125 protein-coding genes and 1 tRNA gene (1 of these 126 running past the window's edge) are annotated in these 109,445 nt (G+C 60.5%); 39 read left to right on the top strand and 87 right to left on the bottom strand.

Annotated elements, in window-relative coordinates:
• From J2Z75_RS00630 to dusB, 6 genes are all read right to left on the bottom strand, one after another.
• Positions 1–725, bottom strand: the 5' portion of a protein-coding gene (locus J2Z75_RS00630) for a D-amino-acid transaminase (RefSeq protein WP_209846233.1). It extends 139 nt beyond the left edge of the window; 725 of the gene's 864 nt are visible here — the first part of the coding sequence; its start codon is at positions 723–725; its stop codon lies off the left edge, out of view.
• 32 nt (positions 726–757) lie between these two features.
• A complete protein-coding gene (ntrX, locus tag J2Z75_RS00625; RefSeq protein WP_209846228.1) occupies positions 758–2,122 on the bottom strand; it encodes a nitrogen assimilation response regulator NtrX in 1,365 nt (454 codons plus the stop codon).
• Positions 2,112–4,385, bottom strand: coding sequence for a sensor histidine kinase NtrY-like (locus tag J2Z75_RS00620; protein WP_209846226.1), 2,274 nt, complete (start codon positions 4,383–4,385; stop codon positions 2,112–2,114). The genes ntrX and J2Z75_RS00620 overlap by 11 nt, the downstream gene beginning before the upstream one ends.
• Before the next feature lie 221 nt (positions 4,386–4,606).
• Entirely contained in the window at positions 4,607–6,061 is a 1,455-nt protein-coding gene (gene ntrC / locus J2Z75_RS00615; RefSeq protein WP_068955463.1) for a nitrogen regulation protein NR(I), read from the bottom strand.
• The gene (locus J2Z75_RS00610; protein ID WP_209846223.1) at positions 6,058–7,215 is read right to left on the bottom strand and encodes a two-component system sensor histidine kinase NtrB; all 1,158 of its coding nucleotides are present in this window, start codon (positions 7,213–7,215) and stop codon (positions 6,058–6,060) included. The genes ntrC and J2Z75_RS00610 overlap by 4 nt, the downstream gene beginning before the upstream one ends.
• Positions 7,212–8,237, bottom strand: a complete 1,026-nt coding sequence (gene dusB / locus J2Z75_RS00605) for a tRNA dihydrouridine synthase DusB (protein WP_209846221.1) — start codon at positions 8,235–8,237, stop codon at positions 7,212–7,214. Before dusB ends, J2Z75_RS00610 begins: the two co-directional genes overlap by 4 nt.
• A gap of 248 nt (positions 8,238–8,485) precedes the next feature.
• On the opposite strand from dusB, the gene J2Z75_RS00600 reads away from it, so the two are divergent.
• Together J2Z75_RS00600 and J2Z75_RS00595 are read left to right on the top strand one after the other, a co-directional pair.
• Positions 8,486–9,700 carry a bifunctional 2-C-methyl-D-erythritol 4-phosphate cytidylyltransferase/2-C-methyl-D-erythritol 2,4-cyclodiphosphate synthase gene (locus J2Z75_RS00600; RefSeq protein WP_209846217.1) on the top strand — a complete coding sequence of 405 codons (1,215 nt, stop codon included), beginning with the start codon at positions 8,486–8,488 and terminating at the stop codon, positions 9,698–9,700.
• Complete coding sequence (locus tag J2Z75_RS00595; RefSeq protein WP_209846214.1) at positions 9,697–10,197, top strand: CinA family protein; 501 nt, start codon at positions 9,697–9,699, stop codon at positions 10,195–10,197. The genes J2Z75_RS00600 and J2Z75_RS00595 overlap by 4 nt, the downstream gene beginning before the upstream one ends.
• 9 nt (positions 10,198–10,206) lie before the next feature.
• Here J2Z75_RS00595 and J2Z75_RS00590 read toward each other — a convergent pair whose 3' ends face one another.
• The 16 genes from J2Z75_RS00590 to J2Z75_RS00515 form a co-directional block, all read right to left on the bottom strand.
• Positions 10,207–10,659, bottom strand: coding sequence for a type II toxin-antitoxin system RatA family toxin (locus tag J2Z75_RS00590; RefSeq protein ID WP_209846212.1), 453 nt, complete (start codon positions 10,657–10,659; stop codon positions 10,207–10,209).
• Between the two features lie 56 nt (positions 10,660–10,715).
• A complete protein-coding gene (locus J2Z75_RS00585) occupies positions 10,716–11,300 on the bottom strand; it encodes a P-loop NTPase family protein (RefSeq protein WP_209846209.1) in 585 nt (194 codons plus the stop codon).
• Between the two features lie 66 nt (positions 11,301–11,366).
• Positions 11,367–12,344, bottom strand: a complete 978-nt coding sequence (gene lipA, locus J2Z75_RS00580) for a lipoyl synthase (protein WP_209846206.1) — start codon at positions 12,342–12,344, stop codon at positions 11,367–11,369.
• 68 nt (positions 12,345–12,412) lie between these two features.
• A complete protein-coding gene (gene lpdA, locus J2Z75_RS00575; protein WP_209846204.1) occupies positions 12,413–13,858 on the bottom strand; it encodes a dihydrolipoyl dehydrogenase in 1,446 nt (481 codons plus the stop codon).
• A gap of 20 nt (positions 13,859–13,878) precedes the next feature.
• Positions 13,879–14,460, bottom strand: coding sequence for a GNAT family N-acetyltransferase (locus J2Z75_RS00570; protein WP_209846201.1), 582 nt, complete (start codon positions 14,458–14,460; stop codon positions 13,879–13,881).
• A complete protein-coding gene (locus J2Z75_RS00565) occupies positions 14,461–15,102 on the bottom strand; it encodes an SGNH/GDSL hydrolase family protein (RefSeq protein ID WP_209846198.1) in 642 nt (213 codons plus the stop codon).
• Between the two features lie 4 nt (positions 15,103–15,106).
• On the bottom strand, positions 15,107–15,622 hold the full coding sequence (locus J2Z75_RS00560) for a hypothetical protein (RefSeq protein ID WP_209846195.1): 516 nt from the start codon (positions 15,620–15,622) through the stop codon (positions 15,107–15,109).
• A gap of 20 nt (positions 15,623–15,642) precedes the next feature.
• Positions 15,643–16,944, bottom strand: coding sequence for a pyruvate dehydrogenase complex dihydrolipoamide acetyltransferase (locus J2Z75_RS00555; protein ID WP_407692734.1), 1,302 nt, complete (start codon positions 16,942–16,944; stop codon positions 15,643–15,645).
• Positions 16,945–16,997: 53 nt separating this feature from the next.
• Positions 16,998–18,374 (bottom strand): pyruvate dehydrogenase complex E1 component subunit beta, encoded by a 1,377-nt coding sequence (locus tag J2Z75_RS00550; protein ID WP_209846190.1) that lies wholly within the window; start codon positions 18,372–18,374, stop codon positions 16,998–17,000.
• Between the two features lie 21 nt (positions 18,375–18,395).
• Positions 18,396–19,442, bottom strand: coding sequence for a pyruvate dehydrogenase (acetyl-transferring) E1 component subunit alpha (gene pdhA, locus J2Z75_RS00545; protein ID WP_209846187.1), 1,047 nt, complete (start codon positions 19,440–19,442; stop codon positions 18,396–18,398).
• A gap of 148 nt (positions 19,443–19,590) precedes the next feature.
• Positions 19,591–19,899: an FtsB family cell division protein gene (locus J2Z75_RS00540; protein WP_209846183.1), complete on the bottom strand. Its 309-nt coding sequence runs from the start codon at positions 19,897–19,899 to the stop codon at positions 19,591–19,593.
• Positions 19,900–20,148: 249 nt separating this feature from the next.
• Complete coding sequence (gene eno / locus J2Z75_RS00535; RefSeq protein WP_209846175.1) at positions 20,149–21,423, bottom strand: phosphopyruvate hydratase; 1,275 nt, start codon at positions 21,421–21,423, stop codon at positions 20,149–20,151.
• 135 nt (positions 21,424–21,558) lie between these two features.
• Complete coding sequence (gene kdsA, locus J2Z75_RS00530) at positions 21,559–22,401, bottom strand: 3-deoxy-8-phosphooctulonate synthase (protein WP_209848646.1); 843 nt, start codon at positions 22,399–22,401, stop codon at positions 21,559–21,561.
• Complete coding sequence (locus J2Z75_RS00525) at positions 22,401–23,294, bottom strand: VOC family protein (protein WP_209846172.1); 894 nt, start codon at positions 23,292–23,294, stop codon at positions 22,401–22,403. The genes kdsA and J2Z75_RS00525 overlap by 1 nt, the downstream gene beginning before the upstream one ends.
• A 157-nt stretch (positions 23,295–23,451) precedes the next feature.
• Positions 23,452–24,192, bottom strand: a complete 741-nt coding sequence (locus J2Z75_RS00520) for an SDR family oxidoreductase (protein ID WP_209846170.1) — start codon at positions 24,190–24,192, stop codon at positions 23,452–23,454.
• 53 nt (positions 24,193–24,245) lie between these two features.
• The gene (locus J2Z75_RS00515) at positions 24,246–25,010 is read right to left on the bottom strand and encodes an SDR family oxidoreductase (RefSeq protein WP_209846166.1); all 765 of its coding nucleotides are present in this window, start codon (positions 25,008–25,010) and stop codon (positions 24,246–24,248) included.
• A 141-nt stretch (positions 25,011–25,151) separates the two neighbouring features.
• Between J2Z75_RS00515 and J2Z75_RS00510 the strand changes: the two genes are divergently transcribed.
• A complete protein-coding gene (locus tag J2Z75_RS00510; protein WP_209846163.1) occupies positions 25,152–26,063 on the top strand; it encodes a LysR family transcriptional regulator in 912 nt (303 codons plus the stop codon).
• A gap of 7 nt (positions 26,064–26,070) precedes the next feature.
• Here the strand turns inward: J2Z75_RS00510 and J2Z75_RS00505 are convergent, their stop codons facing one another.
• On the bottom strand, positions 26,071–26,643 hold the full coding sequence (locus J2Z75_RS00505; RefSeq protein ID WP_209846160.1) for a transglycosylase SLT domain-containing protein: 573 nt from the start codon (positions 26,641–26,643) through the stop codon (positions 26,071–26,073).
• 115 nt (positions 26,644–26,758) lie between these two features.
• Positions 26,759–28,462, bottom strand: a complete 1,704-nt coding sequence (locus tag J2Z75_RS00500) for a GH32 C-terminal domain-containing protein (RefSeq protein ID WP_209846158.1) — start codon at positions 28,460–28,462, stop codon at positions 26,759–26,761.
• Between the two features lie 1,055 nt (positions 28,463–29,517).
• On the opposite strand from J2Z75_RS00500, the gene J2Z75_RS00495 reads away from it, so the two are divergent.
• Together J2Z75_RS00495 and J2Z75_RS00490 are read left to right on the top strand one after the other, a co-directional pair.
• On the top strand, positions 29,518–31,440 hold the full coding sequence (locus J2Z75_RS00495; RefSeq protein WP_209846155.1) for a methyl-accepting chemotaxis protein: 1,923 nt from the start codon (positions 29,518–29,520) through the stop codon (positions 31,438–31,440).
• Positions 31,440–31,937: a chemotaxis protein CheW gene (locus J2Z75_RS00490; RefSeq protein ID WP_209846152.1), complete on the top strand. Its 498-nt coding sequence runs from the start codon at positions 31,440–31,442 to the stop codon at positions 31,935–31,937. Before J2Z75_RS00495 ends, J2Z75_RS00490 begins: the two co-directional genes overlap by 1 nt.
• Before the next feature lie 173 nt (positions 31,938–32,110).
• Here the strand turns inward: J2Z75_RS00490 and J2Z75_RS00485 are convergent, their stop codons facing one another.
• A complete protein-coding gene (locus J2Z75_RS00485) occupies positions 32,111–33,739 on the bottom strand; it encodes a CTP synthase (protein ID WP_209846149.1) in 1,629 nt (542 codons plus the stop codon).
• Between J2Z75_RS00485 and J2Z75_RS00480 the strand changes: the two genes are divergently transcribed.
• On the top strand, positions 33,738–33,890 hold the full coding sequence (locus J2Z75_RS00480) for a hypothetical protein (RefSeq protein WP_209848864.1): 153 nt from the start codon (positions 33,738–33,740) through the stop codon (positions 33,888–33,890). The two genes, J2Z75_RS00485 and J2Z75_RS00480, sit on opposite strands and share 2 nt — an antisense overlap.
• Positions 33,891–33,892: 2 nt before the next feature.
• On the opposite strand, the gene secG is transcribed toward J2Z75_RS00480, so the two are convergent.
• Complete coding sequence (gene secG, locus J2Z75_RS00475) at positions 33,893–34,372, bottom strand: preprotein translocase subunit SecG (protein ID WP_209846145.1); 480 nt, start codon at positions 34,370–34,372, stop codon at positions 33,893–33,895.
• 207 nt (positions 34,373–34,579) lie between these two features.
• Positions 34,580–35,350, bottom strand: a complete 771-nt coding sequence (tpiA, locus tag J2Z75_RS00470; RefSeq protein WP_209846142.1) for a triose-phosphate isomerase — start codon at positions 35,348–35,350, stop codon at positions 34,580–34,582.
• Positions 35,351–35,519: 169 nt separating this feature from the next.
• Between tpiA and J2Z75_RS00465 the strand changes: the two genes are divergently transcribed.
• Both J2Z75_RS00465 and J2Z75_RS00460 read left to right on the top strand, forming a co-directional pair.
• Positions 35,520–36,086 carry a cytochrome b gene (locus J2Z75_RS00465; RefSeq protein WP_209846139.1) on the top strand — a complete coding sequence of 189 codons (567 nt, stop codon included), beginning with the start codon at positions 35,520–35,522 and terminating at the stop codon, positions 36,084–36,086.
• Positions 36,087–36,149: 63 nt separating this feature from the next.
• On the top strand, positions 36,150–36,743 hold the full coding sequence (locus J2Z75_RS00460) for a YceI family protein (RefSeq protein ID WP_209846136.1): 594 nt from the start codon (positions 36,150–36,152) through the stop codon (positions 36,741–36,743).
• 71 nt (positions 36,744–36,814) lie between these two features.
• Here J2Z75_RS00460 and J2Z75_RS00455 read toward each other — a convergent pair whose 3' ends face one another.
• The 6 genes from J2Z75_RS00455 to J2Z75_RS00430 all read right to left on the bottom strand — a co-directional run bounded on the left by J2Z75_RS00455 (position 36,815) and on the right by J2Z75_RS00430 (position 43,613).
• Positions 36,815–38,281, bottom strand: a complete 1,467-nt coding sequence (locus J2Z75_RS00455; RefSeq protein WP_209846134.1) for an aspartate aminotransferase family protein — start codon at positions 38,279–38,281, stop codon at positions 36,815–36,817.
• Between the two features lie 17 nt (positions 38,282–38,298).
• A complete protein-coding gene (locus tag J2Z75_RS00450; protein WP_209846131.1) occupies positions 38,299–39,309 on the bottom strand; it encodes an NAD-dependent epimerase/dehydratase family protein in 1,011 nt (336 codons plus the stop codon).
• The gene (locus J2Z75_RS00445) at positions 39,306–39,746 is read right to left on the bottom strand and encodes an EamA family transporter (protein ID WP_209846128.1); all 441 of its coding nucleotides are present in this window, start codon (positions 39,744–39,746) and stop codon (positions 39,306–39,308) included. The genes J2Z75_RS00450 and J2Z75_RS00445 overlap by 4 nt, the downstream gene beginning before the upstream one ends.
• Positions 39,747–39,840: 94 nt before the next feature.
• On the bottom strand, positions 39,841–41,163 hold the full coding sequence (locus J2Z75_RS00440) for an FAD-binding oxidoreductase (RefSeq protein ID WP_209846125.1): 1,323 nt from the start codon (positions 41,161–41,163) through the stop codon (positions 39,841–39,843).
• Positions 41,160–42,602, bottom strand: coding sequence for a UbiA family prenyltransferase (locus J2Z75_RS00435; RefSeq protein ID WP_209846122.1), 1,443 nt, complete (start codon positions 42,600–42,602; stop codon positions 41,160–41,162). Before J2Z75_RS00435 ends, J2Z75_RS00440 begins: the two co-directional genes overlap by 4 nt.
• A gap of 126 nt (positions 42,603–42,728) precedes the next feature.
• Positions 42,729–43,613 carry an alpha/beta fold hydrolase gene (locus J2Z75_RS00430; RefSeq protein ID WP_209846119.1) on the bottom strand — a complete coding sequence of 295 codons (885 nt, stop codon included), beginning with the start codon at positions 43,611–43,613 and terminating at the stop codon, positions 42,729–42,731.
• Between the two features lie 243 nt (positions 43,614–43,856).
• Here J2Z75_RS00430 and parE point away from each other — a divergent pair, with 243 nt between their 5' ends.
• A complete protein-coding gene (gene parE / locus J2Z75_RS00425; RefSeq protein ID WP_209846116.1) occupies positions 43,857–45,932 on the top strand; it encodes a DNA topoisomerase IV subunit B in 2,076 nt (691 codons plus the stop codon).
• Positions 45,933–46,034: 102 nt separating this feature from the next.
• On the opposite strand, the gene J2Z75_RS00420 is transcribed toward parE, so the two are convergent.
• Positions 46,035–46,541 (bottom strand): GNAT family N-acetyltransferase, encoded by a 507-nt coding sequence (locus tag J2Z75_RS00420; protein ID WP_209846113.1) that lies wholly within the window; start codon positions 46,539–46,541, stop codon positions 46,035–46,037.
• Between the two features lie 205 nt (positions 46,542–46,746).
• On the opposite strand from J2Z75_RS00420, the gene J2Z75_RS00415 reads away from it, so the two are divergent.
• Positions 46,747–47,193, top strand: a complete 447-nt coding sequence (locus J2Z75_RS00415) for a hypothetical protein (RefSeq protein ID WP_209846110.1) — start codon at positions 46,747–46,749, stop codon at positions 47,191–47,193.
• 4 nt (positions 47,194–47,197) lie between these two features.
• Here the strand turns inward: J2Z75_RS00415 and J2Z75_RS00410 are convergent, their stop codons facing one another.
• Positions 47,198–48,220: an SDR family oxidoreductase gene (locus J2Z75_RS00410; RefSeq protein ID WP_209846100.1), complete on the bottom strand. Its 1,023-nt coding sequence runs from the start codon at positions 48,218–48,220 to the stop codon at positions 47,198–47,200.
• A gap of 108 nt (positions 48,221–48,328) precedes the next feature.
• Here J2Z75_RS00410 and J2Z75_RS00405 point away from each other — a divergent pair, with 108 nt between their 5' ends.
• Entirely contained in the window at positions 48,329–48,880 is a 552-nt protein-coding gene (locus J2Z75_RS00405) for a TetR/AcrR family transcriptional regulator (protein WP_209846098.1), read from the top strand.
• 3 nt (positions 48,881–48,883) lie between these two features.
• Here the strand turns inward: J2Z75_RS00405 and J2Z75_RS00400 are convergent, their stop codons facing one another.
• Complete coding sequence (locus J2Z75_RS00400; protein WP_209846095.1) at positions 48,884–50,023, bottom strand: DUF2336 domain-containing protein; 1,140 nt, start codon at positions 50,021–50,023, stop codon at positions 48,884–48,886.
• A gap of 78 nt (positions 50,024–50,101) precedes the next feature.
• Between J2Z75_RS00400 and J2Z75_RS00395 the strand changes: the two genes are divergently transcribed.
• Positions 50,102–50,824, top strand: coding sequence for an aldolase (locus J2Z75_RS00395; RefSeq protein ID WP_209846092.1), 723 nt, complete (start codon positions 50,102–50,104; stop codon positions 50,822–50,824).
• A 10-nt stretch (positions 50,825–50,834) separates the two neighbouring features.
• On the opposite strand, the gene J2Z75_RS00390 is transcribed toward J2Z75_RS00395, so the two are convergent.
• Entirely contained in the window at positions 50,835–51,437 is a 603-nt protein-coding gene (locus J2Z75_RS00390; RefSeq protein ID WP_209846090.1) for a flavin reductase family protein, read from the bottom strand.
• The gene (locus J2Z75_RS00385; protein WP_209846087.1) at positions 51,437–52,021 is read right to left on the bottom strand and encodes a nitroreductase family protein; all 585 of its coding nucleotides are present in this window, start codon (positions 52,019–52,021) and stop codon (positions 51,437–51,439) included. Before J2Z75_RS00385 ends, J2Z75_RS00390 begins: the two co-directional genes overlap by 1 nt.
• Before the next feature lie 125 nt (positions 52,022–52,146).
• Between J2Z75_RS00385 and J2Z75_RS00380 the strand changes: the two genes are divergently transcribed.
• On the top strand, positions 52,147–53,154 hold the full coding sequence (locus J2Z75_RS00380; protein ID WP_209846084.1) for a hypothetical protein: 1,008 nt from the start codon (positions 52,147–52,149) through the stop codon (positions 53,152–53,154).
• 6 nt (positions 53,155–53,160) lie between these two features.
• Here J2Z75_RS00380 and J2Z75_RS00375 read toward each other — a convergent pair whose 3' ends face one another.
• From J2Z75_RS00375 to J2Z75_RS00355, 5 genes are all read right to left on the bottom strand, one after another.
• Positions 53,161–54,003 carry a lysophospholipid acyltransferase family protein gene (locus J2Z75_RS00375; RefSeq protein ID WP_209846081.1) on the bottom strand — a complete coding sequence of 281 codons (843 nt, stop codon included), beginning with the start codon at positions 54,001–54,003 and terminating at the stop codon, positions 53,161–53,163.
• Positions 54,004–54,216: 213 nt separating this feature from the next.
• Positions 54,217–56,205: a threonine--tRNA ligase gene (thrS, locus tag J2Z75_RS00370; protein WP_209846078.1), complete on the bottom strand. Its 1,989-nt coding sequence runs from the start codon at positions 56,203–56,205 to the stop codon at positions 54,217–54,219.
• Between the two features lie 118 nt (positions 56,206–56,323).
• Complete coding sequence (locus J2Z75_RS00365) at positions 56,324–56,857, bottom strand: DUF1697 domain-containing protein (RefSeq protein WP_209846074.1); 534 nt, start codon at positions 56,855–56,857, stop codon at positions 56,324–56,326.
• Entirely contained in the window at positions 56,854–57,237 is a 384-nt protein-coding gene (gene yidD / locus J2Z75_RS00360; protein ID WP_209846071.1) for a membrane protein insertion efficiency factor YidD, read from the bottom strand. Before yidD ends, J2Z75_RS00365 begins: the two co-directional genes overlap by 4 nt.
• A gap of 1 nt (position 57,238) precedes the next feature.
• The gene (locus J2Z75_RS00355) at positions 57,239–57,688 is read right to left on the bottom strand and encodes an iron-sulfur cluster assembly scaffold protein (RefSeq protein WP_209846068.1); all 450 of its coding nucleotides are present in this window, start codon (positions 57,686–57,688) and stop codon (positions 57,239–57,241) included.
• Between the two features lie 340 nt (positions 57,689–58,028).
• On the opposite strand from J2Z75_RS00355, the gene folE reads away from it, so the two are divergent.
• The 3 genes from folE to J2Z75_RS00340 all read left to right on the top strand — a co-directional run bounded on the left by folE (position 58,029) and on the right by J2Z75_RS00340 (position 60,306).
• On the top strand, positions 58,029–58,646 hold the full coding sequence (gene folE, locus J2Z75_RS00350; protein ID WP_209846065.1) for a GTP cyclohydrolase I FolE: 618 nt from the start codon (positions 58,029–58,031) through the stop codon (positions 58,644–58,646).
• Between the two features lie 24 nt (positions 58,647–58,670).
• A complete protein-coding gene (hisI, locus tag J2Z75_RS00345) occupies positions 58,671–59,123 on the top strand; it encodes a phosphoribosyl-AMP cyclohydrolase (RefSeq protein WP_209846062.1) in 453 nt (150 codons plus the stop codon).
• A gap of 211 nt (positions 59,124–59,334) precedes the next feature.
• Positions 59,335–60,306: a patatin-like phospholipase family protein gene (locus J2Z75_RS00340; protein WP_209846059.1), complete on the top strand. Its 972-nt coding sequence runs from the start codon at positions 59,335–59,337 to the stop codon at positions 60,304–60,306.
• Positions 60,307–60,380: 74 nt separating this feature from the next.
• Here the strand turns inward: J2Z75_RS00340 and J2Z75_RS00335 are convergent, their stop codons facing one another.
• Together J2Z75_RS00335 and J2Z75_RS00330 are read right to left on the bottom strand one after the other, a co-directional pair.
• Entirely contained in the window at positions 60,381–60,809 is a 429-nt protein-coding gene (locus tag J2Z75_RS00335; protein WP_209846057.1) for a CBS domain-containing protein, read from the bottom strand.
• 237 nt (positions 60,810–61,046) lie between these two features.
• Positions 61,047–61,781, bottom strand: a complete 735-nt coding sequence (locus J2Z75_RS00330; RefSeq protein WP_209846055.1) for a rhomboid family intramembrane serine protease — start codon at positions 61,779–61,781, stop codon at positions 61,047–61,049.
• A gap of 428 nt (positions 61,782–62,209) precedes the next feature.
• Between J2Z75_RS00330 and J2Z75_RS00325 the strand changes: the two genes are divergently transcribed.
• The 3 genes from J2Z75_RS00325 to J2Z75_RS00315 all read left to right on the top strand — a co-directional run bounded on the left by J2Z75_RS00325 (position 62,210) and on the right by J2Z75_RS00315 (position 64,907).
• Positions 62,210–62,839: a PAS domain-containing protein gene (locus J2Z75_RS00325; protein WP_209846053.1), complete on the top strand. Its 630-nt coding sequence runs from the start codon at positions 62,210–62,212 to the stop codon at positions 62,837–62,839.
• An 88-nt stretch (positions 62,840–62,927) separates the two neighbouring features.
• On the top strand, positions 62,928–63,536 hold the full coding sequence (locus J2Z75_RS00320) for a PilZ domain-containing protein (RefSeq protein ID WP_209846051.1): 609 nt from the start codon (positions 62,928–62,930) through the stop codon (positions 63,534–63,536).
• Positions 63,537–64,298: 762 nt separating this feature from the next.
• The gene (locus J2Z75_RS00315; RefSeq protein WP_209846048.1) at positions 64,299–64,907 is read left to right on the top strand and encodes a transglutaminase-like cysteine peptidase; all 609 of its coding nucleotides are present in this window, start codon (positions 64,299–64,301) and stop codon (positions 64,905–64,907) included.
• Positions 64,908–65,053: 146 nt separating this feature from the next.
• Here J2Z75_RS00315 and J2Z75_RS00310 read toward each other — a convergent pair whose 3' ends face one another.
• The gene (locus tag J2Z75_RS00310; RefSeq protein ID WP_209846045.1) at positions 65,054–65,377 is read right to left on the bottom strand and encodes a DUF6949 family protein; all 324 of its coding nucleotides are present in this window, start codon (positions 65,375–65,377) and stop codon (positions 65,054–65,056) included.
• Between the two features lie 139 nt (positions 65,378–65,516).
• Here J2Z75_RS00310 and J2Z75_RS00305 point away from each other — a divergent pair, with 139 nt between their 5' ends.
• The 3 genes from J2Z75_RS00305 to J2Z75_RS00295 all read left to right on the top strand — a co-directional run bounded on the left by J2Z75_RS00305 (position 65,517) and on the right by J2Z75_RS00295 (position 68,272).
• On the top strand, positions 65,517–66,251 hold the full coding sequence (locus tag J2Z75_RS00305; RefSeq protein WP_209846043.1) for a hypothetical protein: 735 nt from the start codon (positions 65,517–65,519) through the stop codon (positions 66,249–66,251).
• A gap of 189 nt (positions 66,252–66,440) precedes the next feature.
• Entirely contained in the window at positions 66,441–67,925 is a 1,485-nt protein-coding gene (locus J2Z75_RS00300; protein ID WP_209846040.1) for an SPOR domain-containing protein, read from the top strand.
• Between the two features lie 80 nt (positions 67,926–68,005).
• Positions 68,006–68,272, top strand: coding sequence for a hypothetical protein (locus tag J2Z75_RS00295; RefSeq protein ID WP_209846037.1), 267 nt, complete (start codon positions 68,006–68,008; stop codon positions 68,270–68,272).
• A 67-nt stretch (positions 68,273–68,339) separates the two neighbouring features.
• Here J2Z75_RS00295 and J2Z75_RS00290 read toward each other — a convergent pair whose 3' ends face one another.
• Together J2Z75_RS00290 and J2Z75_RS00285 are read right to left on the bottom strand one after the other, a co-directional pair.
• The gene (locus J2Z75_RS00290) at positions 68,340–68,777 is read right to left on the bottom strand and encodes a DUF1489 family protein (RefSeq protein ID WP_209846034.1); all 438 of its coding nucleotides are present in this window, start codon (positions 68,775–68,777) and stop codon (positions 68,340–68,342) included.
• A gap of 74 nt (positions 68,778–68,851) precedes the next feature.
• Positions 68,852–70,252, bottom strand: a complete 1,401-nt coding sequence (locus J2Z75_RS00285; RefSeq protein ID WP_209846031.1) for an L-serine ammonia-lyase — start codon at positions 70,250–70,252, stop codon at positions 68,852–68,854.
• Positions 70,253–70,516: 264 nt separating this feature from the next.
• Between J2Z75_RS00285 and J2Z75_RS00280 the strand changes: the two genes are divergently transcribed.
• From J2Z75_RS00280 to J2Z75_RS00270, 3 genes are all read left to right on the top strand, one after another.
• Entirely contained in the window at positions 70,517–71,209 is a 693-nt protein-coding gene (locus J2Z75_RS00280; RefSeq protein WP_209846028.1) for a DUF599 domain-containing protein, read from the top strand.
• Between the two features lie 82 nt (positions 71,210–71,291).
• Positions 71,292–72,299 (top strand): heparan-alpha-glucosaminide N-acetyltransferase, encoded by a 1,008-nt coding sequence (locus J2Z75_RS00275; protein ID WP_209846026.1) that lies wholly within the window; start codon positions 71,292–71,294, stop codon positions 72,297–72,299.
• Between the two features lie 3 nt (positions 72,300–72,302).
• Positions 72,303–72,776, top strand: coding sequence for a methyltransferase family protein (locus J2Z75_RS00270; protein WP_209846023.1), 474 nt, complete (start codon positions 72,303–72,305; stop codon positions 72,774–72,776).
• Positions 72,777–72,803: 27 nt separating this feature from the next.
• Here J2Z75_RS00270 and J2Z75_RS00265 read toward each other — a convergent pair whose 3' ends face one another.
• The 3 genes from J2Z75_RS00265 to mgtE form a co-directional block, all read right to left on the bottom strand.
• Positions 72,804–74,777 carry a PhoX family protein gene (locus tag J2Z75_RS00265; RefSeq protein ID WP_209846020.1) on the bottom strand — a complete coding sequence of 658 codons (1,974 nt, stop codon included), beginning with the start codon at positions 74,775–74,777 and terminating at the stop codon, positions 72,804–72,806.
• A 139-nt stretch (positions 74,778–74,916) separates the two neighbouring features.
• Complete coding sequence (locus tag J2Z75_RS00260) at positions 74,917–75,303, bottom strand: MerR family transcriptional regulator (protein WP_209846017.1); 387 nt, start codon at positions 75,301–75,303, stop codon at positions 74,917–74,919.
• Between the two features lie 166 nt (positions 75,304–75,469).
• Complete coding sequence (gene mgtE, locus J2Z75_RS00255; protein ID WP_209848643.1) at positions 75,470–76,897, bottom strand: magnesium transporter; 1,428 nt, start codon at positions 76,895–76,897, stop codon at positions 75,470–75,472.
• A 256-nt stretch (positions 76,898–77,153) separates the two neighbouring features.
• Between mgtE and J2Z75_RS00250 the strand changes: the two genes are divergently transcribed.
• Positions 77,154–77,654, top strand: coding sequence for a peptide deformylase (locus tag J2Z75_RS00250; protein WP_209846015.1), 501 nt, complete (start codon positions 77,154–77,156; stop codon positions 77,652–77,654).
• Between the two features lie 88 nt (positions 77,655–77,742).
• On the opposite strand, the gene J2Z75_RS00245 is transcribed toward J2Z75_RS00250, so the two are convergent.
• Positions 77,743–77,827, bottom strand: a tRNA-Leu gene (locus J2Z75_RS00245).
• Between the two features lie 195 nt (positions 77,828–78,022).
• On the opposite strand from J2Z75_RS00245, the gene lipB reads away from it, so the two are divergent.
• Positions 78,023–78,781 carry a lipoyl(octanoyl) transferase LipB gene (lipB, locus tag J2Z75_RS00240; protein ID WP_209846013.1) on the top strand — a complete coding sequence of 253 codons (759 nt, stop codon included), beginning with the start codon at positions 78,023–78,025 and terminating at the stop codon, positions 78,779–78,781.
• Here the strand turns inward: lipB and J2Z75_RS00235 are convergent.
• From J2Z75_RS00235 to J2Z75_RS00225, 3 genes are all read right to left on the bottom strand, one after another.
• The gene (locus tag J2Z75_RS00235) at positions 78,754–80,016 is read right to left on the bottom strand and encodes a zinc metalloprotease (RefSeq protein WP_209846011.1); all 1,263 of its coding nucleotides are present in this window, start codon (positions 80,014–80,016) and stop codon (positions 78,754–78,756) included. The genes lipB and J2Z75_RS00235 overlap by 28 nt on opposite strands.
• Before the next feature lie 98 nt (positions 80,017–80,114).
• A complete protein-coding gene (locus J2Z75_RS00230; protein WP_209846009.1) occupies positions 80,115–80,660 on the bottom strand; it encodes a hypothetical protein in 546 nt (181 codons plus the stop codon).
• A gap of 149 nt (positions 80,661–80,809) precedes the next feature.
• Complete coding sequence (locus tag J2Z75_RS00225) at positions 80,810–81,706, bottom strand: DMT family transporter (RefSeq protein ID WP_209848641.1); 897 nt, start codon at positions 81,704–81,706, stop codon at positions 80,810–80,812.
• 218 nt (positions 81,707–81,924) lie between these two features.
• Here J2Z75_RS00225 and J2Z75_RS00220 point away from each other — a divergent pair, with 218 nt between their 5' ends.
• The 7 genes from J2Z75_RS00220 (at position 81,925) to fghA (ending at position 86,587) form a co-directional block, all read left to right on the top strand.
• Positions 81,925–82,323, top strand: a complete 399-nt coding sequence (locus tag J2Z75_RS00220) for a helix-turn-helix domain-containing protein (RefSeq protein WP_209846007.1) — start codon at positions 81,925–81,927, stop codon at positions 82,321–82,323.
• An 88-nt stretch (positions 82,324–82,411) separates the two neighbouring features.
• Entirely contained in the window at positions 82,412–83,539 is a 1,128-nt protein-coding gene (locus J2Z75_RS00215) for an S-(hydroxymethyl)glutathione dehydrogenase/class III alcohol dehydrogenase (protein WP_209846005.1), read from the top strand.
• A 4-nt stretch (positions 83,540–83,543) separates the two neighbouring features.
• Positions 83,544–83,888 carry a hypothetical protein gene (locus J2Z75_RS00210; protein ID WP_209846003.1) on the top strand — a complete coding sequence of 115 codons (345 nt, stop codon included), beginning with the start codon at positions 83,544–83,546 and terminating at the stop codon, positions 83,886–83,888.
• A 144-nt stretch (positions 83,889–84,032) separates the two neighbouring features.
• Positions 84,033–84,437, top strand: a complete 405-nt coding sequence (locus J2Z75_RS00205) for a hypothetical protein (protein WP_209846001.1) — start codon at positions 84,033–84,035, stop codon at positions 84,435–84,437.
• Between the two features lie 134 nt (positions 84,438–84,571).
• A complete protein-coding gene (locus J2Z75_RS00200; protein WP_209845997.1) occupies positions 84,572–85,042 on the top strand; it encodes a YaiI/YqxD family protein in 471 nt (156 codons plus the stop codon).
• Positions 85,043–85,070: 28 nt separating this feature from the next.
• Positions 85,071–85,724, top strand: a complete 654-nt coding sequence (locus J2Z75_RS00195; RefSeq protein WP_209845994.1) for a DUF1345 domain-containing protein — start codon at positions 85,071–85,073, stop codon at positions 85,722–85,724.
• 29 nt (positions 85,725–85,753) lie between these two features.
• Positions 85,754–86,587 carry an S-formylglutathione hydrolase gene (gene fghA / locus J2Z75_RS00190; protein WP_209845991.1) on the top strand — a complete coding sequence of 278 codons (834 nt, stop codon included), beginning with the start codon at positions 85,754–85,756 and terminating at the stop codon, positions 86,585–86,587.
• Positions 86,588–86,647: 60 nt separating this feature from the next.
• Here the strand turns inward: fghA and J2Z75_RS00185 are convergent, their stop codons facing one another.
• A complete protein-coding gene (locus tag J2Z75_RS00185) occupies positions 86,648–86,959 on the bottom strand; it encodes a DUF1883 domain-containing protein (protein WP_209845988.1) in 312 nt (103 codons plus the stop codon).
• Between the two features lie 167 nt (positions 86,960–87,126).
• Between J2Z75_RS00185 and crcB the strand changes: the two genes are divergently transcribed.
• From crcB to J2Z75_RS00165, 4 genes are all read left to right on the top strand, one after another.
• On the top strand, positions 87,127–87,504 hold the full coding sequence (crcB, locus tag J2Z75_RS00180; RefSeq protein WP_209845985.1) for a fluoride efflux transporter CrcB: 378 nt from the start codon (positions 87,127–87,129) through the stop codon (positions 87,502–87,504).
• Positions 87,505–87,628: 124 nt separating this feature from the next.
• Positions 87,629–88,621 (top strand): RluA family pseudouridine synthase, encoded by a 993-nt coding sequence (locus J2Z75_RS00175; RefSeq protein ID WP_209845983.1) that lies wholly within the window; start codon positions 87,629–87,631, stop codon positions 88,619–88,621.
• Entirely contained in the window at positions 88,621–89,286 is a 666-nt protein-coding gene (locus J2Z75_RS00170) for an HAD-IA family hydrolase (protein ID WP_209845980.1), read from the top strand. The genes J2Z75_RS00175 and J2Z75_RS00170 overlap by 1 nt, the downstream gene beginning before the upstream one ends.
• Positions 89,279–90,064: an ATP12 family chaperone protein gene (locus tag J2Z75_RS00165; RefSeq protein ID WP_209845977.1), complete on the top strand. Its 786-nt coding sequence runs from the start codon at positions 89,279–89,281 to the stop codon at positions 90,062–90,064. The genes J2Z75_RS00170 and J2Z75_RS00165 overlap by 8 nt, the downstream gene beginning before the upstream one ends.
• Before the next feature lie 88 nt (positions 90,065–90,152).
• Here J2Z75_RS00165 and sugE read toward each other — a convergent pair whose 3' ends face one another.
• A complete protein-coding gene (gene sugE / locus J2Z75_RS00160; RefSeq protein WP_209845973.1) occupies positions 90,153–90,467 on the bottom strand; it encodes a quaternary ammonium compound efflux SMR transporter SugE in 315 nt (104 codons plus the stop codon).
• A 262-nt stretch (positions 90,468–90,729) separates the two neighbouring features.
• Between sugE and J2Z75_RS00155 the strand changes: the two genes are divergently transcribed.
• Entirely contained in the window at positions 90,730–91,107 is a 378-nt protein-coding gene (locus J2Z75_RS00155; protein WP_209848640.1) for a VOC family protein, read from the top strand.
• Positions 91,108–91,131: 24 nt separating this feature from the next.
• On the opposite strand, the gene J2Z75_RS00150 is transcribed toward J2Z75_RS00155, so the two are convergent.
• The 30 genes from J2Z75_RS00150 to J2Z75_RS00005 all read right to left on the bottom strand — a co-directional run.
• Complete coding sequence (locus tag J2Z75_RS00150) at positions 91,132–92,430, bottom strand: replication-associated recombination protein A (protein WP_327791199.1); 1,299 nt, start codon at positions 92,428–92,430, stop codon at positions 91,132–91,134.
• 91 nt (positions 92,431–92,521) lie between these two features.
• Entirely contained in the window at positions 92,522–93,814 is a 1,293-nt protein-coding gene (locus J2Z75_RS00145) for a DegQ family serine endoprotease (RefSeq protein ID WP_234937127.1), read from the bottom strand.
• A 339-nt stretch (positions 93,815–94,153) separates the two neighbouring features.
• Positions 94,154–94,579 (bottom strand): 50S ribosomal protein L17, encoded by a 426-nt coding sequence (gene rplQ, locus J2Z75_RS00140; RefSeq protein ID WP_209845965.1) that lies wholly within the window; start codon positions 94,577–94,579, stop codon positions 94,154–94,156.
• A gap of 130 nt (positions 94,580–94,709) precedes the next feature.
• Entirely contained in the window at positions 94,710–95,720 is a 1,011-nt protein-coding gene (locus J2Z75_RS00135) for a DNA-directed RNA polymerase subunit alpha (protein ID WP_060638418.1), read from the bottom strand.
• Between the two features lie 100 nt (positions 95,721–95,820).
• On the bottom strand, positions 95,821–96,210 hold the full coding sequence (gene rpsK, locus J2Z75_RS00130; protein WP_018328263.1) for a 30S ribosomal protein S11: 390 nt from the start codon (positions 96,208–96,210) through the stop codon (positions 95,821–95,823).
• A 237-nt stretch (positions 96,211–96,447) separates the two neighbouring features.
• Positions 96,448–96,816, bottom strand: coding sequence for a 30S ribosomal protein S13 (gene rpsM / locus J2Z75_RS00125; RefSeq protein WP_037100637.1), 369 nt, complete (start codon positions 96,814–96,816; stop codon positions 96,448–96,450).
• A 233-nt stretch (positions 96,817–97,049) separates the two neighbouring features.
• Positions 97,050–97,646 carry an adenylate kinase gene (locus tag J2Z75_RS00120; RefSeq protein ID WP_209845962.1) on the bottom strand — a complete coding sequence of 199 codons (597 nt, stop codon included), beginning with the start codon at positions 97,644–97,646 and terminating at the stop codon, positions 97,050–97,052.
• Positions 97,643–98,983, bottom strand: coding sequence for a preprotein translocase subunit SecY (secY, locus tag J2Z75_RS00115; RefSeq protein ID WP_209845960.1), 1,341 nt, complete (start codon positions 98,981–98,983; stop codon positions 97,643–97,645). The genes J2Z75_RS00120 and secY overlap by 4 nt, the downstream gene beginning before the upstream one ends.
• Positions 98,984–99,219: 236 nt before the next feature.
• The gene (gene rplO / locus J2Z75_RS00110; protein WP_209845957.1) at positions 99,220–99,690 is read right to left on the bottom strand and encodes a 50S ribosomal protein L15; all 471 of its coding nucleotides are present in this window, start codon (positions 99,688–99,690) and stop codon (positions 99,220–99,222) included.
• A gap of 13 nt (positions 99,691–99,703) precedes the next feature.
• Complete coding sequence (gene rpmD / locus J2Z75_RS00105) at positions 99,704–99,907, bottom strand: 50S ribosomal protein L30 (protein ID WP_209845954.1); 204 nt, start codon at positions 99,905–99,907, stop codon at positions 99,704–99,706.
• Between the two features lie 12 nt (positions 99,908–99,919).
• Positions 99,920–100,489, bottom strand: coding sequence for a 30S ribosomal protein S5 (gene rpsE, locus J2Z75_RS00100; protein ID WP_037169472.1), 570 nt, complete (start codon positions 100,487–100,489; stop codon positions 99,920–99,922).
• A 140-nt stretch (positions 100,490–100,629) separates the two neighbouring features.
• A complete protein-coding gene (gene rplR / locus J2Z75_RS00095; RefSeq protein ID WP_037169470.1) occupies positions 100,630–100,992 on the bottom strand; it encodes a 50S ribosomal protein L18 in 363 nt (120 codons plus the stop codon).
• Positions 100,993–101,004: 12 nt separating this feature from the next.
• Positions 101,005–101,541 (bottom strand): 50S ribosomal protein L6, encoded by a 537-nt coding sequence (rplF, locus tag J2Z75_RS00090; protein WP_037169468.1) that lies wholly within the window; start codon positions 101,539–101,541, stop codon positions 101,005–101,007.
• 42 nt (positions 101,542–101,583) lie between these two features.
• A complete protein-coding gene (gene rpsH / locus J2Z75_RS00085; RefSeq protein WP_056335736.1) occupies positions 101,584–101,982 on the bottom strand; it encodes a 30S ribosomal protein S8 in 399 nt (132 codons plus the stop codon).
• Positions 101,983–101,994: 12 nt separating this feature from the next.
• Positions 101,995–102,300, bottom strand: coding sequence for a 30S ribosomal protein S14 (gene rpsN / locus J2Z75_RS00080; RefSeq protein WP_209845951.1), 306 nt, complete (start codon positions 102,298–102,300; stop codon positions 101,995–101,997).
• 31 nt (positions 102,301–102,331) lie between these two features.
• Positions 102,332–102,892, bottom strand: a complete 561-nt coding sequence (gene rplE / locus J2Z75_RS00075) for a 50S ribosomal protein L5 (protein WP_209845949.1) — start codon at positions 102,890–102,892, stop codon at positions 102,332–102,334.
• A complete protein-coding gene (rplX, locus tag J2Z75_RS00070) occupies positions 102,885–103,196 on the bottom strand; it encodes a 50S ribosomal protein L24 (RefSeq protein WP_209845947.1) in 312 nt (103 codons plus the stop codon). The genes rplE and rplX overlap by 8 nt, the downstream gene beginning before the upstream one ends.
• Positions 103,197–103,208: 12 nt before the next feature.
• Positions 103,209–103,577: a 50S ribosomal protein L14 gene (rplN, locus tag J2Z75_RS00065; RefSeq protein WP_018328276.1), complete on the bottom strand. Its 369-nt coding sequence runs from the start codon at positions 103,575–103,577 to the stop codon at positions 103,209–103,211.
• A 240-nt stretch (positions 103,578–103,817) separates the two neighbouring features.
• On the bottom strand, positions 103,818–104,054 hold the full coding sequence (gene rpsQ / locus J2Z75_RS00060) for a 30S ribosomal protein S17 (RefSeq protein WP_113317589.1): 237 nt from the start codon (positions 104,052–104,054) through the stop codon (positions 103,818–103,820).
• Positions 104,055–104,066: 12 nt separating this feature from the next.
• Entirely contained in the window at positions 104,067–104,267 is a 201-nt protein-coding gene (gene rpmC, locus J2Z75_RS00055; protein ID WP_018328278.1) for a 50S ribosomal protein L29, read from the bottom strand.
• 12 nt (positions 104,268–104,279) lie between these two features.
• Positions 104,280–104,693 carry a 50S ribosomal protein L16 gene (gene rplP, locus J2Z75_RS00050; RefSeq protein ID WP_018239489.1) on the bottom strand — a complete coding sequence of 138 codons (414 nt, stop codon included), beginning with the start codon at positions 104,691–104,693 and terminating at the stop codon, positions 104,280–104,282.
• A gap of 38 nt (positions 104,694–104,731) precedes the next feature.
• Positions 104,732–105,445, bottom strand: coding sequence for a 30S ribosomal protein S3 (rpsC, locus tag J2Z75_RS00045; protein ID WP_068953550.1), 714 nt, complete (start codon positions 105,443–105,445; stop codon positions 104,732–104,734).
• A complete protein-coding gene (gene rplV / locus J2Z75_RS00040; RefSeq protein ID WP_018328280.1) occupies positions 105,445–105,834 on the bottom strand; it encodes a 50S ribosomal protein L22 in 390 nt (129 codons plus the stop codon). The genes rpsC and rplV overlap by 1 nt, the downstream gene beginning before the upstream one ends.
• A 2-nt stretch (positions 105,835–105,836) precedes the next feature.
• Positions 105,837–106,115 (bottom strand): 30S ribosomal protein S19, encoded by a 279-nt coding sequence (rpsS, locus tag J2Z75_RS00035; RefSeq protein ID WP_037100590.1) that lies wholly within the window; start codon positions 106,113–106,115, stop codon positions 105,837–105,839.
• Positions 106,116–106,130: 15 nt separating this feature from the next.
• Positions 106,131–106,967, bottom strand: a complete 837-nt coding sequence (gene rplB / locus J2Z75_RS00030; RefSeq protein WP_209845942.1) for a 50S ribosomal protein L2 — start codon at positions 106,965–106,967, stop codon at positions 106,131–106,133.
• A gap of 11 nt (positions 106,968–106,978) precedes the next feature.
• A complete protein-coding gene (locus tag J2Z75_RS00025) occupies positions 106,979–107,272 on the bottom strand; it encodes a 50S ribosomal protein L23 (RefSeq protein WP_037100585.1) in 294 nt (97 codons plus the stop codon).
• Positions 107,269–107,889 carry a 50S ribosomal protein L4 gene (gene rplD / locus J2Z75_RS00020; RefSeq protein WP_209845939.1) on the bottom strand — a complete coding sequence of 207 codons (621 nt, stop codon included), beginning with the start codon at positions 107,887–107,889 and terminating at the stop codon, positions 107,269–107,271. The genes J2Z75_RS00025 and rplD overlap by 4 nt, the downstream gene beginning before the upstream one ends.
• A gap of 12 nt (positions 107,890–107,901) precedes the next feature.
• A complete protein-coding gene (gene rplC / locus J2Z75_RS00015; protein WP_209845936.1) occupies positions 107,902–108,582 on the bottom strand; it encodes a 50S ribosomal protein L3 in 681 nt (226 codons plus the stop codon).
• Positions 108,583–108,735: 153 nt separating this feature from the next.
• On the bottom strand, positions 108,736–109,044 hold the full coding sequence (rpsJ, locus tag J2Z75_RS00010) for a 30S ribosomal protein S10 (RefSeq protein ID WP_003507767.1): 309 nt from the start codon (positions 109,042–109,044) through the stop codon (positions 108,736–108,738).
• A 290-nt stretch (positions 109,045–109,334) separates the two neighbouring features.
• Positions 109,335–109,445 (bottom strand): EF-Tu C-terminal domain-related protein (locus J2Z75_RS00005; protein WP_144083273.1); only part of this gene is annotated, 111 nt, incomplete at its 5' end.

The following is a 109,445-nucleotide window of genomic DNA, read 5'->3' as shown; positions in this document are numbered from 1 at the left end:
ACTTCCCGCGCCTCAAGCATCTCTTCGACGGAAAAGGCCTGCTCGACTATCTCCAGCCCGATCGCAGCCGTGACGTCCGAAAGCGTCGTGCGGGTGATGCCGCGCAGGATGCCGTGATCGGCATGACGCGTCCGCAGCCTGCCTTCCTTGTCGACGATCCAGACATTGGTCGCCGCCCCTTCCTTCACCGTGCCGTCGGCATCGACGAAAATCGCCTCCTGGGCGCCCTCCTCCTTGGCGGCTTGCCGGGCCAGTACATTCGGCAACAGCCCGACGGACTTGATGTCGACCCGGTCCCAGCGGTTCTCGGGAACGGTGATGGCGCGAATGCCATCGGCATTCTTCCTTGCAATCCCAGAAGCATCGGTTCGCTTGGCAGTGACGACAACCGTCGACGGCACCCCTGCTGTCGGAAAGACGTGATCCCGGCGTGCCGCGCCGCGTGTGACCTGCAGGTAGAACAAGCCATTGCGTACGCCGTTCCTCCGCAAGACTTCCCGAATGACGACGACAAGTGCCGCCCGCGCCATCGGCCATGCGATGCGAAGCTCGCGCAGTGACCGGTCGAGTCGGTCGAGATGGCGCGTCAGATCGACGATGAAACCGTGGCGGACCTCGCAGACTTCGTAGACGCCGTCAGCGAACTGGAAGCCCCGATCCTCGATATGAACACCGGCCTCGGTGTGGCGCCGGTAGGCGCCGTTGACATAGGCAATACGCGACATGGATGACCCGTCCCAGACAGTAGGATGCGATTTCAGACGCCGAGCGATTTCAGCTTCCGGTGCAGGGCCGAGCGCTCCATGCCGACAAACTCCGCCGTGCGCGAAATATTGCCGCCGAAACGGTTGATCTGGGCGATCAGGTAATCCCTTTCGAACATTTCACGCGCTTCACGCAACGGAAGCGTCATGATGTGATGATCCCCTTGCGTGGAAATCTTCGGCAGGCTGTCGCCCACCTCGCTCGGCAGCATATCGGCCGAAATCGCCGTGTCCGGACCGTCGCTGCGGGCAAGGATCATCAGGCGCTCGATATTGTTGCGCAACTGGCGGATATTGCCCGGCCAGTCATGCGATTGAAGCACGGCCAACGCATCATCGCCGATCTTGCGGGTGCGGATACCCGCCTGTTCGCTGATCTGGCGCATGAACATATCGACCAGGAACGGAATATCCTCACGCCGTTCGGCCAGCGCCGGTACACGCACCGGAATGACGGCCAGACGGTGATAGAGATCCTCGCGGAAGGCGCCTTCGGCGATCTGACTTTCGAGATTGTAGGCCGTCGAGGAAATGATGCGGACATCGACCTTGACGCGTTTGGAGCCGCCGACCCGCTCGAACTGCTGATCGACCAGCACGCGCAGGATCTTGTTCTGCGTCTCGCGCGGCATCTCGCCGACTTCATCAAGATAGAGAATGCCGCCATGCGCCTCTTCGAGCGCGCCGGTCTTGCGCGATTGGCCAGGGGTTCCTTCCGTGCCGAAGAGCGCCATTTCCATGCGATCCGGCGTGATCGCAGCAGCATTCAGCGCCACGAAAGGACCGCCGGCGCGCGAAGACTTGCGGTGGATCATTCGCGCGACCAGTTCCTTGCCGGAGCCGGATGGTCCGTGGATCATGATACGGCTGTTGGTCGGCGCAACCTTCTCGATGGTCTGGCGCAACTGCGAGACGGCAACAGAGGTGCCGATCAGTTCGACGGGATCGCCGGAGCGCTTCTTCAGCTCGGTGACTTCCTTTTTCAGCTTGGAGTTTTCCAGCGCACGCTCGGCGATGAGAATCAGCCGGTCGGCCTTGAACGGTTTTTCGATGAAGTCGTAGGCGCCACGGCGGATGGCGGAAACAGCCGTCTCGATATTGCCATGTCCCGAAATCATCACGACGGGCAGATCCGGATAGCGGCTCTTGACCTCGTCGAGCAGCGCCAGGCCATCAAGCCGGCTGCCCTGCATCCAGATATCGAGAAAAACCAGCCGCGGCACGCGGTCGCTGATCGCGGCAAGCGCGCTGTCGCTGTCGAATGCGGTGCGTGTTTCGTGGCCCTCGTCGGACAGAATGCCGGAGACGATCTCGCGAATGTCCTCCTCGTCGTCCACAACCAGAATGTCAGCCGCCATGGGAAGTATCCTTATCCTGTCTCTCTTCGTTGCCGCCGCTTTGTCCGGCCGGCGGCAATAGAATGCGAATCATGGCGCCCTGCCCGCGATCGAAATCGGCGGGCGCGTCATGCAGTTCCAATTGTCCGCCGTGATCCTCGATGATCTTCTTGACGATCGCGAGGCCAAGGCCGGTGCCCTTTTCCCGCATCGTCATATAGGGCTCGAGAATGCGATGGCGATTTTCGGTCGGCAGCCCCTTGCCGTTGTCGATGATATCGACAACGAATTGGCCGCTCGTTTCATTCACGCGTGACCGCACCATCACCTTGCGATCACCGCGAACGGCATCCGCCGGCAAGGCTTCGATCGCCTCGACGGCGTTCTTGATGATGTTGCCAAAAGCCTGGCCAAGCATGCGGCTGTCGAAGGTGCCGTCGAGCGGGTCCTCGCCGAGATCGCGGATGAAGGTCACATGGGTGTTGCCCATCTCGCGCAGGAAGATCGCATCCTTGAGGATGTTTCGCAGATCGGCTTGTTCCTTTGTCGGTTTCGGCATGCGCGCAAAACCGGAGAATTCATCGACCATCCGGCCGATATCCTCGACCTGGCGAACGATCGTGTCGGTACACTGGTCGAACACCGCCCGGTCGTCCTGGTTGATCTGCTTGCCATAGCGGCGCTTGAGGCGCTCGGCCGACAGCTGGATCGGTGTCAACGGGTTCTTGATCTCATGGGCGATGCGGCGGGCGACATCCGCCCAGGCAGTCGAGCGTTGCGCGATCACAAGGTCGGTAATGTCGTCCACGGTGATGACATAGGAATCCTTGGCATCGTGCGATTCCTCGCGCGTCACCTGGACATTCAGCGTCCGCTCGGTGCCGCCGCGCATGATATTGATCTGCTTGCGGTAGTCGTTGCGGTGGCGGCTGGCGGCTTCATTCAGCACCTGTTCGATTTCGGGCGCCACGTCGGCGAGCCTTTCGCCGACGAGTTCCAGCGTCGTGCGCGACAGGAAATGCTCCGATGACGGATTGGCAATGGTGATGCGCCGGTCGTCCTCGACGCCGATCACGGCAGCCGTCACCCCGGAAAGCACAGCCTCGATGAACCGCCGCCGGTCGTCCATCTCGTCCTTCGCTTCAAGGATCTGGTCCCGCTGCGTGCGGATTTCGGCGATCATCTTGTTGAAGGTGCGCGACAGACTGCCGACGTCGCCATCCACCGCGTGCACGGGCACGACGACGTTCAAATTGCCTGTCGCCACACTGTCGGCCGCCCCGATGAGCAAGCGGATCGGCCGGACGATCCGGTCGGCGACAGCGATCGCGGTCCAGATCGCGGCCAAAAGAACGATCAACGCGAAACCGAGATAGAGTACCCCGAACGCTACCTGCAGCGATGTGCGGCCAGATTCAAGATTCTTGTATTCGGCTGTGTTTTCTTCCATCAACCGCATCGAGCGCATCACCTTCGGGTCGACGCTGCGCACGGTATAGAGATAGGCACCTTCAATATTGTCGATCGGGATGATCGCACCGACGAGATTGGTCACCCCCGGCGGAATGAGGGTCGGCTGTCCGGAAACGGTGCTGAGCAGCGCGTCCTTCGGAATAGCCGGCAGCGGCCGCTCGGTCGGAATGTTCGCCTGAAGGATGGGCGAGCCGTCCCCCCGCACCAGGAAGGCGCCGAGCATGCCGCGCCCAAGAGCCTGCCGCGTCATCAAATCGATGAAACCTGTCCGGTCGAGGCTGTAGAGCTGGCGGTTGCGCTCCAGATCATTGGCCATCGAGACCGTCTGACCCTGGAGATAGCTGGCATTTTCCAGCACATAGGCTTGCGCCACATCAAGCGAGGAACTGACAATCGACTGCGTGCGCAGCGAGAACCAGCGATCAAGGCCGACATCCAGGGTGATGCTGGCGAAGATCGCCACCAGGATGGCCGGCGTGATCGCGACAATCGAGAACAGCGCGACGATGCGCACATGCAGCCTTGCCGCGGCCCTGCCTCGGCTGCGGGCTTTCAACAGGCGCAGAATCTCGCGGCCGATCAGGAAAAGCAGCCCGATCACAAACAGCGCATTGATCGCAGCCGAACCGATGATGATATTGGTTTCCGGCTTGATCGGCGTTAGCCCGAGAAGAACGAGCAGAGACGCAATCGCGCAGGCCAATGCGCCGATTGCCAACAGCAGGCCTGGAAACGCGAAGGACGCGCGCCGGTCATGGCCGATCACCGCAACCTCTTCTTTCGCCAGTGGCACAACCAGCCCTTCGGCCATCAAAAATGCATCCCCCGACCCGGCGCCGCGTTCCAATGGAAATCGGCGGGTATTTTACGCTTCATGGTCAAGAAAAATGACCGCACCCGATCCACTCAGCTCCGTGCTTCCATCGCAAAGAGGCCAGATCCAAAGGGATGAAACACCGAAAGACTCGTTGTCACCCGTGTGCTTTCTAAGCAACATATTGTGGCGAAAATGCAACGCTTATCGGTGCGAAGTCAAGCGCTGCGTGAGCTGCGGTAAACGGAAACGCCGAGTTCACGGATTTTCTTGCGAAGCGTGTTCCTGTTCAAGCCAAGAAGGTCGGCGGCCTTGATCTGGTTGCCGCGCGTTGCCGTCAAGGCTGCCAGGATCAGCGGATACTCCATTTCGGCCAGCACGCGGTCATAAAGCCCTGCCGGCGGCAGCCCGTCGCCGAAGCCGGCGAAATACTGGCGCATGTTTTCCTCGACAGCCTGCGAGATCGACATCGAGCCGGAGCGGCTGGAGGTTTTCTCGATCGGGCTGTCCGGAATGTCGGAGCGCAGTTCGCTTTCGATGATTTCCCGTGTGATCACATCCTGTGGATAAAGCGCGGTCAAGCGGCGCACGACGTTTTCGAGTTCACGGACGTTGCCGGGCCAGGGATGGGCCTTCATCAGCTCGAGCGCTTCCTGGTCGAAGCGCTTGACGTCAAGCCCTTCCTTTTCCGCCTGCTGGACGAAATGGCGGACGAGATCGGGGATATCCTCGGCACGATCGCGCAGCGGTGGCAGGCGCAGGGGCACGACGTTCAGGCGGTAATAGAGGTCTTCGCGGAACAGGCCCTGGTTGATCGACTGCTTGAGGTCCTTGTTGGTGGCCGCGACGATACGAACGTCGGAGCGGATCGGCGTGCGGCCGCCAACGGTCGTGTATTCGCCCTGCTGCAGCACGCGCAACAGCCTCGTCTGCGCATCCATCGGCATGTCACCGATTTCGTCGAGAAACAGCGTGCCGCCTTCCGCCTGTTCGAAGCGCCCGGTCGAGCGGTTCTGCGCTCCGGTGAAGGCGCCCTTCTCGTGGCCGAACAGTTCCGATTCGATCAAATCACGCGGGATCGCGGCCATATTGATCGCCACGAACGGTCCGTTGCGGCGCTTGCCGTAGTCATGCAGCGCCTTGGCAACCAGTTCCTTGCCGGTACCGGATTCGCCGGTGATCATCAGCGTCAGGTCGGTCTGCATCAGCCGGGCCAGAACGCGGTAGATTTCCTGCATGGCGGCAGAGCGGCCGACCAGCGGCATGCCGTCCTGCGGATCGTCTTCCAGCTTGACCGGCTTGCGCTTCGGCTCGGCCAGTGCCCGGCCGATGATGGCGATCAGTTCCGTCAGGTCGAAAGGCTTGGGCAGGTAATCGTAGGCGCCCTTTTCCGACGCCTTGATCGCTGTCATGAAGGTGTTCTGCGCGCTCATCACCAGCACCGGCAGATCCGGCCGGGCCTTCTTGATACGCGGCAAAAGATCGAAGGCATTCTCGTCGGGCATCACCACGTCGGTGACGACGAGATCGCCATCGCCCGCCGATATCCACCGCCACAAGGTAGCCGCGTTCGAGGTGATGCGGACGTCGTAACCGGCGCGGCTGAGCGCCTGGTTGAGTACGGTGCGGATGGCAGCGTCGTCGTCGGCGACGAGGATAGTGGCGCCAGTCATCGGGATTGTCCTTTTATGATGGTCAGTGGCTCGCTGTCTTCGGCCGTCGGTCCTTTCGACGCGGGCATCAGAACGCGAAATGTCGTGCGGCTCGACTGGCTGTCGCATTCGACGATGCCGCCATGGCCGCCGATGATCTTGGCGACCAAAGCAAGGCCGAGGCCGGAGCCGTTGGTCTTTGTGGTGATGAACGGGTCGAACAGATGCGGCACCAGATCGGACGGCACGCCCGGTCCGTTGTCATGAACGCAGAACTCGAGCGGTAGGGAGATCTTCTCGCGCGTTCCGGCGACCGACAGGCGGATGCCCGGCCTGTAGGCGGTCGTCAGCATGATCTCGCCATCCGGTTTGTCGGCGACGGCCTCGGCGGCATTTTTGATGAGGTTGAGGAAAACCTGAATCAGCTGATCGCGGTTGGCATAGACCGGCGGCAGCGACGGATCGTAATTCTCGGTGATTCGGATCTTGCGGGCGAACCCGGCCTTGGCGACGGCCTTTACATGATCGAGTACCGAATGGATGTTGACCGGGTGACGATCGACCGGCCGCTCGTCGGAAAACACCTCCATGCGATCGACCAGCGAGACGATGCGGTCCGTCTCGTCGCAGATCAGCCGCGTCAGCGCCCGGTCTTCATCGTTGACGGATGTTTCCAGAAGCTGGGCGGCGCCCCGGATGCCCGATAGCGGGTTCTTGATCTCGTGGGCCAGCATCGAGGCAAGGCCGGTCACCGAGCGTGCCGCGGCCCGGTGGGTCAATTGCCGGTCGATCTTGTCGGCCATCGAGCGTTCCTGGAAGACGATCACCACGCAGCCAGGTTCAGAGATAACCGGTGCAACGTAGAGATCGACAAGCTTGTCGGCGCCGAGACGCGGCGAGCTGAGATCGACGCGGTATTCGTTGACGGCGGCGCGGCGCTCGCGGACCTGCTCGATCAGCGTCAGCAGTGGGCTTCCGAACGGAATGAAGGCGCTAATGTCATGGCGGGCGAGATAATTGGCACTGGCGCCGAAAAAGACCTCCGCTTCCCAATTGGCAAAGGCCACGAGACCCTTTTCGTCGACGAGGATCACCGGGTTCTGGATGGCGTTCAGCACCGCCATGGGCAAGGAGTCCGCGACCTTCCTGTCCTCTTCGTGTGTTTTCTCGGTCATGCAGCGTCCTTTTCGTCTTCACGCCCGGTTTCGGCGGCGATCGCTGCGATTGTGCCGGAAAGGACAGCATGCGCGTCAGTGGACGTCATGATCGCTGCCTTTTCCTGTGACGCCAGATGCGGCGCGAACCGGTCGAGATACCATCCGACATGTTTGCGCGCATGCCTCAGGCCGATGTCGATGCCGTAGAATTCGAGCATCATGCGGTAATGTTCGCCGACGATGTCCGCGATTGCCGCGGAGTCCGGATGTTCGATGGCCCCTGCAAGCACCCCGGCATGCCAGGGCCGCCCCTGGCTGGAGCGACCGATCATCACCGCATCGGCGCCGGAGCGCCTGAGTATTTCACTGGCGTCTGCCGTGGTGGCGACATCGCCATTGGCGACGAGCGGAACCGAAATCGCATCCCGAACCGCGCGGATCGCATCCCAATCGGCTCTGCCGTTATAGAACTGCATGCGCGTGCGACCGTGAATCGTGATCATCTGGATGCCCGCCTCTTCCGCCCGTTTGGCGATCAGCGGCGCGTTGATGGAGTTCTCGTCCCATCCAAGGCGCATTTTCAGCGTCACGGGCACGCCGACAGCCTTCACCGTCGCCTCGATCAGGGACAGGGCATGGTCGGGATCGCGCATCAGCGCCGAGCCGGAATAACCGCCAGTGACCTTCTTGGCCGGGCAACCCATATTGATGTCAATGACATCGGCACCGTTGTCGGCGGCAATTTTCGCCGCTTCGGCCATCCAGTGCGCCTCGCGCCCTGCCAGTTGAACCATATGCGGATCGATGCCGGAATTCTTGAGCCGAGCCCAGCTTTCCGACGCGTTGCCGACAAGTTCGCGGCTTGCTACCATCTCCGTCACGACCAGTCCGGCGCCGAACCGCCAGGCCAGTTGCCTGAAGGGCAAATCCGTCACGCCCGACATCGGCGCAAGCACGACGCGGTTTCTAAAGGAGAGCCGGCCAACCCGGAACGGGGATGACAAATCCGGTATCTGCAAATGATTATCTTTCGGGCACATCTTTATTCTGCACTATTTTTAGACATACTTGACAGGCTTGCCAAGCGATTTCAGAGCTCTACGACAAAATTCCCTGGACAACTGGTAAAGCCGCAACCTTCGCGGTAAATCACCACGGCGATTGAGGCACCGCGCGCCGAAACGGCGCTGGTTCGTTGTTTTCGCGCGATGACTGGAGCGTGATCGCCGATCGAAGGATCGTCATTGACGCCCCGGCGGCAAACCATTTGCGGGAACCCATATACAAAATGCAGGCAAAAGAACAGTTTTCCTGTGGTATCGTTATCGTCGCTGCGGGCCGGGGCGAACGCGCCGGCTCCCTGCGTGACGGACCCAAGCAATATCGCCCGATCGGCGGCCGGCCCGTTATCACCCATACACTTGATGCTTTTGCGACATGGCCGATGGAAAAAAGGATCGTCGTCGCCATTCATCCGGACGACGAAGCCCTGTTCGATCATGCCCGCAGCCTCGTATCCGGTGACACATCCGTCATCACCTTTGCCCATGGCGGGGCGACGCGCCAACTGTCGGTGCTTGCGGGACTGAAGGCGCTGGAAAAATCCGGCGTCACGCATGTCCTGATCCATGACGCGGTCCGGCCATTCATCGACCACGCCTTGCTCGACCGCTGCTTCTCGGCACTGATGGAAGGCGCGGATGCCGTCCTGCCCGCTGTTGCCGTCGCCGACACGTTGAAGCGCGGATCGGCGGACGGAATCGTTGTCGAAACGGTGCCGCGAACCGGCCTCTTTGCGGCCCAGACACCCCAGTGCTTTCGTTTCCCGCCGATCCTTGAGGCCCACGAAAATGCAGCCGCGTCAGGCCGCTCCGATTTCACCGACGATGCCGCGATCGCCGAATGGGCCGGCCTGCCGGTCTCGCTGATCGCGGGTTCGGCGGACAATGTGAAACTCACGATCAAACGGGATATCGCCATGGCCGACGAAAAACTGAACCGGACGACGCTTCCGGACGTGCGCACCGGCAATGGCTATGACGTCCACCAACTCGTGGACGGCGACGGAGTGACGCTCTGCGGCATTTTCATTCCCCATGACCAGAAGCTGCTCGGCCATTCCGACGCCGACGTGGCCCTGCATGCGCTGACGGACGCGCTGCTGGCAACGTGCGGCGCCGGCGATATCGGTGATCATTTCCCGCCTTCCGATCCGCAGTGGAAGGGGGCCGCTTCGCGCATCTTTCTTCAACACGCAGCGAGAATCGTCCGGGACAACGGCGGCACGATCATGAACGCGGATGTTTCCCTGATCGCCGAAGCCCCGAAAGTCGGTCCCCACCGCCTGGCGATGCGCGAAAACCTTGCGGACATGCTCGGCATTTCGCTCGATCGATGCTCGGTCAAGGCGACGACAAACGAAAAAATCGGCTTCGTCGGAAGGCGCGAAGGCATTGCCGCGATCGCGACAGCAACGGTTGTCTATGCGGGAGGCGCCAAATGAGCGGCTGGCCCGAAGACATTGAAAACAAGGCACAGGCCTTGATCAGCGCATTTTCCAAACGTGGCCTGATGGTTGCAACGGCCGAATCCTGCACCGGCGGATTGATCGCTGGCGCGCTCACCGAGATCCCCGGCTCCTCCTCCGTGGTCGATCGCGGCTTTGTCACCTATTCGAACGACGCCAAGATGCAGATGCTCGGTGTCGATCCGGCAACGCTTGCCGCGCATGGTGCCGTATCGCGCCAGACGGCGATTGAAATGGCGCGCGGGGCGCTCACTCATTCGAAAGCGGATATTGCCGTCGCGGTCACGGGCATTGCCGGCCCCGGCGGCGGGTCAAACGAAAAACCGGTCGGGCTCGTGCATCTGGCAACCGCAAGCCGGGGCGGCAACGTGCTTCACCGGGAAATGCGCTACGGCGACATCGGGCGCGATGCTGTCAGGATGGCAACGGTGCGCACCGCGCTGGATATGCTGGAAGAAGCGGCGGGAGACTGAAGCCGCTCGCTATGCCGTTGCATAGATCGCGTCCGCGCGCTTCTCGAAGGCTTCGGAAAACATCCGGAAAGCTCGGTCGAACATCGAGCCCATCAGGGCACCGAGGATGCGGCTCTTGAACTCGTAGTCGATGAAGAAATTGACCGAGCAGCCGCCCTCGCCCGTTTCTTCGAAACGCCAGCGATTGTCGAGATATTTGAACGGCCCGTCGATATATTTGACGTCGATGATGCGCTCGGCCTTGTTCAGGAGTACCTGCGTGGTGAAGGTCTCGCGGATCGCCTTGTAGCCGACGGTCATATCGGCCAGCAGCAACTCCTTGCCGTCACGCTCCCTGCGCGAACGGACCGTCAGTCCTTCGCAGAGCGGCAGGAATTCCGGGTATTTCTCGACATCGGCAATCAGGTCAAACATCTGGTCTGGCGTGTGCTTGACGGGCCGGCGGGTTTCGAACTGTGGCATGGCGTTCAGATATTCAATGAGGCTTATAAAAACAAGATGGCACGACAGCGCATGGGTCAGACATCCACCGCTGGGCAAACCCGCGACAAGCGATCAAGCAGGCGCCGCGTTTCATGGTGCGATCTCAACACGAGTACCGGTACGACAGGACCATAATCGGCCAGTTTCTGTTCGATCTCCGGGCTTTCCGTCTTTTCGAAATTCCAGATGTAGCGCAGGAATTCCGCAGTCAGGCGTTCCGGGCAGTTTTCCGCCATTTCAGGCCGCGTCCTGCCGCGATATTTCAGCCAGCGAATGACGACACCAAACAATGACACGCGGCGCGGCGGCCGCATCCATAGAACGAGATCCGTGCGTGGCAGGCGCAGAGGCAACGTGCCTGGGCTCGTCCCATCCATAACCCATCGCTGCTGTGCGACTGTCCGTTCGACGATCTCGAGCGCGTCCGCTCTTGGCCGCTGCGTCCAGCCAGGCAGCCAGAAAACGTCGCGATCCATGGAGACGTGGGGAAGCTGAAACATCTCGGACAGTGTTTTTGCAAGCGTACTCTTGCCGCTGCCGGAGCAACCGATGATCGTGACGCGATCGGCCTTGGAAAGCAGCGTTGCCGCCTCGCCGATATCCGCCAGATAGCGTGCCATATCCCTTTCCCAACATAAAAAGGCCGCGGTGTTTTCGACCGCGGCCGTTCAAAGAATGCGAAACTTTTACTCCGCGGCGGCCAGAAGCTTCTTCTCGCGTGCCGCGCGCAGCCGGGCGAAATCGTCGCCGGCATGGTGCGACGAGCGGGTCAGCGGGCTGGAGGCGACCATCAGGAAGCCCTTGGTGTAGGCGACGGTCTCGTAGGACTTGAACTCTTCCGGCGTGACGAAGCTCATCACCTGGTGATGCTTGCGGGTCGGTTGCAGGTACTGGCCGATGGTCAGGAAATCGACATCGGCGGTGCGCAGATCGTCCATCAATTGCAGCACTTCGTTGCGCTCCTCGCCAAGGCCAACCATGATGCCGGACTTGGTGAACATCGTCGGATCCAGTTCCTTGACCCGCTGCAAAAGCCGGATCGAATGGAAGTAACGGGCGCCGGGACGCACCGTCAGATAATTGCCCGGAACGGTTTCCATATTGTGATTGAAGACGTCCGGCTTGGCGGCAACGACGCGCTCCAGCGCACCGGGCTTCTTCAGGAAGTCGGGCGTCAGGATTTCGATGGTCGTTGCCGGCGACGCGGCGCGGATCGCCCAGATCACCTTTTCGAAATGCTCGGCGCCGCCATCGGCCAGATCGTCGCGATCGACCGAGGTGATGACGACGTGGCTGAGCCCCATCTGCTTGACGGCCTTGGCGACGTTTTCTGGCTCGGCCAGATCCAGCGCGTTCGGCTTGCCGGTCGTGACGTTGCAGAAGGCGCAGGCGCGGGTACAGATCTCGCCCATGATCATGAAGGTGGCGTGCTTCTTGTCCCAGCACTCGCCGATATTCGGGCAGCCGGCCTCTTCGCAGACCGTGACGAGCTTATGCTCCTTCACGATCGACTTGGTTTCGGCATAACCCTTGGAGGTCGGCGCACGAACACGGATCCATTCCGGCTTGCGCAGCATCTCGGTATCGGGCTTGTGGGCCTTTTCCGGATGGCGGACGCGCTTGGCGTCCGGGTCGAGCGTTGTACGGTCGAGAATAGTGACCATCGTGACTTCAACTTTCCTTCAGGCCGGAAATGCGGCCCGCCTTCAGATGGAGGCGAGCCCTAGCATAATCAAGCGTTCAGTGCACGCCCATAGGCATCGAGCACGCTTTCCTTCAGCGTTTCCGAAATGGTCGGATGCGGGAAGATCGTGTGCATCAGGTCTTCCTCGGTCGTCTCGAGGTTCATGGCGACGACGAAGCCTTGGATCAGTTCGGTGACTTCGGCGCCAACCAGGTGCGCGCCCAGGAGTTCGCCGGTCTTCTTGTCAAAGATCGTCTTGACCAAACCCTGGTCCTCGCCGAGTGCGATCGCCTTGCCGTTGGCGACGAACGGGAAGCGGCCGACGCGGATATCGCGACCCTGTTCCTTCGCCTTTGCTTCCGTGAGGCCGACCGAGGCGACCTGCGGGTTGCAATAGGTGCAGCCTGGGATTTTCAGCTTGTCCATCGGATGTACATTCGGCAGGCCGGCGATCTTCTCGACGCAGATGACCGCTTCATGCTCGGCCTTGTGGGCAAGCATCGGCGGGCCGGCAACATCACCGATCGCATAGACGCCCGGCACGTTGGTCTTGCCGTAGCCGTCGATGACGATGCAGCCGCGATCCGTCTTGACGCCGAGCGCCTCCAGACCGAGGTTTTCGATATTGCCCTGGACGCCGACGGCCGAAATCATCCGGTCGGCGGTGATCTTCTCGACGGAACCGTCCTTCTTCTCGACATGGGCCGTGATCGAATCGGCCGATTTCTCAACCTTCGTCACCTTGGCGTCGAGAATGATCTTCATGCCCTGCTTGTCGAACTGCTTTTTGGCGAAGGCGGAGATTTCCGCGTCCTCGACCGGCATGACCTGCGGCAGAAGCTCGACGACGGTCACGTCGACGCCCATCGTCCGATAGAACGAGGCAAATTCGATGCCGATGGCGCCGGAGCCCATGACCAGCAGCGACTTCGGCATGCGGTCCGGGTTCATTGCCTCGAAATAGGTCCAGATGAGCTTGCCGTCAGGCTCAATGCCGGGCAGCGCGCGCGGACGGGCGCCAGTGGCGACGATGATGTGCTTGGCGGTATAGGTGCCCTCGCCCAGCGTGTTCTTGGGGATCGGGCCCTGCGGCTGGACGATGGTCTTGGTGGTCTTGGCAACGACGATCTCGTTCGGCTTCGTCAGCTTCGCCTCGCCCCAGATGATATCGACCTTGTTCTTCTTCATCAGGAAAGCGACGCCGCCGTTCATGCGCTCGGCAATGCCGCGCGAACGGGCGATGATCGCCTTCAGATCGGGTGTTATCTTGCCTTCCAGCGTCAGGCCATAGTTCTTGGCGTGTTCGGCCAGATGCAGCACTTCGGCGGAGCGTAGCAGCGCCTTGGTCGGGATGCAGCCCCAGTTGGAGCAGATGCCGGCCAGATGCTCGCGCTCGACCACGGCGACCTTGAGGCCCAGCTGTGCTGCACGGATGGCCGCGATGTAGCCGCCGGGGCCGGAACCGATAACGATGACGTCGTAGGAATTTGCCATTCTTGTTTCCTGCCTCTTGACTAGGTCATGTTGCGGGCCAGCAAGACCCATTCATGCCTTTTGCTGTCTTCAAAGAGCGGCACGGCCGGAAGCCTCGCCTTCTCTGCAAATCCGTTGGCCGCATAGAGCGCCAGCGCCGGTTCATTGTGGCTCTCGGTGATCAGGCTGACCTGCCTGCCGTTCGCCTTGTCGATCTCGTGGGCAAGCAGCGCCCGCCCGATACCCTTGCCGCGATGGTGCCGGTAGACACCGAGGCTGTCGATAAACCGGCTGCCGATCATCTGCACCTGCAGGTCCAGCAGCGGCTTGATCACCGGATGCGGCGCGACCATGTCGCGAACATTCTCATCCAGATCGTAGCCGATCGACACACCGGCAATCTCGCCGTCCCATTCCGCAACCGTCGCATCTCTCCAGGCGCCGGGCTCATCGTCCATCCGCATGCGCGAACGGCCCTGCTCCATGGTGGTGTCCGTCTCGCCACGCTTCACCGCTCCGTACCAGAGCCAGGTCGCAAAACCGTGGGAGGCGATATCGACCAGCACCGCCAGTTCCGCCGCATCCCGCCGTTCCGCTGCCCGCAGCACAAGCGCCTCAGTCACTCAAAGCCCAAGCATCATCCGAGCCATCGGCTCGAGGCCGCGTCCGATGGCGCGCGTATTTTCCGTATCCAGATGCACGCCATCGAGCGGCGTTGTCCTTGCCACCGACCCGGCATCGAAGAAGCCGCAGCCAAGCTCATCGGCGAGATCGGCATAGAGCGAAGCCAGCATCGACGACTGGTCGATCGCACCGGCAAACATTGCCGCAAAATTTGCATTCGCCGTCTCGCAGATTGCCGGCGGCGCGACGATCAGAATTTCCGGCGCCTCGGCCTGAACACTCGGCCAGCTGTGATGCCAGACAAGATTGACCAGCCTCTCGATGCCCTTCACCGCGCCGAAGGCGGTTCCGTGCACCAAAGGCTTCATATCGTTGGCGCCGAGCAGAAGGATCACCAGATCGATCGGCGCGTGGGTTTGCAGGATGGTCGGCAGGATGCGCACGCCATTACGGTCACAGTCGGCCAGGTGATCGTCATAGGCGGTCGTGCGGCCGTTCAAGCCTTCGGCGATCACATGAACGCCGTTGCCCAGCGCCTTCTGCAGAACCGACGGCCACCGATCGTCCAGCGCATGCCGGCCACCGGTCTCCGCGTCATATCCCCAGGTCAGGCTGTCGCCGTAGCAAAGGACTGTTTTCATGGCATCAATCCCGTCCCAGCAACCGGTCTACATCGGCAAATTCGTCAACATCCTGCGGCAGCGCCACCTTCATACGCTCCGCGTCAGCGAGGCCATAGGGGTCGCCATCGCGGGCATCGCGAATGCCGGCCTCGACAACATCAAAGCCGTCACACAGTCTGAGGTCCTGGGCCGTACCGATATCTGCACCTTTGAACAGCAGGCAGAGAGCCCCTTTGCCGTCATCACCGTTGCTCGCAGTCCAGGCGACCGGCACGACCTTGTCGCCCAGTGCCGCCGACCAGACGACACCGGTGCCGTCGGGTCGAAGATATTCGAGCTGGGGGATCCGGTCGCTGTCGTTGCGAAACAAAAGCGTCCTGTCCGTCATCTGCTCCACACGCTGCCTGACCTTATCGTTCAGGTCTTCAGCCTGCGCCGAAGCGCCGATCAACAGGGGAAACAGGGCAACGACAGTTGCGGCCCAGAAGCGCCGCAACGTCCGTGTCTTTTCAGTTGCGTTTCCCACGTTGGAAGCCATGTCGCGACGCTCTTTCCCGGTCAGACCAGCATGCCCATCGGGTTTTCGATGTAGCGCTTGAAGGCGCCGAGCAGTTCGGCACCGAGCGCACCATCGACCGCGCGGTGGTCCGTCGACAGCGTCACGGTCATGACGTTGGCGATAACCATCTGGCCCTTCTTGACGACGACGCGTTCCTCGCCTGCCCCGATCGCAAGGATCGTCGCGTGCGGCGGATTGACGACGGCGGCGAAGTTCTTGACGCCCATCATGCCCATGTTGGACACGGCGGTGGTGCCGCCCTGGTACTCTTCCGGCTTCAGCTTGCGGCCCTTGGCGCGGGCGCCGAGGTCCTTCATCTCGTTGGAGATGGTCGAGAGGCTCTTGGTTTCGGCACTGCGGATGATCGGCGTGATCAGGCCGCCGGGGATCGACACGGCAACGCCGACATCGGCGTGCTTGTGCTTGACCATGTTCGTGTCCGTCCAGGAGACGTTGGCGTCCGGAACATCGCGCAGGGCCAAGGCGAGTGCCTTGATGACCATGTCGTTGACCGAAAGCTTGTAGACCGGCTTGCCGTCCTTCTCCGGTGCAGACGCATTGATCTGGGCACGCAGGGCCAGAAGCGCATCCAGTTCGCAATCGACCGAAACGTAGAAATGCGGGATGGTCTGCTTGGATTCCTGCAGGCGCTTGGCAATCGTCTTGCGCATGCCGTCATGCGGCACGAGCTCGTAGGAGCCTTCGGCGAAGTTCTTCAGAACCGCCTCGTCGGAAGCGCCCTTGGCAAGCGGTGCCGGAGCCGAGGCTGCCGCAGTGGTCGGCGCAGCCGCAGCCGGAGCAGCCTTGGCGCCACCACCGGCGACGGCGGTTTCGACATCCTTCTTTACCACGCGGCCATGCGGACCGGTGCCAGAAACAGCGGAGATGTCGATCCCGGCTTCCTTGGCCAGACGGCGGGCAAGCGGCGACGAGAAGGTCCGCGCGCCGGAGGATGCCGGAGCGGATGCCTGTGCGGCGACCGGAGCCGGAGCAGCAGGCGCTGCCTCTGCCTTTGCAGGCGCTGCTTCCGTCTTTGCGGGTTCAGCCTTGGCAGCCGGAGTTGCGCCGCCGCCGGAGGCAGCGGCCGCAACATCCTCGCCGTCAGCAGCAAGAATGGCGATCAGCGCGTTGACCTTGACGCCTTCGGTACCTGCCGGAACGACGAGCTTGGCAACAATGCCTTCGTCGACCGATTCGACTTCCATCGTCGCCTTGTCGGTCTCGATCTCGCAGAGAACGTCGCCGGACGAGACCTTGTCGCCTTCCTTGACCAGCCACTTGGCGAGGTTGCCCTCTTCCATGGTCGGCGAAAGGGCTGGCATGGTGATGTTGATAGGCATCTCTTCACCCTCCCTTATTTGTAGCAGACGGTCTTCACCGCCTGGACGACTTCGCCGACATTCGGCAGGGCCAGCTTTTCAAGGTTGGCGGCGTAGGGCATCGGCACGTCCTTGCCGGCGATCGTCAGGACCGGCGCATCGAGATAATCGAAGGCCTGCTGCATGACGCGGGTGGCGATTTCGGTGCCGATCGAGTTCTGCGGATAGCCCTCTTCCACCGTCACCAGACGGCCGGTCTTCTTGACGGACTCGATCACGGTCGGCAGATCCATCGGACGCAGGGTGCGCAAGTCGATCAGTTCGACGTCGATGCCTTCCTTTTCTAGCTCGGCGATCGCCTTGATGGCATAGGTCATGCCGATCCCGAAGGAGACGATGGTGACGTCCTCGCCCTTGCGGTGGATGCGCGCCTTGCCGATCGGCAGGACGAAATCATCCATCTTCGGCACATCGAAGCTCTGGCCGTAGAGGATTTCGTTTTCGAGGAAGACGACAGGGTTCGGATCGCGGATCGCAGCCTTGAGCAGGCCCTTGGCGTCGGCTGCCGTGTAGGGCATGACGACCTTGAGGCCCGGGATCTGGCTGTACCAGGTGGCGTAGTCCTGGCTGTGCTGGGCGCCGACGCGGGCTGCAGCACCGTTCGGGCCGCGGAACACGATCGGCGCACCCATCTGGCCACCGGACATGTAGAGCGTCTTGGCTGCCGAGTTGATGATCTGGTCGATCGCCTGCATGGCGAAGTTGAAGGTCATGAACTCGACGATCGGCTTCAGGCCCGCCATCGCAGCACCGACGCCGACGCCGGCAAAGCCATGCTCGGTGATCGGCGTATCGACGACGCGGCGCGGTCCGAATTCCTGCAGCAGGCCTTGGGTGATCTTGTAGGCGCCCTGATATTCGGCGACTTCCTCACCCATGACAAAGACGTCGGGATCGCGGCGCATTTCCTCGGCCATCGCATCGCGAAGCGCTTCGCGAACGGTGGTGGAGACCATTTCGGTGCCGGCCGGAATATCCGGATCGGAGGGAATGTCGGCCTTCGGCTGCGCTGCGACCGGAGCAGCGGCGGCAGGAGCCGGTGTTTCGGACTTGGCGGGCTCGGCGGCAGGCGCTGCGGCCTTCGGAGCGGCAACGTCGCTGGCGCTTTCGCCGTCCTGCAGGAGGATTGCGATGACGGCGTTGACCTTGACGCCTTCCGTGCCGGCGGCAATCAGCAGCTTGCCGATCACGCCTTCATCGACGGCTTCCACTTCCATGGTCGCCTTGTCGGTTTCGATCTCGGCGATCACGTCGCCGGAGGTGACCTTGTCACCCTCGTTTTTCAGCCATTTGCTGAGCGTGCCTTCTTCCATCGTCGGCGACAGAGCGGGCATCAGAATCTCGATTGGCATGATGTTTTCCTCGTCCCGGTCTTAAAGCAGAATGTCGGTGTAGAGCTCGGATACATCCGGCTCCGGATCGGACTGGGCGAAATCGGCACTGTCTGCGACGATATCGCGGACATCCTTGTCGACGGCCTTGAGATCGTCCTCGGTCGCCCAGCCCTTTTCGATAAGACGGGCCTTCACCTGCTCGATCGGGTCATGCTCGGAGCGCATCTTCTGCACTTCGTCCTTGGACCGGTATTTCGCCGGGTCGGACATCGAATGGCCGCGATAGCGATAGGTCAGCATTTCGAGGATAATCGGGCCCTTGCCGGAGCGGCAATGCTCGAGTGCCTCGTCGGCGGCAGCCTTGACGGCACGCACATCCATGCCATCGACCTGCATGCCGGGAATTCCGAAGCCGGAACCGCGCAGCGAATAGTTCGACTGGGCGGTGGCGCGGGCCGTGGAGGTGCCCATGGCGTAACGGTTGTTCTCGATGATGTAGACGATCGGCAGCTTCCAGAGAGCGGCCATGTTGAAGCTCTCGTAAACCTGGCCCTGGTTCGCCGCGCCATCGCCGAAATAGGCGACGGAAACGCTGTCATTGCCGCGATAGGCATTGGCGAAGGCAAGACCGGTGCCGAGCGACACCTGCGCGCCGACGATGCCGTGACCGCCGTAGAAATGCTTCTCCTTGGAGAACATGTGCATCGAGCCGCCCTTGCCGTGGGAATAGCCGTTGCGACGGCCGGTCAGCTCGGCCATGACGCCGCGGGCTTCCATGCCGGTTGCCAGCATGTGGCCGTGGTCGCGATAGGCGGTGATGACCTGATCGCCTTCCTTCTGGGCCATCTGCATGCCGACGACGACAGCTTCCTGGCCGATATAGAGATGACAGAAGCCGCCGATGAAGCCCATGCCGTAAAGCTGGCCGGCCTTCTCCTCGAATCGGCGAATGAGAAGCATTTCACGATAGGCCTTCATATCCTGATCGCGATCGAACTCTGCGATATTGGAGCCGGTGAATTCCTTCTTGGCGGGCTTTGCCGCTGTCTTGCGGCTGGAAACGGACGCGGATTTTCGCGGTGCCATTCAATCCTCCCTATGGTTGGCTTTTGCAGGTACCATAGGGAAAGAATGCCATCACAGCAATGCCATATTTGCATGGCTTATATTCCTATCAAGCCATTGATAAGAATAGAATATTCAAGATTAACCTGTTTCCGGTTAATGTGACAATTTAGTGAAAGATAACGATTTCGTCGCTGCGCGACATATTCAGCCCGAACCGGGCTTTCTCGTCAAGCATGTCGCGTTCGAGCGAACCGTCACTCAACAATGCCACTTCTTTTTCAAGCGTTTGACGCCGCTGCGTCAACTCGTTCAGACGCGCCTGGCGCTCGATACGCTGGCGATCGAATTTTTCGGTTGCCTTCAGCCCATAATCGCCGTGGATGGAATGATAGCCGAAATAGGAAAGGAAAGCGACGGTGATGAGCGGCATGACAAACCGCCCGAGCTGCCGTTTCTTATGGTGTTTGGTCCACATAGATCATGCCCTGATACGCAATACCAAGACACGCTACCAGCCATTGATTAACCGACCGTTGACCATAAACGCCGGCAACAAAAAACCCGCGGCCGATAAGGACGCGGGCAGAGTGCTGATAAGGCTCGAAAATTTCTCTCCGCCGTCATGCTCGGGCTTGTCCCGAGCATCTTCCACCGCCTCCGCATTGATGGTAGGCCAGCAGATGGTCGAGACAAGCCCGACCATGACGACAGGTGGGTGGCGATCTCAGACCTTCAGGATCGAGCGGCCGGCATATTTCGCCTGCGGGCCGAGCTGTTCCTCGATGCGGATCAGCTGGTTGTACTTGGCAAGACGGTCGGAACGCGACAGCGAACCGGTCTTGATCTGTCCGCAATTGGTCGCAACGGCCAGATCGGCAATCGTCGAATCCTCGGTTTCGCCGGAGCGGTGCGACATGACGGCGGTGTAGCCGGCCTTGTGTGCGGTCTCGACGGCGTCGAGCGTTTCCGACAGCGAGCCGATCTGGTTGACCTTAACGAGGATCGAGTTGGCGACGCCCATCTTGATGCCGTCGCGCAGACGCGAAGAGTTGGTGACAAACAGATCGTCGCCGACCAGCTGGACCTTCTTGCCGGCGAGATCGGTCAGCGTCTTCCAGCCTTCCCAGTCATCTTCAGCCATGCCGTCCTCGATCGAGGCGATCGGGTACTTGGCGGCAAGCTCGGCCAGGTATTCGGCCATGGCGCCCGGCTCGAGCGTACGGCCCTCGCCTTCCATGACGTACTTGCCGTCCTTGAAGAATTCGGTCGAGGCGCAATCGAGGCCGAGGAACATGTCCTCGCCCGGCTTATAGCCGGCCTTCTCGATCGACTTCATGATGAAGTCGAGGGCTTCCGACGCGCTCGACAGGCCCGGCGCAAAACCGCCTTCGTCACCGACATTGGTGTTGTGGCCCTTGGCCGACAGTTCCTTCTTCAGAACGTGGAAGACTTCCGCGCCCATGCGAACGGCGTCGCGCAGGCTGTCGGCGCCGACCGGCAGGATCATGAATTCCTGGAAGTCGATCGGGTTGTCGGCATGGGCGCCGCCATTGATGATGTTCATCATCGGGACCGGCAGCAGGCGGGCGTTCGGGCCGCCGACGTAACGGTAGAGTGGCAGGTTCGCAGCTTCGGCGGCAGCCTTGGCGATAGCCAGCGAAACACCGAGGATGGCGTTGGCACCAAGGCGCGACTTGTTCGCCGTGCCGTCAAGCTCGATCATGGTGTTGTCGATGAGGATCTGGTTTTCAGCGTCGAGGCCGCCGATGGCTTCGAAGATCTCGCCATTGACCGCTTCGACTGCCTTTTCGACGCCCTTGCCGTGATAGCGCTTGCCGCCGTCACGCAATTCGACAGCTTCATGCGCGCCGGTCGAGGCGCCGGAAGGAACAGCGGCGCGACCAAAGCTGCCGTCTTCGAGATGGACGTCGACTTCGACGGTCGGGTTACCCCGGCTATCGAGAATTTCACGGCCGATGATGTCGATGATTGCAGTCATGATCTCTTCCCTGCTTCAAACATGGTGGTGGAGGATGGTCCTGTCATAATTCATGGACCGGAAATTACAATGGCGGGTGCGGAGCAATTGCTGCCCGCACCCGGGCCTTCAAGAAAAATTCACACAAGCCCGCATTCAGCGCTTGGCGACCGCGTCGAAGGCAAGCAGGGTCTCCAGCAGGCGCGGCATGTCCTTCAGGTGTACCATGTTCGGCCCGTCCGAAGGCGAATTGTCGGGATCCTCATGCGTTTCGATGAACACGCCGGCAACGCCGACGGCAACGGCTGCGCGTGCCAGCGTCTCGACGAATTCGCGCTGACCGCCGGACGAAGCGCCCTGACCGCCCGGCTGCTGCACGGAATGGGTCGCATCAAAGATCACAGGTGCACCGAGACCGGCCATGATCGGCAGCGAGCGCATGTCGGAAACCAGCGTGTTGTAGCCGAAGGAAGCACCACGCTCGCAGAGCAGCACGTTCGGATTGCCGCTTTCAGTGAACTTGGCCAGAACGTTTTTCATATCCCAGGGGGCAAGGAACTGGCCCTTCTTGACATTGATCACGCGGCCCGTCTTTGCGGCGGCAACCAGAAGGTCCGTCTGGCGGCAGAGGAAGGCCGGGATCTGCAGAATGTCGACCGTCGGCGCAACGAGGCCGCACTGCTCTTCCGTATGGATATCGGTAATGACGGGAAAGCCGTATTCCTTCTTGAGATCGGCAAAGATTTCCATCGCCTTTTCAAGACCGATGCCGCGCTTGCCGGAGATCGACGTGCGGTTGGCCTTGTCGAAAGAGGACTTGTAGACATAGCCAAGGCCGAGCGACTTGCAGAGTTCGACCATCGTGCCGGCGATCATGAAGGCATGATCGCGGCTTTCCATCTGGCAGGGGCCGGCGATCAGCGACAGTTTCTGCGTGTTGGAAAAGACGACCTGGGCTGCACCGCTGCCGGCGACCACGTTTGCATTAGTCTGCATGATTATTCTCCGAATGCGAAAATGACACCCTGTCCCGGCGCTTCCGAAACGATCAGGCGATTGTCTTTTCTGGTGAAGGACACCGCGTTGGCGGCGAAAAGATGTTCGGTCGCCTTGAGATCGGCGACCTGGAAGACGACGGCGCGGCCGCGCAGTCCGCGCGAATGGCCCGGCGTTTTGCGATTGAAGAAGCCGGACATGCCCGCCGGGTTGAGAACGGAGATCTTGATGCCGTTGTCCGTCTCGATGTCCATGCCGAAGGAATGCGCCGACACTTCGCGCTCATCGACGGCTTCCTGAAGGATATATTGGAAATCGGTGGGATTTGGTTCCGACAACACCACTTCGGTCATCCCGGTGACGCCATTGGCATGCGCTTCGAGCATTGATCGATCGGATGGAAGCGGCTGAACGCGCTGGCAGCTGAAAAAGAAGAAATCCGGTGCGCGCAAATCGGCCGCGAAGGAAAGCCGGAAACTGCCGACGGCCTCTGATCCATCCGGCAGTTTCATCGGCCGGGAGAATTCCAGCATCTCGCCGGCCGAAACGCCCTTTTCGCGAAAACGCTCGTGGTCGGCGACCGCATCTTGCGTGCCAAGCACGATCGCCGAAAAGCCGTCCTGCCCGCGGCGAAAGCGATAGGCCTGGTCGCGTGCAACAAAGACGTTCCCCGCAATGGCTGCGGCTTCGCACGCTTCACGCTGGGCAACACCCAACGGCTCGAGATAGGTCTTGTCGGAAAAGAAGACGCAGGCATTTTCCGTCCCGAAAGGATGCAGCGCATCCGCAGCCACGGTAAAACCGAGTTGCTCGTAGCGATTTCTGGCAGTTGCCAGATCGACAACCGGAAGAACCAGATGGTCGAGCAGACGGGGTGTGCGGGACGCGGCGCTCATGAATTTCCCTGAAACAGGTCGTTGGCAGGTGCTTTGCCCGTTTTGACGGCCGATTTCAAGGAAATGTTGAACGACGTGATTTGCTGGGCGCAGAACGAGACAAGCCAAAGACGAGACAAGGCCCGGCGTGAAACGCTGGGCCTTGCAGGTCGATCGTTCAAAGATTGCTCATGCCGCCGTCGATGACCAGCTCGCTGCCGACTGTATAGGTCGATTCATCGGAAGCGAGAAAAACCACGGCCTTGGCGATTTCGCTCGGATTGCCAAAGCGGCCGGCCGGAATCTTGGCCGCAGCCATGGCGTCGGTGTCGGCGGCCGACATGCCGAGCTTGCCGTAGAGCGGTGTTGCGACCGGACCGGGGCTGACGGCATTGACGCGGATGCCGCGGCCGATCAGTTCACCCGATACTGTCTTGGCAAAGGACAGCAAAGCGGCCTTCGTCAGCGCGTAAACGCTGGTGTTCGGCATGCCGATATGGGCGTTGATCGAGGTGTTGAGCACGATCGAGGCCGGATTGGCGAAGATCGGCAGCAACGCCTGGATGAGGAAGAACGGGCCTTTAACGTTGATCGCAACGGAGCGGTCAAAGGCCTCTTCGTCGAACTGGTCGATCGGGCGAAAATCGGCCGCACCGGCATTGACGAACAGGATGTCGAGGTGACCGAAGGCGGCCTTCACCGCCTCGGCAACCACTTTCTGTCCAGCGACATTGCCGGCATCGGCCTGGATGACGAGTGCCTTGTCGCCGAGTTCGGCGCGGGCCGCTTCGATGGTGGCCGGATTGGTGCCGGTAACCGCGACGCGGGCGCCCTCGGCGATGAACTGGCGGGCCGTTTCAAGGCCGATGCCGCTGGTGCCCCCGGTGATGAGAGCGGTTTTATTGTGCAGGCGTGACATGATCAAACTCCTTGTTGTGTCCCGGGTCCCCGATCGGGGGCTCAACTCTGGGCTCAGGTTCGGGTGATCGAAGCACCGCCATCGACGAGCGACGCGGTACCGGTGACGAAGGCGGAATCATCGGAGGCGAGATACAGGACGGAGCGGGCCAACTCTTCCGGTGTCGCAACGCGCTTCAGGGCATGCAGGTTTGTGATGAACGACTGCGATTCGGGCGTGTTGTTCATATCGCGGTACATCGCGGTGTCCACGGCGCCGGGCAGGATCGCGTTGACACGCACCCCCTGCGGGCCGAATTCGGCGGCAAGCGCCTGCGTCAGGCCGATCAGGCCGGCCTTCGAAGCGGCATAGGCGGCGACGCCGGGGAATGCGAAGCTGTAGCCGACGAAGGTCGAGGTGAAGATCACCGAGCCGCCGCCATGCTTGACCATCTCGGCGATCTGATGCTTGGCGCCGAGAAACGAACCGGTGAGGTTGATGGCGATAGCATCGTTCCAGCCCTTTTCGGAAACACCGGTCGACGGACCGGCTTCGCCGAGCGTTCCGGCATTGTTGAAGGCGATATCGAGGCGGCCGTATGTTTCGACGGCCAGCGCGACAAGCGCCTGGGCATAATCTTCCGAGCGGACGTCACCGGCAAGTGCTACGGCATCGCCGCCGTCAGCCTTGATTTCGGCGACGAGTTCATCGAGCTCGCCCTCGCGACGGGCACCGACGACGAGCTTTGCGCCTTCGGCTGCGAACAGCTTTGCGGTGGCGCGGCCGATGCCGGCGCTGGCACCGGTGACGATGGCAACTTTGTTGGACAGGCGTTCCATGATCTTTTCCTCTTGTGGCAGAGCGGTCGAGGCGCCGTGTTGGCCGTCTCTTCATGCCGTTTGCTTGGACGGAATATGGCTTTCTTTTATCGTTCGGATTAGTCTGAAAATCATGGAATTCGTATCCGGGAAAACCGAACGATGATGAAGCTCGACGGCATTGCCAGTTTTGTCGCGATTGCCGAAAGCGGCTCGATCAGCGAGGCGGCGCGGCGCCTTCGATTGTCGAAGTCGGTGGTCAGTGAACGGCTTGCCGAGCTGGAGCGCAGCCTCGGTGCCGGTCTGCTGCACCGAACGACGCGCAAGCTGACCCTGACGGAGGACGGAACCGCTTTTCTGGAGCGCGCCAATCGCATTCTACAGGAGATCGACGAGGCAACGGCCGACATGGCCGAACGGCGCGGAACGATTTCCGGGCCGCTGCGCGTCTCGGCACCGGTCACCTTCGGGCGCATGCATCTCGGTCCTGCGCTCTATCCGTTCCTGGCGGAGCACCCCAACCTGCGGCTGACGCTCGACCTCGACGACCGCCGTGTCGATGCGGCGGCGGATGGCTACGATGCCGTGGTGCGCAACGGACCGATCGCCGATTCGCGGCTGATGGCCTGGCGGCTGGCGCCGAGCAGGCGTGTCCTTGTCGCCTCGCCCGCCTATCTCAGGGAAAACGGCAAACCGGGATCGATCGAGGAACTCGAACAGCATCGCGGTATCTTCTACACCAATCGGGGCGTTGCCGACTGGCGCTTCCCGAGCCTCGGCGGCACCGTCGTTGTTCGCGGGCAGATGGGTCTCGGCCTCAACAATGGCGACATGCTGCGCGACGCCGCCATTGCCGGTCTCGGCATTGCGCTTATTCCCATGTTCATCGTCGGCGAGGCGGTCGCGGCAGGCGAACTCGAGACGCTCGATATCGGCGTGCAGCCGGAGCTCGAATATATCCACATCGCCCACCCGGACGGACGACGCCCCTCTGTCAAGTTACGGGCGCTGGCCGATCATCTGCGGACCGCATTCGGCAGCCCGCCTTATTGGGATCCGGCATTTCCAAAGTGAAACAGTATCAGTCGCAGGAGCGAAGCTGCCTGGCATAGGCACTGGCAATGTTTGCGGAACGGCGGGCCGCATTCTGCAATTGCGCATTGCCGCGCCAGCCGCCCCTGCGATATCCGGCATCACCAAGATAATAGGCCAGATAGAGACTATAGGCGTCGTTGCGGGCAATGCCGGTCTTCTTGCTGTTTTGACTGTGGTACCAGGCGACGAAATGGATCGCATCGGAGAATTTCGTCCGGCGTGCCAGCATGTGGCCGGTCGAGCGCTTGTATTCGGACCACGTGCCGTTCAGCGCCTGCGAGAAGCCATAGGCCGTCGACTGGCGCTTCCAGGGGATGAAACCGAACAGCTTGGTACGCGGAGGCCGGGCATTCGGACGGAAGCCGGACTCGGTGTAGATCGTCGCCATCAGGATCGGTACGGGAACACCATATTCGCGCTCCGCATGTTCGGCGGCGCGCTGCCAATTGTTAAACCAGCCGTCACGCTGCTCGAAAATCGCGCAGGCATTCCGTATGTCTCTCGGGGCGGTCGCACAGCCGGCCAGAAGCAGTAGGGCGACGATAAACGCAATACGCATCGCTCGGATCTCTCACTTTCAGAGAGATTACTAACCGGTAAACGTTAAAGAGAGGTTTTTCGATAAAATCGAACGACAGATCTCCTGATTTTGGCACGCTTCCGGCGGCGGAAACCTACAGTTGGAGGGAAAAGATGCGGCCTGACGTAACGTAACCCTCCATCGCCTCAAGGCGGACGGAGCGGACCGGTTCGAACCCCTCGATACGCTTGGTTCCAGCCCAGCGGCCATGATCGGCGAAGACCTCGATCGAGCCGGCATCGAGAAAAATCCGCAGGCTCGACGGGTGCGCGCCGCGTGCAACATAGCGCGGAACGGTTTCGGCATCCGCCAGGGTGTAGAGAATCGACAGTCCCTCGGCATCGAGGCAAAGCGCCAGAGCCACATCCGGATGATCGAAATGCAGCGTGAACGGCGCTCCGGGCGAAGACAGTTCCAGCACGATCTCGACCGCGCCCGTTTCCAACCCCACCGTTTCGCCGGCGACAAGCCGTGCGTCGTCCATGACCGCGCTCCGCAGACTGTCGACGGCCGGAACCGGCGGCGTCAGGACGGCGTCTTTCTGGAGCAGCAACACCCGTGGCAGCGTCATCGCCGTTGGAAAATCGATGGTGTGGGAGACATCGGCCCAATTTGCGAGCCAGCCGATGCCGACGGGTGTCTCGCCATCGACAAAGGCTTGAAAAGCATAGTTGTCGGTGCCGAAGTCGAGTTCCTGCTCGAAGTCCGTCAGAAACCGGACGCCATCGAAATGTCCGACCGCAATCAGGGTCAGGTTCTTGCGGCCGGTATCTGCATGGGTGCTGTTCATCAGGCCATAGATCAACCCCCAGCGGGTCTCGGGGGCCTCGGCAGGTCCATCCAGCGGCAGCAGGCAGGGGCATTCGATGACGGCAGTGCCAAATCGCTCCTCAAGCAGCAGCGTGCCGACGAAGCGCCAGCCGCCAGCGGCCGCCGGATCGTCAGTCTCATAGAGGAGGATAACGCCGCCTCGCTGGCTGAGGCTGCCGAGAACCATCTTCCACAGCCCATCCGGTCCCTTGATGACGTAGGGATCGCGAAAATCGAGCGTCAGGCCAAGGCCGGAAGGCCGGCTTGGCAAGATGACTTCGGCCTGGCTGGCGGTGATGATGTTGTGTGAGGTGGCGGTCAGCTGGACCTGGGTCTCCGGGATACGGTCGATGACCTGTTCGGTGAAAAAGACACGGATGCCGCCCTCGTTTTCGATCGGAATGGCCGAACCGGAAAAGGCCCCGCCCCGCCGGTCCGGCCGCGCCGTCAGGTCTTCGGAGGGAAACAGGAAGATCGGCATGTGATGCCAATGGATGTAGTCTTGCGATACCGCGTGCCCCCAGTGCATCGTATTCCACCGCAACCCGTGGGAATAATGCTGATAGAACAGATGCGGACGCCCCCCAAAGCGACCAAAGCCGTTCGGATCGTTCATCCAGCCGAAGGGTGGGCGGAAATGGTAGCCGTGCGGGACAGGTGCCGGGGCATTGGCGGCGCTGGTGTGGATGACGGTGATACCGTTTTCCACCACCTCGGCGGCATTGAAAAAATAGGCGACGGAAACCGCGGTGGTCGCCGTATCGTAGACGCAGGAAAGATCGCCGCCAGTGGTGGCAACGAAGGTCCGGAAGACATATTCCTCGGCATTGCCGACCTGGACTTCGCCGATCTTGTCGCCGCCGAGCAGGAACGCCATCGTCCCCGGCACTTCCGGCTTGGTCGCCTTCAGCCAGACATGCAGCGTGGCGCTGACCGGTACTTCGGCCTGCAAGGTCCTGAGTGTTTCCGTGACGACAGCATCCGCCATTGTGTGTCCCTTCCTTCAGCACGCATCGGCCTTCCGGGCGAAGAAACGATGCGTGCCTTTCCAAAAGCCATTCCAGCGACCTAGTGCCTGATGGCGAGATGTAAAGAAGACGGCCTGACGCGGAAGACAGCAGGAAGCGTCCCCGCGCGGTGTTCGCCGTGGTTTTCAAAAATCGGATCATTCGGACGGGGCACTGGAAACCGTCTCTAATGAATAAGTTTATGTGACGCTTTCCAGCGCCCCGTTTGGCGTTCTCTCGGGAGCTTTCCTCCCTACAGACCCCGACTCCGGATCCTCTGACCCGGGACAATCGTCGTGCCATAGGTCTCCGGTTCCGCCGCGCAGCAACGGTTCCGGTATGTCACGCCCTTCATCCCGGCATGTGCATCCCACAGATGCGCCCGCCCCAGAAGGACAGGGGGGATCCATTTTCCGGGGGCTCTCCTTCCGGTCCGCCTGACGTTCGGGGTCTCCTTATTGAGACCACGAGGCTTTGCGTGGAGCGCCAGCCCTGCCTCGCCGCAAACGTCTTGCGGTGTATCCGTGACAGAACGATGGGATCATGACACGGGATTGCAAGGCGGGGATGGACGGGGATGAAATTTTCGGGCGGAAGGCATCGCTATGATTGCGGACCGGAGCGGCCGCACAGAGCGGTGCCGGAGGCACGATCTCCGCCGTTCAACAGCCCTAACTCCTGAAGGCAGCGCTGCTATGGCTCGTGCCCTCCGATCACGGTTCATCCATCCGGCATTCAGGCAATGCTCGCATAGCACGAAGACATAATAGCCACATCGCGCATAGATATGCATAATACGCATTTTTCGGGTTTCTACTCGCCTCGATTCAAGCAAGTTAATTTAAAATAAATAACCGCGGCAAATTATGACATCTCAAGAGTATTCATTGTCCTTCGATGAGGAAATGTACTGCTTAGCATGATCCAGGGGCGGAGTGTATTCCGTTCGTTGAAGCCTTCGGCAGAATGATTTTGCTCTTCGGCAAATTTCCCCCATCGCCCCGAAGGGCGTATGATTGCTCGGAGTAACTGCATTATGTCCCGTCCAAGGATCAAGACTGCACTGATCGGAATTTTTGTTCTCGTCGGCCTCATCGTTGGCGGCTTCGCCGCATATTCGGTCGATCGGCTGTGGGTCATCAATGAAAATGTCAGCGAACTGGCTGGCAACTGGATGCCCAGTCTCAAGGCGGCGAAGGATATTACCGCCGGCACTGCCGCACTACGCATTGCCTTGCGCGACCATGTGCTGCAGACCGATGAAGCGGAAATCGCAAAGGTCGAAGACCGGGTCAAGAAATACGCGGCGGCATTTATAAAACACGTCGCCACCTATGAAGCTCTCGATGTCGAAAAAACGGATACCGCATTTACCGATGAGCTTCGATCCGAATTTGCTGCCTACATGGCAAAAGCTGACACGTTTCTTGCTCTTTCGCACAACAACGAGAATGACGCAGCCAAAAAGGTCCTCTACTCCGAAGTTGCCCCTATCGGTGACAAGATCATTGAAACATCCGACAAACTGGTCGCGATCAACGAGACAGGTGCCGATGAGGCTTATAACGCCAGCCAGGCTGTCTACAACATGGCCTTGATGACAACCTTCCTTGCCATCGGGCTCTGCGCCGCGGTCATCGGCCTTTCCATCTGGTTCGCGCTTTCGGGCATCGCCAAGCCGATCGAAATCATTACCTCTTCGATGAAGAAACTGGCCGAGGGCGACAGCGCCTCTGCCATTCCCTATAATGGACGCGCCGACGAGATCGGCGAGATGGCGGCAGCCGTCGAAGTGTTCCGCGCCAATGCAGTCGCGAACAGGAAGCTCGAAGACGAAGCCGCTGCGAACCGCAACCTCAGCGAAGAAGAACGCCAGCGCAAGGCCGACGCAGATCGGATCCGTGGCGAGGAGATGGCGCAGGCGACGTCTGGACTTGCCAGCGGCCTGAAGCATCTGGCCGGCGGCGACCTTTCGTTCCAGCTCGACGATGCCTTCGCACCTGATTTCGAAAGCCTTCGCGCCGACTTCAACGCGGCTGTGGCACAGCTTGCCGACACGCTGCGTTCGGTCGCCCACGCCACGAGCCAGATCGACAGCGGCACCCGCGAGATCAGCCAGTCGGCCGAAGATCTCTCCAAGCGAACCGAACAGCAGGCCGCCTCGCTTGAGGAGACGGCAGCCGCACTCGATCAGATCACCGCGAACGTATCCAACTCTTCCAAGCGCGCCGACGAGGCCCGGACCGTCGCGGTTCAGGCCAACGAAAGCGCCGTCCAATCCGGCAAGGTCGTCGCCAACGCCGTGAATGCAATGCACAAGATCGAACAATCGTCGAACCAGGTCTCCAATATCATCGGCGTTATCGACGAGATTGCCTTCCAGACCAACCTGCTCGCACTCAATGCCGGCGTCGAAGCGGCCCGTGCAGGCGATGCCGGCAAGGGGTTCGCCGTCGTTGCCCAGGAGGTACGCGAACTCGCACAGCGCTCCGCCCAGGCTGCCAAAGAGATCAAGGAGCTGATCCGCACATCGGCGACCGAAGTCCAGAGCGGCGTCAAGCTGGTGAGCGACACCGGCGAGGCGCTGAAGACCATCGAGGGCTACATCGTCACCGTCAACCAGCACATGGATGCTATCGCGACCTCGGCCAAGGAGCAGTCGGTCGGTCTTGCCGAAGTGAACACTGCCGTAAACCAGATGGATCAGGTGACGCAGCAGAACGCGGCAATGGTGGAAGAGAGCACCGCGGCAAGCGCCACGCTTGCCGGCGAGGCAGGACGCCTGCGCGAACTCATCGGCCAGTTCCAGCTCGGCGGCGCGCTCCGCGAGACGGTATCGGCCATGGCCGCTGGCAGAAATCACCGTCCCGTCGCATCACCCGCGAGACGCATGGCAGGACAGGTGGCCCAGGCCTTTTCCGGAAATGCAGCCGTCAAGGAAAGCTGGGAGGAGTTTTGATGAACGTTGTTGTCAACTCGCCCGCGAACAACGGTGAAACACTTGAGATCATCGCCTTTCGGCTGCACGACCAGGAATTCTGTGTCCGCACGACTACCATCCGCGAAATTCGCGGATGGGGTCCGGCAACGCCGATCCCTCATGCGCCCGCCGATGTCATCGGCGTCATGAACCTGCGCGGGACGGTCATCCCGATCGTCGATCTTGCCAACAAGCTCGGCATGAGAAGCACGGAGCCCAACGAACGCAGCGCCATCGTCGTGGCCGAGGTTTATGGCATGGCCATGGGTCTGGTCGTCGACAGGGTCTCGGACATTCTGACAATCTCCGCCAGCCTTCTTCAACCTGTTCCCGATATCAGCGTTTCCAGCGGCAGACGTTACGCCGATGGCATTATCGCGCAACCAGACGGCATGATCTGCTTTCTCAACCTGGAACGCATGTTCGAAGCAAGCGAGACGCAAAACATGGCGGCGACCAAGATGGCCGCGGCGTAATACGCCGCCGCCAATTCTCTCAAGCCCCCGGAGGGTCGGCACCGATCCACACCGCGGGACGTTTCCATCATAAAAAACGCCCGCAAAAGTCTAACTTCCGCGGGCGTTTTTGCGATTATCAATGTTCGACAGTCAAGGCGGGGCCGGATGTTGTCGTCGCCCTTGCGTCTTTCTCAGACCAGCCGGCTCTGCTCGACCGCCGCTTCGATGAAGCTGGCAAACAGCGGATGCGGATCGAGCGGGCGGCTTTTCAGTTCGGGGTGGTACTGGACGCCGATGAACCACGGGTGATCCGGGTATTCGACCGTTTCCGGCAGAACGCCGTCCGGCGACATGCCGGAGAAATCCAGCCCGCAGGCTTCCAGGCGGTCCTTGTAGTCGACATTCACCTCGTAGCGATGGCGATGGCGTTCGGAAATATCGGTCGAGCCGTAGATGTCGGCGATCTTGGTGCCCTTCTTCAGGCTTGCCTTGTAGGCGCCGAGACGCATGGTGCCGCCGAGGTCGCCGGAGGCTGCGCGCTTTTCCAGCGCATTGCCCTTGACCCATTCGGTCATCAGGCCGACGACCGGTTCCTCGGTCCTGCCGAATTCGGTGGACGAGGCCTTCTCGATACCGGCGAGATTGCGAGCCGCTTCGACGACCGCCATCTGCATGCCGAAGCAGATGCCGAAATAAGGCACCTTGCGCTCACGGGCAAAACGGACCGCCTGAATCTTGCCTTCCGATCCGCGCTCACCGAAACCGCCGGGCACGAGAATGCCATGGACCTTCTCAAGATAGGGCGCCGGATCTTCCTGTTCGAAGACTTCCGATTCGATCCACTCGAGCTTGACCTTGATGCGGTTGGCGATGCCGCCGTGATACAGCGCCTCGATCAGCGACTTGTAGGCATCCTTGAGGCCAGTGTACTTGCCGACGATGGCGATGGTCACCTCGCCTTCCGGCGTGCGGATACGATTGGCGACCTCCAGCCAGTTCTCGATGCGCGGCGCCGGGGCCGGCTCGATGCCGAAGGCGGCCAGGACCTCGTTGTCGAGGCCTTCCTTGTGGTAGGCGATCGGCACGTCGTAGATCGACGCGACATCGAGCGCCTGGATGACGGCCGACGGGCGGACATTGCAGAACAGCGACAGCTTGCGGCGTTCGGCTTCCGGGATCTCGCGATCGGCGCGCACCAGAAGAATATCGGGGTGAATGCCGAGCGCCTGCAACTCCTTGACGGAATGCTGGGTCGGCTTGGTCTTCAGCTCGCCGGCCGCGGCGATATAGGGCATCAGCGTCAGGTGGACGTAAATGGCGGTGCCGCGCGGCAGATCGTTCTTCAGCTGGCGGATCGCCTCCATGAACGGCATGGCCTCGATATCGCCGACGGTGCCGCCGATCTCGCAGATGACGAAGTCGTAGTCGTCATTGCCTTCGGTGACGAAATTCTTGATCTCGTTGGTGACGTGCGGAATGACCTGGACGGTGGCGCCGAGGTAATCGCCGCGGCGCTCCTTGTCGATGATGTTCTTGTAGATGCGGCCGGTGGTGATGTTGTCGGTCTTGGTCGCCGAGCGGCCGGTAAAGCGCTCGTAGTGACCGAGATCGAGATCCGTCTCCGCGCCGTCGTCGGTCACGAACACTTCGCCGTGCTGGGTCGGGCTCATGGTGCCCGGATCGACGTTGAGATAGGGGTCGAGTTTGCGAAGCCGCACCCGGTAGCCCCGGGCCTGCAGCAATGCTCCGAGAGCAGCTGCGGCGATCCCTTTTCCAAGGGAAGAAACCACGCCGCCAGTGATGAATACATATCGCGCCATGGGCTTCACCGGATACCGTTTCAAAAATGATTCCGCCACCGAAAAATTCATCTTCCAGAATTTTTCCGTTCAAAAGTTCGGGCAGCCGGAATTCAAACAAAAGAAAACCGGCGGAAGACTGGCTTCCGCCGGCGATTATATCTGCGCGTGACCTTACTGGCCGCTTGGAACGTCCGAGCCCGATGTCGCGGGCTTGGTCTCGGTCGTGGCCGGCGTCTGCGTTGCAGGCGTCTCGGTTGCCGGGGTCTGGGTCGTCGTCGTTGCAGGGGTCTGCGTGTTGGTGCCGGACTGTGTCGGCGTCTGGGCAGGCGTCTCACCAGCAGGCGGTGTCGTGCCGCCGCCGAGCGAATCGAGAATACCCTTGCCGTTGTTGGTCGTGCCGGGGATGCGGTCGAGAACGTCGGTCGCATTCGGCTGGTAGCGGGCAAGAATGCCCATGCCAAGCGCCAGAACGAAGAACAGGGCCGCAAGGATCGCCGTGGTGCGGGTCAGCGCATTGGCCGTTCCGCGGGCGGACATGAAGCCCGAGCCGCCGCCGATGCCGAGGCCGCCGCCTTCGGAACGCTGAATGAGCACGACGCCGATCAGCGCCAGCACAACCATGAGATAGATGACAAGCAATACGGTCTGCATTTTGTCCAGTCCTGCCTTAGACCACGCCCTGTCCGGCTTGGGAAAGCCAGGACCAGACACGCGATCGAGTGATCGTCCGGCATGGGAAACGCAACGACATTGCCAAGGCAAGTTTCAGCGTCCGCTCCACGCGGCAAAGATTAGTGTTGGCGGCTGCATATACCAAGCCACCGCGCATTAAAAGCCCCTACAGCGCCGCGCGTCGACTTAGGCCGTCAATTCTTCATACGCCCGGTAGATGGCGAGGAAGTCGTCGGCTTTCAAGCTCGCGCCGCCGATCAGCGCGCCGTCGACATTGGCAACACCCATCAATTCCTTCGCGTTGCCCGGCTTGACGGACCCGCCGTAGAGAATGCGCATCTTGCCGCCGACAGCGCCGAAGCGCTCAACCAGCTCCCTGCGCTGGAAGGCATGGGCTTCCTCGACATCGGCCGCTGTCGGCGTCAGGCCGGTGCCGATCGCCCAGACCGGCTCATAGGCGATGACGGTGTTTTCAGCGGTGGCGCTGTCGGGAATGGAGCCCGCCAGCTGGCGCTTCAGCACGTCCAGCGTCTGGCCCGCCTTGCGCTCGTCGCCGGTCTCGCCGATGCAGATGATGGCGATGAGATCGGCAGCAAAGGCGGCTTCGGCCTTGGCGCGCACCAGGGCGTCGGTCTCCTTGTGGTCGGTGCGGCGCTCGGAATGGCCGACGATGACGTGGGTGCCGAAGCAATCCGCGATCATTTCAGCCGAGACGTCGCCGGTATGGGCGCCGGAGACTTTCTCGTGGCAATCCTGCCCGCCGATCAGCAACGGGCTGTCGTCGCAGAGCGCCGTCGCCACATAAAGCAGCGTCGCCGGCGGGCAGATCAGCGTTTCGACCTTCTCTGAAAGACTTCCCTTGACGCCATCAGCCATCGCCTTGATCTGGTCGAGCGAAGCCCGCAGACCGTTCATTTTCCAGTTTCCAGCAACAAGCGGCCTGACTTCGGGCGTCATATCGTCTCCTCAAGGGTGTTGTCCTTTTCCCAGGCTAGGCCCTAGCAAATAAGCCGGACAAAGAAAAGCGCGTCCGGCAGCAGCCATCGCGAAAGCGTGAGGGACTAAATGCTTGTTCAAACGCGTCCAAGCGAGAATGATTTATTCCGAACCTACCGGGGAGACCTTCATGCTGCGCAACAGGCGGGACGCTTTTGGATGGGGCACGATCGCCCTGCATTGGAGCATTGCTCTTCTCATCATCGGACTGATCGTACTCGGCTATGTGATGACGCGGCCGGATATCGATCCGGCGCTGCAATTCGACCTCTTTCAATGGCACAAGTCGTTCGGCTTCACAGCGCTGGCCCTCTCCGCCATCCGGGTCATCTGGTGGCTGGCCAACGCACATCCGGCGCCGGTCGCCGGTCTCTCCGCGTTCGAGAAGCGCGCCAGCACCATCACCCACTGGCTGCTCGTCGGCCTGACCATCACTGTCCCGATGGCCGGATGGGCACTGGCCTCGACCTCGACGCTGGGCATCCCGACCTTCTTCTTCAACCGCATGGTCATTCCGCATCTGCCGATGGAAAAATCAGCCGGCGCCGAGGCGTTCTGGACAAATGCGCACGCAATCCTCGCTTACGGCCTGGCAGCTCTCGTCCTGCTGCATGCGGCCGCAGCCCTCTACCACCACTTCCTGCGACGGGACACGGTCCTGCTGCGCATGCTGCGAAACGAACGGCGCGAACGATAGGAATATTCCGGCGGCATTCTGCGTCACACGGCAACAGGACCCAAGCAACCGGAAAGAACGCCCATGCCCCTACGTTTCCCCTTCGTCTTCGCAGCCGCCGTGATGCTGGCCGGGTTTTCGCTCCAGCCGACCGCATCGCTGGCAAAGGCCCCCAGTCTCGACGATGCGGCGGGGCGCTATGACATCGACGGATCCTCGCAGATCAATTTCTCGGTCGGCCAGGTCGGCGGCGGCGGCATTTCCGGAAAGTTCGGCAGGTTTTCCGGCACCTTCCAGCTGGATGGCCAGGACATAAGCCGGTCCGTCGTCCAATTCGCGCTGTTCCCCGAAACGGTGCAGACAGGAGAACCCCGCATCGAGAACTTCCTGCGCTCCAGCGCCGTCTTCGATACGGAAAACCATCCGAAAATCACCTTCCGATCGACGAAAATCACCCAAACGGGCGACGACACGGCCGAGATCGAGGGCATTCTGACGGCAAAGGGTACGACCAGAACCGAACATTTCGAAGCGAAGCTGACAAAATGGAACCGGAGCGTCATCAGCTTCCACATCCAGGGCGGCATCTATCGCACCCGCTACGACATGTCGGTCGGCATACCGATCTACTCCAACATCGTGCAGTTCGACATGATCGTGAACGGACAAAAACACTAGCAGCCAAACACAGACGGGAATCAAAGAGGGCACGGCGTTTGCGACGCCGTGCCCTCTTTTTCAAATGACGATCAGCCGATCTGGCTGCCGACGAAATCCTTGACGATGCGGATGATGCCGCGACCGAGAAGATCGTCGAGCGCATCGACGAACTGGTCGACATGCTGGCGCTCGCAGATCAGCGGCGGCTCGAGCCGGATGACGTTGCGATTGTACTCGGTGAAGGCAACGAGCGTGTCATAGTCGCGCAGGAGAAGTGCGCCGATAAAGCCGGACAGCGATCCCTTCAGCTTGTCGTCGAGAACCGAGACGACGGGGCGCAGGACCATCGGCAGGGTCTGGCTGAAATCCTGGAATTCGAGGCCCACCATCAGGCCCTGGCCGCGAACATCCTTGATGATCTTCGGATATTTCGCCTTCAGCGCATTCAGGCGTTCCAGCAGATACTCGCCCTGCACGGCGGCGTTTTCGATCAGGTCCTCGTCATACATGATGTTGAGGCCTTCGATCGCAGTGATACAGGCCTCGCCGATGCCGCCGAAGGTCGCATGCGCGTGGATCATCGCCGTGTTCTTGGTGCCATAGGCCTTCATGTAGACATCGCGCCTGGCGATCATCGCCGCCATGGCCGACTTGCCGCCGCCGAGCGACTTGGCGAGCGCCGTGACATCCGGAACGACGCCGGCATGTTCGAAGGCGAAGAAGCGGCCGGACCGGCCCATGCCGCACTGGACCTCGTCGGCAACCCAGATGACGCCGTGCTTGTCGCAGAGCGCGCGGACCTCGCGCCAGAACTCCGGCGATGCCTGGACGATGCCGCCGCCGCCCTGGATGGTTTCGAGAACCAGCACGCCGATGGTCGGATCGCGCTCGAAGGCGTTGCGGATGGCATCGATATCGCCGAAGGGAACCTTGACGTTGTTGTCGAGCAGCTTGAACTCACCGCGATAGAGCGGGCCGTCGGTGATCGACAGGACGCCCTTGGTTTTGCCGTGGAAGGAATTCTCGGCATAGACGATGCGCGGACGCTTCGGACCGGCGGCGCGTTCGGCCACCTTCAGGGCAGCTTCCATGGCTTCAGAACCGGAGGAACCGAGGAACACCATGTCGAGATCGCCGGGGGCGATCGTCGCAAGGTTCTTGGCGAGCGCCGCCGCATATTGACTGAGGAAGGCGATGGCGATCTCGTGGCGGTTCTCGTCCTGGAATTTCTTGCGCGCCGACAGGATGCGGGGATGGTTATGGCCGAAGGCGAGCGAGCCGAAGCCGCCGAAGAAATCGAGGATCTTGCGGCCATTCTGGTCGATGTAATACATGCCCTCGGCGCTTTCGACCTTCACCTTGTTGAAGCCGAGCAGCTTCATGAAATGAAGCTGGCCCGGATTGAGGTGATCCTTGAACAGCGTCGTCATGTCGGCAAGGCTCATGGCCTTGGCCTGTTCGACGGTGATCAGGTCAGGCTTGGTGATGCCGCCGGCAAGAACGGGGGCATCAAGGGCGGGCGCGTCGATGGCGACGCGTTGCGTTTTGTCGAGCATTGTCGTTGTCCCCTGGTTCATTCGGCCGGTACGGCGGATGTGTTTGCGTAGGCCTTGCCGGCCTTCTTGGCGCGGTATTCGTCATAGGCGGCGATCAGCATGGCGCCGTCATTGTACTCAGCCTTCCAGCCGAGTTCGCTTTTCAGCTTGCCGGTTTCGCGGATGCACATCTCGTCGGCGATCAGGTACTGTTCCGGATCCATGATCGGCATGTTGATGAAGTCGAAGGCGGCCAGCGTCGCCTTGACCGCAAAGGCGGGCGTCGGCAGCAGGAACGACTTCGAGCCGGCATGGACGATCAGGTCGCCGAGCAGCTTCTTCACCGACGGCGGATTGTCGGAACCGAGATTGTAGGCCTCGTTCGGCACGCCGCCCTTCCAGGCAAGGCGGGCCGCCTCGGCGCAGTCGAACACCGAGATGAACTGGTACGGGTTCTTGCCCGAGCCGATCATCGGCACCGGCAGGTTGGCGTCGATCAGCTTGAACAGCTTTTCCAGAATGCCGAGGCGGCCGGGGCCGATGATCAGGCGCGGGCGGAAGATCGAGATGTTCATGCCCTGCTTGCGCCATTCGACGGCCAGCTGCTCTGTTGCCCATTTCGACTTGCCGTATTCGCCGAGCGGCTTTGCCGGATGCTCTTCGGTCTGCGGCGACATGATCGTGTGGCCGTAGATCATGTCGGTGGTGAACTGCACCAGCCGGTTGGCGCCGGAGCGTGCCGTCGCCTTCATGATGTTCTCGGCACCGTAGTAGTTGACCGGCCAGAAGAACTCCCAGCGCTTGGCGCGCACCTGCAACGGCGACAGCATCTTGGCCGCCATGTTGTAGACCATGTCGTCCGGGCCGATCTCGACCTTCATCACATCGTCCGGATTGGTCACGTCGCAGTGGACGAAACGGGCGCGGGCATAATGCGGCAGATCGGACTTGGCGATATCGGCGACGAGGACTTCTTCGCCATCCTGTACGAGGCGTTCGGCCAGATGACGGCCGACGAAACCGTCACCGCCGAAAATGATATGTTTCATGATGCGCTCCCGATTTTTGCTGTTTTTGCGCCCGCCGCTTCGAGCGACTGTTCATCGCTGTGGGAAGACATGCCGGACTGGGCGATGAGAATGGTTCCGACGCAGATGAAGCCGATGCCGGCGATGCGCCAGGCATTCAGATCCTCTTTGAAGACGAAATAGGCAAAGACGGCCACGGCCACATAGGCGAGGCTGAGGAATGGATAGGCAAAGGAGAGTTCCACCTTCGACAGGACGTAGAGATGCGAGACCATCGAAATGACGAAGGTCGCAAGTCCGGCGAAGACCCAGGGGTTGAAAACCACCTGAAAAATGCGGGCAATGAAAGTATCAGCCGTGAAGCTCAATGGTCCGAGCGACAGCATGCCCTGTTTCAGCATGACTTGTGCCGCCGCGTTGGTGAGCACGGTAAAGAGAATGAATAGGATATACTTCATGTCGATGTTCCCTGTTCCCACCCCAACCACTACACGCAAGAGCCGTATATTCCGTGAAATTCCCGTATTTATTTAAATCAAATTGTACCGAGTCTCATTTCGGCAAAGCCAAAGCGGTTCTCTTCCAGAAGTTCGACACCATGGCCGGATCGCGCAATTCTTCCAGCTTCCGCCACTGCGGGAACGAGGAATCAAAGGTTTGCGGGCTCATCCGGGCGTCCTTGTAGGCATTGATGGCGCCGCCGGCTTCGATGACCATCGCATCGAGCACATTCAGGAGCTTAAGGGTCTGTTCACCCTGATTGGCGAAATCCAGCGTCAGCGTGAAGCCCGGTCGCGGGAAGGATAAAAGCCCGCCGGATGCCTGCTCGCCGAACTTCTTCAGCACGGTGAGAAAGGAAGCGTGGCCTGCCTTGCGGGCCGTCTCCAACAGGCGTGCCGTCAGTTCCCGCGCATTGTCCGCCGGGTAGACACTCTGGTGCTGGTAGAGCCCCCTGGGGCCGTACAGCCTGTTCCAGTGGCCGATCGCATCCAGCGGATGAAAATAGCCCGGCCACTTGACCGTCGTCACCGTCTCGCCGCGTTTTTCCTTGCGGAAGTAGAACTCGTTGAACGCCTTCAGCGTCACCGTGTTCAGCAGATCGAACGGCGGCGAGAATGGTACCGACAGCTTCATGGAGCGTGGCATGTCCGGAAATTCGCAGGACGCGTCCGCATGATCGCCGGCGAGAAGAACGCCCCTGCCCGCACGCTTGCCGGTCGCCAGCTGGTCGATCCATGCGACCGAATATTCATGCTCGCTGTCAACCGTTTCGACCATGCCGAAATAATCGTTCAGACTATCAAAACGGATGGCGTGCTGCTGGATATGGGCCGATGGAACCTTCATCAGTTGCAGGTCAACGGAGAGTATCAATCCCGTCAGCCCCATGCCGCCGATGGTGGCATAGAACAGGTCACGGTTTTCCGTTGCCGAGCAGGCCAGCAGCTCGCCGGTCGAACGCAGCAGCATCAGGCGGCGGACATGTTTGCCGAAGGTGCCGCGTGCGTGATGGTTCTTGCCGTGAACGTCGTTGGCGACCGCGCCGGCGACCGTGACCGCGGCGGTTCCCGGCGTGACCGGCAGGAAGAAACGGTGCGGGATCGCCTGTTCAAGGATAGAGCGAAGTGTCACGCCTGCGTCGCAGGAGACAATTCCGGTTCCGGGATCGAAGCCGAGGATGCGGGTGCGCATGCGGCTGTCGATCAGCCGGCCCTGGTCGTTGTGGCAGCTATCGCCATAGGAGCGGCCATTGCCGAAGGGCAGGAAGGCGCCGGGCGCCGCATTGTCCCGCAGGTTCTCATAGGCGTCCGGCGACACGGCCGGCCGGGCACGGCGGTCGATCCGGCCCCAGCTGTCGAATTCACCAGCGGTCATGGCGATCCCAGGGTACCGGCCAGCACCAGCGAGGCGCCGATCGCCATGGTCACCAGGCTGCGCCAGTCACGCATGATGAAGACCACCGGATCCTCATGCAGCATGCGGCGGCGGGCGAGCATCCAGATTCGGAGGAGCATATAGAGCACCAGCGGGCAGAGCGGCCACAACGCCCAGGGCAGCGTGTACATCTCCTGCATTTCCTTGCTGTGGATGTAGAGCGCCAGAACCAGCGCGGAGGCAAAGGCAGAGGATATGCCGGCCTGCCCGACCATCTCGAAATCGACGGCCATATAGCCGCGTCCGGGCACCTGATTGCCGTCGCGGCCGTCATACTCGTCCAGTTCGACGTAGCGCTTGACCAGCGCCAGGCTGAGGAAAAAGAACACCGAGAACGACAGGAGCCAGAAGGAAAGCTCGGTATCGGTCGCGGCGGAACCGGCGACGATACGGACCGTGTAGAGCCCCGCCAGCGTGAAGACGTCAACCAGCAGCTTGCGCTTGAGCACGAAGGTGTAGGCGGTGGTCACCACAGCGTAGAAGCCGAGGACGAGCGCGAAATCGGAGGGCAGCACCGCCGTCAGCGACAGGGATGCGACCAGCAGGCAGAGCGCCAGCATCAGCCCCATTGGAACGGACATCTGGCCGCTGGCCAATGGCCTGTTGCGTTTCGTCGGATGGCGCCGGTCGTTGGTGAGGTCCGACAGGTCATTGATGACGTAAACGGCCGAGGCAAGAAAACTGAAGGCGAAGAAGGCAAGGATCACGTTGATGACCGCATCCAGCTTCAGGATGTCGTGGTTGAGCACCATCGGCACGCCGATCAGCACGTTCTTTGCCCATTGATGCACCCGGATCGATTTCAGCGCAGCCAGACGGCTGGTCCTGCCGATATCGAGCCGCTCGGCGTCATGGGCTCGGCGCCATTTTTCGGCTGCCGCATCCGGCGCCACGACGATCGCCTTGCGGGCCGCATCGAACACCGGCACGTCGTCACGGCTGTTGCCCATGTAGTCGAAACCGCCCTCACCGAACTGCCCGATCAGCTTTTCACGCTTACGGCGGCTGGTAAGGTTGATCTCGATCGAACTGTGGAGAACGGAAGAGAAAATACCGGTATGGGCAGCAACCCCGAGCGCTACGCTTTCGGCGGCACCGGTGACAAGAATGATCTGACGGCCTGTTTCGCGCTCGCGCTGCAGGCGCTTGAGCACGGCTTCGCGATAGGGCCAGTCGGCCGCCTGACGCCCGGAGCGCGCGGCCACCTCATGCTTCAGCCGCGCCTTGCCGCCGGCGGCCCAGTAAACCATCGCGAACAGCATCAACGGATTGCGCAGCAGAATGATCGCCACGCCCTCCCAGAGCGTGTCGGCGGCAAGCAATGTGCCGTCGAGATCGACACACAGCGGAATATGCCGCGTTTCTGTCCGAGCATCCATAAGATCAAACCCCGATAATACGTGCCCGGGACAGTCCCACAATCAGCTTTCGAAAAAGAAAACGACGGCCGCTTTACACTTCAAAATTGCCGTGTTGGTTAATGAAACCCGGATTTATTTGCGGCTTCAATCCACCCCGATCCAGTTCAGCGCATCCCGCCAGTCCGTCATGCGAACCGGCGTTCCGTGTGATCCGGTCTGGAACAGGACGAAGCGGCTTGGATAGTTCGCCGCCTTCAGAGAACGATAAAGCCCGACCTGGTCGGCAGCGGCATAGACGCTGTCGGCACTGCCATGGCTGAAGAACATCGGCAGTTTGCTTTTGTAGGCGGCACTCCGGCTGAAAGCAGGATCCGTCGGGCCGCCCATGATCATCATGCCCTTGAGCGCTGCGACGGCCGGCGGATTGCGGGTCATGCCCCAGCAGATGAAGCTGCCCATCGAGGCACAGGCAAGGATGATCGGCTTGCCCGGCGATCGTTGCTGCGCATAGGCGATCAGCCCGGCAATATCGGCCACGCCGGCATCGTCGAAGGAACGCACGCTCGGGGCGTAGTAGACGCCACCGTTTTCCACCGCGAGGTTCTTCAGCCGGTTGAAATTGCCGCCGAAGGACCAGTCGTTGGCACCGAGGCGCCGGTCGCCTCCCCGGCCATGGATGAAGATCACCGAGAAAGCCGCGCCACGCTCCGCGCCGACGCGGGTGACATCGAGCGGCCGGCCTGCGGCGTCTATCGTCTCGTTGGCCTGCTCGCTCTTGATCCCGAGCGATACATAGGCGCGCTTTGCCCGGCGCTCCGGGACCTGATCACGGCCGTTGATGTCGCGCATTTCCTGATAATCGACGACGCGATAATCGCCGCCATCGGCGGTCTCAAGCACGGTGCCATAGGAAAACAACGCATCCTTGAACGGCTTCAACGGCGCGGCCTGCGCCGGTAAAACCAGAGCGGTCACCACGGCAAGCGGCAAAAGGCGGCGAAAGATCAAATGAGCTGTGGACATGTGCATCCGGAATGTTCCTCTTTTGGTCCAAGCCTTGCCATCGGACCTTCCGCAACGCAACAGTTGCGGCTATTGAAGGCGCGATCGGCGTATTTGCGGGTGTTCGACTGGGCCACATGGCGAGTTTGGTCGCTCTGGCGCCAAGAGTCTGGCAGAATTCCGGCGATTCGCGCAGACATTCATGACGGTTTTGTCCGCACCGCGGGCCGGGCCGGCAGTCGCCACCACGGAAAGACATCAAAACAGACTATGACCGACAGCAACGATCTCTTTTCAGCATTGCCCCTGGTACCCAAGCCTGCGGCGGATCCCGTCGCGCCGAAGCCGGTCGCCACGCCTGTCGCGGCTCCGGTGGCGGAACAGCGCAGCGGTGCGTCAACGACGCTGAAGGCCGACACGGGCGACTATAATGCGTCCACCATCGAGGTGCTCGAGGGACTGGAGCCGGTGCGCCGGCGCCCCGGCATGTATATCGGCGGTACCGACGAGAAGGCGCTGCACCACCTGTTTGCCGAAGTCATCGACAACTCGATGGACGAGGCGGTCGCGGGACATGCGAATTTCATCGACGTTCATCTCGACGCAGAAGGCTGCCTCTCCGTCACCGACAACGGCCGCGGCATCCCGGTCGAGAACCATCCTAAATTTCCGGGCAAATCGACGCTCGAAGTGATCATGACCATCCTGCATGCGGGCGGCAAGTTCGACAGCAAGGTCTATGAAACCTCCGGCGGTCTGCACGGCGTCGGCGTTTCCGTCGTCAACGCGCTTTCGGACATTCTTGAAGTCGAGGTTGCGCGCAACCGCAAGCTCTATCGCCAGCGCTTTTCGCGCGGCATTCCGCAGGGCGGGCTGGAGGAACTGGGCGACGTCCAGAACCGCCGCGGCACCAAGGTCAAATTCCATCCGGACCCGGAGATTTTCGGCTCGCATGCGAAATTCGAGCCGGCCCGGCTGTTTCGCATGGCGCGTTCGAAGGCCTATCTGTTCGGCGGCGTCGAAATCCGCTGGTCCTGCGATCCCACGCTGATCGAAGGCACCGACACGCCGGACAAGGCCGTGTTCCATTTCCCCGGCGGCCTGAAGGACTATCTGCAGGCGACGATGGGCAAGGAATTCACCGTTACCCGCGAAATCTTTGCCGGCAAGACGGAGAAGACCGGCGGCCACGGCGCGATGGAATGGGCGGTCACCTGGTACGGTGGCGACAGCGTCGTGCACTCCTATTGCAACACCATCCCGACGCCCGAAGGCGGCACGCATGAGGCGGGCTTCCGCATCGCGTTGACCAAGGGCCTCAAGGCCTATGCCGAACTGACACAGAACAAGCGGGCGGCGATCGTCACCACCGAGGACGTCATGATCTCGGCGGCCGGCATGCTGTCGGTGTTCATCCGCGAGCCGGAATTCGTCGGCCAGACCAAGGACAAGCTGGCAACGGTCGAAGCACAACGCATCGTCGAGAACGCCTTGCGCGATCCGTTCGACCATTTCCTTGCCGACAACCCGCAGGAAGCGGCAAAGCTGCTCGAATGGGTGATCGAGCGCGCCGACGAGCGCGTTCGACGCCGCAAGGAAAAGGAAGTCAGCCGCAAGACCGCCGTGCGCAAGCTGCGCCTGCCGGGCAAGCTCGCCGACTGCTCGCAGAACTCTGCCGAGGGCGCCGAACTCTTCATCGTCGAAGGCGATTCGGCCGGCGGTTCCGCCAAGCAGGCGCGCAACCGTTCCAACCAGGCGATCCTGCCGCTGCGCGGCAAGATCCTCAACGTTGCCAGCGCCGGCCGCGAAAAGCTCGGGGCCAACCAGCAGATCGGCGATCTCGTGCAGGCGCTCGGCTGCGGCACGCGCAGCAAGTACCGCGAGGAAGACCTGCGTTACGAGCGCGTCATCGTCATGACCGATGCCGACGTCGACGGCGCCCATATCGCCTCGCTGCTGATCACCTTCTTCTACCAGGAAATGCCGGAGCTCGTGCGCGGCGGTCACCTCTATCTGGCCGTACCGCCGCTCTACCGCATCACCCAAGGCGCAAAGACGCTCTACGCGCGCGACGACGCCCATCGGGTGGAACTGATGGAAACGGAATTCAACGGCCGCGGCAAGGTCGAGATCGGCCGCTTCAAGGGCCTTGGCGAGATGATGCCGGCGCAGCTGAAGGAAACCACGATGGATCCGGCCAAGCGCACGCTGCTCAAGGTCGCCATCGACGAGATCGACTTTGAAGGCACGCGCGAAGCCGTGGACAATCTGATGGGCACCAAGGCCGACGCCCGCTTCCGCTTCATCCAGGAACGCGCGGTGTTCGCGGAAAACCTGGACATCTAGCCGCTCCGTTCGCAGTTTGATTCAACACGTTGTTGAATTGATTCAGGTTTCCGCTCCAACGCATGGAGCGGAAACGATTTTCTGCTGTTGGCCGCAACTGCTTCAGCCGATCTTCTTTTCCATGAACAGGCTCAGCGGGTCCGGCTGATAGGAGCCGAACGGCCCGATCTCGACATAGCCCGCGGTCCTGTAGAGACCGATGGCCTCGGGCTGATAAATGCCGGTTTCCAGCCGGATCGCGGACAGCCCGGTGTCACGGCCATGGCTCTCGACGCCTTCCAGCAATTTGCGGCCGATCTTCAGACCCCGTGCCTGCGGATCGACGAACATCCGCTTGATCTCGGCAGTACCATCGCCCGCATCCACCAGTGCGCAGCAGCCGACGATCTGGCCTTCATGGCGCGCGACGAAGAAAGCGACGGACGGCTTTTCAAGTGTCGAGACATCGACGAGATGATTGCTTTCAGCCGGATAGAGCGACTGCGCATAAGCGTCGGATTGTTCGAGCAGACGCAGGACACCCGGCTGGCGCGGCGGTTCTTTCTCAATGACGACTGACACTTGACGCTCTTCCTTCGCAGATCGATTCCGGCGGTTTGCAGCCGACATTAGAAGCAGTCTATCTCAAACGACAGACGGCAATTGTTGCGGAGCCGGCAATCACAGGTTTCTTCGAAAAACGGGTGGAAACAATTTGTTTCAAACCCGTTGCCGCTTCGCCTTACTTTCGGAGCAAACAGACCGTTAGTTCGGCAAGCTCTATAACCGAGCCCCTCGCGGCCGATTTCGAAATCCGACTGGAGAAACATTAGCGATGGTTCCTGCCCTGATCGTCATGACAATTCTCGGCTGCGACGACAGCGTCACCCAGTGCCACTACGTCTCAACGGTGAGCGGCACCTGGCAGTCGATTGCCACATGCGACGCGGAATCGCAGAAGCAGCTGCCGAAATTCTCCAACAGCAACTACCCGGTGATCGTCGCGGTCTGCGAGAAATCCGGCGAGCAGATGGCGAACGCAAAGGACCCGGCGCCGATGTCGACGGCCGAGCCTGCGCTCGATGAGACACATCCGGTCACCCCGGATCCGGTCCCGACGCCGCCTACCGCCGAACAGCAAAAACCGAGCCTGCCGCGCAGGACATTGGCGATGATCACCGGCGCCCTGCCCGACAAATCGGCACTGCGCAACGCCGTGACCAAGCCTGTTCACTACATTGAAGATGGCTACTCCTGGGTGGCGCGGAAATTCACCAAATAATCAGTCACGCCAGCCCGGCGGCGATCAGGCTTTCGGCGCTGGCACGGATCGCGTCCTCCTCGGAACGCGGCTTCCAGCCCAGCACGCGCCGCGCCTTTTCGTTCGACACGCGCGCATCGCGGCCAAGCTCGCCGACGATCAGCTTCAGGCCGGGATCGAAGCGCGAGGCAAGTCCAGCCAGCCAGTTGGGCAGCACGAACTTCGGCATTTTTCGCGCATAGGCAGGGAAATCGCGCCTCAGAACACCGGCGATATCCTTGACCGACAGGGCCGCTCCGCCCGCGATGAAACGCTGGCCGGCAGCTTCGGGCACCGTCATGGCGAGAACATGCGCCTCGGCGACATCGCGCACATCGACCACCGGCACGCTGAAATCCGGCATGGCGGGATAGCGGCCCTTCATCAGGCTTTGCACGACCCCCACAGAGGTCCCCGTATCCGCGCCGAGGATGGGGCCGAGAATCATGCCCGGGTTGATCACGGCCAGCTCCAGTCCGTTTTCCTGCGCAAAGCTCCACGCGGCGCGCTCGGCCAGCGTCTTCGACTTGTAGTAGGGTGTGGCAAGCGGCCCGTTGATGTCGGTCCAGTCGGCTTCCGTAAAGGGTGCCTTGCCCGGTCCATAGCTGATAGCGGCAATCGAGGACGTCAAAACCACGCGGCGGACGCCGGCGTTTTTCGCGGCCCGCAGCACCCGCAACGTTCCCTCGCGCGCCGGCAGGATCAGCTCGTTTTCATCGCTGGGAACGCGGGACGGAAATGGAGAAGCCGTGTGCATCACATCGGTCACACCTGAGAATGCTGCATCCCATCCCTCGTCCGACAGAAGATCCGCAACAACGAAGGAAAGTTTTCCGCCGATGACACCTTCCGCCGACCGGATGGCCGCCTCGATGGACTTTGCCTTTTTCAGCGATCGCAGGGTTCCGCGAACCTCGTATCCAGCGCGCAGCAATTGTGCTGCGACATGGCGGCCAAGAAAACCGCCTATTCCAGTCACGGCGATCAGCCTATCTGCATCCTTGTTCATCATCTACCTCTTCTTTGTCATTCTGACATTTTCAGTCTATCTTGTCTATTTGACATTTTTAGTCCAAAGTGTCAATTCAGCGGAATGGACGAAAAGAAGCAGCACATCATGACGGCCGCAGCGGAGGTTTTTACCCGCTACGGCTTCAAGAAGGCATCCATGCAGGACATTGCCGATGCTGCCGTCATGTCGCGCGCAGCACTTTACCTGCATTTCAGAAACAAGGACGATCTCTTCCGATCGCTGATGGACTGGCATCATGGCGAGGCGTTGAAAGCGGCGGAAGCAGCTTTTTCGTCCGATCGCCCCTTCATCTTCCGGATGGAAAACGCGCTGACGAATTTCACCATGGTGATGATGGCGCCGGCCAAGGCAAGCCCGTACGGACTGGAACTGTTCGAGGCGAACATGATGCTGGCAGGCGACATCAATACGGCAACCTCGCTTCGGTTGCGCGCACTCATACAGAGCGCGGTGACAACGGCGACTTCTCAAGGCGAGATTTCGCTCTCGGCAACCGGCCTTTCAGCGGAAATGCTGACCGACCTGCTTTATGTCTGCCTGGACGGGATCAAGAAAGCGCCGAACGGACTTGAGAAACTGGACCAGCGGCTGGCGGCCCTGATGCGCCTGCTCGACGCTTCGACGCGGCCAACCTGAAAATCAGGCGGCTTCCCTTGCGGCAAGCAGCGCATACTCGCGCGCCGTCTGCCTTTGCTCGGCGATCGACAATTTCTCGATAATATCGGCAAGACCGCCGGACGCATCCGAAGCCTGGCTTCTGCCGCGCAGTTTCGACAAAAGAGCGGCGGAGATCGTGGCTGTCACGCCCGGAGTGCCTGACCGGTTTTCCTTGCGCCAGATCAAAACGGCCTCGGCAAACAGCGCGCTGACGTCGCGGCCAAGACCCGCACCCTCGAACAGGGCGCGAATGGCATGGATGCGGCCATCGGAAAGGATCGAGCGGACCCGCTTTTCGGTCACGGCGGACAGGTTGACGATAGCGGCGGCGAAAAAGTCGACTTTGCCGGAGCACAGCGCGTGCAGCAGGAAGGCAGGCGTCAGACGGCCCGTCACGCGAAGATGCTCGACGAGATCCGGAATTTGATCGGCCTGCGCCGCCCCCGCCATGCCGACGGCGGCCCTGTCGCAGGCTTCGCGGGTGATCCGTTCCACGCGCCGTTCGCCGATCGCCGCTTGCACCAGACCGAAGCCGGAAAGGGCTGCGCCGACCTTCTCGACCAGCGTATGGCGTGCATCGGCGGGAAGATCGTCCCGGTTCAGCAAGCAGTTGCGGATCGACCAGAGATGGCCGAGCCGATCGCTGACGCGCTTCAATGTCCGGCAGGAAAATCTGGCCTGCTGGTTTTCGAGCAGGATCAGCACTTCTTCCTCGCCGCCGATTTCGGCGATGGCCGCGGCAACCGGCCGCGACATGGCCTGCCGGGCGGCGATGACCGCGCGGGTCTCCGGTGTGCCCCTGGCAGCCAGATCGACGAGATCCATATCATTGAGCACAGGCGAACGCGAAATGACCGCGTAGGCGATTTCGGGCTGGTCTTCGGCAAGCGACAGGATGATCGAACGTGGAATGCGCGAACAATCGGCGACCGCTTCGGCGAGTGCAAGCCGCACCTTCGGCGACGGGTCGTCGAGAAGAAAGGTCATCGCCATTTCAGCGGCATGGTGGTCGAGCGTGTTCATCTCCGCGGTTACATAGGCACGCCCCAACGCTTCCGCCGCGCGAACCCGATCGCCAGTTTTCGCGGTTTCGACCCAACGAAGAAATGCTTGAATGATCACCGACGCCTCACTACACACCAACCAGACACATCATGGTGTTCCGTACGTTAGCGATCAAAGGTTTAAGATTGGTTCACCATGTCCGTTAACCGCTTCGAAATCACGGCCTTGCTGATCTGCGCGACGCCGGATGTACGGGTCGCGGAGACTGTGAGCGGCCGTCGAGTGACCGTGATCATCGATATCCGTGAAAACCGGGCAACCGAAACGGCGGCGGCGGCCCGATCCGTCATCGATCGCCGCCGCGCGGCAACTGCGGCAGGCCCCACATTGCTGCGCATCGGAAGACCGGACGATGATTTCGGTCAGGATGCGATCGGACGGCTTGTCGCGCTTCGGCCGGATGGTTTCGTGCTCTCCGGCTGTGGCGGCTTGGCCGATGTCCAGAGGCTTGACGTCATGCTGCGCGTCGCCGAAGCCGAACAGGGGATCGAATCCGGGTCGACCGTCGTTCTCGCGGAGGTCGGACAGCGGCCGGAGTTCTTTCTGTCGGGGCAATCATTGAAGGGCGTGTCGGACCGGCTGAAGGCTATCGTCTTCGACGGCGCCGGCTTGATGCATGCAACGGCAAGCCAGGCCGTCAACACGCCGGCTGCAAGAGCCGGTGCGCCGCTTCTGCTGGCTCGCGCGGCGGCGATCATCAAGGCCAGACAGGCGGACCTTCCCTGCTACGATCTATTGCCGGAGAATCTTCCACAAGACGACGATCCGCAAACAGTGCGGGACATCGCCCTTGCCGATGGTTTTTCCGGTGTTATCGCGCGGAACGCTGCCCAGTTGGCGGCGCTCGCGTCAGGGTAAGACACCCGCCTCAGCGCTTCGGCCGAAACATCTCGAAAACATCGCCGGCGTCGCAGTAATCCATATATCCCATGCGTCCAATCGGCCGGACCTTGGCCATGTCGAAGCGTCCGTCGCGGATCGCTTCCTCGCGAATGTGGATGCCGACGACCTGGCCGATGACCACGTGGCTGTCGGAGATGGTGCCATCGAGCGCTTTTGGCCGGAACATCTCCGTCACCTTGCATTCCAGCGCCGCATAGGCTTCAGCCACGAAGGGCGCGCGGACGAATTGCCCTTCGACGGGCGTCAAGCCGGCAAGCGCGAATTCGCTCTCTCCGCGTGGAACCGAAGCCGAGGTAAGATTCATCGCGTCCTTGATGTCGAAGCCGACGAAATTGGCGGTGAACTCGCCGGTCTCCTCGATATTGCGGACAGAATCCTTGCGCCCGGACGAGGAAAACATCACCAGCTTCGGCGTATCGCTGATGGCGTTGAAAAAGGAGTACGGCGCGAGATTGAGGCTTCCGTCCGCAGCCCTTGAACCGATCCAGCCGATCGGCCGCGGCGAGACAATGGCCTTGAAGGGATCATGGGCAAGGCCATGGGCGTTTTCCGCGGTGGCATAGAACATCAGGTGTCCTCACCGACCCAGGTGACGATGTCGGCAAGCTCGGGTCGCGGACGCTCGGTCGGCGGAACCTGCGGCGTGCCGATATGGATGAAGCCCGCGATCCTCTCGCCGGGCTGGACGCCCAGCAGCGGATAGGCCCTTTCGTCAAAGGCATACCATTCGGTCAGCCAGTTCGAGGCGAAGCCATGGGCGTTTGCAGCCATCAGCAGATTGAGGCAAACGGCACCGGCGGACATGACCTGCTCCCATTCCGGCACCTTGAAATGCGGCGCTGCCTTGCTGACCACGGCGACGACGACGGGCGCGCGGGTCAGCCGGGTGTTTTCCACCTTGATCATCTCTTCCGACAGGTCCGGTCTGGCGGCAAGCGCCATCTTCGCCAGCTCGGCGCTAAGCCGCACCCGCTCCTCGCCGCGATAGACGATGAAGCGCCATGGGGCGAGCTTGCCGTGATCCGGCACGCGGGATGCAAGCTTCAGCATCTCCTCGATCTCAGCCGTTCCCGGGCCCGGGCCGCCCATCTGAAAGGCCGGTATAGACCGGCGGGTTGCCAGATAATCACGCAGACTGATTTCAGTTTTCATCGCCGTCCATTTCCACTAGTTTGCCACCGCACGTCGCCATCGCACTTCACCGCCACAGGGGCAGCCACGAAATCGCCATATCGGCGTTTCAAGTGGAGGCACACACTCAGGATGTCAACCATCTCATGCGCATCACAGCCGGTCCCTTTCGCGCAGCCATCACAGCGCTCGTTCTCGTAGCCACGGGCAGCTGCGGGCTGCACGCGCAGGAGCTTGCCGACCCCTTCAAGAGCTTCCCGGCGATATCCACCCCGCAGAAGAAGATGCCGAAGCTCAACAGCTTCAATCCGCAAATTCCGGATACCGCGACGCAAGGGCCGACGGCGAAGGATATTCAGCTGGAGGCGCACCTCACCGAAAAGGGCAAGCCTGTCGAACAGGGCCTCACCTGGCGCGTCTTCAGCCCCATTCCCGGCTCCGACGGCAAACTGCCGCTTCTGGCGACATCGGAAGGCGGATCGGCGGCATTCCAGCTCATTCCCGGCGAATATTTCGTCAATGTCGCCTTCGGGCGCGCCGGGGCGACGCGCAAGATCAGGGTGGCGGAAGCCGGGCCGGTCGAAAAACAGGTTCTTGTGCTTGATGCCGGCGGCGTCATGCTGAACGCCGTCTCAGGCAGCGACATGCGCATTCCGCCCGGCGAGCTCAGCTTTTCGATTTTTTCGGCGGATGCAAAGGAAGATGGCGAGCGCGCGTTGGTGGTCGCCGACGTCAAGCCGAACACGGTGATCCGGCTGAACACGGGGACCTACCATGTCGTCTCCAACTATGGCTCGGTCAACGCGGTGATTCGCGCCGATATCCAGGTGGAAGCCGGCAAGCTGACAGAGGCAACGATCCAGCACCGCGCCGCCAAACTGACGCTGAAGCTCGTGTCCGAACCCGGAGGCGAGGCAATCGCCGATACGGCCTGGTCGATCCTGACATCCTCCGGCGACGTCGTCAGCGAAAGTGTCGGCGCCTTTCCGACGCTGGTTCTTGCAGAAGGCGGCTATACGGCGATCGCCCGCAACAAGGAGAAGATTTACCAGCGTGATTTTACCGTGAAGGCCGGCGTCAACACCGATGTCGAGGTACTGCTCAACGACAAGGGTGCCCCGGCGGCATCCGGAGCTGCCGACGCGCAGGACTGAATGAGATCAGGAAACAGCCTTGCCGAGAAACCGGCGGCGGGGCGGCGCCATGGAAAACACAGCGTCATAGATCCGCGTCAGGATCTCCTTGCGATCCGGAATCACGCTGAGCTCCTCCCACGCAATCAGCTTGCCGATGCGCGACGAGATCGTCGTTCCTGAAAGCCTCCGAAACTCGCGGATCAAAAGCGAGATGCGCAGGGTCATCGACACCTTGCTTGCCAGATGAAACAGCCGGCCGTTCTGTCCTTCGAAATAGATCGGGATGACGCTCGCCTTGGCCGCCTGGATGAGCTTGGCCGGAAACATCTTCCACGGCAGATCCTCGGCCCTGCCGAAACCTTTCCTTGCCGTGGCCACGCCGCCGGCCGGAAAGACGATCAGCGTCACGCCTTCCTTGAGGAGACGCACGGCTTCATGGCGCGTCTGCATGTTGATTGCGAGCGCTTCCTTGGTTTCCTCGAACGAGATCGGCAGCGAATAGGGCGCCATTTCCGGCACCTTCAGAAGCTCGTTGTTGATCAGCACCCGGAACGGGCGGCCGAGCTGTTCGGCAAGCGACAGGACGGCAATGCCGTCGCCGATGCCGAAAGGGTGATTGGCAACGATCACGACAGGCGTATCCGGCAGATGGCGCGGCGGCCATTCGCCCTGGACGCGAACGCGCACGTCGATCAGATCGAGCATCTCGCCGAAAATCCGGTCGCTCTTGCCGACGATTTCATGGCGCCACTGGTTGTAGAGCCTGGCGTATCGATTGCGCCCGGCAAGCCCCTCCATGGAGCGGATGAACCAACGTTTCAGCCGTCGATCGTTCTCGTTGGCGTAGGACAGCTCTTTGAACTGCACGTTGTTCCCCGTTCCAATGAAAGGTGCGTCCGAAGGGACGCAGCACAGGCGTAAAGTTTTTCCGGATTTGCGTTCCGACGGCGGGCGCTCGTACCCGCCGATCACGCATGAACCGGGATAGTCTGCGAATGTTACAGTTTTCTGACAGCAGGCTGAAGCGGAGCGCTCAATGTGCGCCCCGGCTTTCCTATCATGTCACGCCCTGCCGGCGATTCAAGCGGCAGTCTTTTTCCGCTGTTCGGCTTTCCGCTTCACGTCCGGCGGCGTTGCCTCCGACACCAGCGATGCGATCGCCTCGTCCAATGTCATCGGCGTCTGCGCCTGCGACCCGAGCCTGCGGATATTGACGGTGCGTTCTTCCGCTTCCCGCATACCGCAGACGATGATCACCGGAACCTTGGTCACGGAATGCTCACGGACCTTGTAGTTGATCTTCTCGTTGCGGAAGTCGGTTTCGACCTCAAGCCCAGCGTCACGCAGCAGCTCGGCGACTTCACGACCATAATCGTCCGCTTCCGAGGTGATGGTCGCGACCACGACCTGCAACGGCGAAATCCACAGCGGCATATGGCCGGCGAAGTTCTCGATCAGGATGCCGAGGAAGCGTTCCATCGAGCCGCAGATGGCGCGGTGGATCATCACCGGCTGGGTCTTTTCCGAATTGCTGTCGATATAGAAGGCGCCGAAGCGTTCCGGAAGGTTGAAATCGACCTGCGTCGTGCCGCACTGCCATTCGCGGCCGATGGCGTCCTTCAGCGTATATTCGAACTTCGGGCCGTAGAAAGCGCCCTCGCCCGGCAGGATTCCGGTCTTGATGCGACCTTCCGACTGCGCCTCGATCGTCTTCAGAACCTCCATCATCACGCTTTCGGCGCGGTCCCAGAGAGCATCGTCACCGACGCGCTTTTCCGGACGGGTCGACAGCTTGACGACGACTTCCTTGAAGCCGAAGTCCTGATAGACCGACAGGATCAGGTCGTTGATGCGCAGGCATTCCGCCGCCATCTGCTCGTCCGTGCAGAACACATGCGCGTCGTCCTGCGTGAAGCCGCGCACGCGCATCAGACCGTGAAGCGCGCCCGAAGGCTCGTAGCGGTGGACATTGCCGAACTCGGCAAGGCGGATCGGTAGCTCGCGATAGGATTTCAGGCCATGCTTGAAAATCTGGATATGGCCGGGGCAGTTCATGGGTTTAAGCGCAAAGACGCGTTCGTCGTCGGTTTCGTCACCGGCGACCGTCACCTTGAACATGTTGTCGCGGTACCAGCCCCAGTGGCCGGAGGTTTCCCACAGCGACTTGTCGAGTACCTGCGGCGCGTTGACTTCCTGATAGGTGCCGGCCAGACGGCGGCGCATGTAGGCGACCAGCGTCTGGAAGATGCGCCAGCCCTTGCCGTGCCAGAAGACAACGCCCGGCCCCTCTTCCTGGAAATGGAACAGGTCCATCTCGCGGCCGAGGCGGCGGTGGTCGCGCTTTTCGGCTTCGGCCAGAATGTGCAGATACTGGTCGAGTTCTTCCTGCGTGCGCCAGGCCGTGCCGTAGATGCGCGTCAGCATCGGATTGTTGCTGTCACCGCGCCAATAGGCACCAGCCACCCGCATCAGCTTGAAGGCATTGCCGATCTGGCCGGTGGAGGCCATATGCGGCCCGCGGCAGAGATCGAACCAGTCGCCCTGATAGTAGATCTTCAGATCCTGATCGGCGGAGATCGCATCGACCAGTTCGACCTTGTAGGCCTCGCCCTTGTCGGCAAAAACCTGACGCGCCTTGTCGCGCGGCCAGATTTCCTTGGTGAAGGGCTTGTTGCGCTGGATGATCTCCTTCATCCGCTTTTCGATCTTCGGCAGATCGTCCGGCGTGAAGGGCTCGTTCTTGGCAAAGTCGTAATAGAAACCGTTCTCGATCACCGGGCCGATGGTGACCTGCGTGCCCGGCCACAATTCCTGTACGGCCTCGGCCATCACATGGGCGGTGTCGTGGCGGATCAGTTCCAGCGCGCGGGCATCTTCGCGGGTGACGATCTCGAGGCGACCGCTGACGACCGGGTCGGACAGGTCGCGCAGCTCGCCATCCAGCGCAATGGCGATGGCCTTCTTTGCAAGCGACTTGGAGATCGATTCGGCGACTTCACGGCCCGTCGTGCCAGCGGCGTAACCGCGGACGGAACCATCGGGAAATGTAAGGGAAACAGCGTCAGACATGATTTCTTCCTTGTCCAGTCCCGCCAACGAATGCGGGTGGTTTTTAATGGCCGGCGGCCCGGCAAATTGACGCGCGGGTGATAGAGCGTTTTTGCGGCGGAGTAAAGAACAGGCTTGATCAGGCTTCGATCATATCAGCGAGGCCACGCACCGTATTCCAGTTGCGGAATGTACCGGGACCGAGGCGCTTGGTGGTCAGTGCCGATAGCAGCTTCGACTCGCTCGGCTTGCCCGGAAAGTGGATCCACAGATCGCCGTTGACAAGCCGGATCTGTTCGCCACCGCCGCGCTGGAGCTTGGCTGGAATATCGGCGCCAAGTGGCGAGCGCATCACCCGCACGACGATATTTTGCGCTTCGGCATCGCTTGCCGCGCGAAATGGATTGCCAGCCGCAAGTGCCAGCCAATCCTCCGCTGTCCGTGCGATGATATCGACGGGCTTGCCGAAATCGGCGGCAAAGGCCTGTTCGAGCGCCTCTTCCACCTTCGCAACACTGCCATAATCGGCTTCGAAGACCAGATTTCCGGTGGCAACCAAGGTTCGCGGCGCGCGAAAGCCGAGCCCTTCGGCCATCGCCCGCAAATCCGACATCACCACGCGGCGCCCAGTGCCCAGCACGATGCTGTGAAGAAGAGCGACGTAGACCGTCATTGGGCCGCCGGCCGCCAGTAACGCCACGGCGTATACCAGTGCTTCGATGACGGCAGTTTCTCCGGCACCGGATCCAAACCGCTCGTCCCGCCCGGCCCGCAACGCATGAAGCGAAACAGCACCATCCAGCCGCCGGGCCAGAAACCGTGGCGGGCGATGGCCTCGTAGCCGTATTCAGAACAGGTGGGGATGTGCCGGCAGGAATTGCCGATGAAGCCGGAGAGCGTCAGTTGATAGAGCCGGATGAAGGCCATGCCGAAAAGCCGTCCGGGCGTCTTGCGGAAGGAGCCTTTGTAGTTTCGGCCTGAATAAGGCCGCACTGCAACCTCGGTCTCATGCCCCAGCCTCTCATGTCCTTGGCATCCCGGCTCGCCGCACATATCAGCCAACAGCCTTGACGCGGCGAGACGCCTCGATCTGGCTGACCGCGTCGACCACGGCATCGAAAGTCAGCATGGTCGAGGCATGGCGAGCCTTGTAGTCCTTCACGGGTTTGAGGAACCGCATGTCCTCGAAACGGCCGGATGGTCCCTCGCCGTCCGCCTTCAGCATCGCCAGCATGTCTTCGCGCGCCTGACGGATTTCGGAAGCCGTGGAGCCGATCACATGACGCGCCATGACGGAGGAGGATGCCTGCCCCAGGGCACAGGCTTTCACCTCGTGGGCGAAGTCGGTGACCGTGTCTCCATCCATCTTCAGATAGACGCGGACCTTCGAGCCGCAGAGCTTGGAATGCGCGCTCGCCTCCGCATCGGCATCGGCAAGCGTGCCGCTTCGCGGGATGTTTCCGGCAAATTCGAGAATCCGGCTGTTGTAGATTTCATCCATCATTCGACGCGATCCGATGCATTTTGCGCGCTTTCAGGTAATCCGCGCATGATTTTCTATCGTATCTCTGAAAAAAACACAGTGTCTCCATCTGCGCCCCTTTCACATGTATCCTGGCATATTATATGGTATGTCGTGTGGGGGCGACAGGTTCGCAAGAGCGAACAGTCGCCTGTTGTTTGGGAAACCGTGCCGGATGATCCAGAGCCCTTAACCTCTGCAAATCGGAAAGCCCCGGAGCCCGCCGACGGAAACCAGACCTGAAAGCGTCAGGTCAATGGCCAGTGGCGAGTTGTCCGAAAAGATAAACGTCAAGTAACGCTTGTTACGCCAAGGGACCATTATGGACGCCATAGTCAAGAATTTTCCTGCCCTGCCTGCCGCTGATGGCCGGCCGAGCCAGAAAGAAGCCGAGGACGCAGTCCGCGTTCTCCTGCGCTGGGCCGGCGACGACCCACAGCGCGAAGGCCTTCTCGATACGCCGGCGCGTGTCGCCAAATCCTACAAGGAACTGTTTTCCGGCTACGACCTTGCCGCAGAGGACGTCCTTGGCCGCACCTTCGAGGAAGTCGGCGGCTACGACGACATCGTCCTGGTCAAGGACATTCCGTTCTTCTCCCACTGCGAACATCACATGGTTCCGATCATCGGCAAGGCGCATATCGCCTATCTGCCCGATGGCAAGGTGCTCGGGCTGTCGAAGATCGCCCGCGTCGTCGATATCTACGGCCGCCGGTTGCAGACGCAGGAAACCATGACGGCACAGATCGCCCGGGCGATCGATGATACGCTTCAACCGCGCGGCGTTGCCGTGATGATCGAGGCGGAACATATGTGCATGGCGATGCGCGGCGTCCAGAAGCAGGGCTCAACGACATTGACGACCACCTTTACCGGTGTCTTCAAAGCCGAGCCCGCCGAACAGGTCCGCTTCATGACCCTGCTTCGGGGCTTCAAATAAGCTCCGCCAACCGGAGCTTTTCCGATGACAATTGAATTTGACCGCCCTTCCACCGACAAGGCGGAACTGGAATCCGGTTCCGCTTTCACGCCCCGCTTCGACAGCAACGGACTTATCACCGCCGTCGTCACCGATGCGAAGGACGGCGTTTTGCTGATGGTTGCCCATATGAACGCCGAGGCCCTGGCGCTGACCATCGAGACCGGCATCGCCCACTACTACAGCCGTTCGCGCAAGAGCCTGTGGAAAAAGGGCGAGACATCCGGTAACCTGCAGAGCGTGGAAGAGATCCGCACCGACTGCGATCAGGACGCATTGTGGCTGAAGGTCCGCGTCGCCGGCCATGATGCGACCTGCCACACCGGCCGGCGCTCCTGCTTCTATCGTGTCGTCGCTGTCAAGGACGGCGTCACGTCACTTAACATCGTTGATACCGAAATTCATTTCCATCCGGGCGACGTCTACGGCAAAAATTAAGCATCTGACACTTTTTGGCTCAGTTTTTTCATGGATTCATGATTTAACAACCAGACTGGGAGCGTAATCACAACACCAAGGCTGCGTTCCGCCGGGAACAACCCAACGGAATGCCCTCATGTAGATTGAGTTCTTACGGCATGCGCTTGCAAAGCAGTAATGCGAGACGTGACGGCCTGTAACAGTGTGTTCTGCGGCATGGAGGTGCCGGATGTTGAACTGGACATTCAATCGTAGCGGTATCACCGCAGACGCATCGGCGCCCGGAGGCCCCTCCCACACGCTGAGCTCCCCTCCTCCGATAGACATCAAATCACCGAAATCGAAGATCGCGCTTGCCCTTGGCGGCGGCGCTGCGCGCGGATGGGCGCATATCGGCGTCCTGAAGGCGCTCGACGAAGAAGGCATCGAAGTCGGCATGATCGCCGGCACGTCGATCGGCGCGCTGGTCGGCGGCTGCTATCTGGCCGGGAAACTGGACGAACTGGAGATTTTTGCCCGCTCGCTGACCATGCGGCGGATCGCCGGCCTGCTTGACTTCGCCATCGGCGGCGGCGGCCTGTTCGGCGGCCTGCGCCTGACCAAGCGCATGCAGGAACATCTGCAGGACATGTCGATCGAGAGCCTTGACCGTACCTTCGTTGCTGTTGCAACCGAGGTCAACACCGGTCACGAGGTCTGGATCGGCCAGGGATCGCTGATCACCGCGATCCGCGCCTCCTACGCGCTACCGGGCATCTTCGAGCCGGTCAAATGCAACAACCGCACCCTGATGGACGGCGCGCTGGTCAACCCGGTTCCGGTTTCGGTCTGCCGCGCCCACGAGCAGCAACTGGTCGTCGCCGTCAACCTCAACTACGATCTCTACGGCCGCTCCGCCGTCATCAAGCACAATGCGGGAAGCCATGCGGCCGAACAGCCACAGGCACCGAAGCACCCGGAAGGCCACACCGGACGGCTGGGCATGACCAGCGTCATGGTCCAGGCCTTCAACATCATCCAGGATCGCATTTCGCGCGCCCGCCTTGCCGGCGATCCGCCGGACCTGGCGCTGCATCCCAAGCTCAACGATATCGGCCTGTCGGAATTTCACCGCGCCGGCGAGGCGATCGACCGCGGCTATTACGAAACCAAGTCAAAGCTGAGTGAATTGCAGCGACTCCAGGACGTCATGCTGCGCTGATCACCGCTGGGCGCCCATCATTATGCCGCGCAACCTGAAAGGCAGCGCGGCATTTTTAATGACTGATGGTCGTTCTAACCGGCGATATAGGCCTTGATCTGCTCGGCCTCGTGTTCGATTGCCCGGATATGATGGCGCACCGCGTCGCCGATCGAGACGATGCCGACAAGGCGCCCGTTCTTTTCGACCGGAAGATGGCGTGAGCGCATGTTGTTCATGATTTCCATGATGTCGTTGATGGTCATCTCTTCGGTGCAGCAGTGAACTTTCGACCACATAACTGCGGAAACCGGCTTGTCCAGACAGTCCGCGCCGAACTTGGCCATGGCGGCCACCACGTCGCGCTCCGTCAATATGCCGGCAATCTTGTCGCCCGGCTTGACGATGATGACGGCGCCGATGCGATTTTCGTGCAGCAAGCCAACAGCCTGCCGGACCTTGGCCTGCGGATCGACCGTCACCACCTGACGGCCTTTTTCGTTGAGTATTGCCTTGACAGACATTCAAACCCTCCCGTTTCAGCGACCTGCGTCTGACCGGGATATTGGCGAACCGCAAAAGCGCATATCGCGCATTTCGGGTTGTGGACCAATCCGCAAGACAGATGTCATTCCTGTCGCGTTTTTTGCCCATCGGCAGCAAACCGAACTCCTCACGGTTCACTGCCTTCGGATGTGGATGGTGCGCTACAGCCTTGCGAAAATCAAGCGTTCTCGTTGAGATCGCTAATCTTTCGCAGGTCAATTCCGGGTATCGAAAAGGCCAAACAGCAGGAAGCCGAACAGAAAGCCGCCGATATGCGCTTCCCAGGCAATGCCGCCGGCGCCGCCGAAGGCAAAGACACCGAGACCGATCAGGAAGTTCGTCAGGAACCAGATGCCGGCGAAGACGACGACCGAGCGGTTCGACAGCGCCTCGCCGATTGTGAGGCGGCGGTTGAGATGGGCGAACTGCCGGCTGATGCGGCCGCTGGGGGAAAAGACGAATCGGGCCGCCGCGCCCATCAGGCCGGCGACAACGCCGGAGGCTCCAACGACCACGACCATCTCGCCCCAATGAAATGCCGTGTGCAGTGCTACCGCCGCGATGGCGGACAGGCACCAGAAGACCGCGAGCCGCGATATGCCGATGCGCCGGATGACGGGCGCACCGAAGGCAACCATCCAGAAGCCGTTGAAAATCAGATGCTCCCAGGATCCGTGCAGGAACGAATAGGTAATCGGGCTCCAGAGCCAGGCGAGACTCTGGTCGATCAGGGAATGATCGTATCGGGCGGGCAGGAACGCGAAATTGAAGATCAGTTCTTCATCGAGGGTCAGCGGCAGCAGATAGGTGCGCGCGGCATGGATGACCACCAGAAACGCCAGGATACCGACAAGGCCTGCGGGGAGATTGAACGCCGGTTCGCTCACCCGCGCCGTGTTGTCCACATCATTGCCCTGCGGCGGCGGAGCGCCGTCCGGTTGGTCTGTCATGCTCTTCACAATTCCTTCCGCGGCTTCGTCCGTTGCCGCCTCGATCGTCCCACCGCTCTATACGATTCACGGCCCCGTCAAAAGCGGCGAGATGCGCGGCACTTGTTCGCACAGGTATCCCGCCGGGTTCGGACCACCGGCTGTGTGGAACGCATCGCGGCCGGCCGACGAAAAAAAGGCCGTCCAGTCAAAAAACTGGACGGCCGGTGAGCCCCCAAAAACCCCGAGCCCTTAAGTCAGTGTGCCGAAGGCAACCCTTCGTGAAGTGATGTCCTTCAATGCCATCGGAGCCGTGTACTTTCAATCTAAAGCAAACATTAACCTTAATATCTGGCTGGCACGGAAATCGCTCTGCAAACGGTAAGGGGCCATTTTCCCCCGCCTGATGTGCCAAAGCGGCACAAAAGCGTTTTAAATGGAATGAGAGCATGCGCAGCAAGACCGCTATCGAGATTTACGCCTATTGGGATGAGCTGCGGGGGCATCGCGAGGTGCCCGCCCGGAGCCAGATCGAACCTGCCCATATTCGGAACATCCTGGCGGACCTCTTCATCTTGGAAAAAACGCCGCGTGGTGACATCCGCTTCCGGCTCGCCGGTACACGCGTCTGCGCGCTGTTTGCGCGAGAGTTGCGCGGATCGACGTTCGATGCGCTCTGGCTTGCCGAACAGACCGGCCGTCTCGCCCGGATCGCCGCAGATGTCATGGCACAGAAATCGCCGGTCGTTCTCTCGGCTGCCGCCCTTGCCGGGAGCGCCGACCGTCTGCCGACGGAAATCATCCTTCTGCCGCTCCGCTCGCCCGATGGCGGCGTGGATCGGATCATCGGCGCTCTGGTTCCGCTGGCAAGGCCGCATTGGCTGGAAGCCACGCCCGTCAACTTTCTCGACCTTGGCGGAATTCGCGTGCTCGACATCGAAAAGACCAATCTGTTTCTGCAGAACCGCCCGGAAATCCCCCTGCCGGCGGCCCCGCCTCACATCGCAGACCATGGCATAGCCGGGGCGATCCGCCGCGTTCTTCACCTTCGTGTCTTTGAAGGCGGCCGCCAGGATTGATGCCAATCATTCACAACGGACAAAGAACCTTCTGTTAACCGGAAGAGGGTAAAGCTGTGATTTGGATGGACATTGCACAAGTGTGGTCATGTATTCGTTTCAACAAGCACAGACTGCCGGCCCCAAGCAGTACAACGAAAGCGCGTTTCAACGTGTTTCGGTGAACCTGACCGGCCGCCTCATGCTTGCAAACCACGACGAATTCGAATGCACCGCAATCGATATGTCGCCGGGTGACGTCCTTTTTACCTGCGATGCACGGCCACGCGCCGGTGAGCGCATCATCGCCTATGTCGATCATGTCGGCCGCCTGGAAGGCACCGTTTCCCGCCTTGGCGAAAACGCCTTCGTCATCCAGATCAATGCCACCGATCGCAAGCGCGAAAAACTCGCGGCACAGCTGACCTGGATCGCCAACAAGCACGAGCTCGGCCTGCCGGAAGACCGGCGCCATGACCGTCTTGCACCGCGCAAGACCCGCACGGAAATAACGCTGGAAGATGGCAGCAAATATGTCTGCCGCATCATCGACCTCTCCCTGTCCGGCGCCGCCGTCGACATGGACACCCGCCTGCCGCTCGGAACGGCCATCCTGCTCGGCAGCATGAAGGGCCGTGTCGTCCGTCATTTCCAGGAAGGCGTCGCCATCGAGTTCCTCGGAATTCAATCGCGTGAAGCCCTGACAGAGTTTCTGTAGGCGCCGCCTGCCGACATGCGGATGGCCAAACCGGCCCTAACCCCGCACCTCATCCATAAAGCCTGGAAATTGACGGCCCCGCTCCCGTATAGGGTGAATTCAGGCAGGCGATGTCGTCCCAGCGGATGTCGGAAAGGTCAGTTCCGATTACTGAAATTGCCCCCAGTCTTTCCGGATTGCCGCTGCACCTCGGGATGAGGTGCGGTTCTGTTGCAGGGAACAACACCTCGGAAATCGTTCCGGCCCCCGCCCGCCATTCGCCACGATGCGTGCCACCGTGCTTCTGCGCTCCAATCTGATACAGATCCGGCGCCGATACGTGCGGTTTCGGCAAAAACATGGTCCTGCCACATTTTTTTGTACCAGAATAAAAATATATTTTGCCGGGTTTTCAGCGCTTTTCCGCTCAAAACAGTCTTGGTATTGGTGAATGAAGTTTAAATCCGCGGGTGTCTCATTGTTTCCGATACGCGCGTTGATTCCGGATTGCCGCCCTTGATACATGGCACGGACCCTGTGTCGATCCTAAAAGCGGCCGTTTCCCAATAAGATAGATAGCTTCCAATTGCTTAATGCCCGACGCATCACCATGGGAATGCATCAAAATTTACACATATTTGAATCAAACATATCTCAATATTTATTCAAGTTTATTTTGACTTTTATACTCATTTCAATTTGTTTTGTACTTTATTTTACTTATGATTTTCGCAAGCAATAAAAATCTCGGTGTCATTGTCAAACCAGAACGGGGAGACAGACATGACAACGAAAACATTCCTGAGGGCCGGCCTGCTCGGCGTAATATTTTCTGCGGCAGCCGCGCATTCCGCGCTGGCCTTCCCCGCCAACATGACGACCGATGGGGCGACCAATCCACCTGTCGGACACTACGAATTCTGCCGGAGGCTGCCGCAGGAATGCCGCGCCAACCCAGGCGATTCCGCACCGGCCACGCTGTCTCGCGAAGGCTGGAAGAAAATCCTCGAGGTCAACTATGACGTCAACCAGTCGGTGACGCCCCTGACCGACAAGGAAATCTATGGCGTCGAAGAGTATTGGGCTTATCCCGACAAGGTCGGCGATTGCGAGGACTATGTGCTTTTGAAGCGCAAACGCCTGATGCAGGCAGGTTTTTCGCCCTCCGACCTGCTGATCACCGTCGTTCTCCAGCCGAATGGCGAAGGCCATGCCGTGCTGACCGTCAGGACGGATCGCGGCGACTTCGTTCTCGACAACATGCGCAACAAGGTGCTGCTGTGGTCGGAAACCGAATACACCTTTCTCAAGCGCCAATCGGTGGAAAATTCCGGCCGCTGGGTAAAACTGCAGGATGGCCGCACGGTGGCCGTCGGCAGCGTGACCCAGTAACGCGTGAGTACGAGACAGGCGCGATCCGGCTAACGTCCGGTTCGCGCATGAAAAGGCCTTTGGTCAGTCCCCATCCCCGTCCCCGACCAAGGCCCTGCTGGCCGGTTCCGCTGTCCCGGAACCGGCCTTTTTCTTTCATCAAGCGCTCAATCTCCGGCGACACCAAGCAATCGGGCGCATTGCGCGATGACGAGCCCGTAGCAACAGGCCCAGCCGCAGGCGATCGCGACAGCAAGAGCAGCGTCGGCAAAAGACAGCCCGCCCGACGCGCGCATCCTCCACAGGGCCTGCACGAACAAGGCAGGCCCGGCAAACAGCGCCAGGAAGACCGCGAAAGGCCGGAAATTGTCGATCATCACGGCGTGAGCCGATGGCCAGCGGCGGCGGGCGGCAAGGCGACTGACATCGAGTACGATGAAAGAGATGCCGAAACCGGCGGCGAGCAGCACGAAGAGCATCACGAAATTCATTAAAAATTAACCATGTTGACGCAGCGTTGCAGGTGTTGCTTCGACCAGCAATTTCCGTGCCGCCCAGGCTGTTTCATTTCGGGACGCACAGAGCCGAACGTTATACCTCCTGTTAACGAGAGCAAGACCGCGATCCCCGATGACAGCCAATCCCGCAGCCGCAGGCAACGAAGACCATGGTCCGCTGATCTCCGCACGTTTCGCCTATAGCCTGACGGCAATCATCGTCGGGCTCGCGGCCCTGACCGCGGCGATCAGTATTGCCGGACGCTGGTATGGCAACAACCTGGCACTGGCCGGACATACGACCAGCAGCGAGGCCAACGACATTTTCATCGGGCAGGATCATCTGCGGCTGCCGTCCAATGTCATTCGCTTTGACCAGCAGCGCATGACCGGTGTCGCCGAGCGCGCCGATCTCTATCTCACCTGGCCAGGCCTGCAGGGATACACCGACGAGACGCGCACGCTCTTCAATGACGTCAACCATCCGGAATCGTTGATCTTCCTCGACGTTTCCCAGAGTACGATGTCACGCGACATGTCGGGACGGATCGAGCCGATCTACCAGCATCTTTTCGAGGGCTCACCCCTGCCCGGCCCGGCCGGTTTGGTGCGCCATGAGATGAAAGAAAATTCCGGTTACGGTCAGGAAGTTTTTTTCACGGCAAACCGAGGACGTGACACTCCCTATGCCGTGCGCTGCATCCTGCCCGCCGCTCCCGCCATGTCCACCAGCGCCGATTGCCAGCGCGATATTCATGCGGGCCGCGATCTTGTGGTGCTTTACCGCTTTTCCAGCCAATTGCTGCCACAATGGCAGGCCATCGACAGTGCCGTCGTGAAATTCATGAACGACCGACTGGTACCCTGAAATCAACCAGGTCTTGCCGCGCGCCACGTGATGGTGACGCAAGCGGACCACTTGTCCCGAAATGCGAAAGAAAATGACGAGCCGCAGAAACCAATCATTCATCATAAACCGATTGGTAACGCTATCCCGATAGAGTTTTCAGAACGGTCGTTTCTGGAGGCCACGCCCGGACGACATCTGTGAAAAAGAATGAAGAGTAGTGTAGTGTCCATATCCATAATCAACGGCTCCGCTCCCCCTGTCCTATTCTTCAAGAAGGCTTGCCGGGTGCTGCTGGTATCGCTGGTCGCCTCGTTCACGGTCGTCTCTACCGCTGTCGCCGCGCAATATGCCGGCATCGTCGTCGATGCGAAGACGGGCAAGGTGCTGTACAGCGAAGACGCAGACAGCCTGCGCTACCCGGCCTCGCTGACCAAGATGATGACACTTTACCTGACCTTCGAGGCGCTGGAAGCCGGCAAGATCAGCAAGAACACTCCCGTTCCGTTCTCCAAGAACGCCTCGGCCGAACCACCTTCGAAGCTCGGCGTGCGTTCCGGTAATTCGATCACCGTCGAACAGGCGATCCTTGCCCTGGTCACCCGCTCGGCAAACGATGCGGCAACGGCGCTCGGCGAGCTGCTCGGCGGTTCCGAAGAGCGCTTCGGCCGGATCATGACCAATAAGGCCCGCGCCTTGGGCATGACCCGCACCACCTACCGTAACGCCAACGGCCTGCCGAACAGCGCGCAGATGACCACGGCACGCGACCAGGCACGGCTCGGTATAGCGCTGCGCCAGCATTTCCCGCAATATTATGGCTATTTCTCAACCCGCAGCTTCCGTTTCGGCAAGCAGACAATCGGCAATCACAACCGACTGCTCGGCAATGTCCGTGGCGTCGATGGCATCAAGACCGGCTACACCAACGCGGCCGGCTTCAATCTCGTGACCTCGGCCCAGGCCGATGGCCGCAGCATCGTCGGCGTCGTGCTTGGCGGCAAGTCCGGCGGGGCTCGCGACGCCCAGATGCGTGCCCTTGTCGCCAAATACATGCCGGTGGCCTCGCGCCGTGGCGGCGGCAATCTCGTCGCTGAAACCGCCGATGCGCCGACCATGCAGGCGAAGGCTGTCGAGCAACAGGTCGAACAGCAGCCTGCCGAGACAGCCGTTGCCGCGACCGGCGGAAGCTTCAACCTGCCGAACAACGGCCCGGTTCCGGGTTTCCGATACGACGGCGAAACCACCCAGAGCATCGAAGTTGCCTATGCGGAGCCGGCCAGGGCCAGCGCCAACCCGGTCCTGAACGACAAGGTCATGCCGAACACGCTTCAGGCGCAGAGCCGCAAGATTGCCAAGGCGGCACCTGCCGCCGACGTCGACAGCCAGATCACCAATTCCGTTGCCAGGGCAACGACCGAACCGGCACCGGTTGCGGACACCGCTCCTGCCGGATGGGTCATCCAGATCGGCGCCACACCGGACAAGGACCAGGCGATGACGTTGCTTGAAAACGCCAAGGACAAAGGCGGCAAGGCGCTCAACGGCGCAACGCCCTTCACCGTTGCCTTCGCGAGCGGTGACGGCCATCTCTACCGCGCTCGCTTCGGCGGCTTCTCGAACCAGGACAAGGCCCTTTCTGCCTGCAAGGCATTGAAGCGCAAGGGTTTTGCGTGCTGGGCAAGCCTGCAATAGGCAGATACTAAAGTTTCGATCCCCGGCGTGTATTTGCCGGTGATCCTCCTCGGATTTGGTTTTGCGTAACGAGGTCAGTTATGGGAATGAATGAGAATGGCCCGGGCATGACGCCGGCGCCTGACAAGAAGCGGAAGTCGCCGCGCTCCGGCCTGCATCCTCTGCATGAGGCGGCCATGCGCATCGCCGAACTCGGCAGCCGTCCCCGCTCGAAGACCAAGGATCTGGTGACGCTGCTGTTGACGCATGGGGCACGGGCCTGGCGCTCGACCCAACCGGACGCACAGATTCACGTGCATGTCACATCGCCATCCGGTCGCTATCCGATCAGGCTGCGGATCCGATAGCGGCGGTCATCGTATCCAACAACGATCAAAGCCCGGCAATGCCGGGCTTCTTCATACGATCCATTTTTTAAAGAAGGCCGAGTTCGGCAAGCTCGCGGCGCAGTTCCAACGGCATTTCCGCAGTCCCAACTCCCAGCGCCGAGAGATCGCGCGGCGCTTCACTCGTCTGCAGATAGCGCCACCCCTGAAATGCGCGGCGCGGCTGATAGGCCGTTTCGACAACCTCCGGACCGAGGATGAGCTTGCAGCGGCCGATGCCGTCGGCATCGGTAAAGGTCTCGATACCGGTCAGGCGCTGACGGGCCTGGACCTGCCCCTTGATCACCCAATAGAGCGACCCGCCGTCCAGCAGCTCTTCGCCTCGCTTGGGGACCATGCGGGTGACGTGGAACGAATGCGGTTCGAGACCGGCAGCGATCGCCGTCAACGCCTTGCGCGATACCCAATCGCGCAGGTCGTCAATCGAATCCGCGCCGACGCAGAGTTTGATGAGATGCAAGGCCATGGCCGGAGTTGAACACCCGCGGGGCGGTCGCGGTCAAGCCTGATCTCCGACCGCTCCACAAGTCCATGCGGCTCTCAGCATTCGACGACGTTGACGGCAAGGCCGCCCGTCGAGGTTTCCTTGTATTTGTCGTGCATGTCGACACCGGTCTGGCGCATTGTCTCGATGCAGGCATCAAGCGGCACGAAATGCTGGCCGTCGCCCTTGATCGCCAGCGAGGCGGCCGTTACGGCCTTGACAGCACCCAGCGCATTGCGCTCGATGCACGGCACCTGGACGAGGCCGGCGATCGGATCGCAGGTCATGCCGAGATGATGTTCCAGCGCGATTTCAGCGGCATTCTCGATCTGCTCGGGCGTGCCACCCATGACCGCCGCAAGGCCAGCGGCGGCCATAGCGGAGGCCGAACCGACCTCGCCCTGACAGCCGACCTCGGCACCGGAGATCGAGGCATTGAACTTGATGATGCCGCCGATCGCCGCCGCGGTCAGAAGATAGTCGCGAATGCCGTGATGATCGGCATCGTCATGAAAATGCAGGTAATAGCGGATCGTCGCCGGAACGACGCCGGCGGCGCCGTTGGTCGGCGAGGTGACGACGCGGCCACCGGCGGCATTCTCCTCGTTGACGGCCATGGCGTAGACGCTCAGCCAATCGTTGGCGAGCAAGGGGTTGACCTTGTTGGAGCGCCATTCGTCCTGTAGCTTGTCATGGATCATGCCGGCACGGCGGCGAACCTTGAGGCCGCCGGGCAGGATGCCCGATCCCGTCAAGCCGCGATCGATGCAAGCTTTCATCGCCGCCCAGATGCGGTCGAGGCCCTCGTCGAGCTCTTCCGCCGACATCGAACATTCCTCGTTCGCCCGCTTCATCTGGGCGATCGACAGGCCGGAACGAGCAGCCATCTCCAGCATCTGCTTGGCCGTCGAAAAGGGATAGGGAACCTTGACGCCGCCCGGCTTGGCCTTGCTGGCCTTCATGGCTTCGAGCTCTGTATCGGTGACCACGAAGCCGCCGCCGATAGAGTAATAGACGCGCTTCAGCAACAGCCGCCCGTCCTTGTCAAAAGCGGAGAAGGACATACCGTTGGCATGGCCCGGCAACGGCACCTTCTTGTCGAACACCAGGTCGGTTTTCGGCTGAAACTCGTAGGTTGGATGTCCCGGAGGCGTAATGCGGCCGGTGCGCTCGACCTCATCGATGATCGGATCCATCCGGTCCGGATCGACTTTGTCCGGGCGCTCGCCCATCAGCCCGAGGACGACCGCCCGGCCCGAGCCATGGCCGATACCGGTAAAGGCGAGCGAGCCGTGCAGGCTGGACTTGATCGAGGCAACGGCAGCATTGGCCGGACGCGGCCAGTCGCTCGACAGGATCAGGTCGAGAAAGCGGTTCGCCGCCGACATCGGTCCCATCGTGTGCGAGCTGGAAGGGCCGATACCAATCTTGAAGACATCAAAAACCGAAAGAAACATTCGAACTCCGCCCTTATGGACTGGATTGGGGGACTGGAGGACCGGACAAGATTGCCGGACCATTGCATCGAAACTAGGCTATCCCGCGCCTGTCATCAGGCGATCAACCGACATCCGCTCCTGCGCGTGCGACACGAACCGCCATCGCATGGCTGTATCACGAATCCCGACACATAAGTCGCCATGCCGAACCAGCGATTTCAAGAGGCGTGGCAAACTTTCACGATATCTTGCAATTTCGCCAAACCATGCCAAAAACGAAGCATGACACTGACGGACTATATCTCTTTGGCGATCTTCGCGCTGCTGTGGACCGGTTACAACTGGGCCACGGACGGAAAGGTGCAATTCCAACGTATCAGCCTGTCGCGGCTGATGATGGAAAGCCGGCGGCGGTGGATCCTGAATTCGCTCAATCGCGACCTGAAAATGATCGATACGCAGATCGTCGCCGGCCTGCAGGCGGGCACGGCGTTCTTCGCCTCGACAACCATCTTCGCGCTCGGCGGCTGTTTCGCCCTGCTGGGCGCTACGGACCAGGTCCAGGCGATTATGAACGACCTGCCTTACGTCTTCCATGGCGGACGCAGCGCTTTCGAGCTGAAGGTTGGCGGCCTTGCCTGCCTGTTTGCCTATGCCTTCTTCAAGTTCGCCTGGTCGTACCGCCTGTTCAACTACTGCTCCATTCTCATCGGCGGCATTCCGATGATGTCCGATATGCTGCAGGACCGCGCCGGCGCCGAACGGGCAGCCGTGCGGGCGATCAAGATGAACATTCTCGCGGCGAAGAATTTCAATGCCGGCCTGCGCAGCATCTTCCTGTCGATCGGTTATCTCGGCTGGTTCGTCAGCCCCTATGTCTTCATCGCACTGACAACCTTCGTCATCTTCGTGCTGACGCGCCGCCAATTCTATTCGGAAGCGCGCGAAGCCCTTCTTGACGACACAAACCCCTGAAATCCTCGAAAGAACGTGGTGACGCGGTGCGCCTGGCGCAAGCTCGCCGCCGTATGTTGCCATGATTGGAAAAGATAGAGCCATGTCGATTACCAACGCAGCCACCGAGAGCGACAACGGGACGGTATCACCGGCAACAGCCGAGCGGCGTGGCCGCATCTGGGCGATCGATGCACTGCGCGGTTTCGCTCTGATCGCCATGGCGACCTATCATTTCTCCTGGGATCTGGAATATTTCGGTTATCTCGAGCCGGGCACCGTCGGCACCGGCGCATTCAAGATGTATGCGCGGCTGATTGCCGGCAGCTTCCTGTTCCTGGCCGGCATCAGCCTTGTGCTCGGACACTATCCCGTTTTCAAGGCCCGCGCCTTTGCCTTCCGCTTTGCCAAGATCGCAGCGGCCGCGCTGGTCATCACCATCGCCACATGGTTTGCCTTTCCAGACAGCTTCATCTTCTTCGGCATCCTGCATGCGATTGCAGCCGCTAGCCTCATCGGCCTCATATTCCTGCGCCTGCCAGCCATCCTTACACTGGCAGTCGCCGCCGCCGCCTTTGCCGCGCCGTTCTACCTGCGTTCCACCATTTTCGACACGCCGGCGCTCTGGTGGGTCGGACTGTCCGAAACGCTGCCGCGCTCGAACGACTATGTGCCGCTGCTGCCCTGGCTGGCGCCGTTCCTGGCGGGCATCGCGGCGGCCCGCGTCGCGCTCAGCGTCGGATGGTTCGAAAAGCTGCGCACCGATGGTAGCGCACGCTGGAAAACCGCGCTCACCGCAGCCGGACGTCACAGCCTGGCCATCTACCTCCTGCATCAGCCGCTGCTGTTCGGGCTGGTTTACCTTTTTGCGCTCGGCTTTCCCGCAGCCAAGCCCGATCCGGTCGATGCTTTTCGTTCCAATTGCGTGGCGACCTGCATAAAGCAGGAAACCGCAGCGCTTTGCGCCAATTTCTGCGGCTGCACGCTGGACAAGCTGATGGAAGAGAATCTCTTCGAACCCTTAAATACCGGGAAAATAGATATCAAGACGGACGAACGCATTGCGCGAATCGCCGGTCAGTGCACCATGGATGCACAAGCGAAGGAATAGGACATGAACGCCTATCGCGCCAAGCCGCTGACCTACCCCTGGCCTCCCCTTCTTTATGTGGCGGCGATCCTGGGAGCGGTGGCCTTGGGGCGAGCGCTGCCGATTTCCGTCGTTCACGGCCACGGCTGGGTGCCCTGGCTTTTGGGCTCGGCCTTCGTCGTTGTTGCTGTCTTTCTCGACGTCTGGGCGGTGAAGACCTTGATCGAGCGGCGCACCGCCGTTCTGCCGCATCGCTGTTCGTCGCATCTCGTCACCTGCGGCCCGTTCCGCTACACTCGCAATCCGATCTATCTCGGCTATACGATCATGATGGTCGGTTTCGGCCTGATCACCCTCAATCCCTGGTTCTTCATCATGGGGAGCGCCTCCGTCGCCGTGACGACGGCCTTTGCGATCCGCAACGAGGAACTGCATCTCCTGTCGCGCTTCGGCTTCGAGTTCGAACGCTACTGCCGCGCCACCAGCCGATGGATCTGAACCCACCGGCCCCGGCTTTTCTCAGTCTCAGTTTCCAACAACACCATTGTCGTCGCGGGTGATGACGATCAGCGACGGGCGTGCCGGCATACCGTCGGCAAAATCCGGCCAGGCCGTTCCGGCGTCGGCGATAGCAGTCGCATCCTCGTTGTCGGACATCCGCAATTCGCCCGGATGCTGCACGGAGACAAAGACGTTCGTGCCATCCGGCGTGAATGTCGGCGAGCAGCATTCCGAGCCGACCGGAGCAATATAGAACAGCTTCGGCAACGCCCGCCCCGGACCTTCCGTGTCCATCACATACATCGAATCGGCAATGCCTTCCGGCGGCGGACCATCGGTCGTGACCCAGAGTCTACCGGCGGGATCGACGCCGAGATTGTCGGGGTCGGTGAACCAGCCGGACGCCGTCGTGCCCGGATTGAACATCGCCTCGTCCTCGGGCTTGGTCGGATCGCCACACAGCACGAAGACGTCCCATTTGAACGTATCGGCGGCATGATCCGGCTTGTCCGGTGCGCCGGGCGGCACGAGTTCCAGAAGATGGCCGTGCGGGTTCGGTCCGCGCGGATTGGCGATGTTGACGGTTTCGCGCTCGTCGCCCTTGCCCGCCGCCAGCCGGTCCTCGTTCTCCGTCATCGCCACGTAAAGCTTGCCGGTGCCGTGATGCGGCACGAACCCTTCCGGCGCATCCATCGGCGTCGCGCCCACCAGATCGGCCGCGGCACGTGTGTTGAGCACGACATCGGCTTGGGTCGCAAAGCCGGCTTCGGCGGTCAGCGGCCCCTCGCCTGCGGTCAGAGGCAACCAGGTCATCGTCCCGTCGCTCGAAAATTTGGCGACTGACAGCGTGCCGTTGTCGAGAAGGTCCTTGTTGGCAGCCCGGTCGGCCGGGTTCCACGGATCGCGGGTGACGAAGCGATAGAGATATTCAAAGTCGTCATCGTCGCCCATGAACACCACGACGCGGCCATCCGGCGCGACGGTGACCTGCGCGCCTTCGTGCGTCATGCGGCCAAGCGATGTCCGCTTCACCGGCTTTGCTTGCGGGTCGAACGGGTCGATCTCGACCACCCAGTCAAACCGCATCCATTCGTTCGGCTCTTTCTCGAACTTGAAGCGCGGATCGACGCGGCTGACGGAGTAGATGTCGTTTTCGTCTTCGTCCCAACCCTGCCGTTCGACCAGTTCCTGGTTGGGCAGCGTCTTGTAGTCGCCGGCAAAGACATCCATGGCGCCTTCCTCACCCGACAGCATCGTGCCCCAGGGGGTGATGCCGCCATTGCAGTTGGAGATCGTGCCGAACACTATTTTGCCGGTCGGATCCGCCTTGGTCTTCAAACGGTCGTCGCCTGCGGCCGGACCGGAAATATCCATCTCGGTGCCCATGTGGACACGGCGGTTATATTTGCTGTCGAGAACGATCTTCCATTCCCGGCCCGTCTTTGCCACCTCGAAGACGCTGACGCCAAGACAGCCCATCAGCGCGCGGATCTGGTTGTCGGTCAGTTTCTCGCGGTAATCCTCATCGGTGAGGCCGGGAAACATCAGGAAAGGCGTCGCATATTCATGGCTGACGACCATCAGACCGTGCTCCGACGACGTCGAGCCCTGCGGCAAGGGCAGGAACTGGGTGAAGTCGTTGTTGTAGCCGAACTGGCGCTCGGCGGCCTTGCCATCAAGGTTGGCAATATCGAAGGCCGGGCTGTCGGCAAACAGCGCATCGCCCCAGCGCGCGACAACCTGGCGGCCATAGCCTTGCGGCCAATGGTCGGCGGTATCGCGTACCCGCTGCAGTTCCGGAAAGGTCAGGCTGGATGCCGCAGCGGCCCGGACCGGATTTGCGGATATACCATGACCGATCGCCGCAATCGCGGCTGATCCGAAAAGCCCCTTGAGAACAGTGCGGCGATTGACGCCTTCCGCGAGGATTTCGCCGTAGGATGAGGAAAAGGCGCGGCGCGGATTCGGCCGGGCGCGGGTTTTCTGGCGATCTGACATGCGAGCCTCCGATTTGTGTGACGAAGGCGATATTGCATGCACTTGTGAATGTGCTGTGACGCGCAGGGTCAGTGTCGGCGGCCACCTCAATCCGGATCAGCGGGAAAGCTTCAAAGTCTGCCTGAAAACGGTTAAGCGCTCAGGTGCCGACGCCGATTTCGGCCAGCCGCGTCAGGCAGGCTTCCTCGACATTGTTCAGCTCTTCCAAGGTCTCTTCAATGTCCTTGCGCTTCTGGTTGAGTTCGTCGCGTTTCTCTTCGACGCGCTTCATCAGCAGGCGCAATTGCCCCGCCTCGCCCGGCGGATCGCGATAGACGTGAATGATTTCGCGGATTTCGGCGATGGTGAAGCCGATGCGGCGGCCGCGCAGGATTTCCATGATCAGGCGGCGATCGGCCGAGCGAAACAGCCGTGTACGGCCGCGTCGCTCCGGGTGGATCAGTCCCTCGTCCTCGTAGAAGCGCAGCGTGCGGGTCGAAACCCCGAATTCCCGTGTCAGCTCCGTAATGGTATAATACTTGTTCACGCCTGCCTCGCCTGGAACCACAGTCCGTCACATCTGGCGAAAGGCGCCGGGAAATGCAGCTGCGGTTGAAGTGTCGCGCCGGTCAACCCGCCTGAATCGAGGCCGTTGCGATAGTGGGAAGCACTCTGATTGACTTTGACGTAAAAGTCAAATTTTTCGCCCGACATCAACCGATGCGAAACCACCAGGTAGCGAGCCCGAGGAAGGCAAAAAAGCCGGTGACATCGGTCACGGTCGTCACGAAAACCGCCGACGAGACGGCAGGGTCTGCCCCGTAGCGGTCGAGCAGCAGCGGGATCATGATGCCTGCAAGGGCGGCTGCGATCATGTTGATCAGCATGGCAACCGCGATGATGCCGCCAATATTGTAGTCCTGGAACCAGGCGCCGGCGACGATGCCGATCAGCACCCCGAACAGCATCCCGTTCAAGAGGCCGACGCCGGCCTCGCGGCGGACGATGCGCCAGGCGTTGTGAATATCGAGATCGCGGGTGGCAAGCGCGCGCACCGTCACCGTCATCGTCTGCGAGCCGGCATTGCCGCCCATGCCGGCAACGATGGGCATCAGCACGGCAAGGGCGACGATCTGCTGGATCGTCGCTTCGAACAACCCGATGACCGAAGCGGCCAGAAACGCCGTCAGCAGATTGACCATGAGCCAGGGCACGCGCGAGCGCGACGTGCTGCCGATCGAATCGGACAGTTCTTCGTCGCCGACACCGCCAAGGCGCATCAGGTCTTCTTCCGCTTCCTCCTGGATGACGTCGACGACATCGTCGATGGTCAGCACACCGACCAGCCGGTTGTTCTCATCGACAACAGCAGCCGACAGAAGGTCATACTGCTCGAACAGCTGGGCCGCCTCTTCCTGGTCCATTTCGGCCGGCACCGGATGGTTGGTTTCGCGCATGATCGTCTCGATCTTGACCGAGCGCTTGGTGCGCAGGACGCGATCGAGATCGAGCGCGCCGAGCAGTTTGAAGGTCGGATCGATGACGAAAATCTGGGTGAAGCTCTCGGGAAGATTGTCGTCCTCGCGCATGTAGTCGATGGTCTGGCCGACCGTCCAGAACGGCGGCACCGCGACGAACTCCGTCTGCATGCGCCGGCCGGCCGTGCTTTCGGGATAATCAAGCGAACGCCTGAGCCGCACCCGCTCGGTGAACGGCAGCTTCGAGAGGATCTCTTCCTGATCCTCCTGGTCGAGGTCTTCCAGGATGTAGACGGCGTCGGCGGAATCCATTTCGCCAAGCGCTGCGGCGATCTGCTCGTTCGGCAGATGCTCGACGATATCGAGACGGATCGCCTCGTCCACCTCGGTCAGCGCGGAGAGGTCGAAATCGTCACCGAGGAGCGAAACGAGCGCCCGGCGCTGGTCCGCCTGTATTGACTCCAGCAGGTCACCCATTTCGGAGGCGTGAAGGCGGGCGACATGCTGGCGGAGATAAAGCAGGTCACGGTCAGCGATGGCGGCGCCGACATGCATCAGGTAATCGGAGCGCACCGATCCGTCTTCGGCATAGATATCCGAGCCGTCATAGACGTCGACTTCCGAGGGATTGCGGTCTTTGTCCTGTTCGCCGGTACCGCTCATATGCCCGCCCTCAAAAAGAATTGCAGCCATCCAAGACGCCGGCGCAAAACCGGGCGAGCAGGAAGATGGCGTCATAGACCGATGGTCGCAGCGAGCTTGAAAAAGCAAACCGCCACTCCCTGCTAACCCAACACGCGGATGAGGTCCACCATCCGCTGCAGCAACCAGCCGATAGCGCGATGATTTTTGCTCAAGCTGTTGCAAAATCATATGAATTGTTTAGCTCTGGCGCAGCTGGAAAACACGGAGCCTGCCCTTGCCCATACGACCGATCCTGCGGTTTCCCGATCCGCGGCTCGCCATGCCGGCAGCCGCCGTCGAGCATTTCGACGCGGATCTCGCTGCACTTGCCACAGACCTGCTCGACACCATGCGAGCAGCACCGGGGATCGGCATCACGGCGCCGCATATCGGTGTTTTGCAACGCCTGACGGTCATTGAACTCGATGCCGCCTCCGGTCCGAAGACATACGTCAACCCCGAGGTCGTGTGGTCGTCGGCTGACACGACCGCGCATGCCGAAGGCAGCGTCTCCATGCCGGGAATTACCGACGATGTCGTCCGGCCCCGCCTGATCCGCGTCCGCTACCAGACGCTTCTTGGCGACGTGAGGCAAGAGGAAGCAGACGGCCTACTGTCCATTTGCCTCCAGCACGAGATCGACCAGCTCGACGGCATTTTCTGGCTGCAGCGGCTGTCCCGCCTGAAGCGCGAGCGGGCGGTAAAACGTTCTGCAAAACAGGACAAGACCCGCTGATTCCGTTGGGGATATGGGCCGAAAGACGGGCATACGGGCACAAAAAAACCCGCTGCAAAGCGGGCTTTTGTTTTGGCATGAAGCCAAATGGTGCGGTCGAGAAGACTCGAACTTCCACGGGTTGCCCCACAGCGACCTCAACGCTGCGCGTCTACCAATTCCGCCACGACCGCAACCGTGGTAGGCGCTGGATTGCTCCAGCGGGGCTGCATGTAGCAAAAGCATTTGGGGTGCACAAGGGCAGGATGACAGAAAGTTGACGGTGCAATCAACTATTTCAACAGGCTGCTTGCCGACCCCCTGAGAATGCTGGACTCTTCGCCTGTTGCGTACCATTTAGACGACAAATCAACAGGATTGCCGGGCTCATGCAACGCGAAAACCTTGAGAAGACATTCTTCGCCGCCGACGGTTTTGCGCCGGTGCGATGGAGAATCGCGCCCTCGCCGGTCGAATATGCGCAGGCCGTCGAAACAATGGAGCGTGAAGTGGCGGCGATCTCCGCCGGCGAGGCGGATGAACTCGTCTGGCTCGTCGAGCATCCGCCGCTCTATACCGCCGGCACCAGCGCCGATTCCGCCGACCTGATGATGCCCGACCGGTTTCCGGTGTTCCAGACCGGCCGCGGCGGTGAATACACCTATCACGGGCCGGGACAGCGGGTCGTCTACGTCATGCTCGACCTCAAGCGTCGCAAGCAGGACGTCCGTGCCTTCGTTGCAGCACTCGAAAGCCTGGTTATCGAAACGCTCGGCAGCATGAACGTGAAAGGCGAGCGGCGCGAGGATCGCGTCGGCGTCTGGGTCCGCCGTCCGGAGCGCCCCACCCTGCCCGATGGCGCGATGGCGGAAGACAAGATCGCCGCGATCGGCATCCGTCTGCGCAAATGGGTGAGCTTCCACGGCATGTCCCTGAACGTCGATCCCGATCTCGATCATTTCGACGGCATCGTGCCCTGCGGCATTCGCGGCTATGGCGTCACCAGCCTGGTCGATCTCGGCCTGCCGGTCATGATGACCGATGTCGACATCAGGCTTCGCCAGTCCTTCGAGGATATTTTCGGCCCTACGGTCAATGAAGACGACTGTCTGCCGTCCGTTCAGGCGAACAGCCGGTCCATCGCATAGACGATGGCATAGCCGTGCAACGTCACGGCAGCATAAAGCCCCAGGCCGCTGGCGATCCGCTGGACACTCGTCATTTCGTCCAGACGATCGCGAGGTTTCACGCCGCCCTGCCCCATCATGCTGAGCAACGCAAAGACGGCAAGGCCCGCCAGCAGTGCCGGCGACGAGATGCCGACGCGCCAACCCACCCCGAGAATGATGAGGGTGACAAGGAAGCTCCCCGTCATCAGGCTCAAGCGTGAACGAAACACCTGCCGCAGCACCTGGCCGCCATCGAACCGGTTCATCGGCAGGAGATTGAGCAGGTTGAAGGCGCCGAGGATCAGCAGGAAAATCAGAACGGAAGGGCCTGAAACGAAGGCAAGGGCTCCCTCGCCGCCCGCATTGTGCAAAGCGATTGCCACGGGAATGAAGAATGCCGACATGCCCGGGCCCATCAGAGCGCATGTGGAGACCTCGAACAGGGAATTGTAGGGCCTGCCACCGATGGCGATGCCGCCGAGCAACGGCACGAAGATCATTCGTACCGTCTTGTGGCCGAAAGCACGATAGGCGGCCATGTGTCCCAATTCATGCAGCGCGACGACCAGCGTCAGCAGCGCCGACAACATCAGGCCATCGCGGGTCAGGCCGAAGAACGGCCAGAGAAGCAGCGTGGACAGCAGCGCCAGAGCGCATTGAACCAACGGATGCTCGAACCCGGCACGTTCCGGCCTGCTCTGCCCTGTTTCAAGCCACTGACGCAGCGCCTTCATTTCACGCCGCAACGCAAACAGGCGGAAGATCAGAAAGGCAAAGCCCCGGTAGCGATCCGTCTGTTCGATTGTCAGGTGAACTGCATCGCCGTCCTCCACGATCCGCCGCCGCTCGCGAAAATCCTTCCAGAACGATACGTCGAGAGCACTGTCGTCGAGGACGCGGGCGTCATATTCCTTCCCGGTGAGCTTCTGGGTAATATCGAGGGACCGGACGATCGGCTGGCCATGCCGGTCGAGATGGGTATAGGTCTGCTGCACCCGGTTGGGAGCGCCCGGCAGAACGCGGCTGGTGAGAACGGAATGATGCCAGTCGGCCGAGTGGCCAAGCGGGAAAACTGCGTTCCACACCTTGTCCGCATCGGCCCGGAATGCCGCGCGTACACGCACCGTGCGCAGCCCGAGCGGGGCCGCCATCAGAAGCCACAGAAGGCCGACGTTTATGACCAGAAGCACGATCGCCGGAATGTGCGTCGCCATATGCGTCCTCCGATTGACCGTCAGCCGAACGCTAGCCGTAGAGAGTGAACAAATCGTGCCGGAAACCGGTCGCGCCCGGTTCCCCGTTTCTTGGAACGTTATGCCGCTGCCGCATGATCGCCCGGCACCCCCGTCAGAACGCCGATCTGATCCAGCATCCTGCGCTCGCGCGCCGTCAGATGACTGCCGCGCGAACGCGCGACGGCACTCATGACCCTGGCGATAAGAAGGATATCTGCCTTCTGCAGTCCATGCCGGTTGCCGCGAAGCCCGGCCCAGATGCCGACATCCTCGGTCATCGCGACGCGGATCTGTTCCAGTGCGAAAATCGACAGACTGTCGGGAATTTGAGTGGAGATGTCGATGATGTGAAACAGGAGATCGAGTTCGATGCTTGAATTCACCACGCCGCGCGTCGAGATCATCGCAATCAGCCAATCGGCATTCCATTCGTCCATCGCCCCTTGCGGATAGCAGGTGCGAACGATGAAATCCGTCATGCTGTCGATGAAATAATGATGCCATTCGGCGCATTTTTCGCTGCAGGAACCGTTGATCGCGAGCAAGATCATCGCATCCTGCGAGGAGGCAAGCCCCTGAACGAAAACATGCTCGCGCAGAATACCGATGTCATCGGTCGTCAAGCGCATCTTCCCGGCGATCACACATGCCGGATAAGAAAGACGAAGTTCACCCATCGTTTCTCTCCCGTTTCCTCATGAAACTGGATCGAGACTAGGCCGAAGCTGTTTCCAATCCGGAAAGAATAAGCCTTAGCAAAGACTTGCCGGATTCATTCAATTTTTACCATTCGCCCCGCCCGGCGCTCCCGCCAGATCATGAAAAGGCCGGAGCCGACGATGATGGCGATGCCCAGCCATTTCGACAGCGTCGGAAACTCGCCGAAAATCAGAAAACCCAGGGCGGTGCCGGTGATGATCTCCAGATAATGGAACGGCGCCAGCAGCGACACGGGGGCCGCCTGAAACGCCTTGACCACGAGAAGATGACCATAGCCCGAGATGGTGCCGAGAGCGACCACCAGAACCCAGCCGAGCGTGGAATGCGGCAGCGACGGCACGAAATCCACCGAACCGGCACCGTGCCCGACGGCTATGGCAACGATCATGAACAAAGAGCCGCCGATGCCGGCAATCGTCTGCATCGTCAAAGGGGTGTCGGCATCGCCAACCAGCCGGTTCAGCAGAAGATAACAGGCGAACAGGAACGCGCAGAAAACCGGCAGCAGCGACTTCAATCCGAAAATCTCGAAACTCGGCTGTATGACGATCATCGCACCGCCAAACCCGATGACGATCGCCATCCACCGTCGCCAGCCGACTTTTTCGCGCAAAATCAGGGCCGAAAGGCAGGTGAGGATGAACGGCTCGACGAAATAGATGGCGAAGACATCGGCCAGCGGCATGTATTTGACCGCGACGAAAAACAACAATGCGGCCGCGGCCAAGAGGACCCCGCGCAGCAGATTGAACCAGAGCCGCTTTGGCTTCAGGGCGCGCAGACCGCCGGTCGACAGCAGCATTGGCAGCACCGAAACCAGCTGGAAGAAGAACCGATAGAACGTCACCTGTCCGGGCGACATGCCCTGATAGACCGCCATGTATTTGGCGATCGCATCCATGCAGGGCAGGATGATCATGGCGAAAAGCATGATCGCGAGACCTTGCATGATGGTATGGCCGGGCGGGCGCGATGCGGTGTTCAAGGCGAATTTCCCATTTTCCATCAGTGGATCGAAGGCGCTTTTGGCGGCTTTTTTGACGTTGAAGGGTGTCCAATCGGATCTGCGGCCATATAAACTGCCAACATGAACTAACCCGACCGCAACCATGCGGCCGCCCCGGAACTCGACCCATCCACGCCCAAAAAGGCACACAGGAGAGACCGATGCGTTTATCGACCGATACAGTTTTAGCCATGATTCGCCGGCCAAGCGACAATGATACGCTCGGAGGCCGCATCTGGCGGGCGCGCGATGCGATGAACCTCTCGGCAAAAGATCTGGCGGACCGGCTGGGGGTGCGCACGGACACGATTTCCGCCTGGGAGCGCGACCGCTCCGAACCGCGCACCAACAGGCTGTTCATGCTGGCCGGGGTGCTCGGGGTAGCGCCGGCCTGGCTGATCGCCGGCATCGGCGAGGCACCGAAGGACGATCTTTCCAATACGATTTCCGGTCAGCTGCGCGACCAGCTGGCGCAGGTCAAGAAACTGCACGAACAGACCGGAAAAGCGATCTCCGCCCTTGAGATGGAGATCAACCGCGTCCTACAGGACATGCAGTAGATCACCGACCGATTCTGAGCCGATTCCGGCTTGAGCGCCATCACGCACTCTGCGATTGTGGCGCCAATTCATACGAGGGAGAACAACCATGGACGTTCGCGCCGCCGTTGCCGTTCAGGCCGGCAAGCCTTTGGAGATCATGACCGTTCAGCTGGACGGCCCGCGCGCCGGAGAAGTGCTGGTGGAGGTCAAGGCGACCGGTATCTGCCACACCGACGAATTCACGCTGTCGGGCGCCGATCCGGAAGGCCTGTTCCCGGCCATCCTCGGCCATGAAGGCGCCGGTATCGTCGTCGATGTCGGACCGGGCGTCACGTCGCTGAAGAAGGGCGATCACGTCATCCCGCTCTACACGCCGGAATGCCGCGAGTGCTATTCCTGCCTGTCGCGCAAGACCAACCTTTGCACCTCGATCCGTGCCACGCAGGGGCAAGGCCTGATGCCGGACGGCACAAGCCGCTTTTCCATCGGCAAGGACAAGATCTTCCATTACATGGGCTGCTCGACCTTTGCGAACTTCACGGTCCTGCCGGAGATCGCGCTCGCCAAGGTCAACCCCGACGCACCGTTCGACAAGATCTGCTATATCGGCTGCGGCGTCACCACCGGCATCGGCGCCGTCATCAACACGGCCAAGGTCGAAGTCGGCTCGACGGCGATCGTCTTCGGTCTCGGCGGCATCGGCCTCAACGTGCTGCAGGGTCTGCGCCTTGCCGGTGCCGACATGATCATCGGCGTCGATATCAACAACGACCGCAAGGCCTGGGGCGAAAAGTTCGGCATGACGCATTTCGTCAATCCGAAGGAAGTCGGCGACGACATCGTTCCCTATCTGGTCAACCTGACCAAGCGCAACGGCGACACGATCGGCGGCGCCGACTACACGTTCGACTGCACCGGCAACACCAAAGTCATGCGCCAGGCACTGGAAAGTTCGCATCGCGGCTGGGGCAAATCGGTCATCATCGGCGTTGCCGGTGCCGGCCAGGAAATCTCCACCCGCCCCTTCCAGCTGGTCACCGGCCGCAACTGGATGGGCACCGCCTTCGGCGGCGCGCGCGGCCGCACCGACGTGCCGAAGATCGTCGAATGGTACATGCAGGGCAAGATCCAGATCGACCCGATGATCACCCATACGATGCCGCTTGACGACATCAACAAGGGGTTCGACCTGATGCACGCGGGCGAAAGCATTCGCAGCGTGGTAATCTATTGATCCCATGAAGCTCGGTTGGCCGAAAGACTGGAAATTGAGGCTGAGATACGGGAAGCTAAAAACAGCTTTCCGTCATTTCTCGATACTTGCCGACGGTGAAATTGCGACGTCCAACCCTGATTTTGGGACAACAGCGGGAGCGGCGGCTGTTTTCTCGATGCGCGTCTGGGCGCTGGACGATGAGCAAGCCGTAGACATGCTCGTGAGTATCGGACAACGCGTGGGTTTTGACGCGACGGGGGAGATCCGATTGTATGATACAGACCCCGAAGAGCCGCCAAGCGACGAGCCTCGTGCATACAAATTGAATTTTCACCAGTATTTACGAGAGAACGAACATCTTCAATGATATCGGCAAGGGTACCCGCAGCGTCGCGATATACTAGGATTACCCCAAAAATCGGCTTAGATTTCGAGTGCCGGGAAGCGTAACAATCACAACAACGCCGCGCCGGCTCCAGGTCGCGGCGGCCATCCATAAGGGAGGATCGTTATGCTGATACGTTGCCTGACTGCCGCGGCTCTACTGGCTCTGACCCCGATGGCCGCGATGGCCGATCCGGTCGGCACCTATGATGTTGTCGGGAACAATCCCGACGATGGCAGCGAATACCGTGGAACGGCCGAGGTCAAAAGAACGGGCGATACCTATACCGTCACCTGGAATATCGGCGTCTCAAACTTCATCGGCACCGGCCTCGGCGCCAAGTTCGTCAGCGACACGCGTTTCGAGATGGGCGTAGCCGGACCGGATGACATCGCGCTGTCGGTGGGCTATGTCGCAAAAGACAACTTCGGCGTGGCGATGTATTTCGAGCAGCCGGACGGCCATTGGGAAGGCGTGTGGACCTATGGTGGATCGACCAAGGCAACAACGGAAAAATGGTACAGGAAATGATGACACGAGGGATGGAATGATCAGACGCGGTTTCGGCACTGCCGGTCAGTTTTTGGCGCGCGTCTCTTCCATCCCCGACCCGGCCCTTCTGCCAGGTCATGCGGCGATGTCAGCGACGAGCCGACTGTAGAACCATGTCCGAGCAGGAACCTCAAACAAACACCATCTACGTCGATGCCGACGCCTGCCCGGTCAAGCCGGAGATATTGAAGGTCGCCGAGCGCCACGGCCTTCCCGTCGTGCTGGTCGCCAATTCGGGTCTCAGGCCGTCGCGCGATCCGATGGTGCGCAACGTCATCGTCTCGGCCGGTTTCGATGCCGCGGACGACTGGATTGCCGAGCGTGCGCACGACGGCGATATCGTCATCACCGCCGACGTGCCGCTGGCCGGCCGTTGCGTTGCCGCCGGCGCGCAGGTGACCGGGCCGACCGGCCGCATCTTCGACAAGGCGAATATCGGCATGGCGACCGCCATGCGCGATCTTGGCGCGCACCTGCGCGAGACTGGCGAAAGCAAGGGCTACAATGCCGCCTTTTCGCCCCGTGACCGTTCCGCTTTCCTCGAAACGCTCGACAGGCTTTGCCGCCGCGTTAAACAGCGCTAGTAGAAACAAGAGCGCCCGGAGAGCATTGATGACCATCGCAGAAAAGAAGATCGTACATCGCCGCCACGCGCCCTTTTACGCCGGCGGCATCTGCGCGTTGATCACCCTTGTCGTGTGTCTCGCTGTCATACCGCAACTGGCAATCAACCTGGCCGCCGTGGTCTTCTTCTTCGTCTATCTGGTCCTGATCGCGGGGCGGCTGCCGAGGCTCAGCGGAGCCTATCTGAAACGCAATGCAGCCCGCACCGACGAGCCGGCGATCATCATCTTCGCCGTCACGCTGGCGACAGCCACAATCTCGATCGTTTCGCTGTTCCTGGCCATGAATGCCGGCGGCAGCGAAACAGCGATAGAACTCGTACTCGCCTTCGCCTCCGTCACGCTGGGCTGGCTGACCATCCATACGATGGCGGCGATGCATTATGCACACCGCTATTGGAGCCTGGAGATAGGCGGAGACGAGAGTGACAATCACGGCCTCGATTTTCCGGACACCAAGGAACCGGGCGGCTATGACTTCCTCTACTTCGCCTTCGTCATCGGCATGACGGCGCAAACCTCGGACGTCGCCATCACCTCGACCGCCATGCGAAAGATCAATCTTCTGCACGCGGTCGTCTCCTTCTTCTTCAACACCGTGCTGGTAGCGGCCGCGGTCAACGCGGCGGTGTCGCTGGCATAGCGATACGGCCGGCTTCAAAGGAGTACAGCTTGAAAGTCCTTTCCCAGAACACCGCGTTCGGCGGCATGCAGGGCGTCTTTTCGCATGATTCACAGGCCTGCAAGACCGAGATGACCTTTGCGGTCTATATCCCGCCGCAGGCGATCAAGGCGCCCTGCCCGGTCGTCTGGTATCTTTCCGGTCTTACCTGCACGCATGCCAATGTGATGGAGAAAGGCGAATACCGCCGGATGGCTGCCGAACTCGGCCTGATCATCGTCTGCCCGGATACAAGCCCGCGCGGCAACGAGGTGCCGGACGAACTGACCAACTGGCAGATGGGCAAGGGCGCGGGCTTCTATCTTAACGCCACGGAGGCGCCCTGGGACGAGAACTACCAGATGTACACCTACATCACCGAGGAACTGCCCGCCTTCGTCAGCCAGCATTTCCGCGTCGATATGGACCGTCAGGGCATCTTCGGTCATTCGATGGGTGGACACGGCGCCATAACGATCGCACTGAAAAACCCGGAACGGTTCAGGAGTTGTTCGGCCTTTGCGCCGATCGTCGAACCGTCGACGGCCGACTGGTCGATCGGCGCCTTCGAAAAATATCTCGGCGAGGACAAAGCCACCTGGCGGCAATACGACGCCTGCGCGCTGGTGAAAGACGGCGCCCGCTTCCCGGAATTCCTGATCGATCAGGGCAAGGCCGATAATTTTCTGGAAACCGGACTGCGGCCCTGGCTGTTCGAGGAAGCGATCAAGGGAACCGATATCGGCCTGACGCTTCGGCTGCATGAGCGCTACGACCACTCCTACTATTTCATCTCGTCGTTCATGGACGACCATCTGAAATGGCATGCGGAACGGTTGGCCTGAGCCTCGGCCAGATGGATTGATAAACCGCGTCGTCAAGCACGGCGCGGTTTTTTCGTTCTATCAGGACGCGGACTGGAACCGGGGCGGTGCGGCGGTCTCGACGATGCGGATGCTCGATTCGCTATGGCCGTGATGACCTTCCATATCGACGACCACGTGCCAGTGGCTGGATTGAGGGATGACAAGACGGATGGGTGACTTGCGCGCGACGCCGCCGACGAACTGATGCTTCATCGCTTCCTTGTAGAGCTGAAAATTGTTGTCCGTCATCAGCCGGACATTGGCGACCGCCGACAGGGTGATCTCGATGGTCACGCCGGCGCGCTGCTGCTTGAGGTCGTAGTGGGTGAAGTTGAACTTCAGTTTCGTCATGTCATGCCCGTTTGAAAGCTGCGCCGCCCGAAGCATCTATATTAGGGATCGCGTGTTAAAGAATGGTTTTCCGCCGCACCGGCAGTCCGCCACTGACGCTTTTCAAATGCGCCAAAAATGGACGGCCGGCTTTCCTGCCTCGCCGGTTTCGGCTATGGCATTTTCCCATGACACAGATCCTTCTCGTTGCCGCCGGTGGCGCTCTCGGTTCCGTACTCCGCTATCTCGTCGGGCTATGGACGCTACGCAGCTTCGGGCCATCCTTTCCCTGGGGAACGCTGACGGTTAACGTTACGGGATCTTTTCTAATCGGTGTCTTTGCCGAGGTGATCGCGCGAAAATTTGGCGCATCAGCCGAGATGCGCGTGTTCCTGATCACCGGCATTCTCGGCGGCTACACCACCTTTTCCGCCTTCTCGCTCGATGCGATCACGCTGATGGAGCGCGGTGAACCGGTCACGGCGCTGATTTATGTGGCATCCAGCGTGCTTCTTTCGGCAATCGCGGTGTTTGCCGGGCTGGCCCTTATGCGCGCAATAGTCTAAAGGGACCATCTCAGAGCGCCGTGCGTCCCTTGGACCGGCTTGCTCTGTCATATCAGTTTGCGCACGGGTTTCCTGTCGGCACCATTGTCGAGGCGCTATGGCAATTGGATGCAGGTAAGAGCACATGGCGGGCATTGAACACAAGCAGGTGGAAACCGACGAGGCGGGCATGCGGCTCGATCGCTGGTTCAAGGTGCATTATCCGGGCCTGGGCTTCGGTCCGCTGCAGAAGCTTTTGCGCTCCGGCCAGGTCCGCGTCGATGGTGGCCGGGTCAAATCGGATGCGCGCATCCAGCCGGGCCAGGTCATCCGCATTCCACCGATGGAGGTCGACCCCAAGGAAAAAACCGGGCCGATCGCAGGGCGCGATCTTCGCCATGCGTCGGACCATGAGTTGCTATCGCGCATGCTTTTGCATGAAGACGCCAAGGTGATCGTTCTCAACAAGCCGGCCGGCATCGCGGTTCAGGGCGGCTCGGGCATCAACCGCCATATCGACGAGATGCTTGAAGCCTGGACCAGTCCCAAGGGCGAAAAGCCCCGTCTGGTGCACCGGCTCGACCGCGACACCTCCGGCGTGCTTGTTATCGCCCGCACGCGTGGTGCCGCCCAGAAGCTGACCGCCGCCTTCCGCGAGCGCGACACCAAGAAGACCTACTGGGCGCTGGTCAAGGGTGTGCCGCGCAAGCGCGAAGACAAGATCTCGTCATGGCTGGTCAAGGAGCAGACCCCCGACGGCGACCGCATGCGGATCGGCAAGCATGGCGACGACGGCGCCGACCACGCCATTTCCTATTACAAGATCATCGAGCAGGCGGGCCAGAACTTCACCTGGCTTGAGTTGGAGCCCTATACCGGGCGAACGCACCAGCTGCGCGTTCACGCGGCCCAGATCGGCCATCCGATCATCGGTGATCCGAAATATTTCGAGGCCGAGCACAACTGGTCCTTTCCGGGCGGCATGCAGAACAAGCTGCACCTGCACGCCCGCCGCATCGACATTCCCCATCCGGATGGCGGACGCCTGATCGTGACTGCGCCGATGCCGCAACATATGATCCAGAGCTGGAACCTGATCGGCTTCGACATGGCCAGCGCCGAGGAAGCCGACGACTGATGAAGCTCGCTCTTTTCGATTGCGACGGCACCTTGGTCGATAGCGCAGGCCTGATCCATGAAGTCATGGCGCGCACGTTCGAGGACTTCGGTCTGGCCCGCGTCACACTGGATGCCACCAAGAGCATTATCGGCCTGACGCTCGACATCGCCATCGCCCGGCTGATGCACCAGCCGCATGTGGACGACCGCGCCCAGGCGATGACCGCGCATTACAAGAAGCTTTATGGCGGCGTCCGCGCCGAGATGAATTTTCGCGAACCGTTGTTTCCGGGTATTGCCGAATTGCTCGCCACACTTTCGGCCCGTGACGAACTGCTCCTGGGTGCTGTAACGGGAAAGTCCCGGCGCGGACTTGATCAGATCTGCGCAAGCCACGGCTATGAAAAGACATTCTTCGTTTCGAGGACCGCCGACGACTGCCCTTCGAAGCCGCATCCGGCCATGGTGACGGAGTGCTGCGGCGAGGCAGGCATCGACCCGAAGGACACCGTCGTCATCGGCGACGCCATCTATGACATGCAGATGGCCAAGAGTGCCGGCGCCTTAGCGATCGGCGTCGCCTGGGGCTATGCTTCCGTTCCCGAGCTTGTCGAGGCCGGCGCGGACCACATCGCCCGCACCCCGCACGATATTCTGGACTGGATGGAGACACATCATGCCTGATATTCGCGACGATCTGTCGGCAGCGCTGAGCGACCCGGATCCCGTGCGCCGCGCGCAGATCCAGATGCACAAGCCGTTGGCCAAGCGGTTCTATACCACCGTGAGCATCGGTCCGGTGGAAGACGGCGGCCATGCGATCCTGCTCGACGGCAGGACCGTTCGCACGCCGGCGAAACAGCCGCTGACCGTACCGACGCCAGCCGCCGCCGCGTTGCTTGCCGCCGAATGGGATGCGCAGAAGGAAAACATCGACCCGGCGACCATGCCGGTCACCCGGCTGGCCAATACGGCGATCGATGGTGTCTCAAAGGACATCCGCGCGGTCTTCGACGACATCCTGAACTTCGCCGGGACCGACCTCCTGTGCTACCGCGCCAGCGAGCCGGAAGGGCTGGTCATCCGGCAATCGGAACGCTGGGACCCGGTGATCACCTGGGCAGCAGAGAAGCTCGGCGCGCGTTTCATCCTCGTCGAGGGCGTCGTGCACCAGGTTCAGCCGCGCGCCGCCATCAACGGCGTCGCCGAGGCGTTACGCGCCTATGCCACCCCGCTCGGCCTTGCCTGCCTGCACACGATCACCACGCTCACCGGGTCCGCCCTGCTTGCTGTTGGTTTTGCAGAGAAGCAGCTTTCGGCCGAAGAGGCCTGGGCGCTTGCCCATGTCGACGAGGACTGGCAGATCGAGCATTGGGGCACCGACGACGAAGCCTTCCAGCGCCGCGAAAACCGCTGGCGGGAGATGCAGGCCGCCACCGCGACACTCGACGCCCTGCGCTGAGCAGGAATGTCTCGAACATTCAATGTCGCCAAAAACACACCGCGCGGTCACCTGCGCGGTGTGTTTTTCATTTGAGATTCCGGGACAATCAGGCTGTCAGCTTCAATCCGGCGATGCCGGCGATGATCAGCGCGATGCAGCCGATGCGCACCGCGGTCGCAGGCTCGGCAAAGAGAATGATGCCGAGAATGACCGTTCCGACGGTACCGATCCCGGTCCATATCGCATAGGCCGTGCCGAGCGGCAGGGTGCGGACCGCGACGCCGAGCAGAACGATGCTTGCCAGCATGGCAGCGCCGGTCAGAACCGTCGGCACGAGCCTGGTGAAGCCTTCTGTATATTTAAGGCCGATCGCCCAGCCGATTTCGAGAATTCCTGCGAGGAAAAGAAAAATCCAGGCCACGTTTTAACTCCATTCATGGAGCGAGGCCGTCCTCGCGGATGTGCGGGGCCAGCAATAGATTCCGGTCCCGTGCAGCCGTCTGCATGCACACTTTATGCCACCCGAAGATAGCGGTGACAAGAGCCTGCCATGCATGGCTGCCATTCGCGGTTCGGCAGGAGACAGGTGGAAAAAATGCCCCGCGGTATGCAGGAAGATCAGCTTTGCGCTTGTGCGGATGATATCGAACAGGGAAGATGCGGACAAAGAGGAGTGCTGCTCAATGTTTGATCACGTGTCGATTGGCGTAAAAGACCTGAAGAGATCACTCACCTTCTACGATGCGGTTCTAACGCCGCTCGGCTATGAACGCCTTATGAAAACGGACAAGGCAATCGGCTACGGATCCGACAAGATCAGTCTCTGGATTGCCGAAGTCGAGAGCCCCGTGCCGCCTGACCGCGGTTCCGGCCTGCATTTCTGCTTTACAGCGCCCGATGCGGCCTCAGTCGATGCTTTCCATGCGGCCGGCATGGCAAATGGAGGCGAGGATAACGGTTCGCCGGGACTTCGGCCAGAATACAGCCAATTCTACTATGCAGGTTTCGTGATCGACCCTGACGGATATCGTCTCGAAGCGTTCTTCAAACTGCCGGAATGAGCCGGTAATCGTCGCCGAACCACATTATTTCGGCTGCTTGCGTTCCCGCTTCAACCGCTGCCAGAACTCCAGGCGTTTCAACGTTTCCCGTTCAAAGCCCCGCTCCTGCGGCTGATAGAACCGCGTATCCTTGCCGCGCAGTTCTTCCGGAAAGAAATCCTGTCCGGAATAGGCGTCCGGATAATCGTGATCGTATTTGTAGCCCTCGTGATAGCCGAGGTCCTTCATCAGCTTTGTCGGCGCATTGAGGATGCTTTTGGGCGGTGGAATGGAGCCGGTCTGCCGCGCCATTTCCAATGCCGCGTCGAAAGAGCGGTAGCTGGCATTGGATTTCGGCGCGGTCGCGACATAGACGATCGCCTGCGCGATAAACAGCCGGCCCTCCGGCCAGCCGATCCGCTCGAATGCGCTCCAGGCGGCGATCACCTGCGGCAGGGCATTGGGGTCCGCCATGCCGACATCCTCGCTGGCCACGCAGGCAAGACGCCGAAACAATGTCATCGGATCTTCGCCCGCATCGACCATTCGCGCGCCCCAGTACAGGCCTGCATCGACATCGCTGCCCCGCAGGCTCTTGTGGAAGCAGCTGAGCAGATTGTAATGACCGTCCTGCGCCTTGTCGTAAACCGGCATTCGCTTCTGCAGCGCTTTCGACAGGCGCCCGATGTCGAGATCTTCGGCTTCATCCAATGAGAAGACGTCGTCCGCCAATCCGACCAGATAGCGCCCGTCCCCGTCCGCCATGTTGATCAGGGCGGCGCGCGCATCGTCTGTCAGCGGCAGCCGTTTTCCGACGAAGTTCTCGACCCGCGCCAGCAGCAATTCCGAGGAGGCTGCATCAAAGGGATTGAGTGTGAAAACCTTCAGCCGCGACAGCAACGCGGCGACAAGGCTGAAGCTCGGGTTTTCCGTCGTCGCGCCGATCAGAATCACCGAGCCGTTTTCGACATGCGGCAGCAGCGCATCCTGGGTGCTTCGATTGAAACGATGCAGCTCATCGACAAAAAGGATGGTCTGGCGGCCGATGGTCCGGTTGCTTTTTGCCGTGTCGAAGACTTTGCGCAGATCGGCGATGCCCGACATGACGGCGGAAAGCTGTACGAATTCCATTTTCGCCGACTTCGCCACAAGCCGCGCGATCGTGGTTTTTCCGACACCCGGTGGTCCCCAGAGGATGAAGGAGCCAACGGTTCCGCCGGACACCATGCGGGCAATCGGCCCATTCTCGCCCAGAAGATGGTCCTGGCCGATGACCTCCTCCAGCGTTTCCGGACGAAGCGCATCCGCGAGCGGCCGGTGCGTGGTCTCATCGAATAGCGTCACAGCCAACTCCTTTGCTGCGAAAGGCCGGTCGCAGCAAGACTGTCATTGATTCGGCCGCGTCGCTTTGGTTCAGATGAGACTAGCAGATCGATCATCGGAAGAACTGGCGAATACGCTGGCCGTCGCGTTCGATCTCGACGCGCCACAGCGACGGATCGTCCTTGGCGATCGCCTCGAGCGTCGTCGATTTGTCGATCGGCGTGCCATTGACGGCGATGATGATATCCTTTGGTTGGAAACCAACCCGGGCAGCCGGCGAGCCGCGATTGATCTGGGTGATCACCACGCCTTGCGAGGACGTCGACATATGCAGTTCGTCGGCCAGGCGTGGCGAGAGATTGCCGACCACTGCGCCGGCGAACGGATTGCGCCCCTCGATCAGCCGCTCGTCGCGCGGCGATGTTTCCGGAGCCTCGGCAAGCGTCAGCTCAAGATCGCGGGTCTTGCCGTTCTCGCTCACGGTTACCTTGGCCTGGTGGCCAACGCCGACTGTTGTCAGCCGGTAGCCGAGCGCGTCTGGATGCTCCACAGGAATCCCGTTGACGGCAACAATCACCTGCCCCGGCTTCATGCCCGCCTTTTCAGCCGGCCCGCCTTCGATCACCGAACTCACCAGCGCACCGCGTGCCCGGTCGAGCCCCAGCGCTTCGGCGACTTCCGAGGTCACCGGCTCGAAGCTTGCGCCAATGAAAGGCCGTGTGAAACTGCCATTGCCGCCCTCGGCGGACGCCACGAAGACCTTGACCAGATTGGCGGGAATGGCAAAGCCAACACCGTTCGAACCGCCACCGCGTGAAAAGATCGCAGTGTTGATGCCGATCAGCTGGCCGTTCATGTCGATCAGGCCGCCGCCGGAATTGCCGGGATTGATCGCCGCATCGGTCTGGATGAAGAAGCCGAAATCACCGGAGACGACCTGGTTTCGAGCAAGAGCAGAGACGATGCCGCTGGTCACCGTCTGGCCGACGCCGAAGGGGTTGCCGATCGCCAGCACGAGGTCGCCGACCTCGACCGCATCGGAATCACCCAACGGGATCGTCTCGAAGGGACCATCGGATTTGATCTTCAGGACAGCGAGATCCAGCCGCTCGTCCTTGAGCATGACCGTGCTCTCGAACTCCCTGCCGTCGGCCAGCGCGATCTTGATGTCGTCGGCATCGGCGATGACGTGATTGTTGGTCACCACGATGCCGTTCTTGCCGACGATGACGCCGGAGCCGAGCGACGACTGCTTCGAAGACCGGTTCGGCATCTGCTGGCCGAAGAACTGCTCGAAGAACGGGTCATCGGCAAAGGGCGAACGATTCTGGACGGTCTTTTCGGCGTAGACGTTGACCACGGCATTGGCTGTCTGCTTGACCAGAGGCGCGAAGGACAGCTGCATTTCCGCGCGGCTTTGCGGCTGCACTTTCGGCGTCTCCGCCTGTGCGACGATGGCGCCGGTCCGGATGTCTTCGACGTCGTCGGACGCGTTTACTCCCGGAGCGATGAAATGCACGGCGGCGGCAAAAACTATGAGCCCGGCCATGGTGGACAGGACGAGAGTACGGGGCGAACGGATCATGCGGGATATCCTGCCGAAAGGGATTCAGGGAAAACAGATAGGACTTCACGGATAGAAAGCAAAGACGGCGGAAACGTGAAAATGGGCCTAAGAGCGCTACAACGCAAAACAGCCGGGCTTTCGGCCCGGCTGTCTCAATCTTCCGATCAAGCGGAAAACTTAAGCGGCGTCCGCAGCTTCTGCTTCGGCGGCAACGCGAGCGATGTCCTTGGCGCCCTTGGCCGAAGTATCGCGATCGACGAATTCAATGACGGCCAGAGCCGCATTGTCGCCGTGGCGGAAGCCGGCCTTCATGATGCGCAGGTAACCGCCGTTGCGGGTTGCGTAGCGCGTTGCGATGGCATCGAACAGCTTGGCGACGACAGCAACGTCGCGGATCTGCGAGATGGCCTGACGACGGGCATGAAGGTCACCCTTCTTGCCGAGCGTGACGAGCTTCTCGACGATCGGGCGGATTTCCTTTGCCTTCGGCAGGGTGGTGACGATCTGCTCATGTTCGATGAGCGAAGCAGCCATATTGGCAAACATTGCCTTGCGATGGCTTGCAGTTCTATTCAGCTTGCGGCCGGCTACACCATGGCGCATTGCTATTCTCCTTTAAATGCAGGTGCCCTTTTCGTTGTCTGGGCCTGCCGTTTCCTGGCACATACAGGCTTCCTTGCGGAGCCTGCTGTTTGACGGGGAAAGGCAGAGGGTTAACCTGCCTTTTTTATTGTTAATACTGGTCTTCGTAACGCTTGGCGAGATCTTCGATGTTCTCGGGCGGCCATGCGGGCACTTCCATGCCGAGGTGCAGGCCCATGGAAGCGAGAACTTCCTTGATTTCGTTCAGCGACTTGCGGCCAAAGTTCGGAGTGCGAAGCATTTCGGCTTCGGTCTTCTGAATGAGGTCGCCGATATAGACGATGTTGTCGTTCTTCAGGCAGTTGGCCGAACGGACGGAGAGTTCCAGTTCGTCGACCTTCTTGAGCAGTGCCGGGTTGAACGCCAGTTCGGTAACGGCTTCTTCTTCGGCTTCCTTCTGCGGTTCGTCGAAGTTGACGAAAACGCCGAGCTGGTCCTGAAGGATGCGGGCCGCGAAAGCGACTGCATCTTCACCGGTGACGGAACCATCGGTCTCGATCTGCATCGACAGCTTGTCGTAGTCGAGAACCTGGCCTTCGCGGGTGTTTTCCACCTTGTAGGACACTTTCTTGACCGGCGAATACAGGCTGTCGACCGGGATGAGGCCGATCGGCGCGTCTTCCGAACGGTTGCGGTCAGCAGGCACGTAGCCCTTGCCGTTGTTGACGGTGAACTCCATGCGGATCTCGGCGCCCTCGTCGAGGGTGCAGATCACATGGTTCGGGTTGAGGATTTCGATATCGCCAACCGTCTGGATGTCACCGGCGGTAACAACGCCCGGACCCTGCTTGCGCACGACCATGCGCTTTGCGTCGTCGCCATCCATCTTGATGGCGATTTCCTTGATGTTGAGCACGATGTCCGTCACGTCTTCCCGGACGCCCGGGATCGAGGAGAACTCGTGCAGGACGCCGTCGATCTGCACTGCGGTCACAGCAGCGCCGCGAAGCGACGACAAAAGAACGCGGCGAAGCGCGTTGCCGAGGGTCAGGCCAAAGCCACGCTCCAGCGGCTCGGCAACAAGGCTCACCTTGGTGCGGCCGGTAGAGGAGAACTCGACCTTGTTCGGCTTGATCAGTTCCTGCCAGTTTTTCTGAATCATATGTTTTGCCTTCCGTTCGTTGCCACCATCCAATCGTGGCAACCGAGCCTTGAAGCGCCGGGAGAGGTAATCCCCTCACCGGCAGGATGAATGCGTATGCTTAAACGCGGCGCTTCTTGCGCGGGCGGCAACCGTTGTGCGGGATCGGAGTCACGTCACGGATCGAGGTGATCATGAAGCCGGCAGCCTGCAGGGCGCGCAGAGCCGATTCACGGCCGGAACCCGGGCCGCAAACTTCGACTTCGAGCGTCTTCATGCCGTGTTCCTGGGCCTTCTTGGCCGCATCTTCGGCAGCCATCTGGGCTGCGAACGGGGTCGACTTGCGCGAGCCCTTGAAGCCCTTCGAACCAGCCGACGACCAGGCAATGGCGTTGCCCTGTGCATCGGTGATGGTGATCATCGTGTTGTTGAACGACGAGTTGACGTGGGCGACGCCCGTGGAAATGTTTTTCCGCTCGCGACGGCGAACGCGTGTGGCTTCCTTGGCCATGGTATACCTTTCGTTGATCTCTGCACCGCCGTAACACCAGCGGCTCCACCGGGCGGAGGAAAAACCCCTGCCCTAAATTTTCAAGTCATGCGCGAACGGAAAAACCGATCTGCGCGGCGATATCGTCACTGCCGTAATGCCAGCAGCTCCACCGGAGGGACGCGATGCGCGCCCTTCCGAAACCACAAAAGAGGCCGGCGTCGAGCGCCAGCCCCTGCATTTCCCAATTCAGGGAAATTACTTCTTCTTGCCTGCAATCGCCTTTGCCGGGCCCTTGCGGGTGCGGGCATTGGTGTGCGTGCGCTGGCCGCGTACCGGCAGCGAGCGACGATGACGCAGGCCGCGGTAGCAGCCGAGGTCCATCAGACGCTTGATGTTCATCGAGGTCTCGCGACGCAGGTCGCCTTCAACCTGATAATCGCGGTCGATGGTTTCACGGATCTGAAGAACTTCAGCATCCGTCAGTTGGTGCACACGACGTTCAGCCGGGATACCGACCTTCTCGACGATTTCCTGTGCGAACTTCGCTCCGATCCCGTGAATGTAACGAAGCGCGATTACTACGCGCTTGCTCGTCGGGATGTTGACGCCAGCGATACGTGCCACGCCTGTTCTCCTTGCTTCCAGTTGCCATCCGGCAATAGGTGCTTCGTTATGCAGCCCCTTTTTGGAGGGCCGACTGTGAAAGTTCTGTTCGGAACACGTCAAAAGAATCGCGCCCGGACTTCGTCTTTGAAATCCGCGCCGATCCCTTGCATGTAGCGAGTTAGCGCGGTCTTTGAAGGAATCGACCGCAAAAGTCAACTCCCCGGCAGTCCTTTTTCAAGAACTGGCCTTTTTCAAGCGTCGGCCGAAGCCGATGCCAGGATCTTGTTGATTTCGGAGGTCACGGTTTCAACCGATGCCATTCCATCAACCGTCTTCAACTCGCCCGTTGCAGCATAGTGCTGCGACAGAGGCGCCGTCTTTTCGCGATATTCGACAAGACGCTTCTTGAATGCTTCCGGATTGTCGTCGGAGCGAACCGTGCCGCCAGCGGCAATGGTTTCTGCTACGCGATTCTCGATCCGCCGTACAAGCGCATCTTCGTCAACTTTCAGTTCGATGACCGAATCGAGCCTCAATCCCTTGCCTTCGAGCATCTTGCCGAGTGCAATGGCCTGGGGAACCGTGCGCGGATAGCCATCAAGGATGAACCCCTTGGCGCAATCGGCCGAATCGATCCGGTCCGAGACGATCTCGTTGACGATCGCGTCGGAGACAAGCTGACCTGCATCCATGACGGCCTTGGCACGCTTGCCGACGTCACTCTGCTCGGCAACGGCTGCCCGCAGCATGTCGCCTGTCGAAAGCTGCGGAATACCGTATTTCTCCGTCAGCAGCTTGGCCTGTGTTCCCTTGCCAGCTCCCGGCGGTCCTAAAAATATTAATCTCATCGGCCCCTCTTCCCTCCACGCAGCTTTGATTTCTTGATCAGCCCCTCATACTGCTGGGCAATCAGGTGACCCTGCACCTGTGCTACAGTATCAAGGGTCACGCTGACAACAATCAAAAGCGACGTACCACCAAGGTAGAACGGCACGCCGGTCTGCGCGATCATGACTTCGGGCAGAATGCAGACGAACATCAGGTAGATCGCGCCGAGCACGGTGATGCGGGTCAGCACGTAGTCGATGTATTCGGCTGTGCGCTCGCCCGGGCGAATGCCGAGGATAAAGCCGCCGTGCTTCTTCAGATTGTCGGCCGTATCCTTCGGATTGAAGACGATGGCCGTGTAGAAGAAGGCAAAGAAAGCGATCATGCCACCATAGAGTACCATATAGAGCGGCTTGCCATGGCCGAGAGCCGCGACGATGGTCGTTGCCCAGGACGGCAGCGCCGCGCTGTTGGCAAAGCCTGCAAGCGTTGCCGGCAGAAGCAGCAGCGACGACGCGAAGATCGCCGGGATGACGCCGGCCGTGTTGAGCTTCAGCGGCAGGTGCGAGGTATCGCCCTGGAACATCTTGTTGCCGACCTGACGCTTGGGATACTGGATCAAAAGACGTCTTTGGGCGCGTTCGAAGAAGACGATCAGCGCGATGACACCGACCACCATGACAATGATGGCGAGAATCAGCGGCGTCGACAGGGCGCCGGTGCGGCCGAGTTCGAGCGTGCTGGCCATGGCGGTCGGCAGATGCGCGACGATGCCCGCAAAGATGATCAGCGAGATGCCGTTGCCGATACCGCGCGAGGTAATCTGCTCGCCAAGCCACATCAGGAACATCGTGCCGCCGAGAAGCGAAATAACGGTCGAGATACGGAAGAACCAGCCGGCATCCACCACGAGGCCGTTGCCGCTTTCAAGGCCAACCGCGATGCCATAGGCCTGCAGCGTGCCGAGCAGCACCGTGCCGTAGCGGGTGTACTGGTTGATGACCTTGCGGCCCTGCTCGCCTTCCTTCTTCAGCTGCTCAAGCGACGGAACAACGGAGGTCATCAGCTGAACAATGATGGAGGCGGAAATATAAGGCATGATCCCGAGCGCGAAAATCGCCATGCGCTCGACGGCGCCGCCGGAGAACATGTTGAAGAGGCCGAGGATACCACCGCTCTGCCCGGCGAACGCCTGAGCAAATGCCTGAGGATTGAGACCAGGCAACGGAATATAGGTGCCGAGGCGATAAACCAAGAGGGCGCCCAGGGTGAACCAGAGGCGCCGTTTCAGATCTTCCGCTTTTGCGAAAGTCGCAAAATTCAGATTGGAGGCGAGCTGTTCCGCTGCAGAAGCCATGCAATTCTCCGCGTAACCAATGTAGGAACCCGCGGGGAAACCCGGTCAGTTCCGGTAGAGGTTATGTTCGATGTGTGAAAACCGGCTTGGAAAAGACTGCATCAGCAATCGCACGCCTCACCTGGCTCCCGTATTAATGTTTGCGACCAGCCTTGGCTAGCCACGAATCCGTGAGGCTCTCATATGGGAGCAAAACCGCCCGGTGTGAAGCACCCCGGGCGGTTCATCAGCAACAATTATTCGGCAGCGCCCGAAAGCAGCTTGATCGAACCGCCAGCCTTTTCGATCTTTTCGATCGCAGGCTTGGAAGCGCCGGCAACTTCAATCGTTACCTTTGCCTTCAGTTCGCCGTCGGCGAGAACGCGAACGCCGTCCTTGGCGCGACGGATGACGCCGGCAGCCGTCAGGGCAGCAGCATCGACGGTCTTCGAAGCGTCGAGCTTCTTGGCGTCGATTGCGGTCTGGATGCGGCCGAGCGACACGACAACAAAGTCCGAACGGAAGATGTTGTTGAAGCCGCGCTTCGGCAGACGACGGTAGATTGGCATCTGGCCGCCTTCGAAGCCGTTGATGGCAACGCCCGAACGAGCCTTCTGACCCTTGACACCGCGGCCGGCAGTCTTGCCGGATCCGGAGCCGATACCACGGCCGAGACGCTTGCGGTTCTTGGTCGAACCTTCGTTGTCTTTGATTTCATTCAGTTTCATGATGGTATCCCCCTCACTTCTCGTCGACGACGCGAACGAGGTGCTGGACGGCCCGGATCATGCCGCGAACGGAAGGTGTATCTTCCAGAACGCTAACCCGGTGCATCTTGTTGAGACCGAGACCGATCAGCGTTGCGCGCTGTACGGCTGGGCGGCGAATGGGGCTGCCGATCTGTTCGACCGAAACCGTCTTCTTTGCAGCTTCTTTCTTGACCATTGTCTGGCTCCCTTATTCTTCGGAAGCAACGCCGGCGGATACGCGGCGGCCCTGCAGAGTGGCATATTTCATGCCGCGCTGAGCTGCGATATCCTTCGGGTGCATCTGGCTTTTCAGAGCGTCGAACGTGGCGCGGATCATGTTGTACGGGTTCGACGAACCGGTCGACTTCGCAACAACGTCATGCATGCCGAGCGTTTCGAAAACGGCGCGCATCGGGCCACCGGCGATGATGCCGGTACCGGCCTTGGCAGCACGCAGCAGAACCTTGCCTGCGCCATGACGGCCATGAACGTCGTGATGAAGCGTACGACCGGAGCGCAGCGGAACGAAGATCAGTTCGCGCTTGGCGGCTTCGGTTGCCTTGCGGATGGCTTCCGGCACTTCACGTGCCTTGCCATGACCGAAGCCAACGCGGCCCTTCTGGTCGCCGACGACGACGAGAGCAGCAAAGCCGAAACGACGGCCGCCCTTGACGACTTTTGCGACGCGGTTGATTGCTACGAGCTTGTCAACGAATTCGCTGTCGCGCTCCTCGCGGTTCTGGCGATCGTCGCGAGAACCTCTTTTTTCTTGTGCCATTGTCCTTTTCCTTTTTCTTTTCCGGGTGCAATCGGCAGATTGACAAAAAGTCGCCCCGCGCCTTCGAGGGAGCGGTAGCGACGCGCTTTTTCACAAGCGGTTCGATGATCCGCCCAGGCAAGCCCGGGCGGATATCATCTTTAGAAGTTCAGGCCACCCTCGCGGGCTGCCTCGGCGAGCGCCTTGACGCGGCCGTGATAGATGAAGGCGCCACGGTCAAAGACAACGTCCTTGACACCAGCCTTCGAGGCGCGCTCTGCGAGGAGCTTGCCAACGGCAGCAGCTGCTGCCGTGTCAGCGCCCGTCTTAAGCGACGAACGCAGATCCGTGTCGAGTGTCGAGGCAGACGCAACGGTCTTGCCAGCAACATCATCGATAACCTGTGCATAGATGTTCTTCGACGAGCGATGAACAGACAGGCGCAGACGGCCATTGGCCACTGCCTTGACTTGACGGCGCACGCGGCTGGCGCGGCGCACAAGTGTATCTTTCCTTGTAGCCATTTCGCGTGATCCTTACTTCTTCTTGCCTTCTTTGCGGACGATCCGCTCGCCGGCATACTTGACGCCCTTGCCCTTGTAGGGCTCGGGGCCACGGTATTCGCGGATTTCCGCGGCAACCTGGCCGACCTGCTGCTTGTTGATGCCGGTGACGACGATTTCCGTCGGCTTCGGCACAGCAATCGAAATGCCTTCCGGAGTCTGGTAGACCACGTCGTGGCTGAAGCCGAGCGCCAGCTGCAGGTTCTTGCCCTGAAGCGACGCGCGATAACCGACGCCGTTGATTTCGAGCTTGCGCTCGTAGCCGTCCTTGACGCCCTTGAAGATGTTTTCGATCATCGTGCGGGACATGCCCCACTTCGACCGTGCATCCTTGGACTGGTCAACCGGGGTCACCGACACCGCGTTGTTGTCTTCCAGCTTTACGACGACTTCGTCGTTAGCAACGAAGAAGAGTTCACCTTTCGGGCCCTTTGCAGTCACCGTCTGGCCACTTACCGTGGCCGTGACACCTGCAGGAACCGGAACGGGTTTTTTACCGATACGAGACATTGTTCAACCTGTCTGTCCGTTATGGAGGTCACTGCTACCGTATTAGAATACGGAGCAGAGAACCTCGCCACCAACGTTCTGTTCGCGTGCCTGATGATCGGCCATCACACCCTTCGGAGTCGAAAGGATAGTGATACCGAGACCGTTCGCGACCTGCGGAATGGACTTGACCGAGACATAAACTCGGCGGCCCGGCTTGGATACGCGGCCGATCTCACGGATCACCGACGCACCTTCGTAGTATTTCAGTTCGATATTGATCTCGGCCTTGCCGTTACCAAATTCGGTTTCCGAATAACCGCGGATGTAGCCTTCAGCCTGAAGGACATCCAGAACGCGTGCGCGCAGCTTGGAAGCCGGAGTGGAAACACTCGACTTGCGGCGTGCAGCACCGTTGCGGATACGGGTGAGCATATCGCCCAGCGGATCAGTCATTGCCATGTGCCCGTCTCCTTACCAGCTCGACTTAACAATGCCCGGCACCTTGCCGAAATTGCCAAGTTCACGAAGCGCAATACGCGACATCTTGAGTTTGCGATAATATGCGCGCGGACGACCTGTCACTTCGCAACGGTTGCGAACGCGGGTCTTGGAACCGTCACGCGGCAGGCTCGCCAACTTCAAAGTTGCCTTGAAGCGCTCTTCGATCGGAAGAGACTGGTTCATGATGGTTGCCTTCAGGGCTGCCCGCTTGGTGGCATCCTGGGCTACCGACTTACGGCGGCGATTGTTTTTTTCAATTGCGCTCGTCTTCGCCATTCAACTTAATCCTTCTGCTTGTCGTTACGGCTTACTGGCGGAACGGGAAGTTGAACTCTGTGAGCAGAGCGCGAGCTTCGTCGTCGTTGGTTGCCGTCGTGCAAACGATGATGTCCATGCCCCACATCTGATCAACCTTGTCGTAGTTGATCTCCGGGAACACAATGTGTTCCTTGACGCCCATGGCGAAGTTGCCACGGCCATCGAAGGACTTCGGATTCAGGCCGCGGAAATCTCGAACGCGCGGAAGCGCGATGTTGATCAGGCGGTCCAGGAATTCATACATGCGAACGCCGCGCAGGGTAACCTTTGCGCCGATCGGCATGCCTTCGCGCAGCTTGAAGCCGGCGATGGAGGTGCGGGCCTTGGTGATGACCGGCTTCTGACCAGCAATCGCTGCGAGGTCAGCTGCGGCAACCGCCGGCTTCTTCGAATCAGCCGTCGATTCACCAACACCCATGTTGATCACGATCTTGTCGAGGCGCGGGATCTGCATGACGTTGGAGTAGGAGAACTTCTCCTGCATCGCCTTCGAGATACGCTCAACGTATTCCGTCTTGAGCCGGGGCTCGTACTTCTTGGTGTCAGCCATCGATCGACACTCCCGAACGCTTTGCAACGCGAACCTTCTTGTCGCCATCGATCTTGAAACCGACGCGGGTCGGCTTGCCGTCCTTCGGGTCGGCGATCGCGAGATTCGACAGATGAATCGACGCTTCCTTGTTGATGATACCGGCTTCCTGGGCCTGGGTCTGGCGCTGGTGACGCTTCACCATGTTAACGCCACGCACAACGGCCCGGTCCTCCTTCGGCAGCACCTGGAGAACTTCTCCAGAACGACCCTTGTCCTTGCCGGTCAATACGACGACTTTGTCGCCCTTGCGAATCTTTTGCATCTCAATCGCTCCTTACAGCACTTCTGGAGCCAGCGAGATGATCTTCATGTGGTTCTTGGCGCGAAGTTCGCGCGGAACCGGTCCGAAGATACGGGTGCCGATCGGCTCTTTCTTGTTGTCGATAAGAACAGCTGCGTTGTTATCGAACCGGATGACGCTGCCGTCCGGACGACGGATGTCCTTGGCGGTGCGTACGACAACCGCCTTCATCACATCACCCTTCTTGACGCGGCCGCGCGGAATAGCTTCCTTGATCGAAACGACGATAATGTCGCCGACCGAAGCGTACTTGCGCTTGGAACCGCCCAGCACCTTGATGCACATGACACGACGTGCGCCGGAATTATCCGCCACGTCGAGGTTTGTTTGCATCTGAATCATGTCAGGTCGCCTTCTTGTTGTGACCGGACCGGTTGGGCCAACCTCATCAGATTGAGGGCCCCCTGTTCCAGCTTCTAAATTTCTGTTCTCGCGCGGGATCGATCGTTGCCAGGGTGGTTTCCTGAAAACAGGACCTTCCGTGCGCTCAAAGCAAAAGAACGCTCGTAGTCGAGCGTCCTTGCGCTGCTTCATACAGATTTTCTCAGCCGACGCAAGGGCCGGACGAGAAAGTCTTAAGAATTAGGCCTGGGCGGAAACGACCGTCCAGGTCTTGTCCTTGGAAATCGGCGCGCATTCCTCGATGGAAACCTGATCGCCGACCTTGTACTGGTTGTTCTCGTCATGCGCCTTGTACTTCTTGGACCGGCGAACGGTCTTCTGGAAGATCGGGTGCGCGAAACGACGCTCGACACGGACCACGACGGTCTTATCGTTCTTGTCGCTGACGACTGTGCCCTGCAGAATGCGTTTTGGCATATTCTTAGTTCCTTAAGCCTTGGCTTCTGCCGCCTTCTGGCGGGCAATGGTTTTGACGCGCGCAATGTCCTTGCGGACTTCATTGATGCGCGACGACTTTTCGAGCTGGCCGGTGGCCTTCTGGAAGCGCAGATTGAACTGCTCTTTCTTCAGCTTGGCAAGTTCTTCGTTGAGCTGATCGGCGCTGAGCGCACGAACGGTTTCGGCTTTCATGGGCTTTACTCCTTACTCTGCAATGCGCTGAACGAAGCGCGTCTTGACAGAGAGTTTCGCAGCACCAAGGCGAAGCGCCTCGCGGGCGAGTTCTTCGCTGACGCCGTCGATTTCGAACATCATTCGGCCGGGCTTGACCTTGCAAGCCCAATATTCAACCGAACCCTTACCTTTACCCATGCGGACTTCGGTCGGCTTCGCCGTGACCGGTACGTCTGGGAATACGCGGATCCATACACGACCCGCACGCTTCATGTGACGCGTGATCGCGCGGCGAGCCGCCTCGATCTCACGTGCGTTCACACGGTTCGGTTCCTGAGACTTCAGGCCGAATTCACCGAAAGCAAGGTCGGAACCGCCCTTGGCAACGCCCTTGATGCGTCCCTTGAACTGCTTGCGGTACTTAGTGCGCTTTGGCTGCAACATTTTTTTAATTCTCCGATATTAGCTGCCAGGAACGACTGTTACGCGTTTTCGCGACGACGGTTGTTGCTGCTGGGGCCCTGAGCATCACTCTCGGACGCACGACGCTCGGAAGCCATCGGATCGTGTTCGAGGATTTCGCCCTTGAAGATCCAGACCTTGATGCCGCAGATACCAAAAGCGGTTTTGGCTTCAGCCACACCGTAGTCGATGTCGGCGCGAAGCGTGTGCAACGGCACGCGACCTTCGCGGTACCATTCCGTACGGGCGATTTCAGCACCGCCGAGACGGCCGCCGCAGGTGATCTTGATGCCTTCGGCGCCAAGACGCATCGCGGACTGAACCGCACGCTTCATCGCACGGCGGAAAGCCACGCGGCGTTCGAGCTGCTGAGCGATCGACTGGGCAACGAGCGTCGAGTCGACTTCCGGCTTGCGCACTTCAACAATGTTGAGATGCGTTTCCGACTTCGTCATCTCGGCAATCTTCTTGCGCAGCTTTTCGATGTCTGCGCCCTTCTTGCCGATGATGAGGCCCGGGCGAGCCGAGTGGATCGTGACGCGGCACTTCTTGTGCGGACGCTCGATGATCACCTTGGCAATACCGGCCTGCTTCAGCTCTTCCATGACATACGCACGGATCTTCAGGTCTTCGTGAAGAAGCTGACCGTACTCGGCATTATCCGCGAACCAGCGGCTGTCCCAGGTACGGTTGATGCCGAGGCGGAAGCCGACTGGATTGATCTTCTGACCCATTATGCGGCCTCCCCTTTGGCTTCGACTTCGCGAACAACGATCGTCAGATGCGCGAAAGGCTTTTCGATACGCGATGCACGGCCACGGCCACGAGCGTGGAAACGCTTCATGACGATGGACTTGCCGACGTAAGCTTCGGCAACGATCAGGCTGTCGACGTCGAGATCGTGATTGTTCTCCGCGTTTGCGATCGCGGATTCCAGCGTCTTCTTGACAGTGTCCGAGATCCGCTTGCGCGAAAACTCGAGTTCGGCCAGAGCCCGGTCGACCTTCTTGCCGCGGATCATCGCAGCAACCAGGTTGAGCTTCTGGGGGCTGACGCGGATCGTGCGCGCAATTGCCTGCGCCTCATTATCCTTCAGCCGGCGTTCGGCTTTTGCCTTGCCCATAATTACTTCCTCTTTGCCTTCTTGTCCGCACCGTGACCGTAATAGGTCCGGGTCGGAGAGAATTCACCGAATTTGTGACCGATCATGTCTTCGTTGACACTGACCGGAACATGCTTGCTGCCGTTGTAGACGCCGAACGTGAGACCGACGAACTGCGGCAGGATGGTGGAGCGACGGCTCCACATCTTGATCACTTCGTTACGACCGCCTTCACGAACCTTCTCAGCCTTCTTGAGAAGATAGCCGTCAACAAACGGACCTTTCCATACTGAACGAGTCATTGGAGACTTCCTCTCTTACTTCTTACGCTGATGACGCGAGCGCATGATGAACTTGTCGGTCGACTTGTTCGAGCGCGTACGCTTGCCCTTGGTGGGCTTGCCCCAAGGCGAAACCGGGTGACGGCCACCCGAGGTGCGGCCTTCACCACCGCCGTGCGGATGGTCAACAGGGTTCATGACGACGCCGCGAACGTGCGGACGCTTGCCACGCCACACCGAACGACCGGCCTTGCCGTCGTTGATGTTGCCGTGGTCCGGATTGGAGACTGCACCGACCGTTGCAAGGCAGGAGCCGTGCACCAGACGCTGTTCGCCAGACGACAGGCGAAGGATCGCCATGCCCTGGTCGCGACCGACCAGCTGAACGTAGGCGCCGGCGGAGCGGGCCATCTGGCCGCCCTTGCCCGGCTTCATCTCGACGTTGTGAACGATCGAACCAACCGGCATGAACTGAAGCGGCATGGTGTTGCCCGGCTTCACGTCAACCTGCTTTTCCGAGGCGATCACCTTGTCGCCGGCAGCAAGACGCTGCGGAGCGATGATATAGGCCTGTTCGCCGTCCGCATAGTTGATCAGCGCGATGAACGCCGTGCGGTTCGGGTCGTATTCGAGACGCTCGACCGTGCCTTCAACGTCGAACTTGCGACGCTTGAAGTCGATCAGGCGGTAGGTCCGCTTGTGACCGCCACCCTGGTAGCGCACGGTGATGCGGCCGGTGTTGTTACGTCCGCCCTTGGAGGACAGGCCTTCGGTCAGCGACTTGACCGGCTTGCCCTTGTGGAGGCCGGACCGATCGACGATGACCAGCTGGCGCTGGCTCGGGGTGGTCGGATTGAAACTTTTCAATGCCATTGTTCTATTCCTCAGAGTCCGGTGGAGACGTCGATGGTCTGACCGTCAGCGAGCGTGACGATAGCCTTCTTGACGTCCTTTTGCCGGCCGGCGAAGCCACGGAAACGCTTCAGCTTGCCCTTGCGGACCAGCGTGTTCACAGCCGTTACCTTGACACCGAACAGTGCCTCGATAGCAGCCTTGATTTCCGGCTTCGACGCACCCTTGGCGACGTTGAAGATGATCTGGTTCTGTTCAGAAACCAGCGTCGACTTTTCGGTGATCGACGGAGCGAGGATCACATCATAGTGGCGAAGGTCAGTCATTTGAACCGCTCCTCAAGAGCTTCAACTGCTGCTTTGGACAGGACGAGCTTGCCGCGGCGCAGAATGTCATAAACGTTGATGCCCTGGACCGGCAGAACGTCCACATTCGGGATGTTCTGGGCTGCGAGCTTGAAATTGCTGTCGAGTTCGGCGCCGCCGATGAACAGCACGTTGGTCAGGCCGAGCGTTGCGAATGCGCCGGTCAGCGTCTTCGTCTTGGCTTCGGCAGCAACCAGGCTGTCAACGATGATCAGCTCTTCGGCACGCAGCTTTGCGGACAGCGCATGGCGCAGGCCGAGAGCACGAACCTTCTTCGGCAGGTCATGGGCGTGGCTGCGAACAACCGGGCCGTGAGCCTTACCACCGCCGCGGAACTGCGGAGCGCGAGCCGAATGGTGACGAGCGCGGCCCGTACCCTTCTGCTTGAACATCTTGGCGCCGGTACGCGCGACTTCTGCGCGGCCCTTGGCCTTGTGCGTGCCCTGCTGCTTCTTGGCGAGCTGCCAGCGAACGACGCGGGCAATGATGTCTTCGCGCGGCTCAAGACCGAAAATCGCGTCAGACAGGGAAACCTTGCCGGCTTCCTTACCTTCGAGTGTGGTGACGTTGAGATCCATGATCTGGCCCCCTTACTTGGCTGCGCGCACGGCGGCAGGACGCGGAGCGTCAGCCGGAGTGCCGGACTTGATGGCGTCGCGAACGACGATCCATGCGCCCTTGGAGCCGGGTACGGCGCCCTTGACGAGGATCAGACCGCGGTCTTCATCGGTGGAGACCACTTCCAGGTTCTGGGTGGTGATGCGCGTCTGACCCATGTGGCCAGCCATGCGCTTACCCTTCCAGACGCGGCCCGGATCCTGGTTGGAACCAGTCGAACCATGCGAACGGTGTGATACGGACACGCCGTGCGTTGCACGCAGACCGCCGAAGTTGTGGCGCTTCATCGCACCGGCAAAACCTTTACCGGCAGATGTACCGGTGACGTCAACGAGCTGGCCGGCGACGAAATGGTTTGCCGTGAGTTCGGCGCCGACGTCGATCAGATTGTCCGACGAAACGCGAAACTCGACGACCTTGGCCTTCGGCTCTACATTGGCGGCAGCGAACTGGCCGCGCAACGGCTTGCTCGTGTTCTTGACCTTGGCCTGGCCCGCACCGAGCTGAACTGCGGTGTAGCCGTTCTTGTCTTCTGTGCGATGGGCCACAACCTGGCAATTTTCCATCCGCAATACTGTAACTGGGATATGCTCACCAGCGTCGTTATAGACGCGGGTCATCCCAACTTTCTGTGCAATCACACCTGAACGCATTGGTTCATTCCTCTTGAGAGTTAGCCACGGAGAGAACCCCGTTGCACCTCTGGTTTAAGGTCTCCCCCAGATCACCCGCCCATTTGGCCGGAAGATCGGGGGTCGCCCGTTTTTGGAAGCCGTTGGACCGAGATCCACGTACCTTCCTTGTTTTTAAAGCTTGATTTCCACGTCTACGCCGGCAGCCAGATCGAGCTTCATCAGCGCGTCAACGGTCTGCGGTGTCGGATCGACGATATCGAGGAGACGCTTATGGGTACGCATCTCGAACTGTTCGCGGCTCTTCTTGTCCACGTGGGGCGAGCGGTTGACAGTAAACTTTTCAATCCGCGTAGGAAGCGGCACCGGACCACGAACCGAAGCGCCTGTGCGCTTGGCCGTCGAAACGATTTCCCGCGTGGAGGCGTCAAGAATCCGGTGATCAAACGCCTTGAGGCGGATACGGATATTCTGGCCGTTCATTCGAGTTATCCTTGTTGTTAAGCGAATGCCCCAGCTGAGGCAGTTCGTCATTCGTTTCCGGGTGCTGATGCTTCAAAGAGCGCAAAGAGCAAATCACTCTCTGTCCGTTCTGCAATTCGACCCGCCACATATACGCAATCGGCGTCCGACACAATGACCGAACGCCTACGGAAGCGCGATTTTTCGCGTTTCCGTCAATTCGAGAGGCATACGATTTTATTCGCATGCTTCGACCAACAAATTGATCGAGAAGCGGCGCTTATGGCGCGCCGCTTCCAACCGAGTAAAACTTACTCGACGATGCTTGCGACGATGCCGGCGCCGACGGTGCGGCCGCCTTCGCGGATGGCGAAGCGCAGCTTTTCTTCCATCGCGATCGGAACGATCAGCTCGACGGAGAC

Origin of the sequence: Rhizobium herbae (assembly GCF_017873135.1) — a bacterium.
In the GTDB taxonomy this organism is placed as follows: domain Bacteria; phylum Pseudomonadota; class Alphaproteobacteria; order Rhizobiales; family Rhizobiaceae; genus Pararhizobium; species Pararhizobium herbae.
The sequence above is the reverse complement of the archived record's forward strand: the minus strand, read 5'-3'. Positions and strand labels throughout refer to the sequence as shown.

What these genes read in the sequence shown, in the direction of transcription:
- J2Z75_RS00355 (WP_209846068.1), bottom strand. Translation starts at nt 57,688, where the DNA reads ATGATGGATGAAATCTACAACAGCCGGATTCTCGAATTTGCCGGAAAC.
- rpsJ (WP_003507767.1), bottom strand. Translation starts at nt 109,044, where the DNA reads ATGAACGGCCAGAATATCCGTATCCGCCTCAAGGCGTTTGATCACCGG.
- J2Z75_RS00485 (WP_209846149.1), bottom strand. Translation starts at nt 33,739, where the DNA reads ATGGCGCGATATGTATTCATCACTGGCGGCGTGGTTTCTTCCCTTGGA.
- J2Z75_RS00165 (WP_209845977.1), top strand. Translation starts at nt 89,279, where the DNA reads ATGCCTGATATTCGCGACGATCTGTCGGCAGCGCTGAGCGACCCGGAT.
- rplR (WP_037169470.1), bottom strand. Translation starts at nt 100,992, where the DNA reads ATGGCTACAAGGAAAGATACACTTGTGCGCCGCGCCAGCCGCGTGCGC.
- J2Z75_RS00515 (WP_209846166.1), bottom strand. Translation starts at nt 25,010, where the DNA reads ATGGAACGCCTGTCCAACAAAGTTGCCATCGTCACCGGTGCCAGCGCC.
- thrS (WP_209846078.1), bottom strand. Translation starts at nt 56,205, where the DNA reads ATGTCTGACGCTGTTTCCCTTACATTTCCCGATGGTTCCGTCCGCGGT.
- J2Z75_RS00170 (WP_209845980.1), top strand. Translation starts at nt 88,621, where the DNA reads ATGAAGCTCGCTCTTTTCGATTGCGACGGCACCTTGGTCGATAGCGCA.
- J2Z75_RS00620 (WP_209846226.1), bottom strand. Translation starts at nt 4,385, where the DNA reads ATGGCCGAAGGGCTGGTTGTGCCACTGGCGAAAGAAGAGGTTGCGGTG.
- rpmD (WP_209845954.1), bottom strand. Translation starts at nt 99,907, where the DNA reads ATGGTCAAGAAAGAAGCTGCAAAGAAGACGGTTTCGGTCGAACAGATC.
- J2Z75_RS00590 (WP_209846212.1), bottom strand. Translation starts at nt 10,659, where the DNA reads ATGCCACAGTTCGAAACCCGCCGGCCCGTCAAGCACACGCCAGACCAG.
- yidD (WP_209846071.1), bottom strand. Translation starts at nt 57,237, where the DNA reads ATGTGCGGCGAGCCGGGATGCCAAGGACATGAGAGGCTGGGGCATGAG.
- J2Z75_RS00365 (WP_209846074.1), bottom strand. Translation starts at nt 56,857, where the DNA reads ATGACGGTCTACGTCGCTCTTCTTCACAGCATCGTGCTGGGCACTGGG.
- J2Z75_RS00445 (WP_209846128.1), bottom strand. Translation starts at nt 39,746, where the DNA reads ATGAAGTATATCCTATTCATTCTCTTTACCGTGCTCACCAACGCGGCG.
- J2Z75_RS00280 (WP_209846028.1), top strand. Translation starts at nt 70,517, where the DNA reads ATGACACTGACGGACTATATCTCTTTGGCGATCTTCGCGCTGCTGTGG.
- J2Z75_RS00520 (WP_209846170.1), bottom strand. Translation starts at nt 24,192, where the DNA reads ATGTCACGCCTGCACAATAAAACCGCTCTCATCACCGGGGGCACCAGC.
- J2Z75_RS00315 (WP_209846048.1), top strand. Translation starts at nt 64,299, where the DNA reads ATGACAACGAAAACATTCCTGAGGGCCGGCCTGCTCGGCGTAATATTT.
- J2Z75_RS00225 (WP_209848641.1), bottom strand. Translation starts at nt 81,706, where the DNA reads ATGCAAGGTCTCGCGATCATGCTTTTCGCCATGATCATCCTGCCCTGC.
- rpsC (WP_068953550.1), bottom strand. Translation starts at nt 105,445, where the DNA reads ATGGGTCAGAAGATCAATCCAGTCGGCTTCCGCCTCGGCATCAACCGT.
- parE (WP_209846116.1), top strand. Translation starts at nt 43,857, where the DNA reads ATGACCGACAGCAACGATCTCTTTTCAGCATTGCCCCTGGTACCCAAG.
- J2Z75_RS00155 (WP_209848640.1), top strand. Translation starts at nt 90,730, where the DNA reads ATGTTTGATCACGTGTCGATTGGCGTAAAAGACCTGAAGAGATCACTC.
- J2Z75_RS00135 (WP_060638418.1), bottom strand. Translation starts at nt 95,720, where the DNA reads ATGATTCAGAAAAACTGGCAGGAACTGATCAAGCCGAACAAGGTCGAG.
- rplO (WP_209845957.1), bottom strand. Translation starts at nt 99,690, where the DNA reads ATGAAACTGAATGAAATCAAAGACAACGAAGGTTCGACCAAGAACCGC.
- J2Z75_RS00200 (WP_209845997.1), top strand. Translation starts at nt 84,572, where the DNA reads ATGTCCGAGCAGGAACCTCAAACAAACACCATCTACGTCGATGCCGAC.
- J2Z75_RS00455 (WP_209846134.1), bottom strand. Translation starts at nt 38,281, where the DNA reads ATGCTCGACAAAACGCAACGCGTCGCCATCGACGCGCCCGCCCTTGAT.
- J2Z75_RS00205 (WP_209846001.1), top strand. Translation starts at nt 84,033, where the DNA reads ATGCTGATACGTTGCCTGACTGCCGCGGCTCTACTGGCTCTGACCCCG.
- J2Z75_RS00295 (WP_209846037.1), top strand. Translation starts at nt 68,006, where the DNA reads ATGGGAATGAATGAGAATGGCCCGGGCATGACGCCGGCGCCTGACAAG.
- J2Z75_RS00565 (WP_209846198.1), bottom strand. Translation starts at nt 15,102, where the DNA reads ATGAAAACAGTCCTTTGCTACGGCGACAGCCTGACCTGGGGATATGAC.
- J2Z75_RS00330 (WP_209846055.1), bottom strand. Translation starts at nt 61,781, where the DNA reads ATGACAGACCAACCGGACGGCGCTCCGCCGCCGCAGGGCAATGATGTG.
- J2Z75_RS00290 (WP_209846034.1), bottom strand. Translation starts at nt 68,777, where the DNA reads ATGGCCTTGCATCTCATCAAACTCTGCGTCGGCGCGGATTCGATTGAC.
- J2Z75_RS00550 (WP_209846190.1), bottom strand. Translation starts at nt 18,374, where the DNA reads ATGCCAATCGAGATTCTGATGCCCGCTCTGTCGCCGACGATGGAAGAA.
- J2Z75_RS00320 (WP_209846051.1), top strand. Translation starts at nt 62,928, where the DNA reads ATGTATTCGTTTCAACAAGCACAGACTGCCGGCCCCAAGCAGTACAAC.
- lipB (WP_209846013.1), top strand. Translation starts at nt 78,023, where the DNA reads ATGCAACGCGAAAACCTTGAGAAGACATTCTTCGCCGCCGACGGTTTT.
- ntrX (WP_209846228.1), bottom strand. Translation starts at nt 2,122, where the DNA reads ATGGCGGCTGACATTCTGGTTGTGGACGACGAGGAGGACATTCGCGAG.
- J2Z75_RS00210 (WP_209846003.1), top strand. Translation starts at nt 83,544, where the DNA reads ATGAAGCTCGGTTGGCCGAAAGACTGGAAATTGAGGCTGAGATACGGG.
- lipA (WP_209846206.1), bottom strand. Translation starts at nt 12,344, where the DNA reads ATGGTCACTATTCTCGACCGTACAACGCTCGACCCGGACGCCAAGCGC.
- J2Z75_RS00335 (WP_209846057.1), bottom strand. Translation starts at nt 60,809, where the DNA reads ATGTCTGTCAAGGCAATACTCAACGAAAAAGGCCGTCAGGTGGTGACG.
- J2Z75_RS00540 (WP_209846183.1), bottom strand. Translation starts at nt 19,899, where the DNA reads ATGTGGACCAAACACCATAAGAAACGGCAGCTCGGGCGGTTTGTCATG.
- J2Z75_RS00340 (WP_209846059.1), top strand. Translation starts at nt 59,335, where the DNA reads ATGTTGAACTGGACATTCAATCGTAGCGGTATCACCGCAGACGCATCG.
- rpsQ (WP_113317589.1), bottom strand. Translation starts at nt 104,054, where the DNA reads ATGCCAAAACGCATTCTGCAGGGCACAGTCGTCAGCGACAAGAACGAT.
- rpsN (WP_209845951.1), bottom strand. Translation starts at nt 102,300, where the DNA reads ATGGCGAAGACGAGCGCAATTGAAAAAAACAATCGCCGCCGTAAGTCG.
- hisI (WP_209846062.1), top strand. Translation starts at nt 58,671, where the DNA reads ATGACAATTGAATTTGACCGCCCTTCCACCGACAAGGCGGAACTGGAA.
- J2Z75_RS00500 (WP_209846158.1), bottom strand. Translation starts at nt 28,462, where the DNA reads ATGGCGGATGCTGTCGTCACGGAAACACTCAGGACCTTGCAGGCCGAA.
- J2Z75_RS00305 (WP_209846043.1), top strand. Translation starts at nt 65,517, where the DNA reads ATGACAGCCAATCCCGCAGCCGCAGGCAACGAAGACCATGGTCCGCTG.
- rplF (WP_037169468.1), bottom strand. Translation starts at nt 101,541, where the DNA reads ATGTCTCGTATCGGTAAAAAACCCGTTCCGGTTCCTGCAGGTGTCACG.
- J2Z75_RS00505 (WP_209846160.1), bottom strand. Translation starts at nt 26,643, where the DNA reads ATGCGTATTGCGTTTATCGTCGCCCTACTGCTTCTGGCCGGCTGTGCG.
- J2Z75_RS00175 (WP_209845983.1), top strand. Translation starts at nt 87,629, where the DNA reads ATGGCGGGCATTGAACACAAGCAGGTGGAAACCGACGAGGCGGGCATG.
- J2Z75_RS00275 (WP_209846026.1), top strand. Translation starts at nt 71,292, where the DNA reads ATGTCGATTACCAACGCAGCCACCGAGAGCGACAACGGGACGGTATCA.
- J2Z75_RS00510 (WP_209846163.1), top strand. Translation starts at nt 25,152, where the DNA reads ATGATGAAGCTCGACGGCATTGCCAGTTTTGTCGCGATTGCCGAAAGC.
- secY (WP_209845960.1), bottom strand. Translation starts at nt 98,983, where the DNA reads ATGGCTTCTGCAGCGGAACAGCTCGCCTCCAATCTGAATTTTGCGACT.
- J2Z75_RS00440 (WP_209846125.1), bottom strand. Translation starts at nt 41,163, where the DNA reads ATGACCGCTGGTGAATTCGACAGCTGGGGCCGGATCGACCGCCGTGCC.
- J2Z75_RS00480 (WP_209848864.1), top strand. Translation starts at nt 33,738, where the DNA reads ATGGGCTTCACCGGATACCGTTTCAAAAATGATTCCGCCACCGAAAAA.
- folE (WP_209846065.1), top strand. Translation starts at nt 58,029, where the DNA reads ATGGACGCCATAGTCAAGAATTTTCCTGCCCTGCCTGCCGCTGATGGC.
- rplN (WP_018328276.1), bottom strand. Translation starts at nt 103,577, where the DNA reads ATGATTCAGATGCAAACAAACCTCGACGTGGCGGATAATTCCGGCGCA.
- crcB (WP_209845985.1), top strand. Translation starts at nt 87,127, where the DNA reads ATGACACAGATCCTTCTCGTTGCCGCCGGTGGCGCTCTCGGTTCCGTA.
- rpmC (WP_018328278.1), bottom strand. Translation starts at nt 104,267, where the DNA reads ATGAAAGCCGAAACCGTTCGTGCGCTCAGCGCCGATCAGCTCAACGAA.
- J2Z75_RS00460 (WP_209846136.1), top strand. Translation starts at nt 36,150, where the DNA reads ATGCCCCTACGTTTCCCCTTCGTCTTCGCAGCCGCCGTGATGCTGGCC.
- rpsE (WP_037169472.1), bottom strand. Translation starts at nt 100,489, where the DNA reads ATGGCACAAGAAAAAAGAGGTTCTCGCGACGATCGCCAGAACCGCGAG.
- J2Z75_RS00325 (WP_209846053.1), top strand. Translation starts at nt 62,210, where the DNA reads ATGCGCAGCAAGACCGCTATCGAGATTTACGCCTATTGGGATGAGCTG.
- J2Z75_RS00395 (WP_209846092.1), top strand. Translation starts at nt 50,102, where the DNA reads ATGTCCGTTAACCGCTTCGAAATCACGGCCTTGCTGATCTGCGCGACG.
- J2Z75_RS00390 (WP_209846090.1), bottom strand. Translation starts at nt 51,437, where the DNA reads ATGTTCTATGCCACCGCGGAAAACGCCCATGGCCTTGCCCATGATCCC.
- J2Z75_RS00300 (WP_209846040.1), top strand. Translation starts at nt 66,441, where the DNA reads ATGAAGAGTAGTGTAGTGTCCATATCCATAATCAACGGCTCCGCTCCC.
- rpsS (WP_037100590.1), bottom strand. Translation starts at nt 106,115, where the DNA reads ATGACTCGTTCAGTATGGAAAGGTCCGTTTGTTGACGGCTATCTTCTC.
- rplP (WP_018239489.1), bottom strand. Translation starts at nt 104,693, where the DNA reads ATGTTGCAGCCAAAGCGCACTAAGTACCGCAAGCAGTTCAAGGGACGC.
- J2Z75_RS00385 (WP_209846087.1), bottom strand. Translation starts at nt 52,021, where the DNA reads ATGAAAACTGAAATCAGTCTGCGTGATTATCTGGCAACCCGCCGGTCT.
- J2Z75_RS00215 (WP_209846005.1), top strand. Translation starts at nt 82,412, where the DNA reads ATGGACGTTCGCGCCGCCGTTGCCGTTCAGGCCGGCAAGCCTTTGGAG.
- J2Z75_RS00450 (WP_209846131.1), bottom strand. Translation starts at nt 39,309, where the DNA reads ATGAAACATATCATTTTCGGCGGTGACGGTTTCGTCGGCCGTCATCTG.
- J2Z75_RS00525 (WP_209846172.1), bottom strand. Translation starts at nt 23,294, where the DNA reads ATGAGCGCCGCGTCCCGCACACCCCGTCTGCTCGACCATCTGGTTCTT.
- J2Z75_RS00595 (WP_209846214.1), top strand. Translation starts at nt 9,697, where the DNA reads ATGAGCGGCTGGCCCGAAGACATTGAAAACAAGGCACAGGCCTTGATC.
- J2Z75_RS00285 (WP_209846031.1), bottom strand. Translation starts at nt 70,252, where the DNA reads ATGTTTCTTTCGGTTTTTGATGTCTTCAAGATTGGTATCGGCCCTTCC.
- J2Z75_RS00120 (WP_209845962.1), bottom strand. Translation starts at nt 97,646, where the DNA reads ATGAGATTAATATTTTTAGGACCGCCGGGAGCTGGCAAGGGAACACAG.
- J2Z75_RS00270 (WP_209846023.1), top strand. Translation starts at nt 72,303, where the DNA reads ATGAACGCCTATCGCGCCAAGCCGCTGACCTACCCCTGGCCTCCCCTT.
- mgtE (WP_209848643.1), bottom strand. Translation starts at nt 76,897, where the DNA reads ATGAGCGGTACCGGCGAACAGGACAAAGACCGCAATCCCTCGGAAGTC.
- J2Z75_RS00465 (WP_209846139.1), top strand. Translation starts at nt 35,520, where the DNA reads ATGCTGCGCAACAGGCGGGACGCTTTTGGATGGGGCACGATCGCCCTG.
- J2Z75_RS00195 (WP_209845994.1), top strand. Translation starts at nt 85,071, where the DNA reads ATGACCATCGCAGAAAAGAAGATCGTACATCGCCGCCACGCGCCCTTT.
- tpiA (WP_209846142.1), bottom strand. Translation starts at nt 35,350, where the DNA reads ATGACGCCCGAAGTCAGGCCGCTTGTTGCTGGAAACTGGAAAATGAAC.
- J2Z75_RS00265 (WP_209846020.1), bottom strand. Translation starts at nt 74,777, where the DNA reads ATGTCAGATCGCCAGAAAACCCGCGCCCGGCCGAATCCGCGCCGCGCC.
- J2Z75_RS00220 (WP_209846007.1), top strand. Translation starts at nt 81,925, where the DNA reads ATGCGTTTATCGACCGATACAGTTTTAGCCATGATTCGCCGGCCAAGC.
- J2Z75_RS00185 (WP_209845988.1), bottom strand. Translation starts at nt 86,959, where the DNA reads ATGACGAAACTGAAGTTCAACTTCACCCACTACGACCTCAAGCAGCAG.
- J2Z75_RS00380 (WP_209846084.1), top strand. Translation starts at nt 52,147, where the DNA reads ATGCGCATCACAGCCGGTCCCTTTCGCGCAGCCATCACAGCGCTCGTT.
- J2Z75_RS00415 (WP_209846110.1), top strand. Translation starts at nt 46,747, where the DNA reads ATGGTTCCTGCCCTGATCGTCATGACAATTCTCGGCTGCGACGACAGC.
- J2Z75_RS00420 (WP_209846113.1), bottom strand. Translation starts at nt 46,541, where the DNA reads ATGTCGGCTGCAAACCGCCGGAATCGATCTGCGAAGGAAGAGCGTCAA.
- J2Z75_RS00235 (WP_209846011.1), bottom strand. Translation starts at nt 80,016, where the DNA reads ATGGCGACGCACATTCCGGCGATCGTGCTTCTGGTCATAAACGTCGGC.
- J2Z75_RS00490 (WP_209846152.1), top strand. Translation starts at nt 31,440, where the DNA reads ATGAACGTTGTTGTCAACTCGCCCGCGAACAACGGTGAAACACTTGAG.
- J2Z75_RS00585 (WP_209846209.1), bottom strand. Translation starts at nt 11,300, where the DNA reads ATGGCACGCTATCTGGCGGATATCGGCGAGGCGGCAACGCTGCTTTCC.
- rpsK (WP_018328263.1), bottom strand. Translation starts at nt 96,210, where the DNA reads ATGGCCAAGGAAGCCACACGCGTTCGCCGTCGCGAGCGGAAAAACATT.
- rplC (WP_209845936.1), bottom strand. Translation starts at nt 108,582, where the DNA reads ATGCGTTCAGGTGTGATTGCACAGAAAGTTGGGATGACCCGCGTCTAT.
- ntrC (WP_068955463.1), bottom strand. Translation starts at nt 6,061, where the DNA reads ATGACTGGCGCCACTATCCTCGTCGCCGACGACGACGCTGCCATCCGC.
- dusB (WP_209846221.1), bottom strand. Translation starts at nt 8,237, where the DNA reads ATGTGCCCGAAAGATAATCATTTGCAGATACCGGATTTGTCATCCCCG.
- secG (WP_209846145.1), bottom strand. Translation starts at nt 34,372, where the DNA reads ATGCAGACCGTATTGCTTGTCATCTATCTCATGGTTGTGCTGGCGCTG.
- J2Z75_RS00610 (WP_209846223.1), bottom strand. Translation starts at nt 7,215, where the DNA reads ATGACCGAGAAAACACACGAAGAGGACAGGAAGGTCGCGGACTCCTTG.
- J2Z75_RS00435 (WP_209846122.1), bottom strand. Translation starts at nt 42,602, where the DNA reads ATGGATGCTCGGACAGAAACGCGGCATATTCCGCTGTGTGTCGATCTC.
- J2Z75_RS00310 (WP_209846045.1), bottom strand. Translation starts at nt 65,377, where the DNA reads ATGAATTTCGTGATGCTCTTCGTGCTGCTCGCCGCCGGTTTCGGCATC.
- J2Z75_RS00410 (WP_209846100.1), bottom strand. Translation starts at nt 48,220, where the DNA reads ATGAACAAGGATGCAGATAGGCTGATCGCCGTGACTGGAATAGGCGGT.
- lpdA (WP_209846204.1), bottom strand. Translation starts at nt 13,858, where the DNA reads ATGGCAAATTCCTACGACGTCATCGTTATCGGTTCCGGCCCCGGCGGC.
- rplD (WP_209845939.1), bottom strand. Translation starts at nt 107,889, where the DNA reads ATGGATCTCAACGTCACCACACTCGAAGGTAAGGAAGCCGGCAAGGTT.
- J2Z75_RS00145 (WP_234937127.1), bottom strand. Translation starts at nt 93,814, where the DNA reads ATGCAGCTGTCCTTCGCGCCTCTGGTCAAGCAGACAGCCAATGCCGTG.
- rpsH (WP_056335736.1), bottom strand. Translation starts at nt 101,982, where the DNA reads ATGGCAATGACTGATCCGCTGGGCGATATGCTCACCCGTATCCGCAAC.
- eno (WP_209846175.1), bottom strand. Translation starts at nt 21,423, where the DNA reads ATGACTGCAATCATCGACATCATCGGCCGTGAAATTCTCGATAGCCGG.
- pdhA (WP_209846187.1), bottom strand. Translation starts at nt 19,442, where the DNA reads ATGGCACCGCGAAAATCCGCGTCCGTTTCCAGCCGCAAGACAGCGGCA.
- rplB (WP_209845942.1), bottom strand. Translation starts at nt 106,967, where the DNA reads ATGGCATTGAAAAGTTTCAATCCGACCACCCCGAGCCAGCGCCAGCTG.
- rplX (WP_209845947.1), bottom strand. Translation starts at nt 103,196, where the DNA reads ATGCAAAAGATTCGCAAGGGCGACAAAGTCGTCGTATTGACCGGCAAG.
- rplE (WP_209845949.1), bottom strand. Translation starts at nt 102,892, where the DNA reads ATGGCTGACACCAAGAAGTACGAGCCCCGGCTCAAGACGGAATACGTT.
- J2Z75_RS00600 (WP_209846217.1), top strand. Translation starts at nt 8,486, where the DNA reads ATGCAGGCAAAAGAACAGTTTTCCTGTGGTATCGTTATCGTCGCTGCG.
- J2Z75_RS00560 (WP_209846195.1), bottom strand. Translation starts at nt 15,622, where the DNA reads ATGGCTTCCAACGTGGGAAACGCAACTGAAAAGACACGGACGTTGCGG.
- J2Z75_RS00555 (WP_407692734.1), bottom strand. Translation starts at nt 16,944, where the DNA reads ATGGAAGAGGGCAACCTCGCCAAGTGGCTGGTCAAGGAAGGCGACAAG.
- J2Z75_RS00025 (WP_037100585.1), bottom strand. Translation starts at nt 107,272, where the DNA reads ATGACTGACCTTCGCCACTATGATGTGATCCTCGCTCCGTCGATCACC.
- rplV (WP_018328280.1), bottom strand. Translation starts at nt 105,834, where the DNA reads ATGGGCAAGGCAAAAGCCGAACGCCGGCTGAAGGATAATGAGGCGCAG.
- J2Z75_RS00430 (WP_209846119.1), bottom strand. Translation starts at nt 43,613, where the DNA reads ATGCACATGTCCACAGCTCATTTGATCTTTCGCCGCCTTTTGCCGCTT.
- rplQ (WP_209845965.1), bottom strand. Translation starts at nt 94,579, where the DNA reads ATGCGCCATGGTGTAGCCGGCCGCAAGCTGAATAGAACTGCAAGCCAT.
- J2Z75_RS00495 (WP_209846155.1), top strand. Translation starts at nt 29,518, where the DNA reads ATGTCCCGTCCAAGGATCAAGACTGCACTGATCGGAATTTTTGTTCTC.
- J2Z75_RS00405 (WP_209846098.1), top strand. Translation starts at nt 48,329, where the DNA reads ATGACGGCCGCAGCGGAGGTTTTTACCCGCTACGGCTTCAAGAAGGCA.